This is a genomic window from Achromobacter sp. D7-1 (genome assembly GCF_059760445.1).
This window is the reverse complement of sequence record NZ_JCBAMT010000003.1, coordinates 1-113,188: the sequence shown is the minus strand read 5'-3', so window position 1 is coordinate 113,188 and position 113,188 is coordinate 1. Positions and strand designations below refer to the sequence as shown.

At 65.7% G+C, this 113,188-nt stretch carries 108 protein-coding genes and 2 tRNA genes (1 of these 110 cut by a window edge); 67 read left to right on the top strand and 43 right to left on the bottom strand.

The features are described from left to right. A protein-coding gene (locus tag AC6LKD_RS02755) for an SDR family NAD(P)-dependent oxidoreductase (RefSeq protein WP_498114985.1) crosses the window boundary here: on the bottom strand, positions 1-20 show its 5' portion. It extends 733 nt beyond the left edge of the window; only the first 20 of its 753 coding nucleotides appear in the window; it begins with the start codon at positions 18-20; its stop codon lies beyond the left edge, outside the window. A 265-nt stretch (positions 21-285) separates the two neighbouring features. Here AC6LKD_RS02755 and AC6LKD_RS02750 point away from each other — a divergent pair, with 265 nt between their 5' ends. From AC6LKD_RS02750 to AC6LKD_RS02730, 5 genes are read left to right on the top strand one after another with little or no spacing between them, the layout of a single operon-like run. Beyond that, a complete protein-coding gene (locus AC6LKD_RS02750; protein ID WP_498114984.1) occupies positions 286-2,388 on the top strand; it encodes an acetate--CoA ligase family protein in 2,103 nt (700 codons plus the stop codon). Positions 2,389-2,443: 55 nt separating this feature from the next. Next, positions 2,444-3,424 carry a Bug family tripartite tricarboxylate transporter substrate binding protein gene (locus AC6LKD_RS02745; RefSeq protein WP_207469139.1) on the top strand — a complete coding sequence of 327 codons (981 nt, stop codon included), beginning with the start codon at positions 2,444-2,446 and terminating at the stop codon, positions 3,422-3,424. Positions 3,425-3,434: 10 nt separating this feature from the next. Beyond that, the gene (locus AC6LKD_RS02740) at positions 3,435-4,496 is read left to right on the top strand and encodes a CaiB/BaiF CoA transferase family protein (protein WP_498114982.1); all 1,062 of its coding nucleotides are present in this window, start codon (positions 3,435-3,437) and stop codon (positions 4,494-4,496) included. Beyond that, positions 4,497-5,123 carry a flavin reductase family protein gene (locus AC6LKD_RS02735; RefSeq protein WP_498114981.1) on the top strand — a complete coding sequence of 209 codons (627 nt, stop codon included), beginning with the start codon at positions 4,497-4,499 and terminating at the stop codon, positions 5,121-5,123. A 7-nt stretch (positions 5,124-5,130) separates the two neighbouring features. Continuing rightward, the gene (locus AC6LKD_RS02730; RefSeq protein WP_498114979.1) at positions 5,131-6,912 is read left to right on the top strand and encodes an acyl-CoA dehydrogenase family protein; all 1,782 of its coding nucleotides are present in this window, start codon (positions 5,131-5,133) and stop codon (positions 6,910-6,912) included. Between the two features lie 4 nt (positions 6,913-6,916). Here AC6LKD_RS02730 and AC6LKD_RS02725 read toward each other — a convergent pair whose 3' ends face one another. The 6 genes from AC6LKD_RS02725 to AC6LKD_RS02700 form a co-directional block, all read right to left on the bottom strand. Next, positions 6,917-7,696: a fused MFS/spermidine synthase gene (locus AC6LKD_RS02725; protein WP_498114978.1), complete on the bottom strand. Its 780-nt coding sequence runs from the start codon at positions 7,694-7,696 to the stop codon at positions 6,917-6,919. Positions 7,697-7,768: 72 nt separating this feature from the next. After that, on the bottom strand, positions 7,769-8,188 hold the full coding sequence (locus tag AC6LKD_RS02720; protein ID WP_498114976.1) for a universal stress protein: 420 nt from the start codon (positions 8,186-8,188) through the stop codon (positions 7,769-7,771). A 23-nt stretch (positions 8,189-8,211) separates the two neighbouring features. Further along, positions 8,212-9,195, bottom strand: coding sequence for a TerC family protein (locus tag AC6LKD_RS02715; RefSeq protein WP_498114974.1), 984 nt, complete (start codon positions 9,193-9,195; stop codon positions 8,212-8,214). Positions 9,196-9,364: 169 nt separating this feature from the next. Further along, positions 9,365-10,141 carry an SDR family oxidoreductase gene (locus AC6LKD_RS02710; RefSeq protein WP_498114973.1) on the bottom strand — a complete coding sequence of 259 codons (777 nt, stop codon included), beginning with the start codon at positions 10,139-10,141 and terminating at the stop codon, positions 9,365-9,367. A 12-nt stretch (positions 10,142-10,153) separates the two neighbouring features. After that, positions 10,154-11,068: a beta-keto acid cleavage family enzyme gene (locus AC6LKD_RS02705; protein ID WP_498114972.1), complete on the bottom strand. Its 915-nt coding sequence runs from the start codon at positions 11,066-11,068 to the stop codon at positions 10,154-10,156. A gap of 5 nt (positions 11,069-11,073) precedes the next feature. Beyond that, positions 11,074-12,297: an ABC transporter substrate-binding protein gene (locus tag AC6LKD_RS02700; RefSeq protein ID WP_013391007.1), complete on the bottom strand. Its 1,224-nt coding sequence runs from the start codon at positions 12,295-12,297 to the stop codon at positions 11,074-11,076. Positions 12,298-12,440: 143 nt separating this feature from the next. On the opposite strand from AC6LKD_RS02700, the gene AC6LKD_RS02695 reads away from it, so the two are divergent. Then, positions 12,441-13,190, top strand: coding sequence for a Crp/Fnr family transcriptional regulator (locus AC6LKD_RS02695; RefSeq protein ID WP_013391006.1), 750 nt, complete (start codon positions 12,441-12,443; stop codon positions 13,188-13,190). Between the two features lie 132 nt (positions 13,191-13,322). Further along, positions 13,323-13,817, top strand: a complete 495-nt coding sequence (locus AC6LKD_RS02690) for an Ohr family peroxiredoxin (protein ID WP_041652077.1) — start codon at positions 13,323-13,325, stop codon at positions 13,815-13,817. Between the two features lie 63 nt (positions 13,818-13,880). On the opposite strand, the gene AC6LKD_RS02685 is transcribed toward AC6LKD_RS02690, so the two are convergent. After that, positions 13,881-15,011: an MFS transporter gene (locus AC6LKD_RS02685; protein WP_498114971.1), complete on the bottom strand. Its 1,131-nt coding sequence runs from the start codon at positions 15,009-15,011 to the stop codon at positions 13,881-13,883. 92 nt (positions 15,012-15,103) lie between these two features. Between AC6LKD_RS02685 and AC6LKD_RS02680 the strand changes: the two genes are divergently transcribed. Then, a complete protein-coding gene (locus AC6LKD_RS02680; RefSeq protein WP_013391003.1) occupies positions 15,104-15,892 on the top strand; it encodes a helix-turn-helix domain-containing protein in 789 nt (262 codons plus the stop codon). Positions 15,893-15,949: 57 nt separating this feature from the next. On the opposite strand, the gene AC6LKD_RS02675 is transcribed toward AC6LKD_RS02680, so the two are convergent. The 10 genes from AC6LKD_RS02675 to glmS all read right to left on the bottom strand — a co-directional run bounded on the left by AC6LKD_RS02675 (position 15,950) and on the right by glmS (position 31,732). Then, entirely contained in the window at positions 15,950-17,158 is a 1,209-nt protein-coding gene (locus AC6LKD_RS02675; RefSeq protein WP_013391002.1) for a pectate lyase family protein, read from the bottom strand. A 12-nt stretch (positions 17,159-17,170) separates the two neighbouring features. Then, positions 17,171-19,075 (bottom strand): Vi polysaccharide transport protein VexE, encoded by a 1,905-nt coding sequence (locus AC6LKD_RS02670; RefSeq protein WP_498114970.1) that lies wholly within the window; start codon positions 19,073-19,075, stop codon positions 17,171-17,173. Then, the gene (locus AC6LKD_RS02665) at positions 19,068-20,243 is read right to left on the bottom strand and encodes a KpsE/RkpR family capsule polysaccharide export protein (protein ID WP_013391000.1); all 1,176 of its coding nucleotides are present in this window, start codon (positions 20,241-20,243) and stop codon (positions 19,068-19,070) included. Before AC6LKD_RS02665 ends, AC6LKD_RS02670 begins: the two co-directional genes overlap by 8 nt. Beyond that, entirely contained in the window at positions 20,221-20,937 is a 717-nt protein-coding gene (locus tag AC6LKD_RS02660) for a P-loop NTPase family protein (RefSeq protein ID WP_013390999.1), read from the bottom strand. Before AC6LKD_RS02660 ends, AC6LKD_RS02665 begins: the two co-directional genes overlap by 23 nt. Positions 20,938-20,946: 9 nt before the next feature. Beyond that, the gene (locus AC6LKD_RS02655) at positions 20,947-22,287 is read right to left on the bottom strand and encodes an ABC transporter permease (RefSeq protein WP_498114968.1); all 1,341 of its coding nucleotides are present in this window, start codon (positions 22,285-22,287) and stop codon (positions 20,947-20,949) included. A gap of 7 nt (positions 22,288-22,294) precedes the next feature. Beyond that, entirely contained in the window at positions 22,295-23,449 is a 1,155-nt protein-coding gene (locus AC6LKD_RS02650) for a polysaccharide biosynthesis/export family protein (protein WP_013390997.1), read from the bottom strand. A 41-nt stretch (positions 23,450-23,490) separates the two neighbouring features. Further along, positions 23,491-25,545, bottom strand: coding sequence for a glycosyltransferase (locus AC6LKD_RS02645; RefSeq protein ID WP_498114966.1), 2,055 nt, complete (start codon positions 25,543-25,545; stop codon positions 23,491-23,493). Beyond that, positions 25,542-28,022, bottom strand: a complete 2,481-nt coding sequence (locus AC6LKD_RS02640; RefSeq protein WP_498114965.1) for a hypothetical protein — start codon at positions 28,020-28,022, stop codon at positions 25,542-25,544. Before AC6LKD_RS02640 ends, AC6LKD_RS02645 begins: the two co-directional genes overlap by 4 nt. Before the next feature lie 39 nt (positions 28,023-28,061). Beyond that, complete coding sequence (locus AC6LKD_RS02635; protein WP_080551036.1) at positions 28,062-29,321, bottom strand: nucleotide sugar dehydrogenase; 1,260 nt, start codon at positions 29,319-29,321, stop codon at positions 28,062-28,064. A gap of 578 nt (positions 29,322-29,899) precedes the next feature. Then, positions 29,900-31,732, bottom strand: a complete 1,833-nt coding sequence (glmS, locus tag AC6LKD_RS02630) for a glutamine--fructose-6-phosphate transaminase (isomerizing) (protein ID WP_013390993.1) — start codon at positions 31,730-31,732, stop codon at positions 29,900-29,902. A 152-nt stretch (positions 31,733-31,884) separates the two neighbouring features. Here glmS and AC6LKD_RS02625 point away from each other — a divergent pair, with 152 nt between their 5' ends. Beyond that, a complete protein-coding gene (locus tag AC6LKD_RS02625; protein ID WP_492275793.1) occupies positions 31,885-32,373 on the top strand; it encodes an Lrp/AsnC family transcriptional regulator in 489 nt (162 codons plus the stop codon). Between the two features lie 12 nt (positions 32,374-32,385). Here AC6LKD_RS02625 and AC6LKD_RS02620 read toward each other — a convergent pair whose 3' ends face one another. From AC6LKD_RS02620 to AC6LKD_RS02595, 6 genes are all read right to left on the bottom strand, one after another. Next, positions 32,386-33,444 carry a glycosyltransferase family 4 protein gene (locus tag AC6LKD_RS02620; protein ID WP_492275792.1) on the bottom strand — a complete coding sequence of 353 codons (1,059 nt, stop codon included), beginning with the start codon at positions 33,442-33,444 and terminating at the stop codon, positions 32,386-32,388. After that, positions 33,441-34,763: a UDP-glucose dehydrogenase family protein gene (locus AC6LKD_RS02615; RefSeq protein ID WP_492275791.1), complete on the bottom strand. Its 1,323-nt coding sequence runs from the start codon at positions 34,761-34,763 to the stop codon at positions 33,441-33,443. The genes AC6LKD_RS02620 and AC6LKD_RS02615 overlap by 4 nt, the downstream gene beginning before the upstream one ends. 127 nt (positions 34,764-34,890) lie before the next feature. Further along, positions 34,891-36,303, bottom strand: coding sequence for an MFS transporter (locus tag AC6LKD_RS02610; protein WP_498114964.1), 1,413 nt, complete (start codon positions 36,301-36,303; stop codon positions 34,891-34,893). Beyond that, a complete protein-coding gene (gene glmU, locus AC6LKD_RS02605; RefSeq protein ID WP_498114963.1) occupies positions 36,276-37,649 on the bottom strand; it encodes a bifunctional UDP-N-acetylglucosamine diphosphorylase/glucosamine-1-phosphate N-acetyltransferase GlmU in 1,374 nt (457 codons plus the stop codon). The genes AC6LKD_RS02610 and glmU overlap by 28 nt, the downstream gene beginning before the upstream one ends. 75 nt (positions 37,650-37,724) lie before the next feature. Beyond that, positions 37,725-38,495, bottom strand: a complete 771-nt coding sequence (locus AC6LKD_RS02600) for a PhaM family polyhydroxyalkanoate granule multifunctional regulatory protein (RefSeq protein ID WP_498114962.1) — start codon at positions 38,493-38,495, stop codon at positions 37,725-37,727. Between the two features lie 44 nt (positions 38,496-38,539). Then, positions 38,540-39,205: a glycine zipper 2TM domain-containing protein gene (locus AC6LKD_RS02595; protein ID WP_492275787.1), complete on the bottom strand. Its 666-nt coding sequence runs from the start codon at positions 39,203-39,205 to the stop codon at positions 38,540-38,542. Between the two features lie 131 nt (positions 39,206-39,336). Here AC6LKD_RS02595 and AC6LKD_RS02590 point away from each other — a divergent pair, with 131 nt between their 5' ends. Further along, positions 39,337-39,555 carry a DUF3717 domain-containing protein gene (locus AC6LKD_RS02590; protein WP_498114961.1) on the top strand — a complete coding sequence of 73 codons (219 nt, stop codon included), beginning with the start codon at positions 39,337-39,339 and terminating at the stop codon, positions 39,553-39,555. 32 nt (positions 39,556-39,587) lie between these two features. On the opposite strand, the gene AC6LKD_RS02585 is transcribed toward AC6LKD_RS02590, so the two are convergent. From AC6LKD_RS02585 to AC6LKD_RS02565, 5 genes are all read right to left on the bottom strand, one after another. Next, complete coding sequence (locus tag AC6LKD_RS02585) at positions 39,588-40,193, bottom strand: SCO family protein (protein ID WP_492275785.1); 606 nt, start codon at positions 40,191-40,193, stop codon at positions 39,588-39,590. Positions 40,194-40,210: 17 nt separating this feature from the next. Beyond that, positions 40,211-41,104, bottom strand: a complete 894-nt coding sequence (gene cyoE, locus AC6LKD_RS02580; RefSeq protein ID WP_013390983.1) for a heme o synthase — start codon at positions 41,102-41,104, stop codon at positions 40,211-40,213. A gap of 13 nt (positions 41,105-41,117) precedes the next feature. Continuing rightward, positions 41,118-42,152, bottom strand: a complete 1,035-nt coding sequence (locus AC6LKD_RS02575) for a COX15/CtaA family protein (protein WP_492275954.1) — start codon at positions 42,150-42,152, stop codon at positions 41,118-41,120. 156 nt (positions 42,153-42,308) lie between these two features. Continuing rightward, entirely contained in the window at positions 42,309-42,890 is a 582-nt protein-coding gene (locus tag AC6LKD_RS02570; RefSeq protein WP_492275953.1) for an SCO family protein, read from the bottom strand. Between the two features lie 93 nt (positions 42,891-42,983). Beyond that, positions 42,984-43,790: an SURF1 family protein gene (locus tag AC6LKD_RS02565; protein ID WP_013390980.1), complete on the bottom strand. Its 807-nt coding sequence runs from the start codon at positions 43,788-43,790 to the stop codon at positions 42,984-42,986. A gap of 39 nt (positions 43,791-43,829) precedes the next feature. On the opposite strand from AC6LKD_RS02565, the gene AC6LKD_RS02560 reads away from it, so the two are divergent. After that, positions 43,830-44,030 (top strand): twin transmembrane helix small protein, encoded by a 201-nt coding sequence (locus tag AC6LKD_RS02560; protein WP_006224570.1) that lies wholly within the window; start codon positions 43,830-43,832, stop codon positions 44,028-44,030. 104 nt (positions 44,031-44,134) lie between these two features. Here the strand turns inward: AC6LKD_RS02560 and AC6LKD_RS02555 are convergent, their stop codons facing one another. The 5 genes from AC6LKD_RS02555 to coxB form a co-directional block, all read right to left on the bottom strand. After that, complete coding sequence (locus AC6LKD_RS02555) at positions 44,135-45,010, bottom strand: cytochrome c oxidase subunit 3 (RefSeq protein WP_013390979.1); 876 nt, start codon at positions 45,008-45,010, stop codon at positions 44,135-44,137. Between the two features lie 38 nt (positions 45,011-45,048). Further along, entirely contained in the window at positions 45,049-45,273 is a 225-nt protein-coding gene (locus AC6LKD_RS02550) for a DUF2970 domain-containing protein (protein ID WP_013390978.1), read from the bottom strand. A 9-nt stretch (positions 45,274-45,282) separates the two neighbouring features. Then, complete coding sequence (locus tag AC6LKD_RS02545) at positions 45,283-45,408, bottom strand: cytochrome oxidase small assembly protein (RefSeq protein WP_013390977.1); 126 nt, start codon at positions 45,406-45,408, stop codon at positions 45,283-45,285. Between the two features lie 31 nt (positions 45,409-45,439). Then, positions 45,440-47,047, bottom strand: coding sequence for a cytochrome c oxidase subunit I (ctaD, locus tag AC6LKD_RS02540; RefSeq protein WP_173144564.1), 1,608 nt, complete (start codon positions 47,045-47,047; stop codon positions 45,440-45,442). Between the two features lie 104 nt (positions 47,048-47,151). After that, entirely contained in the window at positions 47,152-48,309 is a 1,158-nt protein-coding gene (gene coxB, locus AC6LKD_RS02535; protein WP_041652075.1) for a cytochrome c oxidase subunit II, read from the bottom strand. A 289-nt stretch (positions 48,310-48,598) separates the two neighbouring features. On the opposite strand from coxB, the gene AC6LKD_RS02530 reads away from it, so the two are divergent. Continuing rightward, positions 48,599-49,411 carry an NUDIX hydrolase gene (locus AC6LKD_RS02530; RefSeq protein WP_498114960.1) on the top strand — a complete coding sequence of 271 codons (813 nt, stop codon included), beginning with the start codon at positions 48,599-48,601 and terminating at the stop codon, positions 49,409-49,411. A 42-nt stretch (positions 49,412-49,453) separates the two neighbouring features. Here the strand turns inward: AC6LKD_RS02530 and AC6LKD_RS02525 are convergent, their stop codons facing one another. Then, the gene (locus AC6LKD_RS02525) at positions 49,454-52,192 is read right to left on the bottom strand and encodes a cation:proton antiporter (RefSeq protein WP_498114959.1); all 2,739 of its coding nucleotides are present in this window, start codon (positions 52,190-52,192) and stop codon (positions 49,454-49,456) included. A gap of 186 nt (positions 52,193-52,378) precedes the next feature. On the opposite strand from AC6LKD_RS02525, the gene cpdA reads away from it, so the two are divergent. Further along, positions 52,379-53,218, top strand: coding sequence for a 3',5'-cyclic-AMP phosphodiesterase (cpdA, locus tag AC6LKD_RS02520; RefSeq protein ID WP_492275782.1), 840 nt, complete (start codon positions 52,379-52,381; stop codon positions 53,216-53,218). A gap of 336 nt (positions 53,219-53,554) precedes the next feature. On the opposite strand, the gene rpoH is transcribed toward cpdA, so the two are convergent. From rpoH to fghA, 3 genes are all read right to left on the bottom strand, one after another. Then, positions 53,555-54,439 (bottom strand): RNA polymerase sigma factor RpoH, encoded by an 885-nt coding sequence (gene rpoH / locus AC6LKD_RS02515; protein ID WP_173144569.1) that lies wholly within the window; start codon positions 54,437-54,439, stop codon positions 53,555-53,557. Between the two features lie 232 nt (positions 54,440-54,671). Next, positions 54,672-55,361: a hypothetical protein gene (locus AC6LKD_RS02510; protein WP_207469200.1), complete on the bottom strand. Its 690-nt coding sequence runs from the start codon at positions 55,359-55,361 to the stop codon at positions 54,672-54,674. 94 nt (positions 55,362-55,455) lie between these two features. Continuing rightward, positions 55,456-56,322: an S-formylglutathione hydrolase gene (gene fghA / locus AC6LKD_RS02505; protein WP_498114958.1), complete on the bottom strand. Its 867-nt coding sequence runs from the start codon at positions 56,320-56,322 to the stop codon at positions 55,456-55,458. Between the two features lie 233 nt (positions 56,323-56,555). On the opposite strand from fghA, the gene AC6LKD_RS02500 reads away from it, so the two are divergent. From AC6LKD_RS02500 to AC6LKD_RS02485, 4 genes are all read left to right on the top strand, one after another. Beyond that, on the top strand, positions 56,556-57,317 hold the full coding sequence (locus tag AC6LKD_RS02500; protein ID WP_013390968.1) for a hypothetical protein: 762 nt from the start codon (positions 56,556-56,558) through the stop codon (positions 57,315-57,317). A gap of 368 nt (positions 57,318-57,685) precedes the next feature. Next, positions 57,686-62,425, top strand: a complete 4,740-nt coding sequence (locus tag AC6LKD_RS02495) for a glutamate synthase-related protein (RefSeq protein WP_498114957.1) — start codon at positions 57,686-57,688, stop codon at positions 62,423-62,425. A gap of 8 nt (positions 62,426-62,433) precedes the next feature. Further along, the gene (locus tag AC6LKD_RS02490) at positions 62,434-63,900 is read left to right on the top strand and encodes a glutamate synthase subunit beta (protein ID WP_013390966.1); all 1,467 of its coding nucleotides are present in this window, start codon (positions 62,434-62,436) and stop codon (positions 63,898-63,900) included. A 194-nt stretch (positions 63,901-64,094) separates the two neighbouring features. Next, entirely contained in the window at positions 64,095-64,733 is a 639-nt protein-coding gene (locus tag AC6LKD_RS02485) for an OmpW/AlkL family protein (protein WP_013390965.1), read from the top strand. A gap of 22 nt (positions 64,734-64,755) precedes the next feature. Here the strand turns inward: AC6LKD_RS02485 and AC6LKD_RS02480 are convergent, their stop codons facing one another. Then, a complete protein-coding gene (locus tag AC6LKD_RS02480; protein ID WP_498114956.1) occupies positions 64,756-65,628 on the bottom strand; it encodes a LysR family transcriptional regulator in 873 nt (290 codons plus the stop codon). Positions 65,629-65,692: 64 nt separating this feature from the next. Here AC6LKD_RS02480 and AC6LKD_RS02475 point away from each other — a divergent pair, with 64 nt between their 5' ends. From AC6LKD_RS02475 to AC6LKD_RS02350, 26 genes are all read left to right on the top strand, one after another. After that, positions 65,693-66,919 carry a YbfB/YjiJ family MFS transporter gene (locus AC6LKD_RS02475; protein ID WP_498114955.1) on the top strand — a complete coding sequence of 409 codons (1,227 nt, stop codon included), beginning with the start codon at positions 65,693-65,695 and terminating at the stop codon, positions 66,917-66,919. 25 nt (positions 66,920-66,944) lie between these two features. Beyond that, positions 66,945-67,922, top strand: coding sequence for a Bug family tripartite tricarboxylate transporter substrate binding protein (locus AC6LKD_RS02470; RefSeq protein WP_498114954.1), 978 nt, complete (start codon positions 66,945-66,947; stop codon positions 67,920-67,922). Between the two features lie 17 nt (positions 67,923-67,939). Next, positions 67,940-69,001: an NAD(P)H-dependent flavin oxidoreductase gene (locus AC6LKD_RS02465; protein WP_498114952.1), complete on the top strand. Its 1,062-nt coding sequence runs from the start codon at positions 67,940-67,942 to the stop codon at positions 68,999-69,001. A 243-nt stretch (positions 69,002-69,244) separates the two neighbouring features. Beyond that, entirely contained in the window at positions 69,245-70,081 is an 837-nt protein-coding gene (locus AC6LKD_RS02460; RefSeq protein WP_013390960.1) for an ABC transporter ATP-binding protein, read from the top strand. Next, positions 70,078-70,866, top strand: a complete 789-nt coding sequence (mlaE, locus tag AC6LKD_RS02455) for a lipid asymmetry maintenance ABC transporter permease subunit MlaE (RefSeq protein ID WP_013390959.1) — start codon at positions 70,078-70,080, stop codon at positions 70,864-70,866. The genes AC6LKD_RS02460 and mlaE overlap by 4 nt, the downstream gene beginning before the upstream one ends. Before the next feature lie 12 nt (positions 70,867-70,878). After that, the gene (mlaD, locus tag AC6LKD_RS02450; RefSeq protein WP_013390958.1) at positions 70,879-71,376 is read left to right on the top strand and encodes an outer membrane lipid asymmetry maintenance protein MlaD; all 498 of its coding nucleotides are present in this window, start codon (positions 70,879-70,881) and stop codon (positions 71,374-71,376) included. Between the two features lie 81 nt (positions 71,377-71,457). Beyond that, positions 71,458-72,276 carry an MlaA family lipoprotein gene (locus tag AC6LKD_RS02445; RefSeq protein ID WP_013390957.1) on the top strand — a complete coding sequence of 273 codons (819 nt, stop codon included), beginning with the start codon at positions 71,458-71,460 and terminating at the stop codon, positions 72,274-72,276. A 39-nt stretch (positions 72,277-72,315) separates the two neighbouring features. Further along, positions 72,316-72,945, top strand: coding sequence for an MlaC/ttg2D family ABC transporter substrate-binding protein (locus tag AC6LKD_RS02440; RefSeq protein WP_013390956.1), 630 nt, complete (start codon positions 72,316-72,318; stop codon positions 72,943-72,945). A 169-nt stretch (positions 72,946-73,114) separates the two neighbouring features. Continuing rightward, complete coding sequence (locus tag AC6LKD_RS02435) at positions 73,115-73,927, top strand: ABC transporter ATP-binding protein (RefSeq protein WP_013390955.1); 813 nt, start codon at positions 73,115-73,117, stop codon at positions 73,925-73,927. Beyond that, complete coding sequence (locus tag AC6LKD_RS02430) at positions 73,924-74,736, top strand: ABC transporter permease (protein ID WP_013390954.1); 813 nt, start codon at positions 73,924-73,926, stop codon at positions 74,734-74,736. The genes AC6LKD_RS02435 and AC6LKD_RS02430 overlap by 4 nt, the downstream gene beginning before the upstream one ends. 5 nt (positions 74,737-74,741) lie before the next feature. Continuing rightward, a complete protein-coding gene (locus AC6LKD_RS02425; RefSeq protein ID WP_013390953.1) occupies positions 74,742-74,987 on the top strand; it encodes a BolA family protein in 246 nt (81 codons plus the stop codon). Next, the gene (gene murA, locus AC6LKD_RS02420; protein WP_492275775.1) at positions 74,987-76,252 is read left to right on the top strand and encodes a UDP-N-acetylglucosamine 1-carboxyvinyltransferase; all 1,266 of its coding nucleotides are present in this window, start codon (positions 74,987-74,989) and stop codon (positions 76,250-76,252) included. The genes AC6LKD_RS02425 and murA overlap by 1 nt, the downstream gene beginning before the upstream one ends. Next, positions 76,249-76,926: an ATP phosphoribosyltransferase gene (gene hisG, locus AC6LKD_RS02415; protein WP_013390951.1), complete on the top strand. Its 678-nt coding sequence runs from the start codon at positions 76,249-76,251 to the stop codon at positions 76,924-76,926. The genes murA and hisG overlap by 4 nt, the downstream gene beginning before the upstream one ends. A 53-nt stretch (positions 76,927-76,979) precedes the next feature. Then, entirely contained in the window at positions 76,980-78,284 is a 1,305-nt protein-coding gene (hisD, locus tag AC6LKD_RS02410) for a histidinol dehydrogenase (RefSeq protein WP_498114950.1), read from the top strand. Next, positions 78,281-79,420 (top strand): histidinol-phosphate transaminase, encoded by a 1,140-nt coding sequence (gene hisC, locus AC6LKD_RS02405; RefSeq protein WP_498114949.1) that lies wholly within the window; start codon positions 78,281-78,283, stop codon positions 79,418-79,420. The genes hisD and hisC overlap by 4 nt, the downstream gene beginning before the upstream one ends. 1 nt (position 79,421) lies before the next feature. Then, the gene (hisB, locus tag AC6LKD_RS02400; protein WP_498114948.1) at positions 79,422-80,009 is read left to right on the top strand and encodes an imidazoleglycerol-phosphate dehydratase HisB; all 588 of its coding nucleotides are present in this window, start codon (positions 79,422-79,424) and stop codon (positions 80,007-80,009) included. Positions 80,010-80,043: 34 nt separating this feature from the next. After that, positions 80,044-80,739, top strand: a complete 696-nt coding sequence (hisH, locus tag AC6LKD_RS02395; protein ID WP_013390947.1) for an imidazole glycerol phosphate synthase subunit HisH — start codon at positions 80,044-80,046, stop codon at positions 80,737-80,739. 56 nt (positions 80,740-80,795) lie between these two features. After that, the gene (gene hisA / locus AC6LKD_RS02390) at positions 80,796-81,536 is read left to right on the top strand and encodes a 1-(5-phosphoribosyl)-5-[(5-phosphoribosylamino)methylideneamino]imidazole-4-carboxamide isomerase (protein WP_006224535.1); all 741 of its coding nucleotides are present in this window, start codon (positions 80,796-80,798) and stop codon (positions 81,534-81,536) included. Next, a complete protein-coding gene (gene hisF, locus AC6LKD_RS02385; RefSeq protein WP_492275773.1) occupies positions 81,533-82,351 on the top strand; it encodes an imidazole glycerol phosphate synthase subunit HisF in 819 nt (272 codons plus the stop codon). Before hisA ends, hisF begins: the two co-directional genes overlap by 4 nt. Before the next feature lie 134 nt (positions 82,352-82,485). Then, positions 82,486-82,890, top strand: a complete 405-nt coding sequence (gene hisI, locus AC6LKD_RS02380; RefSeq protein ID WP_492275772.1) for a phosphoribosyl-AMP cyclohydrolase — start codon at positions 82,486-82,488, stop codon at positions 82,888-82,890. Then, on the top strand, positions 82,887-83,237 hold the full coding sequence (locus AC6LKD_RS02375; RefSeq protein ID WP_013390944.1) for a phosphoribosyl-ATP diphosphatase: 351 nt from the start codon (positions 82,887-82,889) through the stop codon (positions 83,235-83,237). The genes hisI and AC6LKD_RS02375 overlap by 4 nt, the downstream gene beginning before the upstream one ends. 17 nt (positions 83,238-83,254) lie before the next feature. After that, the gene (locus AC6LKD_RS02370; protein WP_013390943.1) at positions 83,255-83,623 is read left to right on the top strand and encodes a histidine triad nucleotide-binding protein; all 369 of its coding nucleotides are present in this window, start codon (positions 83,255-83,257) and stop codon (positions 83,621-83,623) included. A gap of 14 nt (positions 83,624-83,637) precedes the next feature. Further along, positions 83,638-83,865, top strand: a complete 228-nt coding sequence (gene tatA, locus AC6LKD_RS02365) for a Sec-independent protein translocase subunit TatA (RefSeq protein WP_013390942.1) — start codon at positions 83,638-83,640, stop codon at positions 83,863-83,865. A 71-nt stretch (positions 83,866-83,936) separates the two neighbouring features. Then, positions 83,937-84,461, top strand: coding sequence for a Sec-independent protein translocase protein TatB (tatB, locus tag AC6LKD_RS02360; protein WP_424238489.1), 525 nt, complete (start codon positions 83,937-83,939; stop codon positions 84,459-84,461). Beyond that, a complete protein-coding gene (gene tatC / locus AC6LKD_RS02355; RefSeq protein WP_207473148.1) occupies positions 84,458-85,249 on the top strand; it encodes a twin-arginine translocase subunit TatC in 792 nt (263 codons plus the stop codon). Before tatB ends, tatC begins: the two co-directional genes overlap by 4 nt. Before the next feature lie 79 nt (positions 85,250-85,328). Continuing rightward, positions 85,329-85,697 (top strand): helix-turn-helix domain-containing protein, encoded by a 369-nt coding sequence (locus AC6LKD_RS02350; RefSeq protein ID WP_041652065.1) that lies wholly within the window; start codon positions 85,329-85,331, stop codon positions 85,695-85,697. A gap of 37 nt (positions 85,698-85,734) precedes the next feature. Here the strand turns inward: AC6LKD_RS02350 and AC6LKD_RS02345 are convergent, their stop codons facing one another. Next, positions 85,735-86,895: a trypsin-like peptidase domain-containing protein gene (locus tag AC6LKD_RS02345; protein WP_498114946.1), complete on the bottom strand. Its 1,161-nt coding sequence runs from the start codon at positions 86,893-86,895 to the stop codon at positions 85,735-85,737. Positions 86,896-86,914: 19 nt separating this feature from the next. On the opposite strand from AC6LKD_RS02345, the gene AC6LKD_RS02340 reads away from it, so the two are divergent. The 3 genes from AC6LKD_RS02340 to AC6LKD_RS02330 all read left to right on the top strand — a co-directional run bounded on the left by AC6LKD_RS02340 (position 86,915) and on the right by AC6LKD_RS02330 (position 89,973). Then, positions 86,915-87,691, top strand: coding sequence for a Nif3-like dinuclear metal center hexameric protein (locus AC6LKD_RS02340; protein WP_498114944.1), 777 nt, complete (start codon positions 86,915-86,917; stop codon positions 87,689-87,691). A 268-nt stretch (positions 87,692-87,959) separates the two neighbouring features. Then, positions 87,960-88,586: a glutathione S-transferase family protein gene (locus AC6LKD_RS02335; protein WP_498114943.1), complete on the top strand. Its 627-nt coding sequence runs from the start codon at positions 87,960-87,962 to the stop codon at positions 88,584-88,586. A gap of 55 nt (positions 88,587-88,641) precedes the next feature. Further along, the gene (locus AC6LKD_RS02330) at positions 88,642-89,973 is read left to right on the top strand and encodes an MFS transporter (protein ID WP_013390935.1); all 1,332 of its coding nucleotides are present in this window, start codon (positions 88,642-88,644) and stop codon (positions 89,971-89,973) included. 35 nt (positions 89,974-90,008) lie between these two features. Here AC6LKD_RS02330 and AC6LKD_RS02325 read toward each other — a convergent pair whose 3' ends face one another. Further along, complete coding sequence (locus AC6LKD_RS02325) at positions 90,009-91,034, bottom strand: AraC family transcriptional regulator (RefSeq protein WP_498114942.1); 1,026 nt, start codon at positions 91,032-91,034, stop codon at positions 90,009-90,011. A 144-nt stretch (positions 91,035-91,178) separates the two neighbouring features. On the opposite strand from AC6LKD_RS02325, the gene AC6LKD_RS02320 reads away from it, so the two are divergent. After that, positions 91,179-91,940 carry an aldolase gene (locus AC6LKD_RS02320; protein ID WP_492275764.1) on the top strand — a complete coding sequence of 254 codons (762 nt, stop codon included), beginning with the start codon at positions 91,179-91,181 and terminating at the stop codon, positions 91,938-91,940. Between the two features lie 126 nt (positions 91,941-92,066). On the opposite strand, the gene mscL is transcribed toward AC6LKD_RS02320, so the two are convergent. Further along, positions 92,067-92,516 (bottom strand): large conductance mechanosensitive channel protein MscL, encoded by a 450-nt coding sequence (mscL, locus tag AC6LKD_RS02315; protein WP_013390932.1) that lies wholly within the window; start codon positions 92,514-92,516, stop codon positions 92,067-92,069. Positions 92,517-92,656: 140 nt separating this feature from the next. On the opposite strand from mscL, the gene petA reads away from it, so the two are divergent. From petA to AC6LKD_RS02255, 12 genes are all read left to right on the top strand, one after another. Beyond that, the gene (petA, locus tag AC6LKD_RS02310; RefSeq protein ID WP_013390931.1) at positions 92,657-93,298 is read left to right on the top strand and encodes a ubiquinol-cytochrome c reductase iron-sulfur subunit; all 642 of its coding nucleotides are present in this window, start codon (positions 92,657-92,659) and stop codon (positions 93,296-93,298) included. Positions 93,299-93,372: 74 nt separating this feature from the next. After that, the gene (locus tag AC6LKD_RS02305; RefSeq protein ID WP_013390930.1) at positions 93,373-94,761 is read left to right on the top strand and encodes a cytochrome b; all 1,389 of its coding nucleotides are present in this window, start codon (positions 93,373-93,375) and stop codon (positions 94,759-94,761) included. Between the two features lie 23 nt (positions 94,762-94,784). Then, on the top strand, positions 94,785-95,636 hold the full coding sequence (locus AC6LKD_RS02300; RefSeq protein WP_498114941.1) for a cytochrome c1: 852 nt from the start codon (positions 94,785-94,787) through the stop codon (positions 95,634-95,636). A gap of 154 nt (positions 95,637-95,790) precedes the next feature. Then, positions 95,791-96,402, top strand: a complete 612-nt coding sequence (locus AC6LKD_RS02295) for a glutathione S-transferase N-terminal domain-containing protein (protein WP_006388039.1) — start codon at positions 95,791-95,793, stop codon at positions 96,400-96,402. Positions 96,403-96,414: 12 nt separating this feature from the next. Beyond that, on the top strand, positions 96,415-96,864 hold the full coding sequence (locus AC6LKD_RS02290) for a ClpXP protease specificity-enhancing factor (protein WP_498114940.1): 450 nt from the start codon (positions 96,415-96,417) through the stop codon (positions 96,862-96,864). Between the two features lie 67 nt (positions 96,865-96,931). Next, positions 96,932-97,007: transfer RNA gene (locus AC6LKD_RS02285), tRNA-Thr, on the top strand. Between the two features lie 217 nt (positions 97,008-97,224). Then, entirely contained in the window at positions 97,225-97,983 is a 759-nt protein-coding gene (locus tag AC6LKD_RS02280) for a GAF domain-containing protein (RefSeq protein ID WP_498114939.1), read from the top strand. A gap of 1 nt (position 97,984) precedes the next feature. Beyond that, complete coding sequence (locus AC6LKD_RS02275; RefSeq protein WP_013390926.1) at positions 97,985-98,191, top strand: hypothetical protein; 207 nt, start codon at positions 97,985-97,987, stop codon at positions 98,189-98,191. A 166-nt stretch (positions 98,192-98,357) separates the two neighbouring features. Next, positions 98,358-98,433 (top strand) — tRNA-Asn (locus AC6LKD_RS02270). 133 nt (positions 98,434-98,566) lie between these two features. Then, positions 98,567-99,481: a transcriptional regulator GcvA gene (gcvA, locus tag AC6LKD_RS02265; protein ID WP_498114938.1), complete on the top strand. Its 915-nt coding sequence runs from the start codon at positions 98,567-98,569 to the stop codon at positions 99,479-99,481. A 96-nt stretch (positions 99,482-99,577) separates the two neighbouring features. Next, positions 99,578-100,051, top strand: a complete 474-nt coding sequence (locus AC6LKD_RS02260; RefSeq protein ID WP_013390924.1) for a RidA family protein — start codon at positions 99,578-99,580, stop codon at positions 100,049-100,051. A gap of 17 nt (positions 100,052-100,068) precedes the next feature. Then, a complete protein-coding gene (locus AC6LKD_RS02255) occupies positions 100,069-101,265 on the top strand; it encodes an aminotransferase class V-fold PLP-dependent enzyme (protein WP_498114937.1) in 1,197 nt (398 codons plus the stop codon). Positions 101,266-101,309: 44 nt separating this feature from the next. Here the strand turns inward: AC6LKD_RS02255 and AC6LKD_RS02250 are convergent, their stop codons facing one another. After that, positions 101,310-102,203, bottom strand: coding sequence for a DMT family transporter (locus AC6LKD_RS02250; RefSeq protein ID WP_498114935.1), 894 nt, complete (start codon positions 102,201-102,203; stop codon positions 101,310-101,312). Positions 102,204-102,352: 149 nt separating this feature from the next. Here AC6LKD_RS02250 and AC6LKD_RS02245 point away from each other — a divergent pair, with 149 nt between their 5' ends. The 8 genes from AC6LKD_RS02245 to AC6LKD_RS02210 all read left to right on the top strand — a co-directional run bounded on the left by AC6LKD_RS02245 (position 102,353) and on the right by AC6LKD_RS02210 (position 113,120). Then, a complete protein-coding gene (locus AC6LKD_RS02245) occupies positions 102,353-103,243 on the top strand; it encodes a helix-turn-helix domain-containing protein (protein WP_498114933.1) in 891 nt (296 codons plus the stop codon). A gap of 85 nt (positions 103,244-103,328) precedes the next feature. Continuing rightward, positions 103,329-104,771, top strand: coding sequence for a DUF2868 domain-containing protein (locus tag AC6LKD_RS02240; RefSeq protein WP_498115010.1), 1,443 nt, complete (start codon positions 103,329-103,331; stop codon positions 104,769-104,771). Then, positions 104,764-106,152: a GTPase/DUF3482 domain-containing protein gene (locus tag AC6LKD_RS02235; RefSeq protein WP_492275761.1), complete on the top strand. Its 1,389-nt coding sequence runs from the start codon at positions 104,764-104,766 to the stop codon at positions 106,150-106,152. Before AC6LKD_RS02240 ends, AC6LKD_RS02235 begins: the two co-directional genes overlap by 8 nt. 360 nt (positions 106,153-106,512) lie before the next feature. Continuing rightward, complete coding sequence (locus AC6LKD_RS02230) at positions 106,513-108,120, top strand: ABC transporter substrate-binding protein (protein WP_013390918.1); 1,608 nt, start codon at positions 106,513-106,515, stop codon at positions 108,118-108,120. Between the two features lie 122 nt (positions 108,121-108,242). Beyond that, positions 108,243-109,214 carry an ABC transporter permease gene (locus AC6LKD_RS02225; RefSeq protein ID WP_013390917.1) on the top strand — a complete coding sequence of 324 codons (972 nt, stop codon included), beginning with the start codon at positions 108,243-108,245 and terminating at the stop codon, positions 109,212-109,214. A 10-nt stretch (positions 109,215-109,224) separates the two neighbouring features. Beyond that, on the top strand, positions 109,225-110,151 hold the full coding sequence (locus tag AC6LKD_RS02220) for an ABC transporter permease (RefSeq protein ID WP_013390916.1): 927 nt from the start codon (positions 109,225-109,227) through the stop codon (positions 110,149-110,151). A gap of 7 nt (positions 110,152-110,158) precedes the next feature. After that, complete coding sequence (locus AC6LKD_RS02215; RefSeq protein WP_013390915.1) at positions 110,159-111,886, top strand: dipeptide ABC transporter ATP-binding protein; 1,728 nt, start codon at positions 110,159-110,161, stop codon at positions 111,884-111,886. A gap of 25 nt (positions 111,887-111,911) precedes the next feature. Next, positions 111,912-113,120 carry a metal-dependent hydrolase family protein gene (locus AC6LKD_RS02210; RefSeq protein ID WP_207473090.1) on the top strand — a complete coding sequence of 403 codons (1,209 nt, stop codon included), beginning with the start codon at positions 111,912-111,914 and terminating at the stop codon, positions 113,118-113,120. The last annotated feature ends 68 nt before the right edge of the window (positions 113,121-113,188 follow it).

Here is a 113,188-nt window from a genome sequence, read left to right as displayed (position 1 = left end):
CCCGCAATTTTCAAATCCATGCGTAACTCTTTCCTGTGTGGATGGAACGGCCCGCGGCCGTGCGTGCCATCACGCAATTCCCCTGGGCGCGCCACCCCGTTCCGGGGCAGTGCCGACCCCTGCGGGAGGGCTTATTAAATTCATAATATCGTATCGAACAACGAAATGTCGAATTTATTTCCGATTGACCTATCCGGTATCTCGAATTAGTATCCGACCTGTTGTATTAATTGCACCATCAACCATTGCCAGGCGGGCATGCGCGACATGCCCGGAGGACCTCGAATGTTTTCAGACCTTGCCCCGCTGTTCGATCCCAGCTCCCTCGTCCTGATCGGCGCCTCGGACCGGCCCGCCAGCATCGGCCAGCGCGCCTTGACCAATATCGTCGAGCACTCCAGCTACACCGGCGAACTATTCCTGGTCAACGCCACCAAGGACACGGTCATGGGCAGGCGCGCCTATCGCTCGGTGATGGATCTGCCCTATGCGCCGCAGACCGCGATCGTGGTCGTGCCGGCGCCGGCGGCGGTCAGCGTGCTGGCGGAATGCGGCCGCAAGGGTGTCAAGTTCGCCATCGTCCTGACCTCCGGCTTCGGCGAGACAGGCGAGGCGGGCCGCCAGCTCGAAGAACAGATGCGCGCCATCGTCCGCGAAACCGGGATCCGGATCTACGGACCGAACTGCCCCGGCATGAACAACAACAACCGCGGCCTGGGCTTCACGTTCTCGCCGGCCTTCCAGTACGACCGCATGCCCGGCCCGATCGGCCTGGTCACGCAGGGCGGCGGACTGGGCCGCACATTCCTGCAAGCCAGCGGCCGCGGCATCGGCATCGGCCTGTGGTGTTCGAGCGGCAACGAGGTCGACCTGACCGCCAGCGACTACATCAACCACATGGCCGCGATGCCCGAAATCAAAGTCATCGTCACGCTGCTGGAAGGCATCAACGACGCGCCCCGTTTCGCTGCCGCAGCGCTCAATGCCGCGCGCCAGGGAAAACCCATTGTGGCCCTGAAGGTCGGCAAGTCCGCCTACGGCGTCAAGGCCACGCAATCCCATACCGCCGCGCTGTCGGGCAGCGCGGACATCAACAGCGCCGCCTTCCGACAACTGGGGATCGTGGAGGTCGACGATATCGATGAACTGATCGATACCGCCGCGCTGCTGGCGCGCGGCGTGCCTGCGCGCGCCATTCGCACCGCCGTGTACTCGTTCTCGGGCGGCACCGTCGCGCTGGCTGCGGACATGCTGGGTTCCGCGGACCTGGCGCTGGCCGAGTTCGAACCGCGGACCCGCCAGGCCCTGGCGGAGCTGCTTCCCAGCTATGCGGCCATCGACAATCCCGTCGACACCACTGCGGAGATCCTGGTCCAGAGCGACATCAGCTACGGTTCGCTGCTGCGCGTGGCCCAGGACCCGAATGTGGACGTCGTGCTCTATCCCATCCCCATGGAATACGGCGACACCACACTGGCCGCCTGCCAGAACCTGGTCAAGGTACAGGCCGAGGTCGATATCCCCATCGTGCCGGTCTGGATGAGCGACAAGCTGGGAACCGGCTATCAATGCCTGGTGGACGCAGGCATTGCGCCCATCCGGACTCTGGGCAAGGCCATCAAGGCGCTGGCGAAATGGAACAGCCATGGCGCATCCGCCCGCGCCTTCGATCCAGCATGGGAGCCCTCCATCATGCACGCGGCGCCCCAGCGCGATACGCCGGCGCCGCAAGCCTACGCCGAGCGCGCCGCCAAGCAGCTACTGAGCGAGGCCGGAGTCGCCGTGCCCTTCGGCCGCGTCTGCCGGACGGCCGATGACGCCGTCGCCGCGGCCGCGCAATGCGACGGCCCGGTGGTGGCCAAGATCGTCAGCCCGCAGATCCTCCACAAGTCGGACATCGGCGGCGTCATCGTCGGACTGCGCACGGCCGAGGAAATCCGCAACGCATGGGAGTTGATCATGGCGCGGGCGCGAGAGGCGTATCCGCAGGCGGACATCGAGGGCATCCTGATCGAACAAATGATGGCGCAACGCGGCGTGGAGACCCTGGTGGGCGTGCACCGTGACGACCTGTTCGGCCACGTCCTGACTTTCGGCCTCGGCGGCGTTTATGTCGAGGTCTTCAGGGACGTGAGCCGCCGCCTCTTGCCGCTCACGCCCGCCGAGGCCCGCGCCATGATCGCCGAGACCCGCTGCCATCAGCTGCTTGCCGGGTGCCGCGGCCAGGCGCCGGCCGATATCGGCGCCCTGGAAAAACTGCTGCTGGCCGTGTCCGACTTCGTGACGCGCGGCCCCTATGAGGTCCAGGAACTTGATCTGAATCCCGTGCTGGTCAGCCCGGACGGCGCCGTCGCGCTGGACGCCGTGCTGATCGCATCCGCGCGATAGCGCACTTCAACATCCGCCGCTCCAGATGGCGGACCCATACAACAGGAGACTACCCATGTTCAACAAGCTCTTCGGACCCGCGGCGGGCGTGCTCGCCGCCGCCATGGCGCTCGCGCCGCTCAACGCCTCGGCCGACGCCGCCTTTCCGGACCGCCCGATACGGTTCATCGTCCCGTTCACCGCCGGCGGCATCACGGACAATGTGGCGCGCACGGTCGGCGCGCGCGCCTCCGAACTGCTGGGGCAGCCCATCATCGTCGAGAATCGCGCCGGCGCGGGCGGCAACATCGGCGCGGAATACGCGGCCAATAGCAAGCCCGACGGCTATACGATCTTTCTCGGCACCCAAGGCACCCAGGTCACCAATCCCCTGATCTACAAGAACGCCAGCAAGCCTGACAAGGCCCTGGTCGCCGTGCAGGGGCTGACGGCCATTCCCAATATCCTTGTCGTCAACGAATCCCGCCCGTACAACACGCTGGAGAAGCTCGTCGCCTATGCCAAGGCCAATCCGGGCAAGCTCAACACGTCCAGCGCCGGCGCCGGCACCGGCACGCACCTTGCGGCCGAACTGTTCCAGTCCGTCGCTGGCGTGAAATTCAGCCATATCCCGTTCAAGGGCAGCGCGCCTTCGATCACCGCGCTGATCGGCGGCCAGGTCGACATTTCCTTCGACTACCCGGTCTCGACCGAATCCTTCATCAAGAGCGGCAAGATCCGCGCGCTCGCCGTCACCGGAGAAGCCAGGCTGCCGTCCTTCCCCGAAGTGCCCACGCTCGCGGAACTCGGCTATCCGGGCGCCACCTCCGTGTCCTGGATGGGCCTCTTCGTGCCCGCCGACACGCCCGCGCAAGTGAGCGCCAAACTCGAAAAGGCGTTCGCCCAGGCCATCGACGATCCGCAGATCGCTTCGCGCCTGATCGCCTTCGGCGGCGTGCCGTTGAAGAAGTCCGGCGTGGATTTCTCCTCTTTCGTGAAGGACGAATCCGTCAAGTGGGGCAATGTGGTCAAAGAAGCCAAGGTGCAGCTGGACTAGGAGCCTTGCCATGCCTCACCCGCACCCTCTTCCCCTTTCCGGCATCGCGGTTGCCGATTTTTCCGAACTGCTGCCAGGGCCGTTCCTGACCCAGAACCTTCTGGAACTGGGCGCCGCCGTCACGAAGATCGAGCGCCCTCCGCACGGCGACAACGCGCGCCGCCTCTACCCCGGCGTGTTCGATGCCGTCAACCGCGGCAAGCCATGCGTCATGCTTGATCTCAAGCAGCCGGCAGGCGTGCAGGCGGCCCGCGAAATCATCGCGCGCAGCGATGTCCTGGTCGAGGGATTCCGTCCGGGCGTCATGGCGCGTCTGGGCCTGGGCTACGACGAGGCCGCCGCCATCAATCCCGGGCTGGTCTACGTGTCGTTGAGCGGCTACGGCCAGCACGGCCCCAATGCCCAGCGGCCAGGCCATGACATCAACTATCTCGCCACGGCGGGCGCATTGGCGCTGGCGGGCAGCGATCCCGCCATGCCTGCGCCAGGAGCCGGCCTGCCCGTCGCCGACCTTTGCGGCGCCATGTATGCCTTGTCCAGCATCTTGGCGGCCTTGATGCAGCGCCAGCATACGGGCCGCGGGCAACATCTGGACGTGTCGCTGACGGACTGCGTGGCCCACTGGATGAATCCGCGCCTGGGCCAGTTCTCCTCGGCCGGACTCGCCAGCCTGGCCGCGCAGCGCCAGGACGTGTTGAACAAGCCTGCCTATGGCGTGTTCCGCACGCGCGATGGCGCCTGCGTCGCGATTGCCGCACTGGAGGACCACTTCTGGCTACGCCTCGTGCAAGCCTTTGCCTTGGACCTGAGCACTGCGGAAACCTCGTCCTATCACCAGCGCGTAACGCTGGCCACGGACATCAACCACGCGATCGCCGGACACGTGGCCGGCCTGGATGCGCCGGACATCATCGCCCGCCTGGAGACCGCGGACGTGCCGGTATCGCTGGTGGAAGAGCCCCTGGCGCTGCGCGGCACGCCCCATGCGCGCGCCCGCGGTCTCTTCGACGGCCATGCCGAGGCGCGGTACGTCCGCTACCCGGTAAGGCTGGCCCACATGGACGAGGGTTGAATGGCCGCGCACATCGGCCTGGACGCGAAAAAGCTGAGCGCGCGCGAGACCTACCGGCTGCTGACCTCCTGCCTCGTACCCCGGCCCATCGCCTGGGTATCCAGCGTGGACGCGATGGGCCGGGGCAATCTGGCCCCCTTCAGCTTCTACACCATGGTGTCGACGGAACCGCCGCTGATCGCCCTGAGCATCAGCCAGCACCAGGGCCAGGATAAGGACACTGCGGCCAACATCCTGGAAACGGGAGAATTCGTCGTCAACTTCGTCACGCTGGAACAGCTTGCCCCCATGCACGCGTCCTCGGCCCGCTACCTGGCGGATGTCGACGAGGCCGCGCTGCTGGGCGTGGACATGGTCGCAAGCACGCGGGTCAGGCCGCGCGGCGTCGCGCGCAGCCCCATCCGGCTCGAATGCAAGCTGGCGCAGGCGCTCACCTTCGGCATCCAGTCCGCACGCCTGCTGGTGGGCGAGGTCATCCATTTCAGCATCGCCGAGCACTGCATGAGCGATGGCCGCATCGATGGTTCGCTGCTCGACCCTGCCTGCCGCCTCGGTGGCCCCTGGTATGCGGGCCTGGGCCCCAGAATCTCTGCCGGTCCGGCGCAGTCACTCTCCACTTCTGAATAGGCACTCCATGAGCCAGTATCACGCGCCATTGCATGACATCGACTTCCTCACGACCGCGGTGTTTCCCCTGGATCCGCATCTACAACGCTGCGGGTCCGCCCTGGACGCGGGACTCGCGCGCTCTGTCGTGCTCGAAGCCGAGAAATTCGCGCAAGGCTTGCTGGATCCCCTCAATCGCGTCGGCGACCAGCAGGGCTGCCGCCTGCATGAAGGCGGCGTTTCCACGCCCGCCGGATTCCAGCAGGCCTACCGCGCCTTCTGCGAAGGCGGATGGAATGGCTTGCGCCAGCCCGAGCAATACGGCGGCCAGGGGCTTTCCTGCGTGCTGTCCACCCTGACCGAGGAAATCTGGCACGCCTGCAATCCCGGCTTCGCCCTCTGCGCCATGCTGACCGGCGGCGCCATCGAAACCCTCTTGCATGCGGCGTCCCCGGCCTTGAAGGACCAGCTGCTGCCCCAGCTGATCAGCGGTGAATGGACCGGCACCATGAACTTGACGGAACCTGCCGCAGGCTCGGACCTTGGCGCCGTGCGCACCCGGGCAACCCTGCTGGAAGACGGATCCTATGCGATATCCGGCCAGAAGATCTTCATCACCTACGGCGACCATGACCTCGCGTCCAACATCATCCATCTGGTGCTGGCCCGCACGCCCGATGCGCCTGCCGGCGCGAAAGGCCTGTCGCTATTCGTCGTGCCCAAATACCTGATCCAGGACGACGGCTCGCCGGGCGCGCGCAACGATGTGCACTGCTCGGCCCTGGAGCACAAACTGGGCATCCATGCCAGCCCCACCGCGGTCATGCAGTTCGGCGCCGGGCAGGGCGCCACCGGCTACCTGGTCGGCGAGCTGAACCAGGGCCTGATGAACATGTTCGTCATGATGAACGAAGCCCGCTGCGCCGTCGGCAACCAGGGCCTGGCCGTTGCCGAACGCGCCTTCCAGCATGCGGTCTGGTATGCGCGGGAACGCAACCAGGGCAAGGTCATCGGCGAAGAGGGCGCGGCGCTTCCGATCCTGCGCCACCCGGACGTACGTCGCCTGCTGCTTTCCATGAAGAGCCGCATTGAATCGATGCGCGCGCTGGGCATGTACCTATCGATGCAGAGGGATCTGGCCCATGCCGGCGCGGACCTCGAAGTCCGCAGCCGCGCCCAGGCCCGCGTCGACCTGCTGATACCCGTCATGAAAGGCTGGTTCACCGAGACCGCCCAACGGATCACGTATGACGCGGTCCAGGTCTTCGGCGGCATGGGCTTCATCGAGGAAACCGGCGCGGCCCAGTACTACCGGGATGCGCGCATCCTGACCATCTACGAAGGCACCACCGCGATCCAGGCCAACGACCTGCTGGGCCGCAAGACAGTCCGGGACGGCGGCGCGCAAGCCTCGCTGCTGCTCGATGAGATTTCCCAACTGGCCGAAGCGATGCTTGCGGGCGCGGCCCCGGCCCGAGAGTTCGGCCGCAGCCTGCGGCAGGGCTGCACCCATTTGCGCGAAACCATCGCGTGGCTGCTGGAACGCCATGCCGCCGATCCGCGCGCCACCCATGCGGGCGCCGTGTCCTATCTTGAGCTCTGGGGCCTGGTGGCGGGCGCCTGGATGCAAGGGCTGCGCCTGCGCGCAGCGCTGGACGGCGGGGCCGACGGCGCCGCGCTGCAGGCAATCCAGGCCAGCGCCCAGTTCTATGCAGGCAATCTGCTGGTCCAGTCCGGCGCCTTGCGGCAGGCCATCGGCGAAGGCGGCGCCAGCATTGACGCCTTTCCCGACGCCTGCTGGTCCACTTAGAGTGCTATCTCTGCACCAGCGTCGCGCCAATCACCTTCATCGTCGGCATCAGCTGGCGCCAGGCGTCCTTGGGCATGGACGCCGGCCGCCGCAGCTGGGCCGCGGCCGGATCGTCCAGCAGATCGCCCTTGCAGGCGAACACGATGCTGTTGGTCATATCATCGTCCACCACTTCGAACATGGACGCGCCGAATGATGCGCGCACCCGATCCATATATTCGTGATGGTCCGGGTGGTTCACATGGAAGTTGATCACCAGGATGCCGTCCTCGCGCAAGGCCCTGAAACAGTCGGCGTAGAACTCAGCCGAACATAGCGGGCCGGGAATCCCGCCTACGCCGAACCCGTCCAGGAATATCACGTCGGCATGGTCCGACAGTCCGCGCATGTGTTCGGCCGCGTCGGCCTGGATCACGCGGAACCGTTCCCCGTCGCGCGGCACCATGAACGCGTCACGCAGGGCGATCACGGCGGGGTCGATCTCGACCACTTCGACAGCGCTGCCCGACAGATAGCGATGGCAGAACTTGGGCAGCGAGCCGCCGCCCAGCCCCACCATCAAGATACGGTCTGGATCCGGATTGAAGAGCACGAAGCCCATCATCATCCGCGTGTACTCCAGTTCGAGCGCGTCAGGATTGAGCGTGGACATGCTGCTCTGGATTTCCTGCTGCGTGAAATGCAGGGTGCGCCGGGTGCCGGAATTCTGGACGAAAGGCCGCAAATGCGCCGCCGGCGCGCCGGCAGGCGGAGTATCGGAAGGGTTGTGAACGTCGTCGGGCATGAAGAAACACTGCGTATTGCGAAGAAACACGCAGAAGATACCACTGCCCGGCCCGGCAACGCCCGCCGCCCCTCAGACCAACAAGACCGGGCAGGGCGCATGGGCGATGACCCGCGTGCACACCGACCCCAGCAAGGCATCCAGGAACGGCGCCCGATGGTGCGAGCCCATCACGATGGCCGATGCGCCGACCTTGATCGCATGCGCCACGATCTTGTCCGGCGTGTGTCCCGTGAGCTCATGGCATTCGAAGCTGACATTCCCCGCACGCAGGATGTCGACCACGGACTTCATTGCCTTGTCGCTCTCTTCGTGATGCCAGGCGTCGATGTCGGCCTGACCGATGAAGGCTTTGACATCGCCAGTCACGTCGGCCTCGCAATGCAGTACGTGCACCGTGAAATCCCGGTTCAGCAAAGGGCCTTCGACCAGATAGCGCGCGGCGGCGTCGCTGTGACTGGACCCATCGGTGGCAAGAATGATCGTGTTCATGACAGATCTCCGGTTCGTGGGACTCAGCCCTTGGGACCCGCGGCCTTGGCCGCGGCCCGTCTGGGCAGGAACATGCTGGCGCCCACGGATGCCAGCAAGATCAGGCCTACCGCTACTAGCGACCACTGCACCGGCACATGGAACCATGGCGCGGCCAGCATCTTGCCGCCGATGATGATGAGCACCGCGGCAAGTCCGTGCTTGAGGTAGCGGAAACGCTCCCGCATGTCGGCCAGCAGGAAATACAGCGCCCGCAGGCCCATGATGGCGAAAATGTTGGAAGTAAAGACCAGGAATGGGTCGGTGGTAACGGCGAAGATGGCGGGGATGCTGTCGACCGCGAACACCACATCGCTCGCCTCTATCATCAGCAGCACCACGAACATGGGCGTGGCATACCGCAGGCCGCCGATGCGCACGAAGAACGATTCGCCGTGGTAGTCCTTGGTGATGCGCATGGAGGACCGCAGCATGCGCACCAGCGGATTGCGGGCGATGTCAGGCTGATGATCCGCCCGCGCCAGCATCCTGGCGCCGGTTACCACCAGCAGCAGGCCGAACACGTAAAACAGCCAGTCGAAGCGCGACAGCAGCCATACGCCGGCGAGTATCATGCAAACCCGCATCACGATGGCGCCCAGCACGCCATACAACAGCACCCGGCGCTGCAATTCCAGCGGCACCACGAAGTAGCCGAAGATCAGCGAAAAGACGAACATATTGTCCACGGACAGGGACAGTTCGATCAGATAGCCGGTGTAGAACTCCAGCGTCTTGCGGTGCGCAACGGCCCGCCCCAGGGTGGTATCCAGATACCACCACATCAGGGCGCCGAACAAGGCGGCCAGCGCCATCCATACGCCCACCCAGAACAGGGCTTCGCGGGGCCGCACGCGATGCGCATGGCGACCGCCCAGCACGTACAGATCCAGCGCCAGCACGACCAGCACAAACCCGACGAACCCCGCCCACATCGGCATGGTGGCAAAGGTCTCGACCTGAGTCATCAGGACCTCCCGCCGTCGCTGCAAGACCGCTATGCGACGGCCAGCGGTACACAAAGCATGTACGAGTCCAGTCTAGAACTTCCGGACACGGCGAACAATTCGCCTGGATCGAACTGACGCTCAGGTTTTCTGGAACCGTCGCCGACGGTTCGCCAGGGGTGCTGTCGCCTCAGCCCAGATACTCCACATTGCCGCAGACGGAGATGCTCTGGCCGCTGATGATGGCGCCCTCGTCGGAACAAAGGTAGGCCACCTGATTGGCGATGTCCTGCGGACTGGTCATGCGGCGCAACGACACCTTGTCCACCAGCTGCTCGCGCATCGCATCGTTGCTCACGCCGCTGGCGGCGGCGCGGGCGGCGATGATCCGTTCGACCCGGTCGCCCGAGACGACGCCCGGCAGCACGGAATTGACGCGGATGTTCGACGGCCCCAGCTCCATGGCCCAGGTCTGCGTCAAGCCGGCCAAGCCGAATTTGCTGGCGCTATAGGGCGTACGCAACGAAAAGCCCAGGCGCCCCGCAACGGACGAGATATTGACGATGGCGCCGCCGCCTGCCGCCCGCAGCAGCGGCACCGCGCTGCGCGCGCACAGGAAGGTTCCGGTCAGATTGACGTCCAGCGTGCGCTGCCATGCGTCCAGCGTGGTTTCCTCCAGCCGGTTGGTCGGACCGGACACCCCCGCATTGTTGACGAGGGTGTCGAGCTTGCCCCATTTTTCCGTCAGCTCGCCGAACATGGCCTGGACTTGCGCTTCGCTGGACACGTCCGTCACGCTGACGCCCAGGCGCGGATGCTCGGCGGCGGCCGCCTTGCACGCCGCTTCGTCCACGTCGCAGACATGTACCTCGGCGCCCGCCTCCAGGAACCTGCGCGCGATCGCCAGGCCTATCCCTTGCGCGCCCGCCGTGATGAGGACGCGTTTACCTTGCAGTGAATTGCTCATGGCGTTTCCTTGTCAGAGCGCGAACTCGGGCCGGATTCCACTTTTGAGCGGCAGGCCCAGGATCTCGCGCGCCTCCGCGGGCGTGGCAGGCTCCATGTCCATTTCGCGGATGACGCGCACGACGCGCTCGGTCAGCTGGACGTTGGTGGCCAGCTCTCCGTGGCGGTAGTACAGGTTGTCCTCCAGGCCGACCCGCGCATGGCCGCCCAGCAACAGGGCGGCGATATTGGCCTCCAGCTGCGCTGGTCCGATGCCGCTGACGCAGAAGATGCTGTCTTTGGGCAGCAGATCCACCATCATCTGCAGGTGCCGTACCGAAAACGGCATGGCGTTCTGGAAGTTGCGATGCACGTTCATGACCAGGTTGATGAAATGGGGGCCTTCGTCCAGACCCTCTTCGATCAGCGTGGTGGCGTCCTGCAGGATGTGCGTGGGGCTGAAGACCTCCCATTCCGGCTTGATGCCGCGCGCCTGCATGCCGGCGGCCAGTTCGCGGGCCTTGCTAAGCGGCGTGTTCATCAGGTATTCGCGGTCGCCGAACGCGAGGTTCAAGGTCGTGGCGTCCAACGTGCACATCTCGGCGCCGGCATCCATACCCTTGAGCCGCTCTTCCCACAGGATCTCCCATGTGCCCGGCGTGGTCTCCTTGACCATGTCGCCATGCACCCCGCCGCCGGTGGAGTTGTTCAGCACGATATCGCAGCGGTCACGGATGAGCCGGTTCATTTCCCGGTACACCGAGGCGTCGCAGGTCGCCTGGTCGTCGGGACGGCGCGCGTGCAGCGCCACCACGCTGGCGCCGGCGTTATAGCAGCGGTATACGTCCTCCGCGATCTCCAGCGGCTGCGTGGGCAGGTGCGGATTCTGGCTCTTGAATGCCATGCCCCCGGTCGGGGCAATGGTGACGATGACTTTGCGTTTGCTCATGAGGTTCACTTCCAGAGCGCGCAGCGGCTCTCTTCCTTGGTGGTGAAGGCCTGGTTGCCGTCGATGGTCTGGACGACGTTGAAGTAGTCCCAGGGCTCCTTGGACTGTTCCGGCGTCTTGACCTGCAGCAGGTACATGTCGTGCACGACCCGCCCGTCCGGCCGCACCACGCCGTTCTTGATGTAGACGTCGTTCAGCTTGTTTTCGCGCAGATAGGCCAGCACGCGGTCGGCGTCGTCAGTGCCCGTGGCCTTGACCGCCCGCAGGTATTGCAGCGCCGCGGAGTAATCCGCCGCCTGTAGCGAGGAAGGCATGGCCTTACGCCGCTCGAAGAAGGCGCGGCCCCAGGCGCGGGTTTCGTCCGACGTATTCCAGTACCAGCTGTCCGTCAGGTACATGCCTTGCGAAGCCGGCAGCCCCATGGCGTGGATGTCGTTGATGAACATGATCAGCCCCGCCAGACGCATGGTCTTGGTGATGCCGAATTCATTGGCGGCCTTGATCGAGTTGGTCGCGTCCGCGCCGGCGTTGGCCAAGGCGAGGATATCCGCCTTGCTGCTTTGCGCCTGCAACAGGAAGGACGAAAAGTCGCTGGCCGCCAGTGGGTGCCTGACCGATCCGACGACGGTGCCGCCGCCGGCCTCGACCACCTTCGTCGTGTCGGCCTGCAAGGCATTGCCGAACGCGTAATCCGCGGTCAGGAAGTACCATTTCTTGCCGCCTGCCTTGACCACCGCCGCGCCGGTGCCGCGCGCCTGCGCCACGGTGTCGTAAGCGTAGTTCAGGGTGTAGGGCGTGCATTGCTCGTTGGTCAACGCCGGGGCGCCCGCGCCCACCACGATGATGGGCCGCTTCTTGTCGGCCGCGACCTTCGACATTGCCAGCGCCGTGCTGGAATTGGTGCCCCCGATCAGCATGTCCAGGCCCGCCTGGTCGAACCATTCGCGCGCCTTGGCCGAAGCGATGTCCGCCTTGTTCTGATGGTCGGCCGTCAGCAGCTCGATCTTCTTGCCGTTGATCTCGCCGCCCATCTCCTGGATCGCCATCTTGATGGCCTCGGCGCCGCCGGGGCCATCCGGCCCCGAGTACACGCCGGACATGTCGGTGATGAAGCCGATTCGAATAACATCGTCAGAAATCTGCGCCTGGGCCGCAGGGGCGTGCAGCAGCGACACGGCCAGACCGCAGGCCAGGGCGCTGCGGCACATCATGCCTTGCATGGGCAACATGCTTGTCTCCTCTTGTGGGTTTTGGCGTCTGGAACCTCGGCTATTCTGGTGCTGGGCCCCGGCGGCGGACAGTCATCATGGTGACAAAGCGGCCTAGGGTTTACCTGAGCGACGCCACAAAACAGCGACGAAGGAGGAAGACGATGCGCGAACCGCCAGCCGATGCCGGCAATGAACGCTTGAGCGCGACGCGGCGGCGCGCGCAGGGCGCGGTGGACAAGATGCTCGACGTGGTTCCTTGGTACAAGGGCCTGCCGGAACTCGAACGCACCATGATCCGCGCGGAACTGCGAGTCGTATCGCTGGCGGCCGGCGAATTCCTGTTCCGGGCGGGCAGCCGTTCGCCGGGATGGTATGGCGTGGTACAGGGCTTGGTGAAATGGTCCTCGCCCGGCGCCGACGGCAAGACGCTGTCCCTGGCCGGGTTCAGCACCGGCAGCTGGTTCGGCGAAGCCACCATGATCCGCCGCCAGCGGTTTGAATACGAGGTGGTCGCCCTCAGGCCCAGCCAGATCGTGATACTGCCGCGCGAGACCTGTGAACGTCTGTGGAACCACAACATCGAATTCACCAAGGCGCTGATGACGCACCTGGCGCAGCGGGTGGACTGGCTGATGAGCAGCTTCACCTCCAATGTGCTGCTGGACGTCGACACCACGGTCGCGCGCGCCGTCGCGGCGCAATTCAACGCGGAAAGGCATTCCGGCACGAATGGCCGCCTCAAGGTTTCCCAAGAGGAAATCGCAGGCCTGTGCGGCATTTCGCGGCAACGCTGCAATGCAGCGCTCGCCAGGCTCGCCCGAGCGGGTGTGCTGGAAACCTACTATGGCGGGCTGGCCATCCTCGACGTGGACGAGCTGCACAGGCTGGCCGACGTCAAGCGGAGCACCTAAGAAACCGAACCCAGCGGTATAAGAAAAGATGCCGCGCAGAACAGAAATTCTGTCTTTTCGCACGATGGGGACGACTCTATAGTTGCCGCGGCTAAAACAACAAACCGCCTTTCCGCACCTGAGGAGTCTGCCTTGAAAACCCCGTACGCGCCGCCCGTTTCGCTCCTGGATCCCTATGTCGGCACAGATGATCTGCCTCTGTACACGACTACCGTCTCCGTGACCGGCGGCGCGTCCGGACACGGCCGCGCGTCCGGCAAGGCCGTCTCGAATGACGGCGAACTGGAGCTCGAACTCAGGCTGCCCAAGGAGCTGGGCGGCAATGGCGGCGGCACCAATCCCGAGCAATTGTTCGCGGCGGGCTTCGCCGCGTGCTTTCATGGCGCCATGAGACTGGTCGCCATGAAAAACAATGTCCCGCTGCCGGCAGATTTCGCCATCCACTGCACCACCACTTTCGCGCGCGAAGCGTTTGACGGCCTGTTCTGCATCAAGGCCAGGCTGGAGATTTCCTTGCCTGGGATGGCCAAGGACATGGCATTGGCGCTGGTCCACGAAACCGAAACGATCTGCCCGTATTCGAAGATGGCGGATCAGGGCATCGCGTCTTCCGTGCATCTCAGCTAAGCAGCCAGTGGCCTGGTAGGGACGGAACCACATGCGCCACTGGCTGCGGTCTCGCCCATGTTCTCAGATACCCCGCGCCTTCATCGCATACGCAGCCGCCGCAAGCGTAGCACAACAGGCCAGCAGCAGATCCAGCCTCTGTCCCAGCCCGGCAAGAACCAGCCCAGCCCCCAGCAGGTTGTAGTAGATCAGACTCAGGATCGCGCCCGCCGTGCCGGCAGCGTTCGCATAGGCCCGCAGCGCGTCGGCCAGGATGTTGGGAATGGCAATCGCGTATGCCGCCGCAATCAACGCCATGCCGACGAGAAACGCCGAACTTTGGCTAAGCGCCGCCACCAGCCCGGCCCCTAGCGCCAGCAGCACGATGCCCAGCAGGACGAGGCGTTCGGGTGCGCACCCGCGCCGCAGCAACACCGTGTTGAGGAAGGCGCCGCATAGCGAGGCCGCGGCCAGCGCCAGGCCGCTTGCGCCGAAACCAAGCCAGGAATTCTCCAGGCGAGCGAAAAGGAAAGGGCCCAGCTGGTAGTAGCCGAAGATCGCGAGATTGAAGATGGCAATCAGCGCCGCGCTGCGCCAGATTGCGCGGTCCTGCAACATGGCGCGCAATGTCGGCCCGAAGGGTGGCGTCGAGTGCGGCTGGGGCCGGGTTTCGGGCCAGCGTAGCGCGCTGGCGCCGAGCAGCGCGACGGCGAGCAAGGCGAGCGCGAGGAATACGCCATGGACCCCGCCCGCCGCCGCGATCTCCTGCCCGGCATACATGCCGACGGCAGGACTCACGGCCAGTGCCATACCCAGAATCGAAAAGACCCGGGCCAGTTCCAGGCCCCGGTAGCTATCGCGCAAGGCGGTCTGCGTTACGATTGAGCCCACGGCAGCGCCGAAAGCGGAGATCAACCTGGCCGCGAGCAACTGCGTGAAATCGCCCGCCGCCATGGCCCAGCCCGCGCCCAGCGCGTAGATCGCCAGCCCTGCCAGCAATGCCGGCCTGCGGCCCCAGAAATCGCATAGCCGTCCCCACGCCACCACGCCGAAGGCGAAGGCCACAAACCAAAGCGACAGCGTCTGCGCCGCTTCTTCTGGCGCGGCCTGATAGGCTGTCGCGATCAGCGGCAAAGCAGGGCTGTATATCGTCTCGACTATCTGCGGAAAACTCAGCAGCAGAATGACAAGCGGAAGAGGCGGGCGGCGGTACATGGCAGCGTCGATAAACAGGGAGTCCGTTTTTTAGCCGGACGCCGCCGCCGCCGTTGTAGCCCGGAAGACAAAAAACATCGGAACTCGGACAAATGGCCAGGCTTGCCCCCACTGACGCGTTCAACCCCGACACCATGGCGCAGCCCGTGACGGGCATTGCGTCGCGCTTGATACAGCACGACTCCGGACTGCATAGCCACGGCCGGGGTCAGCTATTGTTCGCCCATGCGGGATCGATCCGCCTTGCGATGCCGGGGCTGATCGCGGTGCTGCCTCCCATCCGCGTGGCCTGGATCCCGCCAGCAACCGAACACCGCGTCCTGATCCGCGGCGAAGTCGAATACCGTTCGATCTATCTGGACCCGGCGCGTATCGCCGCACCCGCCGCCAACCCCGCCATACTTTCGATGACCCCGCTGTTGCGCGAGGTATTCGAGCGCATCAGTCTGGAACCCTTCGATACCGACTGGTCCGCGGACGCGCCGCGCAACCTGCTGGCCGTCTGCATGGACGAACTGCGCATGGCGCGGCAGGAGCCCATGCTGCTGCCCGTGCCCACCGACCGCCGCCTGGCCGGCCTGGACCTGGAGGAACTTCCGCCCGAACTCGACGCGCTGTCCGGGCGCGTCGGCGCGAGCGCGCGCACCATCACCCGGATATTCCAGCGCGAAACCGGCATGAGCTATCAGGCCTGGCGCCAGCTCTGGCGCCTGCTGCGCGCAGTGGATCTGCTGGCCGCGGGCCAGAGCGTGACCGCGGTGGCGTTCGATCTGGGCTTTGCCAGCGACAGCGCGTTCATTGCGTACTTCCGCCAGATGACGGGGAAGACGCCGGGGCGGTATCTTGCCCCAGCTTACAAACCACAGGCTGTATTTCGATAATACAAATCCCAGGCCGCACTCATCGCCGCTCTGCGCAGGCCCGCCATCCAGGCAAGCTCAGCCAGGGCAACCCGATCCGAGCCTGGAAGCTGGCAACGGCGTATCGCCGCCCGTATTCCCCGCGAACTTGCGAATCTTTTCCGCCAGCTCCGGCGTCGGCTTTTCATAACCGTAGCAATACGGCGGCGTCGGCGCGGACTCGGCCCGGTAATCCTGCAGCACCGGCTTCGCATCGCCCAGATACAGATTGTCCTTCAAGCGCAGGAAGGCCTTGTAGTCGCGCGTGTAGCCATGCTCGGACTTCAGTTTCTCGTAGGCGCCGCGGTCGGATTCACCGTTTTCCAGCGCGCTGCGCTTGGCGGCGATGGGAATGTAGTGGCAGTAGTTCACGTTGATTCCTTCCACCGTCGGAAAGAACTCGGGCTCCACGCATTTGCGTTGCGTGGAGTTCTTGAAGATATTGCCTTCGACCAGCGCGCGGGCCTCCAGGCTGAAACTCATGCCGTAGAAATCCCAGTCTTCCAGCAGATTGTTGAAGAGGTGGAAAGTGCCGAACTGCGCGCGGGGATTGCGCTGCACGGTGTTGAGGAAATAATTGTGGTGCAGTGTCACTCGCGCAATCGAATCGCGGTCGTAGTTGGCGTAGAGGTTCTTCGAGGTAATGTTGTTGAGCAGCATGACCTTGTTCGAATTATGGAACTTGGTCCATGAAATCGTGACATCGGTAGAACCGTTCTTCACGTTCAGCAGCCGGTCCGACATGCGCGAAAGATCCATGTGGTCGACCCACACGTCGCGGCTGTTGTTGGCCACGTTCACGGCTTGCGTCAGCCGCGACAGGCGCCCGTCTATCGTCAGATGCGTAAGGATGACGTTCTTGCTGCCATACACGCCCAGCCCGTCGTCGATCAGCGTGACGCGTTTGCCGCGCCCGTCTATCGTCGTGTTCGACGGCACGCGCAGCTGCGTATCCAGGACGATGGTCATGTCGGACGCGAAGCGGATCCACGTGGGGCCTTTCTTCGCCTGCGCCAGCGCGGCGCGCAGCGTCCCAGGGCCCGAGTCCTGATCGGACGTGACGTCGATGAACTTGCCGCCCAAGCCGCCCGTGGCCTGCGCACCGTAGCCCTCGCGCTGCTGCAGCAGCGCCGCAATGGACGGACAGTGCTCGTCCGGGCTCTTGCACGCTTCGCTGGCAGCGGCCGCCCCGCCGTACAGAACAGCCAGGGCGAACAGCCAATGCGCGGTTTTGATTGCAGCCTTCATCGGCATTGGCTCCTATTGCTGCGCGGACCGGTCCGCGGCGGTGACGTGGCGCCAGATGCCTCCGCTCAGGCGCAGGTTTTCCGGGGGACCGGCCACGTGCTCCCTCAGCCGTTCAAAATAGGCCTGCTGCCAGCGCAGGGAGTACGCATCGGCGTCCTCGCCGGGCTGGGGTGCGGGCAGCATCTCCAGCGTATAGGCGACGTGGCCGTTCTCCCAGCGCGGCGCGTAGAACACCGAGGGCACGCCCATGCGATGCGCCAGGTGCGACGCGAAGCTGGAATACGTTACTTCCTGCCCTTCGAAGGTGGTGCGCGGCGCCGCCGGATTGGCGGCCCCATCTATGGCCAGGCACAGCACATAGCCCGAGCTCAGCGCCCGCATGCAGGCCTTGGCGACCTGCGCCTCGGTCTGGTCCGCCGTGGAGATCAGGGCAGCGGAATAACTGCTCTGCGCAATGCTGGGCGCGGTCGCCAGCCAGCGCGACGGGATGCCCACCAGTTCCAGCGCCATCAGTCCGGCATACATGGGGCCGACGTGCGCCGTGGCGACCACCACCCCCTTGCCGGCGGCCAGCAGCGGCGCAAAGAAGCGCTCGCCGGTATCGAGTTCTCCCAGCACCTGCATCGCCTCTTCGACGCTCTCTTCGCGGCATTCAAGCCAGTCGAACAGCAGGTGGTCCACCAGATGGCCCCAGCGCGCGCGACGCTCCCATTGCGCACGGTCGATGCTGGTGTCGCCGCGCATCGACCAGGCCCAGTCCAGGCGCGCCTGCGGAATAGGGGCGGTAGGCAGCCGCTCCTCCAGCTGCGCCATGGCCTCCTGGAAAGTCGCCGGCAGCCGCTGGCCGCGTTGCGCGACGTATTTCCCGAACAGTGTCTCGGCCTCCTGCTTGCGCCCGGCCTGCGACAGCGCGCTGATGGTCGCGCGCTGCCAGAGCGGCTTCTCCGGCGATTTCTCCAGCAGATGCATCATCTGGTCGGCCGCGGCGTCGTACTGCAGCGTATAGCGCAAGGCGCGCGCATAGAAGGCCCGCGTCTGCTCCAGATCCGGCGCCAGATCAACAGCCTGCTTCAGCGGCGCCAGGGCCTCCTTGTAGCGTCCAGCGCGCAGCAGGGTCTCGCCATGCAACGTCAAGAGCCTCACGTCCGCAGGCGCCGCGTTCAGGCCGGCCTCGAAATGCGCCAGCGCATGCACCTTGCGGTCGTCCTCGTTGCCGCGCCGCAAATGCGCCAGCCCCAGGGACGAGCGCAAGACAGCGCAATCGTGGCCCGCGCCCAAGGCCGCATCGCCGAACCGGATCGCCGCCTCCACCCTGCCGTCTTCCAGCAGGGCGCGCACGCCCATCGTCGCCACGCGCTCGTTGGGCAGTTCGCGCGGGTCCAGCGCCGCCGCCATGTCCGCCGCCTCTGCCGCGTCGCCATTGCGCACGAAGGCCATCAGCCAGGCATGGGCTTCGCCGGGCTCGTTTTCCGCCATGCTCCTGGTCGCGCGGGCGACCTCGGCAGCCTCGGCCGTCCGGCCGGCCTGCACGCGCAACTGGATGCGCGCCGCATGCAGGGCCGCGGCGCCGGGCTCGATGCCGGCGGCGGCGTCCGCCTCGGCGATGGCGCGATCCCATTGCTCGGTGCGGCCGAAGAGGCTGGCGAGCAGGCGCCGCTCGTCGGCGCGCGCGGGATAGACCGCGACCATGATCTCCAGCGCGGCAATGGCCGCGGCCAGCTTGCCCTCCCGCACCAGGGGAGAAACCAGCAGGCGGCGCGCATCGCGCCAGCCGTCGGCCGCCTGCCGCAGCGCCGGCTCCAGCGCGGGCATTTCATTCAGCGGCTCGGGCGACGAATGAATCTGCTTGATCAGATCGCGCAAGCGCGCCGTGGCGTCGACTCCGACAGGACGATCCGCAATTGCCATATCAACCATGACGCAATCCCCTCAACAAAGCCATCGCCACACGCGCGATGAACATCAGCACAAAGCCCAGCGCCAGCGCCTGCAGCAACAGGATTCCCGTGCGCGGACTGCTCGGGCGGTCCGTCGGCACCGGCTGCGCAATGATGGACAGGTAGCGCTGCAGGCGCAGCGTGTCGGTCATGGCCTGCTGGTAGGTCTGCTGCGCCAGGGTCAGGTTCGAATCCGCGAACACCTGGGCATTCCTCAGCGCTTCATAGGATTTGAGCTGCTTCGCTTCCGTGTTGCCGCCGCCGCTCAGGCGCTGACGCACCGCCGCAATCCGCTTTTTCAGGGACGTCACCTGCATCTCGGCGGGCCGCAGCATGAAATGGTCCTTGTTGCCCAGCGCGCGGATCTTGTCGAGATTGATCTGTGCGGTGTTGAGCTCACCTTCCAACTGGCTGGAGAGGTTCAGCAGCATCGTCACCGTGGCGGTGGGGTCGATGTTGCCATGGGTGGTGCGCCACGCGGTCAGCGTCTCTCTGGCGGCAAGCGCCTTCTGCTCCGCGAGCTTCACTGCCTCCTCGCTCACTTTCAGTTTGTCGGCGACGCCCTTTTCGTTCATGGAGCTGACGAAGTTCTCGGCCAGCTCGATGAGCGCCCTGGACAGAATCGCGGCGTCCTCCGACGAAAACGCGCTCACGCGCAGCACGTCGATCTGCTCCAGCGCGTTGAAGGACACCTTCACCGAAGCCTGGTAGGCGCGGAAGAGATCGTCCTCGCTGGAATCCTCGGCCAGATGGTTTATCGGATCCATGCCCGCGCGGATCAAGTACTGGCGCAGCCCGACCTTCTTGTCGAGCTGCTGCATGGCGTCGCGCGACTTGAGAAAATCGGCGACCGCCCATCCGTCCACGAAGCCGCCCAGCATGCCGCCCGCGTTGCCCGTGGTCAGGAGGCTGGCCGCCGCGCCACCGCCGCCTTGCTGGCCGGAGGCTGACTGCACGAAGAAGCGCGACTCGGCCTCGTAGCGCGGCGTGGCAAACAGAGAAACATAGATCAGGGCGCACACCACCGGCGCCAGCACCATGAGCGTGTTGATCCAGCGATGGCGGCGCCGCTCACGCAGCGCCGATTGGCGCTCGCGGCGGCGGCGTTCGATTTCGGACCTGCCCTCAGAGGCCGATTCCGCCCTCATCGAAGCCGCCTCCGAAGACGTCGTCGCCTGTGCCGGATTCGCTCCTTGATCGTCGCGGAGGATACTTGCGGATGCACTGGTCGAGGTCGTCTTCGATGCTGAGCGCGCTTCGTTCATAAATCAAACCCTTGAAGCAATAGTCCGCCAACTGATTCTGGCGATAACTGGAAAGAATGAGTGTCCGGCCAACCAGCCGCTCTTCGAAAAGAGCCAGCCACAGGCGGGTGAAACGGCAAGGCTCGAAGGGGATGGCCCCTTCGATCACATAGACGTCGAACGCTGGCGCCAACGCCAGCGCAAAGGAGAATTCCTGCCGCGCGTAGAGCGGCCAATGCTCCATGGGCTTGGCCAGGGTCCTGGGATCGCTGACCAGGTCGGCGACCAGTTCGTGCGTGGCATCCGCGTCGATCTCGTACATCTCGCTGACGAAGTCGATCATGCTCAGGCCGTTGGCCTTGCCGCGGATGAAGCCCTGCCGGCCGATGGCCCAGGAGACGTTGCCGTCGTGCTTGACGAAGCCCTGGCGAGGCGGACGCAGCCCGCACAGCACGTCAACGATCTGACGATGCAGCTCGGGCGCGGGCGACAGCAGCGCATAGCGCCCGACCGGGATCGCGAGATCGACATTGGAAAGCAGCGCTTGCCTGCTTCCGAATGCATAGGGCTCGTCAGTGACGCCATTGAAATGGATCATCTACTTGCCTCACATCGGCTGGACATTGGGACGGGCCAGACGTTCGGCCGCCAATGCAAGCACCATCAAGAAAACCAAAGAGGTCAGGAAATACCCCAAGCTCGCATCATGCGAGGTGTAGGCCTCGAAATAGGCCGAGCGCAGCAACTGCATGCCATGCGCCAACGGCAGCCACAGCATCCAGGGACGCAGGTTCTCCGGCAACTGCTCCGAGACAAAGAACACGGCTGCGAAAATCTGCAGAAAGCGTTCTATGATCGGCGCCAGCCTGAGAAAGAAATGCCAGAAGGTCGCGATCGAACCGAACAGCAGGCCCAGCGCCACCCCGAAACACCCCATCAGCACCACGTAAAGCAGGAACCCGGACCAACTCTTGGGCAGCGTGATCAGCTCCAACGCGTGGCCTGCGCTGATCAGCACCAGGAACACCACCAGATACACCGACACGTAGATGAACGCCTGCACCAGCGCGCACATCAATGGCGTGACGCCCTGGAAATTCAGCAAACCGCGCGCCGACACATAGGCCGTGCTGCTGCGGAAGACAATTTGCCGGAACATGATCCAGGTCGTCGCGCCCAGCAGCGAGAATGTCTGCACATCCATGCCCATGATGTAGTGCGTGCCCATCAGGATGTACAGCGACGAGATCAGCGTCAGCAGCACGACCGGCCCTACCAGCGCCCAAACCAGCGCGATCCGGCTCTCGCCGTGCATGACACGCAGCTGATAGATGAACATCGCCAACAGCGTGCGGCCGACTGGCCGGACCTTCACGGAGTGGCTCGGATCATGCCCCTCATGCAGGCCTTGCAGGCGATCCCGCAATATCGCGAGATCACCGGCCTCGTCCTGCGAAACCTCGACTTCCAGCGCGATGTCGTTGCGCGAGGCGTGGCGGCGCGCTTCGCGCGCCTCGTCCTGCTTCCTGCGCTCCACGCGCCGCGCATGCGCCGCGGCCAGGCGTTCGTCTTCCGCCACCAGCTTCGCCGGCATGTAGCCCGGCGCGAACACATCGAGGCCGTCGCGGATGTCCATTTCAAGCAGACGCACGATGACGCGCAAACGCCGCCGCGAAAAATCGGCCAGCGTCTCGTCGACATCACCGCGCAAGATTTCCGCATCCAGCTCCGCCTGCACCGCCTCGTACACCGCCCGCCGGGCCGCCACGGAATCGTGCGGCTCGCCCTCCAGGCGCGCGACCAGCGGCTTGAGCAGAACGGCCGGCGGGGCCTTTGCTTCAAACAATGCCGCCGGATCCAGGCGCCAGGCCGCGACGCCGGATCCCACTGCGTAACTGCTGTCCTTCCGGCGCGAACGCCAGCCCTTGATCCTGTCCTCGTTGCTCATCGACACGCTATTGGCTTATGCCGGACGAGCCGCCCGAATCGCTGTCGATGGCACGCGTGGCGCTGAAGCCGGCACTCATCGTGACGCGGAACGCCGACAAGACCTTCTGCACCTGCGTGAACGGCGCATCGGAGATGTAGATGGCCTGGCCTTCATGCACGGTGAACTCGCGCGCCAGCGCCACCTGCTCCGGACGCGTCAGGTCGAACTGGTAGACCACCGGCAGCAGGTCCGGCTTGCCCTCGACACCGGCCTTGGCGGGCGTGAACAGGAATACGGAACGCGGATCCGCCAGCTTGTCGTCCAGGCCCTTGGAATCCGCCAGCGCGTCCAGCACGCTGTAGTTGCGTTTGCTGATGGCCACGCGCCCCTGGTTGCCAGCCGCGCCCAACACGGTCAGATACTCCTTCGAGTCATAGGCGGTGATGACGTCGCCGGCTCGCAGCAGGATGTCGTTGTTCTGGTTGCGGTAGATATCCGACAGCCGCACCGACGCTACCTGGTTGTCGCGGCGCAGGCTGATGACGAGCTGTTCGGGATTCGTTTGCACCGGCGCGGCCTGCGCCAGCGCGCTGCTCAGGCGCTGGGAGGTCTGCGTGATGGCATACATGCCGGGCTTGGTCAGGTTGCCCTGCACGGTCACCATCTGCCCGCGCGCATCCGCGGCGCGCGTCACGCTGACGTCGGCGCCGACCACCAGCCTGGCCAGGCGCGCCACGACGGCGTCATGCAGCTGCGCCAGGGTCATGCCGGCGGCCTGGAATTTTCCAAGGATGGGGAAACTCACGTTCCCCGCCGAATTTATCTCCTGGTTGCCCAGGTCGCTCACGCCGGACGGATCCGCCGCGAACACGCCCAGCCCACCGCGTTCCCACACCTTCACGTTGATGCCGTCGCCGGGAACCAGGCGGTCGAATCCGGCCTGCGTGAGATCGCGGTAACGCACCGGAAAGTCGGCCACGTCGGGCACCCGGCTGGCCTGCACCAGTTCGCGCGACGCGGGCATCACGATGACATCCTTGTCGTCGTGCGCGCCCGTCATTTCGCTCAACATGGGGCCGGAACGGGGCAGCTGGCACCCCGCAAGAGTCAACGTGGCAAGAACCACCATGGTCAGGGCTGCTTTGCGCCGCAGCCCTGAACCCGGGACGTACATATGCATAGGATCCTTTCGTTTCAGCAGCTTGATTGGCCGAATGCCAATCAAGCTTGCATCAGGCGCATGGGCTCGATATCCATGCGTTCGTCGTTCTCGGACACCACGGGCATGCACAAGCCCATGAACTTGGTCAGCATGGCATCGAGCGAGAACAGCTTCTGCGCCCGGTGGCGGCTGTGCTCCCTCAATTGCTCGTTGTCGCGCACCTGGTCCACCATGGAGGCGACTTTCTCGCATGCCTCGTGCAGATCCGGGTGATCGACGCAGCTGAGCAGGTGGCCGGTCTCGTTCTCCACAAAGCACTCGCCGGCGCCGCCGGCGGGCGTCGATATCACCGGCACGCCCACCAACTGGGCTTCGATCAGCACGTTGGGCAGGCCTTCGTAGCGCGACAGCAGGACGCTGGCGTCCATTTGCGAATACCAATAGCCCACGTGGTTGGAAAGACCGACCAGCAAGAGCCTGTCCGTCACGTTGAGTTCTTCGGCCAGCGCCTCGATGTTCTCGCGCAGGCGTCCGTCGCCCACGATGACGAAGCGCGCCTGCGGCCTATCCTTCAGGTACATCGCCGCCAGCTTGATCCACAACTGAGGCCGCTTGTCCGGCTCCAGGCGGAACACGCCGCCGATGGTCTCCGTGGCATCGGTGGTGCTCTCGTGGAAAGCCTTCCACTTTTCCTCGTCCGCCGCCGAAGCGTCGGTCGCCAGATCCGGCACGCCGTTGTACAGGATGTGGAAACGCGTGATCGGGATGCCCAGCCATTCCGCGTAGGCTTCCGCGGCCTTGCAGCTATTGCTCACGAATACCACGCCGGGAACCTGGGCCAGGGCCTGGTACAGCTCGGGATATTCTTCGCGGAAGCGGTCCTTTCGGATGTTGGGCGGCAACCCGCGGAAGACCAGGTGTATGGTCGGGGCGCCAGCCAGCAGCGCGGCCAGCGCGCCGAACAGGCAGGTGCCGTCTTGCCACAAGCTCACCACATCGAAGGGGTTGGCCCGCAGCACCGGCGCCAGCCGCGTAACGCCGTAGTGCACCGGAGGCGGCAATTGCTCCAGCAGACGACTCAGACTGCCCTCGGGAACGGCTTGATGCGCCACCGACACCGCCGGCAGCTTGTTGATTTCCGTGACCTGGATCTGCGCCTTCACCAGCACAGGCAGGAAAAAGTCCAGCCCCTGCTTCTTGGTGGAGCCGGCGGGTTCGGTGTGCTGCTTCACCATGACTTCCACTTTCTTCGGCATCATGATGACATCGGCCGGACGGCGCTCGGGAGACTCCGCCAGACGGGTCAATTCGCCTGCAAGCCGCGTCAGCTGGCGCTCGGCGCCGCCGGGCCCGAGGCTGCCCGTTACCAGTGCCACCGACACCGGCTTCTCCGCCGACTGCTCGACGATCTGGCGGTCACGGAAGTGCAGGATCGCATGCTTCATCGACACGATCCTGACGTCCTTGCCGATCAGTCCCTCTTCAGACTCGAAGCGCTGGTAGAAGGCATAGTCGCTGGCCAGCTCGTTAGCCAGTTCCGCCGCCTTGCTGCCGGGCGTCAGGTGCTTCATGACGGGCGCGATGGCGTCGAACGCATCGGCCAGCAGGCCGCGCTTGCGCAGGCGTTTGGCGAACTCGACACGCATGCTGCGATCGGTGTTCTCCGATATCAAGCGGCGGAACAGCGCGTCGGACTGCTCGTGCGCGCGGATGTCGCTAAGCAGCTTGGCGCGCGAGAACAAGCGGTCGGGGTTCTGCGTCGACGGCGGCAGATGGCGATCGACCAGGGACAACGCCTCATCGATCTTCCGTTCCTTCACCAGCCGGGTCGCGCAGTAGCGGACGATCAGGAAGTCCTCCGGGCACTCTTCCAGCAGCGTGGCCCACTGCTGAGCCATGCCTTCGTTCAGGCCCGCCGCTTCCTTCAGCCTGAGCAGCAGGAAGCGGACCTTGGAGTCGGCCACGTGGTCGCCCGCGAGCGTCTGAGCGCGGGCCAGGTTTTCCTGCGCCACTTGAACCCGCACCGACGCCGTGACGATCTCTTCCAATTGGGCTTGCACCGCTTTCAGGTCGGACGCAGCCGCCGCTAGCTCGGCAATCAATGGCGGATTCATGCTGCCTTCCTCCGATTGATCTTCTCGATCCAAACCTGGCAGCGCTGAATGTAGTGATCGAACTGCGCCGGATTCTCTGAACGTTCCTGCAACTTGCGCCAATACGGCAGAGCCTGCTCGAAGCGGTGCAGGCGCATGGCGCCCACGGCGGCCAGGCGCAAGCCGATGGGATCATCCGGCACCAGCTTCACGATGCGTTCGCCCAGGGCAAGGCGCTCGGTCGTGCTTGCCGGATCCAGCGCGCGCGATTCCGCGTACAGCACGGCGAGGATGCGCCGCTTCTCGTGGTCGACTTCCGTCATTGCGGGCCACGATTGCGCCACGCGGTCCAGCAGGTTCCAGGCAGCCTGGTGATCGCCCGCGGACAGGATCTCGCGGGCGCCCCGGATGGCGCGCGGTCCGAGCCTGCCAAGCTGACGCTCGGCCTCGTCGCGGGCGCTCTGGTCGGCGCCCTCGTGGCCCAGCACCGTCTTGTAGGCGTCGATGGCTTCGCCGTACCAGCCGCCATTGAAGGCCACACGCGCAAAATGCAGCTTCGTGCTGAACGGGGCGGCATCGCCTGCCGCCGCCTGCTCGAGGTGCCGCATGGCGGTCTGCTTGTCTCCCAATGCGTCAGCCGCGCGGCCGCGCATGGTGTGCAGTTCGGGGAAATCGATCTGGGTGTCCAGCGCGATATCGGTCAGGTCGATGACTTCCTTGTGATTGCCCGCCACCAGCGCGGCGCGCACGCCCAGGCGCATGGCGCGCTCGAATGCACGTTGTGCGCGCACACCGGCCAGGGCATCCGGCGTCAGCAGACGGTGCGCGCAGATGCGCTCCGCGGCGTCGCGCAAACGCCCTTCTTCCAGGGCTCGATCGCCTTCGTCGGCCCATGCCTGCGACTGCGACTTCAGCCAGGAACCGATATCCTCCTGCTCGCTGTTTGCCAGCTTGCACGAGACGGCCAGCGTGGCCGCTGCCATGATGCAGCCGCGCCAAGACGCTTCCTTGACGAGTTCGAGAACCTGGATGTCATTGAGCGCGGGCGATTCGGACGCCATGTTGCGCAGTCCGACGCGGTCGCCAGCCAGCAAGCGGTCGCGCCACAGCATCGCAAAGCCGCGGCCGTGCGTGGGCATGACCGCGCGTACCTCGTTGACCCAACGTATGGCGGCTTCCATGTCGCCACTGGCCTGCAGCAGCGCGAGCACCGTGTCGGCGGCTTCCACGGCTACCGCATCTTGCGGGGAAGAAATGCGGAACAGCTGCTTCCAATTGCCCAGGGCCTCGTCCACGTAGCCCAGATGTCCAGCGGAAAATGCCGCGATGCGCACGATTTCCGGGGTTTCGATCTCATCGCCCAGCAGGCCGGCGGCGAGCGAGTACGCGACGTCATGGCGTCCCAGCTTGAACTGGTTGCGCATCAGGATCTGCTCGGCCTTGCTGCCGGAAGCCATCGCACCATCGGCGCTGCCCAGCAGCGCCAGCGAGCCTTCATAGTCGCCCAGTTCTTCCTGGATGCGCGCAAACAGCAGCGTGTGATCCGGCAGGCCGGGGTGGCGGCGCAGCACTTCGCGCACACGACGCGAGGCTTCGCGCAGTTGTCCCGAGTCCCAGAGCTTTTCGATGCGGTCCGCGCTTTCGTCGGCGGCAAGCTTGGGCGCGGAAGGCTGCGTCGTCGAGGCATCCATGCGCGGACGCATATAGGTCTTGAACCACTCGGCGCACAGGCGTTCGGCAAAGGCCGGCGTGTAATGGGTCAGGTCGAGTCCGCCATTTTCCATCGCGTCGCCCTGGCCGATCTTGTTCATCAGCGGCGTGGGGTCGTAGCAAGGCACGCCGATGCGCTGCGCGCTGGCCGCCACCGCGGCGATCAGCTGCTGGCGCTGTTCGATGGGCGCATTGTCCGGCGTCAGGGCATTGACGTGGGTGACGAACACCACCTTGTCGCGGCCCAGCAGTTCGACCAGCTGGTTCATTTCCTGCTCGATCTCCTCGTCCGTCTGATCGCGCTTGACGATGCGGGCGAGCAGGTCGCGGTCTTCCGGCGTGAGTCCCTTGAAGACCGGGTCTTGATCCAGCAGCGCGCGCCGCTCGGCCAGGCGGTCGGCATGGGCCATGGACCAGAACATCCGGGTGCGCGTGCGGTCGGCGAAGAACTCGCTGAAGTAGCGCACCAGGTAATTGGACTGGATCGGATAGCCGTCTATGGCCAGCAGCTTGCGCGACGACAGTTCGACCACATAGAGGTCAGCCGGCTTGTGGGCGCCTTTGCGCGCCTGCTCGCCATTCGAGGGCCGGAAGATCACGCGCTGGACGTCGGCAGGGATGTCGCCCTGGCCGAACATGAATCGCGCCTGCTGCAGCGCCTCGGCGCTGGTGTGCACGAAACCGTAGTTGCGCCCGAGTTGCAGCTTGATCGGGTAGCGGCCCACGGCATCGCGCAGCGGCGTATGGATGCGGCAGGTTCCAATCGGAGCGGTGGTAAAAGCAGCCATTCGGAGGCTCTCCTCTAGTGATCGATAGTGAGCCTGAACTTAAAGAGTCCAGTACAGGAGGTCAGACTGAAGCCGTTTGCTGTCCAGCACGGACTTCAGGTCGCACACCATGCCGCCGCTCTTGACCAGAGCCGGCATGTCGTCCCAGATGGAGTCCATGGTTTCGCGGTGCGGCACCGCCAGGATCAGCACGTCCATGTCGCGGAACTGGTCGCGTTCCACGAGCTTGATGCCGTACTCGTGCTCCATCTGCTCCGGATCGACCATCGGGTCGCAGGCGACCGGAGTGATGCCGTATGCGCCCAGGGCCTTGTAGAGATCGACCACCTTGGAGTTGCGGATATCGGGCACGTTTTCCTTGAACGTCATGCCCAGGATGCCGACGCGGGTCGTGGCATTGAGGCGGCCGTTGCGGGCCAGCGTCTGGACCACGCGCGAGGCGACGTGGCTGGCCATGCCGTCATTGATGCGGCGGCCCGACAGGATGACCTCAGGGTGATAGCCCAGTTCCTGCGCCTTGGAGGTCAGGTAGTACGGGTCGACGCCGATGCAGTGGCCGCCCACCAGGCCGGGCGAGAACTTGAGGAAGTTCCACTTGGTACCGGCGGCCGCCAGCACTTCCGAGGTGCGGATGCCGACCAGGTCGCAGATCTTCGACATCTCGTTCATCAACGCGATGTTGATGTCGCGCTGCGTGTTCTCCAGCACCTTGGCGGCTTCGGCGACCTTGATGGAGGAGGCGCGGTGCACGCCCGCGTCGATGATCTTCTCGTAGACGCCGGCAATGATTTCCAGCGATTCCTCGTCCTGGCCGGACACGATCTTGACGATCTTCTCCAGCGGATGCTCACGGTCGCCCGGGTTGATCCGCTCGGGGCTGTAGCCCAGCTTGAAATCGACGCCGCAGCGCAGGCCGGAGATTTTCTCCAGTTCCGGTCCGCAGATTTCCTCGGTGGCGCCGGGATGGACGGTGGATTCGAAAACGACAATGCAACCGGGACGCAGCACGGGACCGATCGAACGGCACGCACGCACCAGCAGCGAAAAATCCGGGTTGTTCTTTTCGTCCACTGGGGTCGGAACGGCCACTACGAAGAAATCGCAGTTTTCCAGCTCCGATACCTGATCGGTGAACTGCATGGGAGAGGCAAGCAACACGTCGCGTTCGATCTCGCCAGTCCAGTCATCACCCTCTTTCAGCCGTGCGATTCTGCGCTTGTCCACGTCAAAGCCGATGACATCAAAGCGCTTGGAAAATGCGACGGCTACGGGCAGGCCGACATATCCAAGGCCACACACTGCGATTCTCTTTACCACGGGGGACCTCACTGTTTCGTCGTGTCGTGGACACTAGAAATTGACGCCCGGGGACAGGAAATCGATGCGGAATCGAATATGTTTGCCCCGGTTCGGGCGGGCGTATTGCTTAAGAATGTTTACAGCTCGATACGTGTTTAGACGTGCCAAACGACGAGCCAACGAATCGTACGGGGCGTAGACAGCGAATTTCTTTCTAAATATTTTTATCGCTGTTGAAATAAATCAGATTCGCCGCAATAAACCCAGGGAAATCCCTCAAACAATTACATTCATTACATGGACCGCAACATGGGGCGATCTTGAGAATGTTAGCAAATATATAAAAGGGTTTTTCTTGGTCCGGTTTAACCAAAATGAAAAAACATAATAGCCACAAGGAGTTATTTATTAATGACCCAGGGGCATGTCATATTCCAAAACAGCCTGGATACAGTCATTATTCAGACATAACAAAGCCTGACTCCCGCTACCGCCATAGTAAGTATTCGCACACGCGGCCCCGCAAATGAAAAAAGCCCACCGCGCGCGGTGGGCTTTTTGCTCAATTGCAGGCGGCCTTACTCGACCGTCACGCTCTTGGCCAGATTACGCGGTTTGTCCACGTCCGTGCCTCGCGCGCATGCCGTGTGATACGACAGCAGTTGCAGCGGGATGGTGTGCAGGATGGGCGAGAGCTTGCCGTAGTTTTCGGGCATGCGGATCACGTGCATGCCCTCGGCGCTCTGGATCTTGCTGTCGGCGTCGGCGAAGACGTACAGCTCGCCGCCGCGGGCGCGCACTTCCTGCATGTTGGACTTCAGCTTTTCCAGCAGCTCGTCCTTGGGCGCGATGGTGACGACGGGCATGTGCTCGGTCACCAGGGCCAGCGGGCCGTGCTTGAGTTCGCCGGCCGGGTAGGCTTCGGCGTGGATGTAGCTGATTTCCTTGAGCTTGAGCGCGCCTTCCAGGGCGATCGGATAGTGCATGCCGCGGCCCAGGAACAGGGCGTTTTCCTTGGAGGCGAAGCGGTCGGCCCAGGCCATGATCTGCGGCTCCAGGGCCAGCACCGAACCGATGGCCACGGGCAGGTGGCGCAGCGCCTTCAGGTGCTCGGCTTCCTGCTCTTCGGTGAGGTGGCCGCGCACCTGGGCCAAGGTCAGCGTCAGCAGGAACAGGGCCGTCAGCTGGGTGGTAAAGGCCTTGGTGGAGGCCACGCCGATCTCGACGCCGGCGCGCGTGATGTACGACAGCTTGCACTCGCGCACCATGGCGCTGGTGGACACGTTGCAGATGGTCAGCGTGTTTTCCATGCCCAGCGAACGGGCGTGCTTCAGCGCGGCCAGGGTGTCGGCGGTTTCACCAGACTGCGAGATGGTGACCACCAGCGAACGCGGGTTGGGCACGCTGTCGCGGTAGCGGTATTCGCTGGCGATTTCCACCGCCACGGGGATCTTGGCAACGGATTCGATCCAGTACTTGGCGGTCAGGCCGGCGTAGTAGCTGGTGCCGCAAGCCAGGATCAGCAGGGAATCGATGTCCTTGAAGATCTTGTAGGCCTGGTCGCCGAACAGTTCGGGCGTGATGGATTCGATGTCCTGCAGCGTGTCGCCGACGGCGCGCGGTTGTTCGAAGATTTCCTTCTGCATGTAGTGGCGGTAGGGGCCAAGTTCGGCCGCGCCGGTATGCACGTGCACGGTGTGGACTTCGCGGTCCACGTTCTTGCCGTTGGCGTCCACGATCCAGACGCGCGAGAGTTGCAGGTCGACGACGTCGCCGTCTTCCAGATAGATGATCTGGTCGGTGGTGCCGGCCAGGGCCAGCGCGTCGGAAGCCAGGAAGTTCTCGTTCTGGCCCACGCCCACGACCAGCGGCGAGCCTTGGCGCGCGCCGACCACGCGGTGCGGCTCGTCGCGGCAGAACACGGCGATGGCGTAGGCGCCATGCAGGCGGCGCACTGCATTCTGCACGGCTTCGAACAGGTCGCCGGCGTACAGGTGGTTGACCAGGTGCGCGATCACTTCGGTGTCGGTCTGGCTTTCGAAGACGTAGCCCACGGCCTGCAGCTCGGCGCGCAGTTCGTCGTGGTTCTCGATGATGCCGTTGTGGACCAGGGCGATGCGCGGCTCGTCGTTGCCCAGGCGCGAGAAGTGCGGGTGGGCGTTGTGCGTGGCCGGCACGCCATGGGTGGCCCAGCGGGTGTGGGCGATGCCGGTGAAGCCCTGCACCTTGTCCTGCGCGACCTGCTCGGCCAGTTCGGCCACGCGTTGCGTGCTGCGCGTGCGGCGCAGATGGCCGTCGGCGTAGACGGCGACGCCGCAAGAGTCGTAGCCGCGGTATTCAAGGCGCTTGAGGCCTTCAACGAGGATCGGGGTGATGTCGCGCTGGGCGACGGCGCCAACAATGCCGCACATAGGAGGGTGCTCCGGTAAGTTCGTGTACCGACGCATTGTGCTTGTGCCTGAAAGAAATTAGATTTCTTTATGGAACAATAAATGGAAGTTAATTCCCTTACATGAATGTGATTAAATAATATTTCTTCCAAGCCATATTTTTGAAATTAACAATGCAAAACGCACAGATTTCCCTGCCAGAGCTGGATGATCTGGACCGGCGCATTCTTGAACAGTTACAACAAGACAGCTCGCTGACCAATCAGGACCTCGCGCAGCGGGTGCATGCCTCGCCCCCAACCTGCCTGCGACGGGTGCGGCGACTGGTCGATGAAGGGGTGATAGACAGGCAGGTGGCGATCCTGGCGGCGGAAAAGCTGGGCAGCACGCTGACCGCCATCGTCGAGATCACGCTGGACGTGCAGGCGGCGGAAAGCCTGGACGCGTTCGAGCAGAGCATCCTGGCCGAACCCGCCGTGCTGCAGTGCTACCGGGTGTCGCCCGGGCCGGATTTCGTGGTGATCGCGCAGGTGAAGGACATGCCGGCCTATCACGCGCTGGTGCACCGGGCCTTCACCGCGCAGGCCAACGTGCGCAATGTGCGCACGTTCTTCTCGGTGCATCGCGCCAAGTTCGAGACCCGGATCGACGTGCGGGCCTGACGCGCGCGAGGGTCAGCGGCGGGCGATCAGGCGCTCGAATTGCGCCAGGTAGCGGTTGCCCATTTTCTGCACGTCGTGCTCGTTGCGCACGTATTCGTAGGCGCGTTCGGTGACTTCCTGGCGGAAGGCCGCGTCGTCCAGACAGCGCGCCATGCCTTGGGCCATGGCCTGGAAATCGCCCACGGCGCACAGCACGCCGCGCCCGTCGGCCAGGCTTTCCTTCAGGCCGCCGGCGTCGGTGGACACCACCGGCACGCGTTGCAGGAAGGCGTCCAGCACGCTGCTGCCCAGGGCCTCTTCCTCGGAGCTCATGACGAATACGTCTAGGATGCTGTAGAAATCTTCCACGCCCTTGCGAAAGCCCGCAAAGCGATAGACGTCCTCGATGCCGAGCTTGCGCGCTTCATCCTTGGCCTGCTGCTCGCGGTCGCCGCCCGCGCCAAAGTGCAGGAATACGAAGTCGCGGCGCGTCTTGGCCAGTTCGCCCACGGCGCGCACCAGGGTGACCGGATCCTTGTCGCGGATCAGCGCGGCGGACGTCGCCATGACCTTCTTGCCGGTCAGGTCGAATTCGCGCACCAGATTGGCGACGTTTTCAGCGTTGATCTGGTGCGGCTCGACGGCGCTGCGGATGATGACGGGTTCGATCCCCAGGCGGCGCGGCTCGCCGGCGGCCATCTCGCTGATCGCCACGAACAAGTCCGCGTGACGCCATTTGAAGCCGGTCTTCCATTCGTCGCCGGGCTTGACCACGAAGGACGTGCGGCGGGAAAAGACCACCGGACGGCGGTGCAGCCATTTGGTCAACACCGCCCAGGTAATGGTGTTGGCGGTCTGGGCGTGGACGATGTCGTAGCGGCCGGCGCCGGCCAGAAAGGCCAGCTGCCCGGGTACGTTGCGGCAGGTGTGGGCCACGAAGCCCTCCTGGCGCGCGCGCTCGGCCAAGGGCGCGCCTTCGCGGCACATCACTTCGACGTCGTGGCCGGCCTTGCGGAACGCGCGCATGCAATACAGCGTCTGCCGTTCGCCGCCGCGCCAGCCCTTCTCGAAGTTCAGCTGCAGGATTTTCATGCGCGGCCGATGCCCGAATATTCGAAGCCCAGGCCGCGCACGTCGGCGGGCGTGTAGAGGTTGCGGCCGTCGATGATGAGCGGCGTCTTGAGCAGGGCCTTGACGCGGTCGAAGTCGGGCGCGCGGAAGACCTTCCATTCGGTCGCGATCAGAAGCGCATCGGCGCCGTCCAGCGCGTCGTACATGTCGCTGGCGAAGCTGATGCCGGGCTTGCCGGCCAGCACCCGGCCGGCTTCGTGCATGGCGACGGGGTCGTACGCGCGCACTTCGGCGCCACGGCGCGTCAGTTCGGCGATGACGGTCAGGCTGGGCGCTTCGCGCATGTCGTCGGTATTGGGCTTGAAGGACAGGCCCCACAGCGCAATCTTGCGGCCCGTCAGGTCTTCGCCAAAACGTGCGACCACTTTTTCGGACAGGCGGAATTTCTGCGCGTGATTCGCGGCCTCGGCGGCCTCGATGACGCGCATGGGCAGGGCGTTCTCGGCGGCGGTGTTGACCAATGCCTGCACGTCCTTGGGGAAGCAGGAACCGCCGTAGCCCGCGCCGGGATACAGGAAGTGATAACCGATGCGCGGATCGGCGCCGATGCCGCGGCGCACTTGTTCGATGTCCGCGCCCAGCGCTTCGGCCAGGTTCGCCATTTCGTTCATGAAGGAAATGCGCGTGGCCAGCATGGCGTTGGCGGCGTATTTGGTCAGCTCGGCCGAGCGCACGTCCATCACCATCAGGCGGTCATGGGTGCGCTGGAAGGGCTCGTAGATGCGGCGCATGACACCGATGGTGTAGTCGTCGTCCGCGCCGACCACGACCCGGTCCGGGCTCATGAAATCGTTGATGGCGGCGCCTTCCTTCAGGAATTCGGGATTGGACGCCACGCTGAAGGGGATATCCACGCCGCGCGCGGCCAATTCGCGCGTCACCACGTCCCGCACCTTGTCGGCCGTGCCGACGGGAACGGTGGACTTGTCCACGATCAGCTTGCGCGCCGTCATGTGGCGCGCAATGTTCTGGGCGGCGGCCAGCACGTACTTCAGGTCGGCGGAGCCGTCTTCGCCGGGCGGGGTGCCCACGGCGATGAACTGCACGTCGCCGAAGGCGACGCTTTGCGCGACGTCATCGGTGAAATGCAGCCGGCCGGCCTGCACATTGCGGCGCACCAGGTCTTCGAGGCCCGGTTCGTAGATGGGGATGCCGCCCTGGCGCAGCAGGGCGATCTTCGCCGCGTCCACGTCCAGACACATGACGTCGTTGCCCATGTCGGCCAGGCACGCCCCCGACACCAACCCCACGTAACCGGTACCCACGACCGTGATCTTCATGCCTGAACGCCTTCAAAATAGGTAATCGTTGCGCCGGGTGACTGAAACCCGGCGCCGGTCGCCATTATAGAAGCGGCCGAGGGCCCGAGCCCGTCGGCGCCGCAAAGGCGGTCCCTGGGGGACCGCCCTAGGTCCGCAGCTTGCTGAAGCGGACCGTATTGACCACCACCGCCAACCCGGCGCAGATGGTGCCCAGCACCAGGGCCAAGCCGGGGCCATGCGCCAGGCTGACGCTGAACGCGATCGCGACCAGCGCCGTGCCGAAGCTCTGGCCGAATACCCGGGTGGTGGCCTGCAGGCCGCCCGCCGCGCCGCTGCGCGAGCGGGGCGCGGCCGACAGCAAGGCGCGGTTGTTGGGCGTCTGGAAGAAGCCGAAGCCCATTCCCGCCACGAACATGCCGGCCACGATGGGCCAGTTCGAGACCGTGGCCGGCAGCGCCGCCAGCCACAGCATGCCGACCACCATCGCGGCCGCGCCTATGCCGCTGAGCGTGGCGGCCGAATAGCGGTCGGACAGCCTGCCCGCCAGCGGAGCGATGATGGCGGTGCCCACGGGCCAGGCGCCCATCAGCATGCCTACTTCCAGATAGGGCCGGCCCAGCACCTGCTGGAAATAGAACGGCAGGGACACATAGGACGCCATTTGCGCCGCAAAGGTGCAGGCCGAGGCGCCCACCGCGAAGGCCAGCGGGCGGATGCGCAGCAGGTCGACGGGCACCAGCGGCGCCGGCTGCTTGCCGACGCGGCGCACCAGCACGAAGCCGATGACCGTGGCGATCGCCACCAGGCCGATGCCGCGCAGCAGGTCCATGCCCATCATGTCCACGCCCGAAATGAAGACCCCCAGGGTCAGCATGCACAGCAGGGCGCTGATCCAGTCCAGCTTCACGTCGTTGCGCGGCACTTCCGGCAGATGGCGCAAGCCCAGCATCGCCAGCGCGCAGATCGGCAGGTTGACGGCGAAGATCCAGGGCCAGGGCGCCACCGACAGGATGGCCGAGCCTATGGTCGGCCCCAGCACCGACATGATGGCCACCGTGGTGGCGTTGATGCTGATCCCGCGTCCCAGCAGCTTGAGCGGATAGATGTTGCGCACCAGCCCGCCGAACATGCACATGAGCGAAGCCGCGCCTATGCCCTGGAACACGCGCGCCGCCGTCAACTGCCAGAGCGTGCCGGCCAGGGCGCAGCCCAGCGAGGCCAGGGTGAACAGCATCAGGCCGAAGGTGAACATGCGGCGAAAGCCGATGCGCTCGGCCAGCGCCGACAAGGGCAGCAGCATCATCACCACCGCCAGGTTGTAGGCGTTCACGATCCAGACTGCCTGGGCCGGCGACGCGTTGAGGTCGACGGCGATCGTGGGCAAGGCCACGTTGGCGATGGTGGTGTCCAGGACCGACAGGCTGATGCCTGTCATCACTGTGGCCGCCGCCCAATAGCGGCGCGGCGTGGGCAGACCGTCGGGCGGGGCGGGCTTGGCGCCGCTTGCCGGCACCTGCTCGCTCTGCCCCGTCACGACTTCTTGACCGGGCGCTGCCATCCGTCGACGGTGACCTGCTTGGCGCGCGACACCGTCAGTTTCTCGGCCGGCGCATCGCGGGTCAGGGTGGTGCCCGCGCCCAGCGTGGCGCCGCGGCCGACGCGTACCGGCGCCACCAGCTGCGTGTCGGAGCCGATGAAGGCGTCGTCCTCGATGACGGTGCGATGCTTGTTCACGCCGTCATAGTTGCAGGTGATGGTGCCCGCGCCCACGTTCACGCGGGCGCCAATGTCGGCGTCGCCGATGTAGGCCAGGTGGTTGGCCTTGCTGTCCGCGCCCAGCACGCTCTTCTTGATCTCGACGAAGTTGCCGACATGGCTGCGGTCGCCCAGTTCGGCGCCGGGACGCAGGCGCGCGTAGGGACCGACGCGCGCATCGCGGCCGACCTGCGCCTGCTGCAGATGGCTGTAGGCCTCGATATGCGTACCCGGGCCGACGCTGACGTCGCGCAGCACGCAATGCGGGCCCACGCGCACGCCATCGGCCAGCGACACCTGGCCTTCGAAGACGCAGCCCACGTCGATGAACACGTCGCGTCCGCAGGTGAGCGAGCCGCGCACGTCAAAGCGCGCCGGGTCGGCCAGCGTAACGCCGGCTTCCAGTTGGCGGCGGGCCTGCTCGGCCTGCCAGCGGCGCTCCAGTTCGGCTTGCTGCACGCGGCTGTTCACGCCCAGCGTTTCCCAGGATGCGCCCGGCTGGGCCGCGCCCACCGGCACGCCGTCGACCACCGCCAGGCCGACCACATCGGTCAGGTAGTACTCGCCCTGGGCGTTGTTGTTGTCGATGCGGGACAGCCAGTCCTTCAGTTGCGCGGTCGGTGCCGTGAGGATGCCGGTGTTCACTTCACGGATCTCGCGCTCGGCGTCCGAGGCGTCCTTGTGTTCGACGATGCGGCACACGTTGCCACTGGCGTCGCGCACGATGCGGCCGTAGCCGGTGGAATCCGCCAGCACCTCGGTCAGCACGGCTGCGCCGGCGCCGCGCGCTTCCAGCAGGCGCTGCAGGGTTTCAGGCTGCACCAGCGGCACATCGCCGTACAGCACCAGGGTCACGTCATCCTTGCCATCGCCTTCGAGCAGCAGCGGCACCGCTTGCTGCACGGCATGGCCGGTGCCTTGCTGCGGCTGCTGCAGCACGAAATGCAGGTCGTCCTGGCCTGCGTAAGCCTGCTTGACGCGGTCCGCGCCATGGCCGACCACGACGATGATGCGCGCCGGCTTCAGTTGGCGGGCGCTGTCCAGCACGTGGCCCAGCATCGGTTTGCCAGCCAGCGTGTGCAGCACTTTGGGGAGATCGGACTGCATGCGTTTACCCAGTCCGGCGGCAAGAATTACTACGTTAAGCATAGGTTCCAGTATGTTGAGTGGCGACCGAGAGGCCTTGCGGCCGTCTCGCCCGACGATTTAAAGAGAGGACCGCCGCTAGCTGGCGTCCGGTCCGGTTTTCTTGGCGGCCTTGCGAGGCGCCGCAGACTTGCGCGCCGCGGGTTTGGACGCCTTGGCTGCGGGCGCGGCTGCGGCTTTGGACTCGCCAGCCTTGGGCTCGGCCTTGGCCGCGGCATCGGCGCCGGAAGCGGCAGGCGCCGCCGGCATGGAGGCCGCGGTGGCGGCGGCGATCTGGTTGAACTGCTGCTGCAGCAGATCCCACCAGGCCTTGGAAGCCGATTGCGCCGCGGCGCCCATCTGCTCGCTCATGCCCGGCGCGGCCGCTGGTTGCTGCTGTTCTGCGGCATCTCCGCCTTTGGTCTTGCCGCCTTCGGCGGCAGGGCCTGCTGCTGCCGCCTTGGCCGCGGATTTAGGCCCGGGCTTCAGGCCCAGCACCACTTCCAGCGGCGAAGCCGCGCCGCTGTCCTTGAAGGCGCCCATATCCAGGTTGGAGGCACTGTCCACGAAGGCGCGCAGCGTGCTGATGGTGGAACGCTGGACTTCCATGCCCTGGATCGTGCTGGACAGCATGGACAGGTTCATGCGCAGCCAGTTTTCGACGGAACGCAATTCCGCGATCCGGCGATCCAGGTCTTCCAGGTTCATCGGGGGAGCCATGGGCAGGCTGCTGGCCAGGCCTCCGGGTCCGGTCAGGCCCGCCCAGGCCTGGCGCATCATTTCCATGCTGGCCAGTAGCGGGTTGCCCGACAGGTCGGAATGCTGGCCCATGCCGGGCAGAACGAACGGGTTGGTGTGTTGGTCGCTCATTCCTGGTCTCCCCTAAGACAGATGATGGTCGCCGGCAGGCGGGATCATCCGCGCAGCAGCTGATTGTTCTCCACGCGCACATGATCGCCGGACGCAAAGGCGAACGGCTGCGCGCTGCGGAATTGGCGCGTGCTGCCGTCGTTCATGCGCACCGTGAGTTCATAGTGCGTCACCGTTTGTTGCTGTCTGATATTACGCTCAACTTCACGGCCTGCCAAAGCGCCGCCCACCGCGCCCAGCACGGTCAGTGCCGTCTTGCCGCTGCCACCACCGAACTGGTTGCCCACGACGCCCCCGACCACGCCGCCGCCGATGGTGCCGATGAGGTGATCGCTATTGTCCTTGACGGGTACCTGCACTTGTCGGACCGATTCCACCACGCCGCAGCTCGCGCAGGCTTGCGGCGCGGGACGCTGGGCAGGTGCTGGCGCCTGGGTCTGAGCCTGGGAACGCGGCGCGGCGGACGCCTGGGCACCTTGCTGGGCTGGCGCGGGTGGCACGGCGGCCTGTGGCGCGGGCGCCAGGTTGGCGCCTTCCGGGCCGGCCTCGGCCACCGGCTCGTCCGCATGCGGATTGGCCGAAGGCGAGGGCAACCAGCCCATCACGGCGGCCACGCCCACCGTACACATGACGATGACCGCGATCGCGGCCGCGGCAACCAAAGGATGGATGGCGCGGCGCGCGGATTCAATTTTGGCGGAAGTATTCATGACGATGCTCCATCGTTACTAACCGGCAGTGGTATAGCACCCTGGCGCGGTTTCGGCGTGTTGCGATGGTGACGCTTCTTTGCAGGATCTGCGCTGGTGGACAGCGTTGCCCATTCGTGGACAATAGCCGGATGGATCCCATCACCCTGCCCCAGCTCGAACAGGCCATCAACTACTGGCGCAATATTTCGCCGTCAGTGGGCGAAGAATCCCGCCTGTGCCCCGAGGCTGCCGCGCTGGCCACGCCCTACGCGCTGATGATCATGGCGCACCGGCGCGAGATCCCTGCCGCCGAACTGAGCGACAAAGCCCGTGCCGCGCTGGCAGGCTGGGCTGCGGCCGGCAAGTAAGCCTGGCCGTTGCCTGGGCGGCCCCTGCCTGATCAGCCCTTGAGCAGGGCCTTGATGTCCTGCGTCAGGGCTTCCACCCCGATGTTGTTATTGGCCAGCACGCGCGATTCGCCCTTGCCGTCCAGCAGGTAGAACGCGGCCGTGTGGTCCATGGTGTAACTGCCGTCCTTGGTGGGCGCCTTGGCGTAATAGGCCTTGAAGGACGCTGCAGCCTTCTTGACCTGGTCGGGCGTGCCGGTCAGCCCGAGAAAGCGCGGATCGAAGGCGGTGACGTACTGCTTGAGGACGTCAGGCGTGTCGCGCTCGGGGTCCACCGTGATCAGCAGCACCTGGACGCGATCGGCGTCCGGGCCCAGCTTCTTCATGACTTCGGTCAGTTCGGCGAGCGAGGTCGGGCACACGTCCGGACACTGCGTGAAGCCGAAGAATACGACCACCACCTTGCCGGCGAAATCGCTCAACTGGCGCGTCTTGCCGTTGTAATCGACCAGCTCCATGCCGCGGCCCAATTGGGTGCCGCTGATGTCGCTGCCCTTGAACACGGGCGCGTTGTCGCCGCAGGCGGCCAGGGCAACGGTGAAAGCGGCGGCAGCGCTCACGCGCAGGACCAGCCGGCGGCTGGCGGAAAACACGGACATCAACAACCTCCAGGGGGTCAGCGCAGCAGGCCGACCCAGTGGTCCACCAGCAGGGCGCCGAACAGCAGCGCCAGGTAGAGTATGGAAAAACGGAACATGCTGCGCGCCAGCTCGTCGCTGTAGGCCCGATACAGCCGCCAGGCGTAGGACACGAACATGCCGCCCAGCACCAGCGCCGACAGCAGGTAGAGTTCGCCGCTCATGCGGATGGCGTAAGGCAGCAGCGTGGTGGCAACCAGCGCCACGCTATACAACAGGATGTGCAGGCGCGTGAACTGGTTGCCGTGCGTCACCGGCAGCATGGGCAGGCCAGACTTGGCGTAATCGTGGTTGCGGTAGAGCGCCAGCGCCCAGAAGTGCGGCGGCGTCCAGATGAAGATGATCAGCACCAGGATCCAGGCCTCGGCCGGCACCGAGTCCGCCACGGTGGCCCAGCCCAGGGCGGGGGGCATGGCGCCCGACAGGCCGCCGATGACAATGTTCTGCGGCGTGCGCGGCTTGAGGATGACGGTGTAGATGACCGCATAGCCCACGAAGGTGGCGAAGGTCAGCCACATGGTCAGCGGGTTGACCATGTGATACAGCACGAACATGCCGGCGCCGCCCAGCAGGCCGGACATGCTCAGCACCTGGAACGACGAAATCGTGCCGCGCGCCGTGCCGCGGCGCGCGGTGCGCAGCATGCGCGCATCGATTTCCTGTTCGATCAGGCAATTGATGGCGAAGGCGGCCGCGGCCAGCAGCCAGATGCCCAGGGTGCCGAACAACACCCGGCGCATGTCCGGAATGCCTGGCGCCGCCAGGAACATGCCGATCACGGCGCAAAACACCGCCAGCTGCGTCACGCGCGGCTTGGTGAGGACGAAATACTGGCGGAACAATCCGGGCTGAGGAGCGGCAATACTGGTCATAGTGGGCCCTATTTTAAACGCGCACCGAATTGGGGCCGTAGCCCCAGGCAGGCGCACGTCCAGCTGTGGACAAACGCACCATCAAAACCACCGCGGCCAGGGTCAGGCCGGCGGCGCCTCCATTGTGCAGCACCGCGATCAACAGCGGCCACTGGAAAAAGATCGTGGTCAGGCCGGTCAGCAACTGCGCGCCCAGCAGCGCCAGCATCAGCGTGGCCGGGCCGCGCAGGCCGGGCTCGGCGCGCAGGCGCCAGGCCAGTATGCCCAGGTACAGGAACACCACGAAGGCGAAGTTGCGGTGGACCCAGTGGATCGCGGTCAGCGCCGGCTGGGAAATCATCTCACCCGACGGCAGCTCGCCCAGGGCGCGGATGATCGAATAGCCGCCATGGAAGTCCATTTCCGGCACCCAGGCCCCGTGGCACATGGGGAAATCCATGCAGGCCAGCGCGGCATAGTTGGTACTGACCCAGCCGCCCAGCGTCACTTGCACCAGCAGCAGGGCAAAGCCCCCGGCCACCCAGGGCTTCCAGCGCGCGGCCGCCGCGGCTATGGCCAGATGCGGGCGCTCGCGCGCGGACAGCCAGGTCATCAGCGCCAGCACCGACAGGCCGAACACCAGGTGCGCGGTCACGACCACGGGCATCAGCTTGTGCGTCACAGTCCAGGCGCCGAACGCGCCCTGCACGCAGACCGCGATCAGGGTCACGACCGCCAACCTGGGCGAGCGGCCCAGCTGGCTACGGTAGCGCCACGCCATGTAGACGATGCCGATGATCAGCATGCCCAGGATGGTGCCCACATAGCGGTGGATCATTTCGATCCAGGCCTTGGATAGCGTGACCGGGCCGAACGGCATGGCCTGCGATGCTTCGTGGATGTCGCCCATCGCGCCCAGCGGCGTCACGCTGCCGTAGCAGCCAGGCCAGTCGGGACAACCCAGGCCCGAATCCGTCAGCCGCACGAAGGCGCCGAACATGATCAGGTCCAGCGTCAGGAACCAGGTAAAGAAGACCAGCTTGCGATAACGCGCTTTGATGCGTTCGATTTCCATAAACATCCACTCTGCGGCGCCGCGCACAATGCGCACGACGCAATAAAACTATGCGCCCCGGTCCGGGCCGCCATGGAGCCGGCTTTGCCAGTCCATGCGCGGCGCCCCCCTGAGGGGGCAAGCGCCACAGGCGCTTCGGGGGTGGGCCCATCAACCTATTCTTGAGCTGTACACCAGCTTGCTGATGTCCTTGCGCACCTTCACGCCATCGGCTTCGGCAGGGTACTGCATCATCAGGTTGCCCAGCGGGTCGATCACCCAGATCGGCGCCTCCAGCCCCGGCTGGCCCGCAGCGGTATCGCGCGCCAGCAGGAACCGCGCCAATTGGTCGGGGTTGACGCGCACCATGACCGTGCCTTTGTAGGCCTCCAGCACCTTATCCGGCACCGGGGCATCGTCGGTGATGAACCAGACGCGCGCCAACCGGTCGACGTTCTTGCCCTGGCTGGCGTGGCTGTTGCGGGCGATGAAGAGCTTGCGGGCGCAGCTTTCCGGGCAAGCGCCGCCATCGGCGGCCACCAGCAGCCACTTGCCCTTCAAGCTCTGCAGATCGAAGGGTTTGCCGTCCAGCGTCGTCAGGCGCAATTCCTCGGCCACGGGCATGGGCCGCTGCGGGCTGAGCAGCGTGCCGTAGTTGCTGGACTCATCGGGCCACCACTGCGGATTCATGTACACCACGATCGCCGCGACGATAGGCGCCAGCGAGCACAGGAACACCAGCAGCATCGGCATCAAGGAGCGCTTGCGTGCGGGCTTGGTAGAGGAAAGATCGCGAGCCACTATGTATCCTGTCGTCGTCTTGCGGGTTAAGAGTTGGCGCCCCGGTCAGGCCCCGGGCGCGTTCTGTGCGCGCCGCATACGCCGGACGGCGCCCCCCAGCACCACCAACCATGCAACGGCGGCAATCGAGGCAAAAGCAAACCACTGTACGGCATAGGACGTGTTCTGCTGGAAGTCCACGGACGGCTGCGGCCAGTCCCGCACCAGGCCATCGTCCGCATTGCCGGCGGATTGCGACAGCACCGTGGGCAGCAGGGCCAGGCCGGTGGATTTGGCGTATGCGTCCAGTGGCAGGTTCTGCACCTGGGGCAAGACGCCATCCGCCGCCGGCAGCGACGCCGGCAAGGCGGACTGTTCCGCCCCGCCCAGCGTCCAGATCTCGAACAGGCGCGGCACGCGCGGCGAGAGCTCGCCCGTCACCGTCTGCGGCCCCGCAGGCGTGGCCGGCAGCGGCGGCTGCGCGGGGCCTTGCCCCTGGGTCCCCATGACGCGCGGAATCCAGCCGCGCAACACCAGCACGGCGCGGCGCGCATCGGCGTCCAGCAGCAGCGGCGTGGCCAGCCAGTAGCCGGGCTTGCCGTCGTGGTTGCGGTTGTCCAGCAGTACACTGAATTGCGGCAGCCAGACCCCGGAGGCCTGGGCCGAACGCCAGGCGGTCATCTGGGCGGGGTCGGTAGCCGGGGTCAAGGGCAGCGGCGCTTGCTTGCGGCCTGCTTCGATAGCGGCCAGAATGGCGCGTCGCTCATCGCCACGGCGCAATTGCCATTGCCCCAGCGATGCCAGGATGATCACGGCGACGCCCAGCAACAGCAAGGCGGCTACCGTGTATCGGGTTGAATGCGGTCGGGCCATATATCTACACTAACTACTCTGATTCGTCCGGAGACCACCATGCGCGTTTTCGTCGTCCTGGCCTTCATCGGGATTCTGGCCAGCCTGGCATCGGCCCTGGTCTACCTGATGCGGGACAAGGGAACCACCAGCCGCACGGTCAACGCGCTGACGGTACGCATCGGCTTATCGGTGGCCCTGTTCCTGTTCGTGCTGTTCGCCCACCACATGGGCTGGATCGAGAGCACAGGCCTTAGATAGGCATCCGGGACGCGGGTTCCCGGAAATGCATGACGATCGCAGATGAGTAAAACGCGCCAGTTCTCACACAAGAACTGGCGCGCTTCATTTGTTCCGCGTACCGATCAGAACCAGTACACGAACAGGTACAGGCCCAGCCACACCACGTCCACGAAGTGCCAGTACCAGGCGGCGCCTTCGAAACCGAAGTGATGATCGGCCGTGAAATGGCCGCGGATCAGGCGGACCAGGATGACCGTCAACATGGTGGCGCCCAGCAGCACATGGAAGCCGTGGAAGCCCGTCAGCATGTAGAACAGCGAACCGTAGGCGCCCGAATTGAACTTCAGGTTCAGCTCGGTATAGGCATGGTGGTATTCGTAAGCCTGACAGGTCACGAAGAGGAAGCCCAGCACGACCGTGGCCAGCAGCCAGAAGATGGTCTTGCCGCGATGGTTCTCACGCAACGCGTGGTGGGCGATAGTCAGCGTGACGCCGGAGCTCAGCAACAGCGCGGTGTTGATGGTGGGCAGCCAGAAGGGACCGACAGTCTGGAAGTGCTCGACCACGCCGGCAGGGCCGAAGTTCGGCCACACGGCCTGGAAGTCGGGCCACAGCATCAGGCGGTGATCCATGTCGCCCAGCCACGGCGTGGTGATGGTGCGCGTGTACCAGAGGGCGCCGAAGAACGCCGCGAAGAACATGACTTCCGAGAAGATGAACCAGCTCATGCCCCAACGGTAGGAACCGTCGATGCGCTTGCTGTTCAGGCCGATCTCGGATTCGTGGATGGCATCGCCAAACCAGTAGTACAACACCACGATCAGGCCGATGAAGCCCCCCAGCAGGGTCCATTTGGCCCAGCTGACGCCGTTGATCCAGGCCGCGGCGCTCAGGCCCATGAACAGCAGCGCCACGGCCGTACGCACGGGATGACCCGAATCGGCGGGCACGAAGTAGTACGGTGCCTCTTTACCTTGAACCGAGTGGCTTGCACTCATGGCTTTCTCCCTGGTACAGATTTATAGAATTAAGTGATTCAAGTCAGGCTGGAAACGGCCCAACGCACAATTAATACCAGCACAGTAACGAAGATGGCCGCTGCCAGCAGCCCCGCCACGATCACATGGACCGGGTTGAGCTTGGCGACGTCTTCCCGGTGGCCCGCCCCCTTGCGCACCCCGAAAAACCCCCACGCCACCGCCTTCATGGTCTGAAGGAAACTCAGCTTGCGCTGGGAGGTTTCGCGCAGGTCGTCGCTCATGGCCTGCGCCTAGCTAACGGCGACGCCGGACAACAGCGCCGAGCCGCGCAACACGGTCCAGGCAAACACGGCGATGACGAAAGCCAGCAGGACCAGACCTGCGATCTTGTTGCGGCGGCGCTGCTCGGGTGTCATTGCTGTGCTACCTGGAACATGAAAGGCTGCTTCACTTCACTTCGGGCGGGGTTTCGAAGGTGTGGAAAGGCGCGGGCGACGGCACGGTCCATTCCAGGCCTTCGGCGCCTTCCCACGGCTTGGCCGAAGCGACGTCGCCCTTGCCGCGGTAGCAACGCACCATCGCCCACAGGAAGATCAGCTGCGACAGGCCGAACCAGAACGCGCCTATGGTCGCCATCTGGTGGAAAGTCGTGAACTGGCCGGCGTAGTCGGCATAGCGGCGCGGCATGCCTGCCAGGCCCAGGAAGTGCATCGGGAAGAAGGTGACGTTGAACGAAATCAGCGTCGACCAGAAGTGCAGCTTGCCCAGCTTTTCGCTGTACATGCGGCCCGTCCACTTGGGCACCCAGTAGTAGGCGCCAGCGAACAGGGCGAACAGCGAGCCCGCCACCAGCACGTAGTGGAAGTGCGCGACCACGTAGTAGGTGTCATGGACCTGGATGTCGATCGGAGCCACCGACAGGATCAGCCCGGTAAAGCCGCCCATGGTGAACACGAAGATGAAGCCGATCGAGAACAGCATGGGCGTCTCGAACGTCATGGAGCCGCGCCACATGGTGGCGACCCAGTTGAACACCTTCACCCCGGTGGGGATGGAGATGAGCATGGTGGCGTACATGAAGTAGAGCTGGCCCGTCACCGGCATGCCGGTGGTGAACATGTGGTGCGCCCACACGATGAAGGACAGCACGGCGATCGAAGCGGTGGCGTAGACCATGGAGGCGTAGCCGAACAGCTTCTTGCGGGCGAACGCGGGCACGATGGCCGACACGATGCCGAACGCCGGCAAGATCATGATGTAGACCTCGGGGTGCCCGAAGAACCAGAACACGTGCTGGTACAGGACCGGGTCACCGCCGGCGGCGGCGTTGAAGAAGCCCGTGCCGAAATGGCGGTCGGTCAGCACCATGGTGATGGCGGCGGCCAGCACCGGCATCACGGCCAGCAGCAGGAAGGCGGTGATCAGCCAGGTCCAGCAGAACAGCGGCATCTTCATCAGCGTCAGGCCGGGCGCGCGCATGTTCAGGATGGTGACGATGATGTTGATCGCGCCCATGATGGACGAAGCGCCCATGATGTGCAGCGCGAAGATCGCCAGGTCCATGCCCGGACCCATCTGCAGCGACAAGGGTGCGTACAGCGTCCAGCCGGCCGCGGTGGCGCCGCCAGGCACGAAGAACGACGCGGTCAGCATGATCGCGGCCACCGGCAGCAGCCAGAAGCTGAAGTTGTTCATGCGGGCGAACGCCATGTCGGAGGCGCCGATCTGCATCGGGATCATCCAGTTGGCGAAGCCCACGAAGGCCGGCATGACCGCGCCGAACACCATGACGAGGCCGTGCATGGTGGTGAACTGGTTGAAGAGTTCGGGGCGGAAGAACTGCAGGCCCGGCTCGAAGAGCTCGGTGCGCAGCAGCAGTGCCAGCGTGCCGCCTTCCAGCAGCATGACGAACGAGAAGATGAGATACATCGTCCCGATGTCTTTGTGGTTCGTGGCGAAAAGCCAGCGGCGCCAACCGGTGGGGATGGCGTGGTGGTGGTCATCGTGACCGTGGCCGTGGCCCGGCGACACGTGGTCTACAGTGACGCTGCTCATGATGGACTCCTTCCTGCTGAGTGCCGGGCCCGATTCACGGGGCCGGCAGGGTATCTCTAACTAAACGGAACCGGTTCTGCGAGGGTGTGACCAGGCGCGCGCAATCAGCGCGCAGCCGCCACGTCCTTCGGTAGAACCGTCGGGTCCTGCCCCTTGCCTGCATTGCTCCAGGCATGGCGCGTATAGCTGATGACCGCTGCGATCTCGACATCGTTGAGCTGCCCGCCGAATGCCGCCATCGCGGTGCCGGGCTTGCCCTTCAGCACGGTGTTGATCTGTTCCGCCTTCGGGCCCAGAACAACCTTGTCTCCGTCGAGCGGGGGGAAACTGCCCGGGATGCCCTTGCCGTTGGCCTGGTGACAGGCCACGCAATTCGCCGCGAAAACCTTTTCGCCGCGGGCAACCAGTTCGGCTTCCGTCCACTCTTTATTGGGATCGTCGGCGTTTGCCGCCATCTTCTTCTTTTGGTCTTCAACCCACTTATCGTAGTCGGCTTGCGCCATGACTTCCACGACGATGGGCATGAATGCGTGATCCTTGCCGCACAGTTCCGCGCACTGGCCACGGTAGATACCGGGCTTGTCCGCGTTGAACCAGGTATCGCGCAGGAAGCCGGGGATGGCGTCCTGCTTCACGCCGAAGTCCGGAATCATCCAGGAGTGGATGACGTCGGCCGCGGTCAGCACGATACGGACTTTCTTGTTCGCGGGGACGACCAGGTGGTTGTCCACTTCCATCAGGTAGAACTCGCCCTTGGGCTCGCGGTTCTCGATCTGCGCGCGCGGCGTGGACAGCGTGGAGAGGAACTTGATGCCGGTGGCCGAGCCGTCGAGGTATTCGTAGCCCCACTTCCATTGATAGCCGGTGACCTTCACGGTGAGGTCGGCGCTGGAGGTGTCTTTCATCGCGACCACCGTCTTGGTGGCGGGCAACGCCATGGCGATGACGATGATGAACGGGATGACGGTCCAGGCAACTTCCACGCCCAGATGCTCATGGAAGGTCGCGGCCTTGTGGCCCCTGGATTTGCGGTGCGCCCAGATGGAGTAGAACATCACTCCGAAGACGCCGATGAAGATCACGATACAGATCGTGAGCAACATCCAATGCAACCACATGATGTCGCGCGAGATCGCCGTGACACCTTCATGCAGGTTGAGCTGATTGACCTTCGGGCCGCCGGGCATGTCTTGCACCTGAGCACCTGCCACGCTGCCAATCAGCATCGCACAAGCCCCCAGTATCCCTCTCCACTTCTTCATGCTTACCTCGAAACACGGCGCGAAGGTCCGTTCGCTAGTGGCGGAAGTCGCCGGAACCGGGCAACGCGCAATTATTAGATGGTAGGGCGTGGCAGGGAGATAGAGCGGCCCCTGTCGTTCCCACTCGAAATCACAAAGAAACTGCCGGATTATAGCGGACGCGCAAACAGATGTAAGTTAGCGCCCTTGAATTCATCGGCCCCGCCCCCATCTGGCCGCGCCCCTTGACCGCGCGCCGTAAAACAGGGTGGCATAAAATCGTCGGCAACATCATCACCACGGTCCCACGATGCCCAAGCAGTTGTCCGACTTGTACGCCGACCTGCGCGCCCGCGCGCAAGAGCCCGCCCCCGAAGGCGCGCGCGCTTTATATATAGCGGGGCGCCGCTGCGGCTGGGCCACGCATGCGGCGTGCGACGCGTTGCGCGACGCGCCCGGCATCGTGACGGACGGTGAAACCTTGCGCATCGGGGCGGACCTGCAACCCGGCGCAGACCTGAACAGCGTGCTCGAACAAGCCGCACAACTGTTGCGCCAAGCCAACTGCCTGCGCGGCTGGCGCGACGAATTGCTGGATGTTTTGGATGGCGACGATGCGCTGGGAGTGATCGAACGCGCGGCGGTGCGGCCGCTGGGCCTGCTTACCAAGGCCGTGCATCTGAATGCCTGGACGCCGGATGGCCGCCTGTGGGTCGCGCGACGTGCACTCAGCAAGTCGACCGATCCCGGTATGTGGGACACACTGGTCGGCGGCCTGGCCGGCAGCCGCGAAGACCTGGAACTGGCACTGGTGCGCGAATGCGGCGAAGAAGCGGGACTGGACGAGCCCGACCTGCAGCGGCGTTCTCCCCTGCGCACCATCCTGCGCATCCATCGCCGCCTGCCCGAGGGCTATCAGGTGGAAGACGTCCTGACCAGCACCTGCGTGCTCGCGGCTGATGCCCGTCCCGCCAACCGGGATGGCGAGGTAATGGAGATTGCCACCATCGACGCGGCCGCCGCCGTGCGTCAGATCGCGGAAGGCGAATTCACGCTGGAAGCGGCGCTGGTGATCATCGAAGACATCATGCAGCGCCGCGCGGCAGGCGAAATCCCGGCCTAGCATCCCGTCCCGCGGATGCGCGGGCATCCACGGGGGCTAGCGTTAGCGCGGAACGATGCCCGGCTCGCCCAAAGGCGGGGTATTCGCGGGCTTGTCCACCGGGTTGTCTGCGGGACTATCCGCGGGGTTGTCCCGGACGTCGCTTGCGGCTGGCGCGTCCGCGCCCCGCGCCTCGCGAGCCGCAAGCACGTCGGAGCCCGACGCAGCGCCCGCCGCTTCCGCAGCCTCGGCGGCCTGGGCCGGTGTCGGCGCCGACACCGGCGCGGGGACTGGGGCGGGCGCCGCATTGGCCTGCGAAAACTGCTTCCACACTTCGATCGCGCGCAAGCGCTGCTTGGCCACGACCTGGATGCGTTCGCGCAGATGCTCGTCACGCGCCAGCAGGGCGTGGAAATCGCGCGAGGACAGCATCAGCAGCTTGCTGTAGCCCAGCGACGTCACTTCCGGCATCAGCTGCTGTTCGCCCAGCAGGCCGAGTTCGCCGAAGAATTCGCCGCTGCCCAGTTCGATCATGGTGTTGTCGGGCAGATGCACCGCCACGGCGCCCGAGGCCACGAAACACATCTCTTCGCCGTGACGGCCCTTGGTCAGCACACGCTGGTCCGGCAGCGCCAGGCGCGGCTTGAGCAGCTTGCTGATGGCGCGCAAAGAGTCCGCGGACAGGCCTTCGAACAGCGGCACGCGCTTGATCAGTTCGGCCGCACTCATTTCGATGTCCAGCGGCGGATGCTTGTCGATGTGGGCCCAGCGACTCTTCAACTGCGCCATCAGGTCCGCGTACACCTCGCCGCTGATCAGGAACTGCTCCAGCATGTCGCGGTAGCGGATGCGCTCCATTTCGCGGGCCACGCGGCCCAGGTAGCTTTCCTGCAGCCACTGCGCGTAGGACGGGTATTGCAGGTTCAGGGCCTGCATGGCGTTTTCGATCAGGTCCAGGCGGCGCTGGTGCAGGGACACGATGCGCTGCGTGGCTTCCTCGCCCAGCAGCGGCGTGATCTGTTCGCGCGCGAAGGCGATCAGGCGTTGCGCCACCGACCGCTTGCTCATCAGGTTGGCGAAGCGCTGGCCCAGTTCGCGCGCCAGCCAGCCCTGGAAGCCGAACAGGTAGTGCAGGCGCAGGGCCAGGCGGAAACCGGTGGAATAGCGCACGTCGGCGACAATGGCGCGCTCGAAGCCGGGGATGCCGCCCAGCCGGATCGCGTCCTCCAGCCTTTCCGCCCGCGCCAGCAGGGTTTCGGCCATGCGCCAGTCCACGATCTGCGCCTTCAGAATGTCGAAGAACATTTCCTCTTCGCGCTGGGCCACGATGGCCAGGCCTACCGACACGCGCTGGTCGTCGGTCATCTGGCTGACCTGGCCGTCGTGCACGCTGGTCAGGCTGGCATCGAACACGGCGCGGATGCGGTCGCGGACCTCGGTGCCGATGTGCTCGGTCTTGGCGACCTCTTCGGTCTTGCCCTGCAGGTCTTCCAGCGCCACCGCCAGGGCCTGATTGCGGATGGTGCGTTCCACCGGCGACAGCTGGTTCAGGCCCAACATGCGGATCAGCGGGCGCAGGCTGATGCCGTTGATGAACAAGGTCAGCAGCACATAGCTGGTGGTGGCCACCGCGATGAATTGCCGCGCCTCTTCGGCCACCCCGGTCTGCTCGGTCACGGCCAGTGCCAGCGCCAGCGACACGGCGCCGCGCAGGCCGCCCCACAGCATGACGACCTTATAGGGGTTGCTGACCTTGGTTCCCAGCCGGGTCAGCCCCAACAAGGGCAGCAGCCCGAAGACGACGATGGCGCGCGCCACCAGCGTCGCCACGAACACCACCGCCACCAGCGCCAGTTCCTGCCAGTCGGCGGCCGCCATCAGCTTGGGAATCAGCATGGCCGCGAACAGGAAAATCAGCGAATTGGCCCAGAACCCGAATTGCTCCCAGGCGCTGGACAGGTACTCGAAGGTGGTGGGTGACATGCGCGTGCGCCCGGTGGACCCGACCACCAGACCGGCGATCACGGTGGCGACCACGCCCGACACGTTCAGGTAGTGCTCGGAAATGAAGAAGGACAGGTAGGCCAGTGTCAGCGTCAGCGTGATTTCCGCGGTGGGAAAGCCGCGCAGCCAGGCGAACAGGAAGCAGGCCAGCCGGCCCATGGCGAAGCCGGCCACGCCGCCGCCGATGAAGTGCACGATGAAGTCGTTGAAGATGCCGCTGGCAGTGAGTTCGCCGTGGCCGCCCAGGACGGCCAGCAGCACCGAGTACAAGGCGATCGAGGCCGCGTCGTTGAACAGGCTTTCGCCTTCGACCAGGGTAGTCAGGCGCTTGGGCGCGCCCACTTCGCGGAAGATACCCACCACGGCCACGGGGTCGGTGGTGGCGACGATGGCGCCCAGCAACAGGCAGACTACCAGGCCGTAGGGCGAGATGGCGTCCAGCGTCAGCCCGACCACCACGGTGCAGACCACCACGGCCACGATGGCCATCATGAGGATGGGGCCGATGTCGTCCATCAGGCGCCGCACGTTCATGGACAGCGCGGTCTCGAACAAGAGCACCGGCAGGAACACCATCAGGAAGGTTTCGGACGAGATCTCGAAGCGTTCCAGCGAGTCCAGGAAGTCACCGATCCAGCTGGGCGCCCAGCCATGCACGTGCACGATGATGCCTAGCAGACAGCCGACGATGGCCAGCAGCACCGAGTAGGGCAGCTTGAGACGGCCCGCCAAAGGCGGCATGAAACAGACCAGCGTCAGCAAGCCTGCCAGGCCGAATACGAGAAAACCTACATCCATGTTCTGTTGGTGGAGCTTGTGTGAAGTTCCACAAGAATAGCGGCTTTTTCCCCCGCGATCGGGCCGGAAACTGTCTGGAATCGTGGAGAATGCACGTTTCGTTACCCCAATGCGGACAAGCGATACGCGTCGCGCCGTGTTTTTTGGGTAATGTGGAATCGCACAAAAACTTTGCAGGAGCGGCACTTGGCCCGGATCCATTCCTTGACCCGGCGCGACGACGCGCCCGCCATGCTGGTCCAGCTGACCGACAGCCATCTGTTCGGCGAGCCCGAAACCTCGATGCTGGGCGTCAACACGGACGCCAGCCTGCGCGCGGTACTGCGCCAGATCGAAGCGGACGGCAAGCATCCCGATCTGCTGCTGGCCACCGGCGACATGTCCCAGGACGGCGAGGCCGCGGCCTATCGCCGACTGGCGCGCGTTCTATCCGAGGCGCCCGCCCTGGCGCAGGCCAGCATCCGCTGCCTGCCGGGCAACCATGACCTGCCGGCCGTGATGCGCCAGGAACTGCCGCAATGGTCGGTTCCTGTGACCGACGTGGGCGCCTGGCGCGTGGTCGCGCTGGACACCACCGTGCCCGGCTCCAACGCCGGCCATCTGCCCGCGAGCCAGCTCGACCTGCTGGAAGCCGCGCTGGCCGAGACGCCGGGCCGCCACACGCTGATCGCCATGCATCACAATCCCATGCAGATCGACAGCCACTGGCACGATTCGATGATGATCGACAACCCGCAGGCGCTCTTCAAACTGCTGACGCGCTGGCCGCAGGTCCGCGTGCTGCTGTGGGGCCATGTGCATCACGAATTCGACCGTCGCCGCCACAACCTGCGCATGCTGGCCACGCCGTCGACCTGCTTTCAGTTCAGCATCCGCGATGGCAAGCACGTGGTGGACAACATGGCGCCCGGCTATCGCTGGATCAAGCTGTACCAGGACGGTTCGATGGCCACCGGCGTGCGGCGCGTGCAGGACGCGCTGTGGCATGGCGCCAAGGCGGCTGCCGACAACGCCCAGGCGGCCTAGGCAAGTCGCCCTTTTTCGCGCCGGCACCGCATGGCGTACGCCGAGCCCGCCATCCCAAACCGGACGCGCATAAAAAACGGGGCACCAGATATGCATGGTGCCCCGCAAGCATCCGTCTCATAGGGGAGGGGAAAGAGGAGAAGCCGAGACGGATGACAAGACTGCTAACCGAAGTTCGCGGTCTACATGAAGTTAGGCGGGGCGATCCTCATTAAGTTTCTTGCGCCGCGCAAAATTTCCGCTCGAATTTGTATCAATTTATTCATGCGCGGCCGCGGGTCCGCCGGAAAAGCAAAAGGGCCGCGATCAGCGGCCCTTTGCGTGGCTCAAGCAGGCTCAGGACGCGAGATTGCCGCGCATCTTTTTCAGGGCAGCCGCCTCGATCTGGCGGATGCGCTCGGCCGACACGCCGAACTCCTGCGCCAGTTCGTGCAGCGTGGCGCCGCCGTCATCCTGCAGCCAGCGGGCCTCAACGATGCGGCGCGAACGCGGGTCCAGCGCTTGCAGCGCGTCGGTCAGGCCGGCGCTTTGCAACTGGTCGCGGGCGGCACGTTCCAGCACCCGGGTGGGTTCCTGGCGGCCTTCGTCGGACAGGTAGGCGATGGGCGCGTAGCTGTCATCGTCGTCGTCCTGGTTTTCCAGCGACATGTCGCGGCCGGACAGGCGCACTTCCATTTCGCTGACGTCCTCGCGGCGCACGTTCAATTCGCGCGCGATGTGATCGACCTGGTCCGGATCCAACGTCTGGCCGTCGGGACGCATGCTGCGCAGATTGAAGAACAGCTTACGCTGGGCCTTGGTGGTCGCAACCTTCACCAGGCGCCAGTTGCGGATGATGTATTCGTGGATTTCGGCCTTGATCCAGTGCACGGCGAACGACACCAGGCGCACGCCGCGCTCGGGGTCGAAGCGCTTGACGGCCTTCATCAGGCCGACGTTGCCTTCCTGGATGAGATCGGCATGCGGCAATCCGTAGCCCAGGTACTGGCGGGCCACCGACACCACCAGGCGCAGGTGCGACAGAATCAGTTCGCGCGCGGCGCCCAGGTCTTCCTGGTCGCGCAGGCGGCGGCCAAGCTCGGTTTCACGTTCCGCGGACAAGACCGGCAGGCGGTTGACCGAGGAGATATAAGCGTCGATCGTGCCAAGTGCGCCCGGATTGGCAATGGCCAACGCCAGGGCGTTGCCGGAAGCGGCCAACGAGGTACTGGGTTGCTTCATAGCGGGGGTCTCCGGATGGCGAAGGGATAACGACATGGATTCGATGTTAGCACTCTAGTATTGGGAGTGCTAATTCGACTATTGCGGCGCGTCAAAGTTTCCTTGATCGAAATATGTCCCCATTTATTTTTTGATGTAGCGGGGCCATCGTTACCTCGCCGTGACACGCCGAGGGCCACACGCGTCCCACTGGGCAGCCAGCCCGCTCAGCGGACGCGGTGCGGAAGCGCCACTACCAGCCCAGACGTTTCAGGCCTTCGGCCGTGGCCTCGCCGTCGGGCCGCACGAACAGCGCCCCGCGCGGATCCATCAGTACCTGGTAACGCGCACCGTCGAACATCGGCATATACGCGCCGCTGCCAAATTGGACATCGACAAAGGGGAACCAGTTCGGGAAATTCTTCTTCAGCGACGCCAGATCAGGCGCCGGCCAGTCGTCCAGCGCATGCACCGAACGCGTGGCCGAGGCCTCTCGCGCCGCGTCGCTATAGCGGCCGGACAAGCGTTCCAGCCGATACAGCGGCGGCACGCCGGCCATCAACGCCGGCAAGCGCCAGCGCACCACCCGCGCGTCGATCTGCCACTGGTCGCCGTAGAGCACGTACTGCTTGCTCCCGGTGCCGGGCGCGCTGGCGTTGACCTGGAACTGGCCGTCGGCCACCTGGCGGACTTCGATGCGCGCCACCGGCTCGTCGGCCGTCAGGCGGAAGAACTGCACCAGCGACAGCGCCAGCAGGCCGGACACACAGCCCAGCAGCACCAGCATCAGGCCGAACAAGCGCCGCACCGGCCGGAACTGGAACACCTTGCGGCCGCGCTCGTCGCGCGGGCCGCCGCGGCCCAGCAGCATGACGATGCCAGGCAGCAGGACGACGACGGCGCCCAACAGTATCCAGACGAAGGGAGCGATTCCGTTGATCAAATCAGGCGTTTCCTATTGAGCACAGACCGCAGGCGGCGCCCCGGGGCGCGATATAAGCCTGCGGCGGCAGGCTCGCCAGTATAGAAGCGCCCCCTCAGGGCGCCGGTTTTCCAAGCCGCTCGACGTGAAACCGGATGTGATCCTCGATGAAGGTCGAGATGAAGTAGTAGCCGTGGTCGTAGCCCGGGTGGCGTCGCAGGTCCAGCGGCTGCCCAGCGGCGGCGCAGGCCGCCTCGAATACCTCGGGATACAACTGTTCGGCCAGGAACTGATCCGACTCGCCCTGATCGATCAGGATGCCGGCGGGGAACGGGTTGGCCGCGCCCCGCATCAACGCGGACGCGTCGTAAGAGGCCCAATCCTCGACTTTGTCGCCCAGGTAAGCGCCGAACGCCTTCTTGCCCCAGGGGCACTGGCTGGGCGCGGCGATAGGCGCGAACGCCGACACCGAGCGGAACTTGCCGGGGTTGCGCAGCGCCAGCACCAGCGCGCCATGGCCGCCCATGGAATGGCCGAAGATGCCGGTGCGCGAGGCGTCGCCGGGCAGCGCCTCGCCGGTGACGATGCCGTGCAGTTCCTGCGTCACATAGCTGTACATGCGGTAGTGGCCGCGCCAGGCGGGCGTGGTGGCGTCCACGTAGAAGCCCGCGCCGGTACCCAGATCCCAGCTTTCTTCCTCGCCAGGCACATTGGCGCCGCGCGGGCTGGTGTCCGGAGCGACCAGCATGACGCCCAGCTCCGCGGCCAAGCGCTGCGCGCCCGCCTTGATCATGAAGGTTTCTTCCGTGCAGGTCAGGCCGGCCAGGTAGAACAGCACCGGCACTGGACCTTGTTCTGCCTGCGGCGGCACGTAGACGGAGAAGCGCATGGGCAGGCCGATCTCCGCGGACTCGTGGCGGTAATAGCGCTGCCAGCCGCCGAAGCAGCGATGCTGCGAAATGAGTTCCAGGGCGACTGCCATTGCTTTCCTCCGGTCGTAGGGGTCGGAAAAAACGCCCGCGGATTAGGGGATACCCACGGTGCGACGTTCCGTCGCCGAATGTTAACCTGGGCTTTATGGGGTACGAACGACAGAAAAAAAAGCGATTTCCTGCCCCGACATGATCACGGGACTTGACCAGCGCCCACCGTGGCACTATTTATATACCGTGAGCGAAGACAACCCGTTCTTCCAGATACGCAAGTCCTGACACTATGGCCCGTCTGCCCCGTCTGTACGCCCCTGGGCTGCCCCAACTGGTGCAGGCCAACTTCATCCAGCCGCTGGCGGCGCCGTCGCAACCCGCGCCGGCCGACATCTTGAACCAACTGGCTACGTGGCTAGGCGAATCCGCCCAACGCCACCGCGTCTCGGTTCACGGCTGGCTGCTGGCCAATGACCGCATCCTGCTGCTGGCCACGCCCGCGGACGAGGAAGGCCTGCCCCGCCTCATGCAAACGCTGGGCCGCAACCTGGCGGCGCGTCTGCGCGGCGGCCGGGTCTTCGCGGGCCGCTACCGCTCGGCCTTGCTGGAGCCGGGCGCCTGGGTGCTGCCATCCCTGGTCTGGCTGGAAACCTATCCGGTGCGCAGCGGCGCATCGCAGGATCCGGATTCCTGGCCCTGGTCCTCCGCCGCCAGCCATACCGGCAATACCACCGCGGCTCCAGCGCAGTGGCAGTCGGATCACGCGGACTATTGGGCCTGTGGCAATACCCCGTTCGACCGCCAGGCCAATTACCGCAAGCGCTTGCAGGACGGCCTGTCGCGCGAGGAAACGCAGCGTATCGACCAGGCGGTCTCCGGACAATGGGCGCTGGGCGGTCCCGCTTTCATCGCCAGCTTGGCCCATACCGCCAGCCGCCGGGTCGCCCCCGGCCAGCGCGGACGTCCGCGCAAGAAACCAGCCGCCGCATCCTCCGACGCCGAGTCGAGTTCCGCGCCTCCCACCACGACGCCTACGTCGACCTCTTCCTGATTGCGGACCCGCCTGAATGGCGGGTTCTTCATTTTTTCCGGCCGCGGCAGCGCAGGCCGGCGGATGCATTTGCATTTCCGCAACGCCAAGCATCGCTTCATACCTGCAAAATTCCCCATTAAATTGGGGACGTATAATCGGAAAAATGGCCATTTCCCAGGCGTGGAGGCACCCTCCTGGTGTATACCCCAGCGGCAAGCCCCGTGTGGCGCGGCTCATGATGCGTCACCGAATTAACGAAGAATGACAAGCCATATATATAAATAGGGACACACCCTATTTATTCCTATTGCACCCTACTCCCACCGGGGGTATTGTCCGTCTCCTGCACTGCAACATTACGACGCAGGCCCACTGCGGAGCGCGCCATGCCCCAAATTACCCCGATCGACTCCTGTCCCCCGCCCAAGGCGACCCCCATCGATGCCAGCCGCATCGGGCTGCCTTCCGCCCAGGGTCTGTACAACCCCAAGAACGAACATGACGCCTGCGGCGTCGGTTTCGTGGCCCACATCAAGGGCAAAAAAAGCCACGCCATCATCCAGCAGGGCCTGAAAATCCTGGAAAACCTGGACCACCGCGGCGCGGTCGGCGCGGACAAGCTGATGGGCGACGGCGCCGGCATCCTGATCCAGATCCCCGACACGCTCTACCGCGACGAACTCGGCCATCAAGGCATCACGCTGCCGCCTCCCGGCGAGTACGGCGTGGCCATGGTGTTCCTGCCCAAGGAAACGGCTTCGCGCCTGGCCTGCGAACAGGAACTGGAACGCTCCGTGCGCGCCGAGGGCCAGGTCGTCCTGGGCTGGCGCGACGTGCCGGTGGACGTGGACATGCCCATGTCGCCCACCGTGCGCGCCTGCGAACCCGTGATCCGCCAGTTGTTCATCGGCCGCGGCGCCGACGTGATGGTGCCGGACGCGCTGGAGCGCAAGCTGTACGTGATCCGCAAGACCGCCAGCCACGCCATCCAGAACATGCATCTGGCGCACGGCAAGGAATACTTCGTGCCTTCGGCCTCGGTGCGCACCGTGGTCTACAAGGGCCTGCTGCTGGCCGACCAGGTCGGCCGCTACTACCGCGACCTGGCCGATACCCGCACGGTGTCCGCCCTGGCGCTGGTGCACCAGCGCTTCTCGACCAACACCTTCCCGGCCTGGCCGCTGGCCCACCCGTACCGCATGATCGCCCACAACGGCGAAATCAACACGGTCAAGGGCAACTTCAACTGGCTGCGCGCGCGCGAAGGCATGATGCAGTCGGCCGTGCTGGGCGACGACCTGAAGAAGCTGTACCCCATCGTCTACGAAGGCCAGTCGGACACCGCCACGTTCGACAACTGCCTGGAACTGCTGGTGAATTCGGGCTACTCGCTGGCCCACGCCATGATGATGATGATCCCGGAAGCCTGGGAACAGCACACGCAGATGGACGAAAGCCGCCGCGCTTTCTACGAATACCACGCCGCCATGATGGAGCCGTGGGACGGCCCCGCCGCGGTCGCGTTCACCGACGGCCGCCAGATCGGCGCCACCCTGGACCGCAACGGCCTGCGTCCGGCCCGCTACCTGGTCACCGATGACGATATGGTCATCCTGGCGTCCGAAGCCGGCACGCTGTCCATCCCCGAAAACCGCATCGTCAAGAAGTGGCGCCTGCAGCCGGGCAAGATGTTCCTGATCGACCTGGAACAGGGCCGCATCATCGACGACGCCGAGATCAAGCTGCAACTGGCCAACAACCGGCCTTACCGCCAGTGGATCGAACGCCTGCAGATCAAGCTGGAATCGCTGCCGGCGCCGCGCCAGGCCGCCGTTGCCACGCAATCGCCGGTGTCGCTGCTGGACCGCCAGCAAGCCTTCGGCTGGACCCAGGAAGACTACAAGTTCATTCTGGAGCCCATGGCCTCGACGGGCGAGGAAGTCATCGGCTCGATGGGCAACGACGCCCCGCTGGCCGTGCTGTCCGACCGCGCCAAGCCGTTCTACAACTACTTCCGCCAACTGTTCGCGCAGGTCACCAACCCGCCGATCGACCCCATCCGCGAACAGCTGGTGATGTCGCTGGTGTCCTTCATCGGCCCCAAGCCGAACCTGCTGGACATCAACAACGTCAATCCGCCGCTGCGCCTGGAAGTGTCCCAGCCGGTGCTGGACTTCGCCGCCATGGCGCAGATCCGCGACATCGAGCAGGTCACGGGCAAGAAGTTCCGCAGCTTTGAGCTGGACATCACCTATCCCGCCGCCTGGGGCCCCGAGGGCATCGAAGCCCGCGTGGCTGCGCTGTGCGCGCGCGCCGTCGACGCGGTGCGCAGCGGCTACAACATCCTGATCGTGTCCGACCGCCTGGTCGACAGCGAGCGCGTGGCCATCCCCGCGCTGCTGGCGACGTCCGCGGTCCACCAGCACCTGATCCGCGCCGGCCTGCGCACCAATACCGGCCTGGTCGTGGAAACCGGCTCGGCGCGCGAAGTGCACCACTTCGCGCTGCTGGGCGGTTACGGCGCCGAAGCCATCCACCCCTACCTGGCGCTGGAATCGCTGGGCAAGATGAACGACCCCGAAAAGGCGGTCAAGAACTTCATCAAGGCCATCGGCAAGGGCCTGAACAAGGTCATGTCCAAGATGGGCATTTCCACCTATATGTCCTACACCGGCGCGCAGATCTTCGAAGCCGTGGGCCTGCAGACCGCCCTGGTGAACAAGTACTTCACCGGCACCGCCTCCAACATCGAAGGCATCGGCATCTTCCAGGTGGCCGAGGAAGCGCTGCGCCAGCACCGCGCCGCCTTCAGCACCGATCCGGTCCTGGCCAACGACCTGGACGCGGGTGGCGAATATGCCTACCGCGTACGCGGCGAAGAGCACATGTGGACGCCGGATTCCATCGCCAAGCTGCAGCACGCCTCGCGCGCCAACAACTACCGCACGTACAAGGAATACGCGCAGATCATCAACGACCAGAGCCGTCGCCACATGACCCTGCGCGGCCTGTTCGAGTTCCGCTTCGACCCGTCGCGCGCCATTCCGCTGGACGACGTCGAATCCGCCAAGGACATCGTCAAGCGTTTCGCCACCGGCGCCATGTCGCTGGGCTCGATCTCCACCGAGGCGCACTCGGTGCTGGCCGTGGCCATGAACCGCATCGGCGGCAAGTCCAACACCGGCGAAGGCGGCGAGGACGAACTGCGCTACCGCGCCGAAATGCGCGAAGGCAAGAGCACCATCAAGGACGGCGACACGCTGGCCTCGGTGCTGGGCACGGACCGCATCGAAGCCGACGTCGAACTGAAGAAGGGCGACTCGCTGCGCTCGAAGATCAAGCAAGTGGCGTCGGGCCGTTTCGGCGTGACCGCCGAATACCTGTCGTCGGCCGACCAGATCCAGATCAAGATGGCGCAAGGCGCCAAGCCCGGCGAAGGCGGCCAATTGCCCGGCCACAAAGTGTCCGAATACATCGCCAAGCTGCGCTACTCGGTGCCGGGCGTGGGCCTGATCTCGCCCCCGCCGCACCACGACATCTACTCGATCGAAGACCTGGCCCAGCTGATCCACGACCTGAAGAACGTGAACGCCAAGGCCTCGGTGTCGGTCAAGCTGGTGTCCGAAGTGGGCGTGGGCACGGTGGCCGCGGGCGTGGCCAAGGCCAAGGCCGACCACGTCGTGATCGCCGGCCATGATGGCGGCACGGGCGCGTCCCCGGTGTCGTCCATCAAGCACGTGGGCACGCCCTGGGAACTGGGCTTGGCCGAAACCCAGCAGACGCTGGTGCTCAACCGCCTGCGCAGCCGCATCCGCGTGCAGGCCGACGGCCAGATGAAGACCGGCCGCGACGTCGTCATCGGCGCGCTCCTGGGCGCCGACGAATTCGGCTTCGCCACCGCGCCGCTGGTCGTGGAAGGCTGCATCATGATGCGCAAGTGCCACCTGAACACCTGCCCGGTGGGCGTGGCCACGCAGGACCCGGTCCTGCGCAAGAAATTCCAGGGCAAGCCCGAGCACGTCGTGAACTTCTTCTTCTTCATCGCCGAGGAAGTGCGCGAAATCATGGCCCAATTGGGCATCCGCAAGTTCGACGACCTGATCGGCCGCGCCGACCTGCTGGACATGCGTTCGGGCGTGGAACACTGGAAGGCCCAGGGCCTGGACTTTGCCCGCGTATTCCATCAAACCCAGTCCGACGCCGACGTGCGTCAGACCGAAGAGCAGGACCACGGCCTGGCCGGCGCGCTGGACCACCAGTTGATCGAGCGCAGCAAGCCGGCACTGGAACGCGGCGAGAAGGTTTCGTTCATCGTCCCCGTGCGCAACCGCAACCGCACCATCGGCGCCATGCTGTCGGGCGCGGTGGCTTCGCGCTACGGCCATGAGGGCCTGCCGGACGACACCATCCACATCCAGTGCAACGGCACCGCCGGCCAGAGCTTCGGCGCGTTCCTGGCCCACGGCATCACGATGGACCTGGTGGGCGAAGGCAACGACTACGTCGGCAAGGGCCTGTCCGGCGGACGCATCATCGTGCGCTCGCCCAACGACTTCCGCGGCTTCGGTCCCGACCACATCATCGCCGGCAACACCGTGCTGTACGGCGCGCTGGCGGGCGAGGCGTTCTTCAACGGCGTGGCCGGCGAACGCTTCGCCGTGCGCAACTCGGGCGCGGCCACCGTTGTCGAAGGCACCGGCGACCACGGCTGCGAATACATGACCGGCGGCACCGTCGTGGTGCTGGGCGCCACCGGCCGCAACTTCGCGGCCGGCATGTCGGGCGGCGTGGCCTATGTGTGGGATCCGGAACGCACGCTCAAGCAGCGCGCCAACCTGTCCATGGTCGAACTGGAAAGCATCGTGCCGCACGCGGAACAGCTTGCCCAGAACAACATCGACGTCTGGCACAGCGCGCAGCGCGGCGGCGAACGCGAAACGGACGAAACCATCCTGCGCCGCCTGGTGGAAGACCACTTCCGCTACACCGGCAGCTTCCGCGCCCGCGAAATCCTGGGCGACTGGGAAGCCTCGCGCGGCAAATTCGTGAAAATCATGCCGACGGACTACCGCCGCGCATTGGGTGAAATGTGGCGTGCAGCCAACCCGCAACAACTGGCTGCGTGAGGGATACCATGGGAAAGATAACCGGCTTTATGGAATTTCAGCGTCTGCAGGAGGCCTCCGAGGCCCCGCAGAAGCGGCTGAAGAACTGGCGCGAATTCGTGCTGCACCTGAGCGACGACCAAGCCAAGCAGCAGGCGGCGCGCTGCATGGACTGCGGCATCCCGTTCTGCAACAACGGCTGCCCGGTCAACAACATCATCCCGGACTGGAATGACCTGGTGTACCGCCAGGACTGGAAGCGCGCGCTGGACGTGCTGCACTCCACCAACAACTTCCCCGAGTTCACCGGCCGCATCTGCCCGGCGCCGTGTGAAGCCGCCTGTACCTTGAACATCAACAGCGACGCTGTCGGCATCAAGTCCATCGAGCACGCCATCATCGACAAGGGCTGGGCCGAGGGCTGGGTGTCGCCGCAGGTGCCGGCGCGCAAGACCGGCAAGAAGGTCGCCGTGGTGGGCTCCGGCCCCGCCGGCATGGCGTGCGCGCAGCAACTGGCGCGCGCCGGCCACTCGGTGACGCTGTTCGAGAAGAGCGATCGCATCGGCGGCCTGCTGCGCTACGGCATCCCCGACTTCAAGCTGGAAAAGCACCAGATCGACCGCCGCATCTCGCAGATGGAAGCCGAAGGCGTGGAGTTCGCGCCGTCGACCTACATCGGCAACCCCAGCGATCCCGTGGCCGACGGCCTGACGGTGCGCACGCCGGACTCGCTATTGGCCGAGTTCGACGCGGTGGTGATGAGCGGCGGTTCCGAAACCCCGCGCGACCTGCCGGTACCCGGCCGCGAGCTGTCGGGCGTGTATTACGCCATGGACTTCCTGCGCCAGCAGAACAAGGCGGTGGCGGGCGATCGCCTCACCAATCAGACGCTGGCCAAGGGCAAGCACGTGGTGGTGATCGGCGGCGGCGACACGGGCTCCGACTGCGTCGGCACCAGCAACCGCCACGGCGCGGCCTCGGTCACGCAGTTCGAGCTGATGCCCCAGCCGCCGGAGAGCGAAAACAAGACCATGACCTGGCCGTACTGGCCGCTCAAGATGCGCACCTCCTCCTCGCACGAGGAAGGCTGCGAGCGCGACTGGTCCGTGACCACCAAGCTGCTCCAGGGCAGCAACGGCAAGGTCGAGAAGCTGGTCGGCGCGCGCGTCGAATGGTTCAAGGACGAAGCCACCGGCCAGATGAAGATGCGCGAGGTCGAGGGCTCGGAGTTCGAGATCAAGGCCGACCTGGTGCTGCTGGCCATGGGCTTCGTGTCGCCCGTGCAGACGGTGCTGGACGCCTTTGGCGTGGACCGCGACGCGCGCGGCAACGTGCGCGCCAATACCGATGATTACCGCACCAACGTCGAGAAGGTCTTCACCGCCGGCGACATGCGCCGCGGCCAGTCCCTGGTGGTCTGGGCCATCCGCGAAGGGCGCCAGTGCGCGCGCTCGGTGGACGCCTACCTCATGGGCAGCAGCGAACTGCCGCGCTGATCACCCCGATCAGGCTTAATCAGATCGCCGCCGAGCGCTTTGCGCCGGCGGCGATTTTTTTGTCTGCACGCCGGCGTGTTGCAACATAACCACTTTTCAATTGCGGTCTTTTCACGATTTGACACACATCAAGCGGGCCGGACGCCAGGTTTGAGAACCTGTTGTCTCACCCAATGGAAAGATCGGAGAAGAGAATGTTTTCGCTGAACGGCCGTATCCGCGCCACCGCCATCGCCGGCCTGATCGCCGCTGGCACGCTCGCCGCCCCCGCGCACGCCCACGAAGCGGGCGACGTGCTGTTCAAGGTCGGCGTTACGCAGGTCCGCCCCTCGTCCAACAACGGCACCGTGCTCAATGGCAGCGTTGGGCTGGACGTGAACAACAACGTGCGCCCGAGCTTCACGCTGACCTACATGGCCACGCGCAACATCGGCATCGAATTGCTGGGCGCTTGGCCGTTCCAGCATGACGTCAGCGGCAGCGGCCTGGGCAAGATCGGCTCGACCAAGCAATTGCCGCCGACCCTGAGCCTGCAATGGCACATCCTACCCGACAGCATGATCCAGCCCTACATCGGCGTGGGCATCAACTACACCCACTTCTTCGACACCAAGGCGGAAGGCGCGCTGAAGGGCTCGAACCTGAAGCTGGGCGACTCTTGGGGCGTGGCGGCGCAACTGGGCGCGGACTTCAAGATCAACGAGCGCTGGTTCATGAATGCGGATATCCGCTACATCGACATCCGCTCCAAGGTGAAGCTGGACGGCCAGCACATCGGCACCGCGCGCATCGACCCGTGGGTCGCGACCATCGGCGTCGGCTACCGCTTCTAAAGCAAGCGGAGCGCGGCCTGCCTCAGCCTTGCGGCGCCGCCAGCTTGTGCCGCAGGGCCTGCAACGCCGGCGTATCGTCGTCGGCGCGCCAGACCAGCTGGGTCAGGGCCCGACCATGCGAGCCGGACAGGGCGCCGACGCGCACCGTGTGCTCCGCTCCCAGCACCGCCAGCACCGAGCGCGGCACGATGGCCACGCCCGAGCCCGCGGCCACGCAGGCGACGATGGCGTGGTACGAAGCGAACTCCATCACCTTGCCAGGCGCGACACCTTCCTGGTTCAACCATGATTCCAGGATGCGCCGGTACGAGCACCCCAACGCGAAGGCAATGACGCTGCGGTCGCCCAGATCCCTGGGACTGTCGATCGGATCCCAGGCCAGCGGCGAAATCAGCGCCAGCTCTTCCTTGAACGCATCCAGCGCCGCCAGGCCCTCGGCCGGAAAGGGCTGGGCCACGAACGCGGCCTCGATCTCGTAGTTGCGCACCTTGGCCGCCAGCGCGGCCGACGTGCCTGTCACCAGTTCGATCCGCACCTGCGGCCAGGCTGCGTGATAGGCCGCCAGGATGGGCGGCAAGCGCGCGGCCGCCGTGCTTTCCATGGTGCCGATGCGCAGCACGCCCTGCGGGGAACCGTCACGAACCGCGGCCTGGGCTTCATCCGCCAGGCGCAGCAGGCGGTCGGCGTAGGACAGCAGCACGCGGCCCTGGTCCGACAACACCAGCCGGCGGTTCTGCCGCCGGAACAGCGGCGCCTGCAACGAGGCCTCCAACTGCTTCAGGCGCGTCGACACGTTGGACTGCACGCGGTTCAGGTGCGCGGCGGCGCGCGCCACCCCGCCCTGGTCGGCGACCGCCTTGAAGATCTGTAGCGCATCAAGGTCCAAGTTTCTCATTTTGAGAACTCACTATCTTAATTATTCACTACTAAAGATATTAGTACAGCCGTAGAGTAGGGCTATGTCAACGCCCATTTACCCTTCCGTCTCCGCGTCGCGCAGCGCCGCCGCCCTGGCTTGGCCGGCGGCGCTGGCCCTGGCAGCCGCCATGGGGATAGGCCGGTTCGCCTTCACGCCGGTCTGGCCCCTGATGGCGCAGGAGGACGGCCTGTCGCTGGCGCAGGGCGGCTGGCTGGCCTCGGCCAACTACGCGGGCTATCTGCTGGGCGCGCTGGCCGCCGTGGTCTGGCCCATCCGCCGGCTGCGCGGCACGCTGGCGGCCAGCCTGCTGGCGGTGGCGCTGCTGACCCTGGCCATGCCGCTCTGGCACGGCATGGCGGTCTGGTGCGCACTGCGCCTGGCCGCCGGCTACGCCAGCGCCAGCGCCTTCATCTGCGTGGCGGCGTGGCGGGCGGTGCCCGCGGGCGACCCGCGCGAAGCGGACGCCTCCGCCGTGACCTTTGCCGGCGTGGGCGCGGGCATCGCACTGACGGGACTGGCCTGCCTGGCATTGGCAGCCTGGAACGCGCGCGCCGACACGGTCTGGATGGCCCTGGGCGGCCTGGCGCTGACGCTGTCCGCCATCGCCTGGCCAGGCTTGCGCCGCCAGTCGGTAGCGGCGGCTACGTCGACGGCGAGCGCGGCGTCCTCCGCCCGGCTGCCGCGCGACATTCCGCGGCTGGCGCTGCACTACGGCGTCTTCGGCGTGGGCTACATCATTCCGGCCACCTTTCTGCCGGCGATGGCCAAGGAGATCATTCCCGACCCGGCCATTTTCGGCTGGGCCTGGCCCCTGTTCGGCTTGGCGGCGGCCGTGTCCTGCCTGCTGGTTCCACGCCTGGCCCGGGGCCGCGACAGCGTGCAGGTCTGGCGCGCCGCCCAGGCCTTGATGGCGCTGGGCATGGTGGCCGTGGCGTTGTGGCATCACATTGCCGCCGTGATCCTGGCCGCGGTGCTGGTGGGCGGCACCTTCATGGTGATCACGCAGGCGGGCATGATCGCCGCCAGGCGTTCGGCCGGCGCCTCGGCGCCGCGCGCGGCGGCTCTCATGACCGCGGCGTTCGCCGCGGGGCAGATCCTGGGACCGTTGCTGGCGTCGTACGCGGCGCGCTGGGGCGCGGGCCTGCCGCAAGTGTTGGCGGCCAGCGCGGCGCTGCTGGCGCTGTCCGCATGGCGTTTGGGAAAGATCACGACAGATGACGCTGGCGCTGGGCATAATGCGATCGGCCCGCGGGCCCGTTCACATTAAAAAAACAAAACCAGGAGTCATCTGTATGAAAGCATTGCGTCCCCTTATTGCCGCCCTGGCAGCCACCGCCGCCTTCAGCGGCGCCGCCCAGGCCCAGACCGCCGACTGGCCGGCCAAGCCCATCACCATGATCGTGCCCTACGCGCCGGGCGGCTTCGCCGACACCCGGGTGCGCCTCCTGGCGCGCAAGCTGGGCGACTCGCTGGGCCAGCCCATCGTGGTCGAGAACAAGGCGGGCGCGGGCGGCGTGGTCGGCACCAACCTGATCGCGCGCGCCGCGCCGGACGGTTACACCATCGGCACGGGCAACCTGGCGCCCATGGCGGTCAATCCGACGCTGATGAAGGACATGCCATACAACCCGCAGAAAGATCTGGCCCCGATCATCCTGATCGAAAACAGCCCGCTGGTGCTGAGCGTGAACAACGAACTGCCGGTGAAGACCCTGGCGGACCTGATCGCGCTGGCCAAGAAGCAGCCCGGCAAGCTGTCCTTCGGTTCGTCCGGCGTGGGCGGCGCGCACCACCTGTCCGGCGAAATGTTCCGCGAACAGGCCAAGATCGACATCGTCCACGTGCCCTACAAGGGCGGCAGCCTGGCCGCGACCGACCTGATGGGCGGCCATATCTCGATGATGTTCGAAATGGGCTATTCCGCGCTGCCCGCAATCCAGGGCGCCAAGATCCACCCCATCGCGGTCACGTCCGCCAAGCGCCTGGCCGTGCTGCCCGATGTGCCGACCATGGCCGAATCCGGCCTGCCGGGCTTCGAGTCCTACAACTGGCAGGGCATCGTCGCCCCCGCCGGCACGCCCGCGCCCATCATCGCCAAGCTCAACGCCGAGTTCAACCGCATCCTGAAAGAGCCGGACGTGCAGAAGGCCATCGCCGACACCGGCAGCCAGGCCGGCGGCGGCACGCCCGAGAAATTCGGCGCCTTCATCAAGAGCGAAACCGAGAAGTGGGCCCACGTCATCAAGGCTGGAAACATCCAGCTTCAGTAACCTTCCAGGAGACTTCCATGGCTTCCCGTCTGATTGATCTGCTCAAGCTGCACCATCCCATCGTCCAGGCCCCCATGGCCGGCGGCGCCACGACGGTGGAGCTGGTATCTGAATCATCGAAGGCGGGCGTCCTGGGTTCGCTCGGGGCGGCCTATATGAGTCCCGAGCAGATCGAGGCGGCGGCGCGCGACATTCGCGCGCGCACGCCGCTGCCGTTCGCCATCAATCTGTTCGCCTCCGTGCCGGACGAGCCCATGCGCGGCGACGCCAACCGCATGCTGGCCCTGATGGCGCGCTACCACCAGCAGCTGGGTCTGGCGGCTCCCGCCGCGCCCGGCCCGCAGGCGGACCCGTTGCCGCAACAGATCGAGGCCATCCTGCGCGTGCGCCCGGCCGTCTTCAGCTTCACCTTCGGCCGCATGCCCGCCGCGGCAATCGCGCGCTGCCGCGAGCTGGGCATCCTGACCGTGGGCACCGCGACCACCGTGCGCGAAGCGGTCGCGCTGCAACAGGATGGCGTGGACGCCATCGTGGCGCAGGGCGCCGAGGCGGGCGGCCATCGCGGCACCTTCCTGGGCGGTTTCGAGGAGTCGCTGATCGGCACCATGGCGCTGGTGCCCCAGGTGGCCGATGCAGTATCGGTCCCTGTTATTGCGTCTGGCGGCATCATGGACGGCCGCGGCATTGCCGCCGCGCTGGCGCTGGGCGCCGACCTGGCCCAAATGGGGACGGCCTTCCTGACCACCCAGGAGTCCGGCATCAATGAGGCCTACAAGGCGCTCCTGCCCGCCTCCCGGGCGGAACAGTCGCGGGTGACCCGTGCGTTTTCGGGCCGGCCCGCCCGCGGCATCGAAAACGCCTTCATGCGCGAGGCCGACGCCATCGCGGCCGACATCCTGCCGTATCCCCTGCAGAACGCGCTGACGCGCCCCATGCGCACGGCGGGCGGCAAGGCCGGCGACACCGACGTGCTGTCCCTGTGGGCCGGCCAGGGCGCGCCGCTCGCTCGGCGCGAGACCACCGCCGACCTGGTCGAGCGGCTGGCCCGGGAAACCGCGGCGGCGCAGGCCCGGCGCTGAACCGTATTGTTCCCTGAACCGAAAACACTGTTCCACTTGCGGGGTCCCGCGTTGTGATTACAAAGCGTCGGGCTACAATGGCGCCTCGCCGCCGGGAGCCCAGGCACCATCTCGCCCCCGGCATATGAGTAACAGGGCGCTTCCCGACGCCGCCTGTCTTAGCCGCGCCGGCCCCACGTATTGCCGGATGCGCCTACCGGACAGCAGGGCAAGCTCCGCCGCCGAAACACCCTTTCGTTGCCCATGCCCGCTCAAACCAGCAAGACCCCGGAATTCGCCCTGCGCCTGGAAGGTGTGGCGCTAGGCTATGGTGATTTCACCGTCTTGCGCGACATCTCCATGGACGTGCGCGCCGGCCAGGTGGTCGCCATCATGGGCGGATCGGGTTCGGGCAAGACCACGCTGTTGCGCGCGGCCACCGGCCAGCTCACCGCGCAGCAAGGCCGGGTGCTGGCCTTCGGCCAGGACATGGCCCACGTCAACCGCGCCGAACTGGAATCGCTGCGCACGCGCATGGGCGTGCTATTTCAGCAGGGCGCGCTTTTCACCGACCTGAACGTGTTCGAGAACGTGGCTTTCCCGCTGCGCGAGCACACCAAGCTGGCGGAACCGGAAGTCACCGAGCGCGTGCTGGACAAGCTCGACGCCGTCGGCCTGCGCGCGGCGGCGCACCTGAAGGTGGCCGAGATCTCGGGCGGCATGGCCCGGCGCGTGGCACTGGCCCGCGCCGTGGTGCTGGAACCCGAACTCATTCTGTACGACGAACCGTTTGCCGGGCTGGACCCGATCTCGCTGGGCATTACCGCCCGCCTGATCCGCAGCCTGGCCGACCGCCTCGGCTGCGCCTCGGTGCTGATCACGCACGACGTGCACGAATCGTTTGCCATCGCGGACCAGGTGTACCTGGTCGGGCAGGGCAAGCTTGCCGCCGCCGGTACCCCCGAAATGCTGTCGGCGTCGCAGGACCCCTACGTGCAGCAGTTCCTCAAAGGGGAGCCCGACGGCCCGGTCGCGTTCCAATACCCCGAGACGCCCGCTTTCAAGAAGTGGCTTTCGCAACAGGAGGGACGCCGCGCATGAGCGGATCCAACAACGCCATCGGCGCGCTGGGCGGCTGGGTGCGCACCCGCGTTTCCGGCATCGGCTACTTCACCCGGTTCTTCGGCGCCATGCTGGCGCGCAGCGGCATTGCCCTGTCGCGTCCGCGCCTGGTGTCGCAGCAGGTCCACTTCATCGGCAACTACTCGCTGCTGATCATCGCCGTGTCCGGCATGTTCGTGGGCTTCGTGCTGGGGCTGCAGGGCTATTACACGCTGAACCGCTACGGCTCCGAAGAAGCGCTGGGCCTGCTGGTGGCCCTGTCGCTGGTGCGCGAACTGGGGCCCGTGGTCACGGCGCTGCTGTTCGCCGGCCGCGCGGGCACTTCGCTCACCGCCGAAATCGGCCTGATGAAAGCCGGCGAACAACTGGCGGCCATGGAAGTCATGGCCGTCGACCCCATACGCCGCGTGCTGGTGCCGCGCCTGTGGGGCGGCATCATCGCCATGCCCATTCTGGCGGCGGTGTTCTCCATGGTGGGCATCCTGGGCGGCTGGGTCGTGGGCGTGCTGCTGATCGGCGTGGACGCCGGCGCGTTCTGGTCGCAAATGCAGAACGGCGTCGACGTCTGGAAAGACGTGGCCAACGGCGTCATCAAGAGCCTGGTCTTCGGCGTCACGGTGACGCTGGTCGCGCTCTACGAGGGCTGGCAGGCCAAGCCCACCCCTGAAGGCGTTGCCCGCGCGACCACGCGCACCGTGGTGGTGGGCTCCCTGGCGGTACTTGGGCTGGACTTCCTGCTCACCGCCTTGATGTTTGGAAATTGATACGGATCGATCATGTCTCGCGAAAAAACCGACTTCTGGGTAGGCCTGTTTGTATTGCTGGGCGCGGTCGCGCTGGCGTTCCTGGCGTTGCGCGCCGGCAACTTGAGCACCTTTTCTTTCGCCCCGACCTATACGCTGACGGCCAACTTCGATAACGTAGGCGGCCTCAAGGTGCGCGCGCCCGTCAAGAGCGCCGGGGTTGTCGTGGGCCGGGTTGCCGGCATCTCGTTCGATGACAAGACCTTCCAGGCGGTCGTCTCGGTCAACCTGGAAACGGCCTACCAGTTCCCCAAGGACACTTCGGCGTCCATCCTGACGTCGGGTCTGCTGGGCGAACAATACCTGGGCCTGAGCGCGGGCAGCGAAGAGGAAAACTTTGCCGACGGCGGCAAGATCCGCTACACGCAAAGCGCTGTGGTGCTTGAACAACTGATCAGCCAGTTCCTGTACGGGTCGGCGGAGAAACAAGGCTCGAACGCGCCGGAACCCGCCGCGAAAACGCCAAATTAAAGACAATGCGACAGACGCGGTAACAGCAGCGCGTCCGCAGTACGCAATATGATAAGAATCGTTGATAGGGATGTCCTGATCATGAACAAGAAAGCTATTAGCAGGATTGCCACCGTCGCCGCCGCGGGCGCGCTCATGGCAGGCTGCGCCGCGCCGCAGAACCCGGATCCGCGCGACCCCTGGGAAGGCTTCAACCGGGGCGTCTACAAGTTCAACGACACGGTCGACCGCGCCGTCTTCAAGCCGGTGGCGCAGGCCTATACCTTCGTCACGCCGCAGCCGGTGCGCAGCTGCGTGCACAACATTTTCAGCAACGTCGGCGACCTCTGGTCCGGCGCCAACAGCTTCCTGCAAGGCCGCGGCCACGACTTCGTCAACACGCTGGGCCGCTTCCTGTTCAACACCACCATGGGCGTGGGCGGCTGCTTCGACGTCGCCTCGGCCAATGGCGCGCGCCGCATCCCGAACGACTTCGGCACGACGCTGGGCGTGTGGGGCTTCAGCCAGGGCCCGTACCTGGTGCTGCCGTTCTTCGGCTCGTCGTCGGTGCGCGACGGCGCAGGCCTGATCGGCGACTACGCCGGCACGACCTACGGCTACATGGGCGTGGATTCCATCGACAACGTCCGCCTGCGCAACTCGCTGTGGGGCCTGCGCGTGGTCGATACGCGCGCCAGCCTGCTGAGCGCCACCGACACCATCGACCGCGTCGCACTCGATCCCTACAGCTTCGTGCGCGACGCCTACCTGCAGCGCCGTGCCGCCATGGTGTTGGGCCAGAAGGTGGACGACGAGTCCGCGCTGCCCAACTACGAAGACGACGAGGACGATGCCGCCCCCGCCGCGCAGCCGGCGGCACAGCCCGCTGCGCAACCCGCGGCGCAACCTGCGGCCAAGTAATCCGCCGCGTTGCGCCCTCAGTACAAGTAAGGAGTTTTGATGCGAGTTTCCTTTGTTTCCCTGCTGCAGCGTCTGGTTTTCACGGGCCTCCTGGCCCTGGGCCTGACCGCCGGCGCGCAGGCCAAACCCGACCCCAACGGTTCTCCCGACCAGTTCGTGCTCGCCACGGCCAATGAGGCCCTGGACGTGCTGAAGGCCGACGGCACCGTCAAGGCGGGCAACACCGCCCGCATCAACCAGGTCGTCAACGAGCACATCCTGCCCTACGTCAACTTCCAGAAGACCACCCGGCTGGCCACCGGCCGCTACTGGCGCCAGGCTACCGATGCGCAGAAAAAAGCGCTGGCCGAGGCCTTCCGCGGCACCTTGGTACGCACCTACAGCGGCGCGCTGACCCGCGTCACGCCCAGCACCAACGTCACCGCGCTGCCGTTCCGCGGCGATCCCAAGGCCGACGACGTGGTCGTGCGCACGCTGATCAGCCAGGCCAACGGCCAGCCCACCGGCGTCGATTACCGCCTGGAAAAGACGCCCCAGGGCTGGAAGATCTACGACATGAACGTCGAAGGCATCTGGCTGATCGAGAACTACCGCAACCAGTTCGCCCAGCAGATCAATCAGAACGGCATCGACGGCCTGATCCAGGCGCTGAACCAGCGCAATCAATGACCGGCCTTGCGGCTATCGCGGCCCGGCGCGCCCTTGTGGCCCGCCGGGCCGATTGTTTTAGGGACAGACCAATCGGATACCCGGCGAGATGCCAGGGATACCGACCCGGCCCGCAGCGACGCGCTTATATAATGATCAATTCGCTCTTTCCGGGCCATTTCCCCCCGTCATGTCCGCCGTCAGTCTAGAAAACGTCTCCAAGGTCTACTCCCCGCGCCAGCGCGGCTGGCAGAAGCTGCTCGGGCGCGCGCCCGCCGCCGGCTTCCAGGCGCTGGACAATGTCAGCCTGAATATTGAACACGGCGAGTTCTTCGGCCTGCTCGGCCCCAATGGCGCCGGCAAGACCACGCTGATCTCGATCCTGGCCGGCCTGGCGCATGCCAGTTCGGGCCGCGCCACGGTCTGTGGATACGACGTCGTGGCCGACTACAAGTCGGCGCGGCGAGCTTTGGGCGTGGTGCCGCAAGAGCTGGTCTACGACCCGTTCTTCACGGTACGCGAGACCCTGCGCATCCAATCCGGCTATTTCGGCCTGCGCAAGAACGACGACTGGATCGACGAAATCCTGTTCAACCTGGGGCTGGCCGACAAGGCCAACTCCAATATGCGGGCGCTGTCCGGCGGCATGAAGCGCCGCGTGCTGGTGGCCCAGGCGCTGGTGCACCGCCCGCCGGTAATCGTGCTGGACGAACCCACCGCCGGTGTGGACGTGGACCTGCGGCGCACGCTGTGGGAATTCATCTCGCGCCTGAACAAGGCCGGCCACACCATCATGCTGACCACCCACTACCTGGAAGAAGCGGAAGCCCTGTGCGGCCGCATCGCCATGCTCAAGCGCGGCCGCATCGTGGCGCTGGACACCACCCAGGCCCTGATGGCCCGCGTCGGCGGGGTCGACCTCGAAGACGCCTTCGTGCGCATCATGCACGCAGGCGACGAGCAGCCCGCGCCCGCCCTGCAACCCGAAGAGATCTCGTCATGACCCAGCCCGCCGCGACCGCCAGCCAGCCGCTGGTGCAGCCCCGCCTGGATGCGGGCTCCGGCTTCCCGACCTTGCTGCGCAAGGAATTGCTGCGCTTCTGGAAGGTCAGCTTCCAGACCATCGCCGCCCCCGTCATCACCGCGCTGCTGTACCTGCTGGTCTTCGCTCATGTGCTGGAAGGGCGCGTCATGGTGTACGGCAGCGTGCCCTACACGGCGTTCCTGATACCCGGGCTCATGATGATGAGCATGCTGCAGAACGCCTTCGCCAATCCCTCGTCATCGCTCATCCAGAGCCGCATCACGGGCAACCTGGTCTTCATGCTGCTGCCGCCGCTGTCGCACCGCGACATCTTCGCCGCCTACGTGCTGGCGGCGATCGTGCGCGGCCTCGCGGTCGGGCTGTGCGTGTGGGTCGTGGCGCTGTTCTTCGTGTCGCTGATCCCCGCCCACCCGCTGTGGCTGGCCGTCTTCGCCGTGCTGGCCTGCGGCATCATGGGCGTGCTGGGCCTGATCGCGGGCCTCTGGTCCGAGAAATTCGACCAGCTCGCGGCCTTCCAGAATTTCCTCATCATGCCGGCCACCTTCCTGTCTGGCGTGTTCTATTCCATCCATACGCTCCCCGCCTTCTGGCAGAGCGTGTCCCACTGGAACCCCATCTTCTACACCATCGACGGCTTCCGCTACGGATTCTTCTCGGTGTCGGACGTCTCCCCCTGGCGCAGCCTGGCCGTGGTGACGGGGGTGTTCCTCGCGCTATCGCTCTATGCGCTGCGGCTACTGGCCAGCGGCTACAAACTCAGGAACTGACGTCCATGCTTCCCACTCCCGCGCAAGTCCGCCAATACATTGCGGACGGCCTGCCCTGTGAACATCTCGACGTGCAAGGCGACGGCTCCCATTTCGACGCCGTCATCGTCAGCACCGCCTTCGAAGGCAAGCGCCTGATCCAGCGCCATCAACTGGTCTACGCCGCGCTCGGCGACCGCATGAAGGCCGAGATCCATGCGCTGTCCATGCGCACCCTGACGCCCGCCGAATACCAGCAAGCAGGCAAGTAATGGACAAGCTACGCATCACCGGAGGTTCGCGCCTGCACGGCGAAATCTCCATCTCCGGCGCCAAGAACTCGGCCCTGCCCATCCTGTGCGCCGGCCTGCTGACCGCCGACGCGCTGACCCTCAGCAACGTGCCGCACCTGAACGACACGGCCACCATGCTGCGCCTGCTGGGCCGCATGGGCATGCGCGCCGAGCGTGACGCGGACGGCACGGTCACGCTGCAGGCCAACCAGGTCGACAAGCTGGAAGCCCCCTACGAACTGGTCAAGACCATGCGGGCTTCCATCCTGGTGCTGGGGCCGCTGCTGGCGCGCTTCGGCGAAGCCCGCGTCAGCCTGCCTGGCGGTTGCAGCATCGGCCAGCGTCCGGTGGACCAGCACATCAAGGGCCTGGCCGCCCTGGGCGCGGAAATCAGCATCGAACACGGCTTCGTGGTGGCGCGCGCCAAGCGCCTGAAGGGCGCCTCGGTGCGCACCGACATGGTCACCGTCACCGGCACCGAGAACCTGCTGATGGCCGCGGTGCTGGCCGAAGGCCAGACCGTGCTGGAGAACGCCGCCTGCGAACCTGAAGTGGTGGATCTGGCCGAACTGCTCATCAAGATGGGCGCGCGCATCCAGGGCCACGGCACCAGCCGCATCGTGATCGACGGCGTGGACCGCCTGCACGGCGCCGAACACCGCGTCATTTCCGACCGCATCGAAGCCGGCACCTTCCTGTGCGCGGTGGGCGCTGCGGGCGGCGACATCGTCCTGCGCAACACCGACGCGGACATCCTCGGCGCCACCCTGAGCAAGCTGACCGAGGCCGGCCTCACCATCGAGACCGGCCCCGACTGGATCCGCTGCGCCATGTCCTCGCGCCCCCGCGCCGTGGGCTTCCGCACGCTGGAGTACCCCGGCTTCGCCACCGACATGCAGGCCCAGGTCATGGCGCTGAACGCCGTGGCCGACGGCACCTCGGTCGTCGTCGAGACCATCTTCGAAAACCGCTACATGCACGTGCAGGAACTGCGCCGCATGGGCGCGGACATCGACATCGACGGCCACACCGCCATCGTGCGCGGCGTGCCGAAGCTGTCTGGTGCCACCGTCATGGCCACCGACCTGCGCGCCTCGGCCAGCCTGGTCATCGCCGGCCTCGCGGCCGAAGGCGAAACCCTGGTCGACCGCATCTACCACCTGGACCGCGGCTACGACCAGATGGAAGTCAAACTGCGCGCCCTGGGCGCGAACATCCAACGCGTTACCAAGGAACAGGCATGAACGATGCCACCGTCGTCCCCCCCCTGACCCTGGCGCTGTCCAAAGGGCGCATTTTCGAAGAGACCATGCCGCTGCTGGCCGAGGCCGGCATCGAAGTCCCCGAGAACCCCGAAAGCTCGCGCAAGCTGATCCTGCCCACCAGCGATCCCGGCCTGCGCCTGATCATCGTGCGCGCCTCGGACGTGCCCACCTACGTGCAGTACGGCGCGGCCGACCTCGGCATCGCGGGCAAGGACGTGCTCATCGAGCACGCCAAGGAACAGCCCGGCGGCCTGTACCAACCCATCGACCTGAACATCGCCAAGTGCCGCCTGGCCGTGGCCGTGCGCAAGGGCTTCGACTACGAAGGCGCCGTCCACCAGGGCGCGCGCCTGCGCGTGGCCACCAAGTACGTGCAGTCAGCCCGTGAACACTTCGCGGCCAAGGGTGTGTACGTGGACATCATCAAGCTGTATGGTTCGATGGAACTGGCGCCGCTGGTGGGCCTGGCCGACTGCATCGTGGACCTGGTGTCCACCGGCGGCACCTTGCGCGCCAACGACCTGGTCGCGGTGGAAGACATCATGCCGATCTCCTCGCGCCTGATCGTCAACCAGGCTGCGCTGAAGACCCGCGGCGCCCGCCTGCAACCGCTGCTGGACGCCTTCGAGAGAGCTACCTCCCGCAACGCCTGACCCTCGCCCGCCGCGACGCCGCGGCGGCCGTTACCTGCTTGCTGCATGACGCCATGGCCCTGATCAATCGTCTCGACTCCCGCGACCCCGGATTCAAATCCGCCCTGTCCACGCTGCTGGCCTTCGAGGCCACCGAGGATGAATCCATCGACCGCGCCGCAGCCGGCATCCTGGCCGACGTGCGCGCCCACGGCGATGCCGCGCTGGTGGAATACACGCAGCGCTTTGACCGCATGCCGGGCGCATCGGCCCAGACGCTGGAGATCCCCAAGGCGGACTGGCATGCGGCCCTGGCCGCGCTGCCGGCCGCCCAGCGCAACGCGCTGGAAGCCGCCGCCGAGCGCGTGCGCAGCTACCACGAACGCCAGCGCGCCGAGACCTGGACCTACACCGACGCCGACGGCACCATGCTGGGCCAGCAGGTCACCCCGCTGGACCGCGTGGGCCTGTACGTGCCTGGCGGCAAGGCCGCCTACCCGTCCTCGGTGCTGATGAACGCCATCCCGGCCAAGGTCGCGGGCGTGCAGGAACTGGTCATGGTCACGCCCACGCCCGACGGCGTGCGCAACCCCATCGTGCTGGCCGCCGCGGCCATCGCCGGCGTGGACCGCGTCTTCGCCATTGGCGGCGCGCAGGCCGTGGGCGCGTTGGCCTATGGCACCGCCACCGTACCGGCCGTCGACAAGATCGTCGGCCCGGGCAACGCCTACGTCGCCGCCGCCAAGCGCCGCGTGTTCGGCGTGGTCGGCATCGACATGATCGCCGGCCCCAGCGAAATCCTGGTCATCTGCGACGGCAAGACGCCGGCCGACTGGATCGCCATGGACCTGTTCTCGCAGGCCGAACACGACGAACTCGCGCAATCCATCCTGCTGTGTCCGGACGCCGCCTTCATCGAAGAGGTGCAAACCTCGATCGAACGTCTGCTGCCCACCATGCCGCGCGCCGACATCCTGCGCGTCAGCCTGGCCAACCGCGGCGCGCTGATCCTGGTCCAGGACCTCGAAGAAGCCTGCCGCATCGCCAACGACATCGCACCCGAGCACCTGGAGATCTCCACCGAGCAGCCCGAGAAATGGACCGCGCAGATCCGCCACGCCGGCGCCATCTTCATGGGCCGCTTCAGCTCCGAATCCCTGGGCGACTACTGCGCCGGCCCCAACCACGTGCTGCCGACCTCGCGCACGGCCCGTTTTTCGTCGCCGCTGGGCGTCTATGACTTCCAGAAGCGCTCCAGCCTGATCCAGGTTTCGCACCAGGGCGCCCAGAAGCTGGGCCGCATCGCCGCCGAACTGGCGCTGGGCGAGGGCCTGCAGGCGCACGCCGCCAGCGCCCAGTACCGGATCGACCAGCCATGAGCCTGCCGGACCGCCCCGAAGACAATCCCGCAAGCGTGGCTACTACGGCAGGCGTTGCCGGCCGCATTGCCGGCACGGTCCGGGCGGACATCCGCGAACTGGCCGCCTATCCCGTGGCCAACGCGGAGGGCTGCATCAAGCTCGACGCCATGGAATGCCCCTACGAGCTGCCCGAGGCGGCGCGCGAGGACATCGCCCGCGCCGTGCGCGACACGCCGCTGAACCGCTATCCCGCAGCCGACCTGTCTGCGCTGCAAGATGCCGTGAAAACGGCCTTCGGCGTGCCGGACGCCGCGGACGTGCTGTTCGGCAACGGCTCGGACGAACTCATCCACATCGTGGTGCAGGCCTGCTGCAACCCCGGCGACGCGGTGCTGTCGCCCTGGCCGTCGTTCGTCTACTTCGACATGGCCGCGCGCTTCGACCACGCCCGCTTCGTCGGCGTGCCGCTGACGGCCGACCTGACCCTGGATTTGCCGGCCATGCTGGCCGCCATCCGCGAACACCAGCCCAAGGTGGTGTTCCTGGCCGTGCCCAACAATCCCACCGGCGGGCTCTGGTCCGACGAGGACGTAGCGGCCATCATCGCCACCGCCCCCGGCCTGGTGGTGCTGGACGAGGCCTACCAGCCCTTCGCCGACCGCACCTGGATGCCGCAGGTGCTGGACGCGCCGAACGTGGTCGTCATGCGCACGGTGTCCAAGATCGGCCTGGCCGGCCTGCGCTTTGGCTACCTGGCCGGACACCCCGCCTGGATCGCGGAACTGAACAAGGTCCGCCCGCCCTACAACCTGGACGTGCTGACCCAGGCCACGCTGTCGGCCGTGCTGCGCCACAAGCCGGTGCTGGACGAACAGGCCGCCCGCCTGCGCGCGGACCGCGAGCCGCTGGCCGCCGCGCTGGCCCAGTTGCCCGGGGTGCGGGTATTCCCTTCCGCCGGCAACTTCGTTCTTGCCCGCTTTTCCGGCAAGCTGGACGGCAACGCCGTGCATCTTGCCCTGAAAACGCGCAAAATATTGATTCGCAACTTCTCCAACGCCCATCCGCTACTGGCCGACTGCCTGCGCATCTCGGTGGGCGCCCCGGCTGAAAACGCCGCCTTGCTATCCGCCCTGCAAGAGATTTTGAGTGCTTAACATGCGTACCGCTGAGATCACCCGCAACACCAACGAAACCCGCATCCGCGTGGCCGTCAATATCGACGGCACCGGCAAGCAGACGGTCGACACCGGCGTGCCGTTCCTGGACCACATGCTGGACCAGATCGCGCGCCACGGCCTGATCGACCTCGATATCAAGGCGGAAGGCGACCTGCACATCGACGCGCACCACACCGTCGAAGACGTGGGCATCACGCTGGGCATGGCCATCGCCAAGGCGGTCGGCACCAAGGCCGGCCTGCGCCGCTACGGCCACGCCTACGTGCCGCTGGACGAAGCGCTGTCGCGCGTGGTGGTGGATTTCTCGGGCCGTCCTGGCCTGGAATATCACATCCCCTTCACCCGCGCCCGCATCGGCGACTTCGACGTGGACCTGACGCGCGAATTCTTCCAGGGCCTGGTCAACCATGCCCTGATCACGCTGCACATCGACAACCTGCGCGGCGTCAATGCCCACCACCAGGCGGAAACGGTCTTCAAGGCCTGTGGCCGCGCCCTGCGCATGGCCATGGAAGTCGATCCCCGCATGGGCGACGTCGTGCCCTCCACCAAGGGCGTGCTGTAACCTCCGCCCTCCACCCCGCAGCAGGCAGAAAGAAGTGACCACTATCGCCATCGTCGACTACGGAATGGGCAATTTCCATTCCGTCGCCCGCGCCCTGAAATACGCCGCCCCCGATGCCGACATCCGCATCTGCAGCCAGCCCCAGGAAATCGCCGCGGCCGACCGCGTCGTGTTTCCCGGCCAGGGCGCCATGGCCGACTGCATGCGTACCCTGAACGAATCCGGCCTGCGCGAGGCCGTCGTGCGCGCCGCGCGCGAGAAGCCCCTGCTGGGCGTGTGCGTGGGCGAACAGATGCTGTTCGATTCCAGCGAGGAAGGCGGCACCGCCTGTCTGGGGCTGTTCCCCGGCGTGGTGCGCCGCTTCGCGGGCCCTGGCTTTGCGGACCCCGTCAGCGATGACGACGCCTGCCTGGCCGATACCGGCGCCGCCGGCCTGGCCGACACCCGCCCCGAACGTCTCAAGGTCCCGCACATGGGATGGAACAAAGTGCGTCAGACGCGCTCTCATCCTATCTGGGCCGGCATTCCGGACGACACGCACTTCTATTTCGTCCATAGCTACTACGCCGATCCGGAAGATCCGGACCTGACTGTTGGTGAAACCGAGTATGGCCTCGCCTTTACCTGCGCGGTGGCGGCAGCTAACATTTTCGCGGTGCAGTTTCACCCCGAAAAGAGCGCCGAGCACGGTTTGCGCCTGTATCGCAATTTTGTAGACTGGCAGCCGTAGGCTCCAAGCCCACGCCCGCCAGCCCTTTCAACCCCTATATTTATTCGCTGCCCACCATGCTGCTGATCCCCGCCATCGATCTCAAAGACGGGCGCTGCGTGCGCCTGCGCCAGGGTGACCTGGACGATGCAACGGTGTTCTCTGAAGACCCCGCCGCCATGGCCACACGTTGGCTCGACCAAGGCGCGCGCCGCCTGCATCTGGTCGACCTGAACGGCGCCGTCGCCGGCAAACCCAAGAACGAAGCCCCCATCAAGGCGATCCTGGACGCTGTCGGCGACGACATCCCCGTGCAGATCGGCGGCGGCATCCGCGACCTCGACACCATCGAGCGCTACCTTGACGCCGGCATCTCCTACGTGATCATCGGCACCGCCGCGGTCAAGAACCCCGGCTTCCTGCAGGACGCCTGCGGCGCTTTCCCCGGCCAGATCATCGTCGGCCTGGATGCCCGCGACGGCAAGATCGCCACCGACGGCTGGAGCAAGCTGACCCGCCACGACGTACTCGACCTGGCCAAGAAGTTCGAGGACTACGGCTGCGAAGCCATCATCTACACCGACATCGGCCGCGACGGCATGCTGTCCGGCGTCAACGTCGAAGCCACGGTCCGCCTGGCCCAGCACGTGCGCATCCCGGTCTACGCATCGGGCGGCATCGCCGGCATCCAGGACATCGAAGCCCTTTGCGCCGTCGAAGAAGAGGGCGTCGAAGGCGCCATCCTGGGCCGCAGCATCTACGAAGGCACGCTCGACTTCCAGGCAGCGCAGGCGCGCGCCGACGAACTGGCAAAATGACCACCTCCAGCAGCACCCCCGGGGCCGGCGCGCCCGCACAGAGCGCGCTGACCCGCCGCATCATCCCCTGCCTTGACGTCACCGCGGGCCGTGTCGTCAAGGGCGTGAACTTCGTCAACCTGCTCGACGCAGGCGACCCCGTCGAGATCGCCCGCCGCTACAACGAGCAGGGCGCCGACGAACTCACCTTCCTCGACATCACCGCCACCAGCGACGGCCGCGACCTGATCCTGCCCATCATCGAGCAGGTGGCCTCGCAGGTCTTCATTCCGCTGACGGTGGGCGGCGGCGTGCGCCAGGTCTCCGACATCCAGCGCCTGCTGAATGCCGGCGCCGACAAGATCAGCATCAACAGCGCCGCCGTGGCCAATCCGGAACTGGTGCGCGCAGCCTCGGACTACCACGGCTCGCAATGCGTGGTGGTGGCGATCGACGCGCGCCGCGTGTCGGCCGCCGGCGAACCCGCCCGCTGGGAAGTCTTCACCCACGGCGGCCGCAAGGCCACCGGGCTGGACGCCGTGGCCTGGGCGCGCCGCATGGCCGCCTACGGCGCCGGCGAAATCCTGCTGACCAGCATGGACCGCGACGGCACCAAGTCCGGTTTCGACCTGGAACTCACGCGCGCCGTCTCGGACGCCGTGCCGGTGCCCGTCATCGCCTCGGGCGGCGTGGGCAACCTGCAGCATCTGGCCGACGGCGTCACCACCGGCCGCGCCAGCGCGGTCCTGGCCGCCAGCATCTTCCACTTCGGCCAGCACACCGTGGGCGAGTGCAAGCGCTTCATGGCCGATCAGGGCATCCCAGTCCGGATGTAGTCCCTGCCCCGGGCGCCTGCGGCGCTTCGGGGAACCCCGGTCAGGCGTGCAACAAGGTATTGCCGTAAGATTATGAGTCCCCACGCGACTGTGGCGGTCCGCAAGCTGCCGCGCGAGGACAATGGATGAATGAGATGAGCAACGAACCCGCCTGGATGGCCGATGTCGTCTTCGACGAAAACGGCCTGATACCCGCCATCGCACAGGACGCCGAAAACGGCCAGATCATGATGGTGGCCTGGATGAACCGCGAATCGCTCGCCGAAACGGCCGCTACCGGGCGCGCCGTCTACTGGTCACGTTCGCGCCAGCGCCTGTGGCGCAAGGGCGAAGAATCCGGCCACGCCCAGGAAGTGCACGAACTGCGCCTGGACTGCGACGGCGACGTGATCCTGCTCAAGATCCACCAGCAGGGCGGCATCGCCTGCCACACCGGGCGCGCCAGCTGCTTCTACCGCCGCCTGGAAGGCCAGTCCGACCAGGCCTCCTGGATCACGGTGGACCCCGTCCTGAAAGACCCCGAACTGATCTACAAATGACCGCTCAAGCCGCAAGCGCCGCAGAAATCCTGGCGCGCATCGCCGATACCCTGGAAACCCGCCGCCCCGAAAACGGCGGCGATCCCCAAGCCTCCTACTCCGCCAAGCTGCTGGCCAAGGGCCCCGACGCCTTTCTCAAGAAGATCGGCGAGGAAGCCACCGAACTGGTCATGGCCGCCAAGGACGGCGTGCCCGACCGCATCGTCAGCGAAACCGCCGACCTGTGGTTCCATTGCCTGGTGGCCTTGACGCATTTCAAGCTGCGGCCCGAAGACGTATTGGCCGAACTGGCCCGCCGCGAAGGCCTGTCCGGCCTGGCGGAAAAGGCGAGCCGCCCGCAAGACTGACCACGGAACCCGGAAAAATGAGCGACAACTGTCTCTTCTGCAAGATCGCCGCTGGCGACATCCCGTCCAAGAAAGTCTACGAAGACGAGGACTTTGTTGCGTTCCACGACATCAATCCGGCCGCGCCGGTACATTTATTGCTGATCCCTCGACGTCATGTCACATCCATGCAGGATATTAAGGGGGAGGACGCAGAATGGTTGGGTAGAATGATGTCATTAGCGCCGCGGTTAGCCGCTGAAAACGGTTGCCGTCCGGGCCCTGATGGCGGGTTTCGCATCATGATCAATTCTGGCGTCGAAGGCGGCCAGGAAGTCCCGCATCTGCATTTCCACATCATCGGCGGTTCGCGACCCTGGAAAGGGCGCGTGGCCCCCAACGCGTAATTCGGAGAAACATCATGGGTAGTTTCAGCATATGGCATTGGTTGGTTGTCCTGGTCATCGTGGCGCTGATTTTCGGCACCAAGAAGCTGCGCAACATCGGCTCGGACCTGGGCGGCGCGGTCAAGGGCTTCAAGGAAGGCATGAAGGACGCCAACGGCGACAAGCCGGCCGAACCGATCGCGCAGCAGCGCGTCTCCGGCGACACCATCGACGTGCAGGCCAAGGAAAAATCCAACTCCTGAGCGCCTGCTCGGCTCCCGGGCCGTCCTGAAAAGGCCGGCCCTTATTGCATCCACTCCCGAGCGGCCGTCGAATGTTTGATGTCAGCTTCACTGAACTGATGGTGATCGGCGTCATCGCCCTGATCGTCATCGGCCCCGAACGCCTGCCCAAGGTTGCCCGCACCGTCGGCCACCTGCTCGGGCGCGCGCAGCGTTACGTCAATGACGTGAAATCCGATATCCAGCGCGAAATCGAGCTCGACGAACTGCGCAAGTTCAAGAGCGAAATGGAAGATGCCGCCCAGGGCGTGCAACAGTCGCTGAACGAAACCCAGGCCTCGCTGCAGGAACCCGTCCAGCAGTTCCGCGCCGAACTCGACGAGGTCGCGCGCGAAGCCAGCATCAAGGCCGAACCGGCCGCCGCCAGCGACACGCCTGCCGAGCCCGAGCGCAGCATCGCGCCGCCCCCCGGCCAGAACCACAGCCTGGACCTGGACCTGCCGCCGGCGGCCGTACCCGCCCCCGCCGCAACCCAACAACCCGCGCCCAGCGCGCCCAAGGCCGACGACGCCGCGCCCGCCGCCAAGCCCGTCGCGCCCTCCGGAACACCGACGTGACCCAGGACGCCACCCAAGAAGAGGGCCAGCAGGAGACTTTCATCTCCCACCTGGTCGAATTGCGCACTCGCCTGCTGCGCGCCGTTGGCGCCGTGGTCGTCGTGTTCATCGTGCTGTTCATCTACCCCGGCGCGTCGGCCATTTATGACGTGCTGGCCCAGCCCATGCTGGCTTCGCTGCCGGAAGGCACCCGCATGATCGCCACCGGCGTCATCACGCCGTTCATGGTGCCGGTCAAGGTCACGATGATGGCCGCGTTCATCGTGGCGCTACCCGTGGTGCTGTACCAGGCCTGGGCCTTCGTGGCGCCCGGCCTGTATCGGCACGAAAAGCGCCTGGCGCTGCCGCTCATCATTTCCAGCACCTTTCTGTTCATCGCGGGCATGGCATTCTGCTATTTCGTGGTGTTCCGCACGGTCTTCCACTTCATCGCCACCTTCGCGCCGCAGTCCATCACGCCGGCGCCGGACATCGAGGCCTACCTGAGCTTCGTCATGACGATGTTCATGGCCTTCGGCATCACCTTCGAAGTACCCGTGGCCGTGGTGCTGCTGGTGAAGATGGGCGTGGTCGAACTGTCCAAGCTGAAGGCCGCCCGCGGCTACGTGGTGGTGGGGGCCTTCATCATCGCCGCCGTGGTCACGCCGCCCGACGTGGTGAGCCAGTTCATGCTGGCCGTGCCGCTCTGCCTGCTGTACGAGGTCGGACTGATCTGCGCCCGCATGGTCACGCCAAAACCAGGAACGGAGAGCGAAGCCAGCTCGGATTCGCTGACCGAACGCCACTGATCTTCCTCTGGACGGTCCTGCCCACAAAGCAGGACCGTTTCACCTTGTGGGCGACACGCGGCAACTCTACATTGCCCTCATGTCACTCGCCCAAAGACTGCACACCCTGATGCGATGGCGCGGCATCAAAAGCCAGAACCAGCTGGCGCGCATTTCCGGCGTGCCGCAATCCTGCATCCATCGCATCCTCATGCGCGAAGACTGCTATTCGCCGTCTCGCGCCACCCTGCTGCGGCTGGCGCGCGCACTGGACACCAGCGTGCCCTGGCTGACCGATGGCGTGGGGCCGGGCGGGGATGCACCGCCTGGCAGCGTCGGCCCGCCGGAAGGCGCCCCGGACGGCTATTGCACGGAAATCTGGGCGCTGCTGCGCAATCAATCCGAAAGCACCAAGAAGGCCATCGTGTCGGCAGTGCGCCTGATGGCCAAAGACCCCGCCGCGACCTGACTTCCAGCCGCGCCCCGTGCGAAATCCCGGCCCGTTCCTAGCGCGGCTTGCCCGGGCGCGTACCCACCACCACGGCCAGCTCTGCCGGCTTGCCGCCGCGTAGTATGCCCAGCTTGGCGCTCTGGCCCGGCGGCAGCTGCGCAATCTCCGACAGCAGGCTGGTGGTGTCCGCCATGCGCTTGTCGTTGACCGACTGCACGATATCGCCCACCTTCAAGCCACCACGCGCGGCAGGTCCATCGCGCATCACGCCGGCGATGATCACGCCGCGGGTGTCGCGATCCAGCCCGAACGCCCGCGCCAGTTCCGGCGTCACGTCCTGCGGCTCCACGCCCAGCCAACCGCGCTTGACCCCGCCGGTCCTGACGATCTCGTCCATGACCTTGCGCGCGATCTCGATCGGGGTGGCAAAGCCTATGCCCATGGACCCGCCCGATTCGGAATAGATGGCGGTATTGATGCCGACCAGATTGCCCGCGGCGTCGACCAGCGCGCCGCCCGAATTGCCGGGGTTGATCGCAGCATCGGTCTGGATGAAGTTCTCGTAGGTGTTCAGGCCCAGCCCGTTGCGGCCCAGCGCCGACACGATGCCCAGCGTCGTGGTCTGCCCGACGCCGAACGGATTGCCGATAGCCAGCACCACGTCTCCCACCCGCAAGCCCCGGTCCGGCGCCAGCGTGGCCGCGGGCAAGGCGCGCAAGGTGGCCAGCTTCAGCACGGCCAGATCGGTGTCCGGATCCGCGCCCACCACCTTGGCGGCATCGCGACGGCCGTCCGCCAGCGCGACCTCGATCGCGTCCGCGGCCTGCACCACGTGGTAGTTGGTCAGCACATAGCCGTCCTGGTTCACGATCACGCCGGACCCCAGGCTGGTCGAGGCCTGGCGCCGTGTCACGCCGGGCACCTGGCCGAAGAACTGACGCAGCACCGGATCGTCGGGCAGCGGAATCAGCGGCACGTTCACGTGCTTGGTGGTGTATACGTTGACCACGGACGGCGCGGCGCGGGCCACGCCATCCGCATAGGACACCGTGGCCTGGGCACGTACCGCCGGCGGTGTGGCGGCCGCAGCTGCGGGCTGAGGCCCTGCCGCCGGCCCGGCCAGCCGCAGCAGGTCGGGCCGCAAGGTCGTCACCACGAATAGAATACCCAGGCAGACCGTGACGGCCTGAGCAAAGATCAGCCAATATCGGCGCATGATTCTGATAGGACTAGCTATGAGTAAAGTGGACTCCCACGTCCTGGCCAACTGGCTGGACGATACCCTGCAAGCGGCGCGCTTCAAGGACTATTGCCCCAACGGGCTGCAGGTGGAAGGCCGATCCGAAATCGCACACATTATCGCCGGAGTCACGGCCAGCGAAGCCCTGCTGCGCGTGGCGGTCGAACGCGGCGCCGATGCGGTGCTGGTACACCACGGCTGGATGTGGCGCAACGAGGACCGCCGCGTGATCGGCACGCGCCGCGCACGCATGGCCCTGGCCCTGAAAAACGACCTGAACCTGTACGCCTACCACCTGCCGCTGGACGCGCATCCCACGCTGGGCAACAACGCGCAGTTGGCGCGCGTGCTGGGCCTGACGCCCGCGCTGCGCGATGACGGCGCGCCGCAGACCTGTGGTCCCGACAACCTGGTCTGGCTGGGCGCCGCCGACGGCGTGGCGACGCTCGGCCAGTTGGGCGCGCGCGTGGCCGAGCGCCTGGGCCGCCAGCCGCTGGTGGTGGGCGATCCGGACCTGCCGCTGACGCGCGTGGCCTGGTGCACGGGCGGCGCGCAAGGCATGCTGGGCGACGCCGTGGACGCTGGCGCCAGCGCCTACATCACCGGCGAAGTCTCGGAATCCACGGTGCACCTTGCGCGCGAGACCGGCGTGGGCTTCATCGCCGCCGGCCACCACGCCACCGAACGCTATGGCGTGCAGGCGCTGGGGCAGGCGGTCGCGGAACGCTTTGGCATCAAGGTCGACTTCGTCGACATCGACAACCCGGCATAGCCGCCGCTACGCCCCGCCATCCGCCCCCGCAAGGGGGCGTTTTCGTTTCACGGCGGCGGCAGCCGCGCATACCGCCAGCGTCCGAATCGGCCGGACTTGCCTAGGGGAAAACCAGAGGGCGCGATCAAGGCGGCGGCTGTGCGTCGCATCTGGTCAATCGCGGTTCTCTCCCTGTCAATTCCGGGCGCAGTCCGCAGCCCTAGCATTCCATCCAATCGCCCGCGGCCGCGCCTTTTCCGGCTGGGCCTCCTACACACGGAGCCATGGAATGCTGACCCTCTACGACCACCCGCGCTCCGGCAACTGCTACAAGGTCCGCCTCTTTCTTGCGCTCATCGGCCGGAACTACCAAAGCGAATTCATCGACGTACTGGCCCGCAAGAACCAGACCGCGGAATTCGCAAGCGTCAGCGCCTTCCAGCAGATCCCCGCGCTGACCGATGGCGACACCGCCATCTGGGACAGCCACGCCATCCTGCTGCACCTGGCGCACCACTATGCCCCCGAATGGCTGGCGCCATTGGCGCGCATCGGCGCCATGCACGCCTGGATATCGGTATCCGCCAATGAAATCGCCAACAGCCTGCAGCCGCTGCGCTTGACGCGCGTGGTCAGCAACGCCGAAGCCGCGCACCACCTGGGCGTGAGCGAGGCGCTGCTCGACGTGCCCGGCATGCAAGCCCGCACGGACCGCGTGCTGCAACGCCTGGACAAGCGCCTTGCGGAAAACACATGGCTGGCAGGCGGCGATGCGCCGAGCGTGGCCGACATTGCCTGCTACGGCTACCTGGCGCTGGCCGAGGAGGCCGCGATCGACATGGCCGCCTATCCCGCCATCGCGGCATGGCGCAAACGCATACAGCAGTTGCCGGGATACGTGCCGCCGGGCCCCTGAGCCCGCGCGCGACCACAAACACAAAAACTATTACTACAAGACAAGAGGGAACCACATGGACGCCATACAGGCCGCGCAGCCTATTACCCAATCACACAAGAAACCGAACCTGTTCCGGGTCGCCGTCGCGACCGTCATCGGCACCGCCGTGGAAGCGTTCGACTTCCTCGCCTACGGCACCGCCGCGGCGTTGGTATTCAACAAGATATTCTTCCCGCAATTCGATCCGGTAACCGGCACGCTGGCGGCCTTCGGCGCGTTCGCCAGCGGCATGCTGGCGCGGCCCATCGGCGGCATCCTGTTCGGCCATTTCGGCGACCGCATCGGCCGCAAGTCCATGCTGACGCTGAGCCTGCTGCTGATGGGCATATGCACCGTGCTCATCGGACTGCTGCCGACCTATGAACAGATCGGCATCTCGGCGGCGGTGCTGCTGGTGGTGCTGCGCATCGGCCAGGGGCTGTCGTTCGGCGGCGAGATGGGCGGCGCCATGCTGATGGCGGTCGAGCACGCGCCACCGAAGTGGAAGGCGTTCTTCGGCAGCTTGCCGCTGGTGGGCGCGCCCCTGGGCATCCTGCTGTCGGTGGGTTCCTTCGCGCTGGTGACGCGGTTGCCGGAAGCGGATTTCCTGTCCTGGGGCTGGCGCCTGCCGTTCCTGGCCAGCGCCGTGCTCATCGTCGTCGGCCTGTTCATCCGCCACGGCATCGACGAGTCGCCGGAGTTCGAACAGGTCAAGCGCGAAAAGGCGCTGGCCAGGCAGCCCCTGGAAGACAAGATGCCCCTGGGCGAGCTGCTGCGCAAGCACGGCAAGTCGCTGCTGCTCTGCATAGGCTGCAAGATCGCCGAGGTCACCCTGATCTACACCTTCCTGGTGTTCTCCGTGTCCTATGCCGTTTCGAAGCTGGGCTTCAGCCGGGCCGACGCGTTGCACGCCTTGCTCTACGGCGCAGGCCTGCTGATGTTCACCATTCCGCTGTTCGGCGTGCTGGCCGACCGCATCGGCGCGCGCCGCGTCTGTGGCTGGGGCGGCATGTTCCTGGGGCTCATGGCCATCCCGATCTTTCTCGCGGTGGGCAGCGGCTCGCTGATGGCATACAGCCTCGCCGTTTTCGTCGCCATGGCCTTCAACTACGCGATCATGATCGCGCCCCAATCCAGCCTCTACAGCGCCCAGTTCCCTGCGGAGCTGCGCTATTCCGGGCTGTCCATCGGGGTTCAGTTCTCGGCGGCCATCGGCGGCGGCCTGGCGCCGCTGATCTCGGCCACGCTGGTCCAAAAGTTCGACAGCATTCTTCCCGTCGGCGTCTATCTGGCCTTCCTCGGCATCGTCGCCGGCACCTCGGCGTTTCTCATGAAGCCCACGCCGCAGGACTTGCGGCGCGGCTGACACGCCGCAACCAGCCACGAGCAGGCGGCACGGACCTATGCGCCGTCGCCGCTTCTGGCCGTCTTGCGGTACAGGGCGGGGGACATGCCGAAGCGTTCATGAAAACGGCGGATGAAATGGCTGGCATGCTGAAAGCCGCAAGACGCCGCAATCTCCTTGACCTCGACGTGTGCGCGCCGCGGATCCTCCAGCGCTTCCCTGGCCAGCTGCAGGCGGCGTTCGCGCACGTAGCTGGTGTATTGCAACGAGCGCATCTTGAACAGCCGGTGCACCCAGCGCGTGGTGACGCGCAGCACGTCCGCCACCGCCTGCACCGACAACTCCGGATCGGTGATGTGGGCATCGATGTAGCTGGCCAGCACCTGCCAGTTGTCGGCGGGCACGCGCGCATCGCCCGGTATCTTCTCCAAGGCCTGGCTGGTATAGATCGAAGCCAGCAGCGCAAGCAGCGCCTGCTCCGCAAAAAGCGACGAGGTGGGATTGGATTCCGCCTTGTCGAAGAATACGTGATGCAGGCAGCGATGCGCGGTCTGCACCATCGGCAAGGCGGCCACGCCGCGCTGCGCCGTGAACTGCGACATCGCCAGGCTGTGCGCGCCCAGCAACCGCGACAGCGGCCCCTTGACCACCACGATGCGCGAATCGGTGTACATGCGGATTTCGGAAGGCAGCGCGGTGGTGCGGAAGATGATGTCGCCGGGTTCCAGCGGCAGCGTGGCCTCGTTCTGCACGATGACGCCGTGCCCCGCGATCACGAAGCTCGCCAGGAACTCCGCATGCTCCAGGTCGGCCGCGTGCTCCGCGCGGTGGTGCACGCTGATCGGCGTGGATTCCAGGCTCACCACCAGCCCGCCCGCGCGCAGCCTACAGGCCTGCAATTGCAGCCTGGGCTGTTCGGTCAAGGCCCGGAACTCCCCTGGCAGGACCAGCTTGTCCAGCTCTCGCTCGTAGCCCGCGATCTCCTGCGCATAGAAGGGGCGGAACTGCGGCGCGAAGTTGAGATCCGCCTCGGAACAGGCGGGCCGGGCGGATGGATTCACTGTCTGGCTGGCGCGTGGCATGCTGGGAACACTCTGTCGGGCCGGCCAACACTGGCCGAAAAGCGCCTGCCTTCCTGTCGCATTGAGTCAACCCTCGTTCGTGATCGGTCAATCGCTGGCGGCAGAGGCGGGCGTGTAATTGAGCCATTATCCCAAGGAGACCCCATGCTGGAAAAACAAGCCCATGCCGACGCCTTCTTTGCGCGCTCCGCGAACAAGCTCGACTTCGGGAACTGGGGCGAGAAGGAAAAGGTGGCCCTGAGCTGCCGCATTCTCGCCAGCGAAGGCCATTCGGAAACCCTGGCGGGCCAGATCACCGTGCGCCAGGAAGACGGCACGTTCCTGACCACGCCCATGGCCCAGGCCTTCGACGAAATCGTCCCGGCCTCGGTCATCCGCATCAACGACAACATGGAGGTGCTCGACGGCCCGGGCACGCCCAACCCGGCCGTGCGCTTCCACTTCTGGGTCTATCGCCAGCGTCCCGACGTGCAATGCATCATCCACACGCACCCGCCCCACGTCTCGACGCTGTCCATGACGGGCCAGCCGCTGGTCGTCGCGCACATGGACGCAACGCCGTTCCACAACGACTGCGCCCACCTGAAGGAATGGCCTGGCCTGCCCATCGCCGACCAGGAAGGCGAGATCATTTCAGCGGCGCTGGGCGACAAGCGCTGCATCCTGCTGGCCAATCACGGTTTTCTGGCCGCGGGCTCCTGCGTCGAAGAAGCGCTGTACCTGTCGGTACTGATCGAACGCGCGGCCCGCAATCAGCTGCAGGCCGCGGCCGCATACGGCGAAGTGAAACCGGTGAATGACGCGCTGGCGGCCGAATCGCACGACTTTCTGTTGAAGCCCAGCATCGTGCGCGCGAGTTTCGCCATGTTTGCGCGGCGGGTCGAACGGCAAATGGCTGCGGAATAGGGCTATCGGGGGAGAGAACAAGCAGCGGATCGTTCAGCGGAGGCCGGCATGCGCCGGCGGGAACGTCCGCCTGCCGCGGCCCGCGATCCGCTGCTGCGCGGATCCCGGACCTGCGGCAGTGTCGGATCAGGGCTTCTTGAGCAGATCGCGGATTTCGCGCAGCAGCGCCACATCTTCGGGCGTCGCGGCCGGTGCGGCCGGCGCTTCCTCGGCCTTGGCGCGGGCCTTGTAGATGGCCTTGACCATCCAGAAGATCACGAAGGCCAGCAACACGAAGTTGATGATGATCGTGACGAAGTTGCCCCACGCAAAAACGTTGGCGCCAGCCTTGGTGAGGTCGGCGTAGGTCATGGGGCCGTTGTAGCCGGCCGGCATCGACAGAACCAGGAACTTGTTCGAAAAATCGACCGAGCCGCCGAGTATGAAGTTGACCAGCGGCATGACGATGTCTTTGACCAGCGAGTCGACGATCTTGCCGAACGCCGCGCCGATGATGACACCGACTGCCAGGTCCACTGCGTTGCCTTTGACAGCGAAATCTCGGAATTCTTTGACGAAACCAGTCGCTTTGCTCATAAAAGCACTCCCTTCGTGATACGCCCGTGAGTGGGCTGGCGCTATAATACGCGGTTGCTATGTTGTTACAAATTCCCGCGAAGCCGATGCCGCAGAAGTGATGCTACTCGTAGAGCGGGCGCATCAACAAGGATAGGAAGATGAGTCAGGATACGCTGGTGCACGATGATGACGGTGCGGTTGATCCCAACCTGCCACCTGATCCTTCGCGACGTTTCTGGGTTACCACCGCCTGTGCTGTGGGTGGCGTAGCAGGTGTCGCAACGGCAGTGCCGCTTGTGAGCACGTTTTCTCCCTCCGAAAAAGCCCGCGCGGCCGGAGCTCCCGTAGAAGTGGATATTGGCGACATTCCCGTCGGCACCATGAAGACGGTTGAATGGCGCGGAAAGCCGGTCTGGATCATCCACCGGTCTCCTGAACAACTCGCCGGTCTGAAGACCCAGGACGCCTTGCTGGCCGATCCTGACTCCAAACGCCCCGGCTTCACGCCCAAATACGCCGAAAACGAAGGCCGTTCGCGCAAGCCCGAGCTCTTCGTCTGCGTCGGCATCTGTACCCATCTGGGCTGCTCGCCTACCTCGCACTTCGAAACAGGCGGCGGCGGTGGTTTGGGCGCCGACTGGCAAGGCGGTTTCCTCTGTCCTTGCCACGGCTCCACGTTCGATCTGGCTGGCCGTGTCTACAAGAACAAGCCCGCGCCCGACAACCTCGAAGTCCCGCCGTACCAATATCTCACCGACACCCGCATCATCGTGGGCGTCGATGAAGACAACAAGGCCTGACGCTCGCGTCGCGCTTTTTTCCCGAATTACGTAAGTAAAACAAATACGCCACGTATTAGAGAAGGAGCCGTTACATGGCTGGCGAGAAAACCGTCGAGACGACAGGCCTGTTGGGCTGGCTGGACCGGCGCTTCCCGGTGACCTCCACCTGGAAAGCCCATCTGTCCGAGTACTACGCACCGAAGAATTTCAACTTCTGGTACTTCTTTGGCTCACTGGCCCTGCTGGTGCTGGTGCTGCAGATCGTGACCGGCATCTTCCTGGTCATGCACTACAAGCCGGACGCCGAACGCGCGTTCCAGTCCGTCGAATACATCATGCGCGAAGTCCCATGGGGCTGGCTGGTGCGCTACATGCACTCCACCGGCGCGTCGATGTTCTTCGTCGTCGTGTACCTGCACATGCTGCGCGGGCTGCTTTACGGTTCCTACCGCAAGCCGCGCGAACTGGTATGGATCTTCGGCGTCGCGATCTTCCTCTGTCTGATGGCGGAAGCCTTCTTCGGCTATCTGCTGCCCTGGGGCCAGATGTCCTATTGGGGCGCACAGGTGATCGTGAACCTGTTCGCGGCCATTCCCTTCATCGGTCCTGAGCTGTCCATCTGGATCCGCGGCGACTATGTCGTGTCGGACGCCACGCTGAACCGCTTCTTCGCCTTCCACGTCATCGCCATCCCGCTGGTGCTGGTGGGCCTGGTCGCGGCCCACCTGGTGGCGCTGCACGAAGTCGGCTCGAACAACCCGGACGGCATCGAGATCAAGCAAGGCCCGAAGGACAAGTACGGCCGCCCGAAGGACGGCATCCCGTTCCACCCGTTCTACTCCGTGCATGACCTGATGGGCGTGGCCGGCTTCCTGCTGGTATTCGCGTTCATCGTGTTCTTCGCGCCGGAAATGGGCGGCTACTTCCTCGAGTTCAACAACTTCATCCCTGCCGACTCGCTGAAGACGCCTCCGCACATCGCCCCGGTCTGGTACTTCACGCCGTTCTACTCGATGTTGCGCGCCACCACCGACGAGTTCACCTGGGTGCTGGCGGGCGCTTCCGTGCTGGGCGCCATCGCGCTGCTCGTCAAGAGCAACCTGAAGGGCTTCATGCGCATCGCCGTCCCTGGCATCCTGATCGTCGTGGCCGTGCTGCTGCGCGTGATCGACGCCAAGTTCTGGGGCGTGGTCGCCATGGGCGGCACGGTCGTCATCCTGTTCTTCCTGCCGTGGCTGGACCATTCCCCGGTCAAGTCGATCCGCTACCGCCCGACCTGGCACAAATGGATCTACGGCATCTTCATGGTCAACTTCCTGGTGCTCGGCTACATCGGTACGCAGCCGCCCAGTCCGCCGTTGAACATCACGTCGCAAATCGGCACGCTGCTGTACCTGGCATTCTTCTTCCTGATGCCGGTCTGGAGCCGCCTGGGCACTTTCAAGCAAGTGCCCGAGCGCGTCACGTTCCACGCCCACTGAGCCCACCAGATAACGGATTAACCATGATCAAGAAGCTGATTGGTGCCGTGGCCTTGATGCTCACGTGTACCGTTACCCTCGCCGCCGGCGGCGGCTACCCGCTGGACAAGGCCCCGTACCGCGTCAACGACATGTCGTCGCTGCAGAACGGAGCCAAGCTGTTCGTCAACTACTGCCTGAACTGTCATAGCGCATCCTCGATGCGCTACAACAAGCTCAAGGACATCGGGCTGACCGACCAGCAGATCAAGGAAAGCCTGCTGTTCACCGGCGAAAAGGTCGGCGACATGATGAACGTCGCCATGACCCCGAAGGATGCCAAGCAGTGGTTCGGCACGACGCCCCCGGACTTGTCCGTGATCGCGCGCGCCAAATCCGTGAACGCCGGCCCCTCGGGCGCCGACTACATCTACACCTACCTGCGCACCTTCTACCGCGACACGTCGCGCGCCACGGGCTGGAACAACCTGGTCTTCCCGGCCGTGGGCATGCCCCACGCCCTCTGGGAAGTGCAGGGTCCGCGCGAGCTCACGACCGTCGCCATGCACGAGGTAGAAACCAAGGGTGACGCCCCCAAAACCTGGGAACGCGTCACCACGGTGTACGATGCACAGGGTTTTTCCACGGTCAAGGCCGAACCGGTAGCCAACTACCACGGCCATGCCACCTTCGATGCCAAATTTAAGGCCGCCAACCCGGCCCAAGTCGCAACATACGACAACGACGTCGCCGACCTGACTGCGTTCATGTCCTGGATGGCCGAACCCGTCCAGACATTCCGCGTCCGTCTCGGCGTCGGTGTCATGTTGTTCCTGCTGCTGTTCTTCCTGGTTACCTGGCGCCTCAATGCCTCGTACTGGAAACACGTGCGCTAACCGCAACGCCCCGCCAGGTTTTTATCCGTCCCCGATTGCAATTAGGGACGGAATTGGCGGATAGGGCTGTACGCCTATCCCGCCTGGCAATTGGGGCCAGCGCCTGCTAGATTAAGGCGCTGGCCTTTCGTTTTTCAATAAAGGACTTACCGCCATGATGGTGCTCTATTCCGGAACCACGTGTCCGTTTTCGCAACGCTGCCGCTTCGTGTTGTTCGAGAAAGGCATGGATTTCGAGATCCGCGACATCGACCTGTACAACAAGCCCGAAGACATCTCGGTGATGAACCCGTACGGTCAAGTGCCCATTCTGGTCGAACGCGACCTGGTCCTGTACGAGTCGAACATCATCAACGAGTACATCGACGAGCGCTTCCCGCATCCCCAACTGATGCCCGCCGACCCGGTCATGCGCGCCCGCACCCGCCTGTTCCTCTACAACTTCGAGAAGGAACTGTTCGTTCACGTCTCGACGCTGGAAGACCGCAGCGCCAAGCCCGACGAAAAGAAGCTGGCCAACGCCCGCCAGAACATCCGCGACCGCCTGGCCCAGCTGGCCCCCATGCTGCTGAAGAACAAGTACATGCTGGGCGAGGAATTCTCCATGCTCGACGTGGCCGTGGCTCCGCTGCTGTGGCGCCTGGACCACTACGGCATCGAACTGCCCAAGAACGCGGCGCCGCTGCAAAAGTACGCCGAACGCATCTTCTCGCGTCCGGCCTACATCGAAGCGCTGACGCCTTCGGAAAAAGTGATGCGTCGCTAAGGCTGTTGCGTGATGGGTGAAACTTCGACCAAACCGTACCTGATCCGCGCGCTGCACGAATGGTGCACCGATAACGGCTACACGCCTTACATCACCGTGCAGGTCGACGAGCACACCATGGTGCCCGTCGCCCATGTGCGTGACGGCCAGATCACGCTGAACGTAGGCACGCTGGCCACCAACCGCCTGACGCTGGGCAACGAATTCATCGAATTCCAGGCCCGCTTCAGCGGCGTGACCGAAAACGTCTACGTTCCCGTGGGCGCCGTCAGCGCCATCTACGCGCGCGAAACCGGCGCCGGCATGGGCTTCGAAGTGCAGCCCTACGAACCGCCGGAAGCAGGCGCCCAGGGCGCGACGGCCCCCGCCGCGCCCGAAAGCTCCGACGCCGACGCTGCCCCTGGCGACGACGGCGGAGACGACGACGAACCCAAGCGTCCGCGCCTGACCATCGTCAAATAAGGCATCCACGCAAGGCCTGCATTTTTTTCATTACAATGCAGCCCTTCGCGTGCGCCTGGCACGCAGCGCCGGTGTAGCTCAGTTGGTAGAGCAGCTCACTTGTAATGAGAAGGTCGAGGGTTCGATTCCTTTCACCGGCACCAGATTCCAGATGCAGATCCGTCTAGAGACGATCTGAAAAACCCGCACCGGCTATGACGGCGCGGGTTTTTTATTGCCCGAATCCGGCCCTGAACGCCCGGCTCTGAACCCGCTCATGGCACTTGGTCCTATTAACGCGCCGCCGGACTCTGCAACCAGGCCTTTACGCGAAATCGCTGACTACAATCGCGCCAAGTTCCGCCCAGAAGGCACGGTTCCATGCATATCAATCATCTCCCCGGCGTGCGGCAAAAGCGCCTCTGGCAAAAGCGGTGGCCCAGGGAAGTCCTGTTCAACGGACCGCCCATCCTCGTTGCCGGAACCGCCGCAGTGAAGAGCTGGCGCGAACCGCTCTTGGAATCATGGATGTTCGGCCTGACGGCGGCTACTGGCGTCTGGCTGATTCTGGCTGCGCTGGTTCGCGTGGCTGTGGCACGCGCCGAAGACGACATGGACGGGCCGGACGTCGTCCACGAAGGTCTGGGTGCAGCGGTTTCCACAATGCACACCATGCTTGCCGAATGGTGCAACAAGCGCAAGTGCGGAGCCGACCTGCGCACCACCTTCCACCGTGTCGTTCCTCCCGTCCATGAACCGCGGGAAATCGAGCAGATCATCAACTACGCGGGCGCAGGCGGTGAGGGCGCAGGGCGGACCTTTCCCGTGCACACCGGCATCGCGGGCAGGGCCGTCCGCAGCAAAACACCGCTGGTCATGTCCAGCCAGCACCGAACGGAAGATCAACTCCGTGCGGAGCTGGTGCTTGAATGGGGTTATACGGCGACCCAAGCCCGCCGGCTTGGGCCGGGGCGCTATTCGGCAATGGCGGTGCCTGTCCTGGACCGTTCAGGCCAGCATCCCGTAGGCGTGATTTATATGGACTCGAGCGACCGTGCGCTTTTCGAACGCAACGATGTCGCGGAGATCGTAGGCGCCGACGCCAAAGCCATCAGCGACTTCGTCACCAAAAGGTATTGATATGACCACTGCCGCCAGCAAGAAACCTGAAGCCTTCTTCAAGGGATCCCGACTCATTTCCAGGCCGGGCGCGGTAATCCAGGTTCGGGAACTGATACTCACGGACTACGGGTTGCGCGCCATTACAAGTGGCAGCACGGGTATTCGGCAAGGAGCCATTGAAGACGCTGGCCCGCCGTCGGCACTGAAGGGAATGGTTCCCGCCTGACCCCGTTGGTACTGCCCCACCCGGACTGCGTTTTAGTACGGCAAATGCCCGCTGCATGCGCCCGCGCCTTGGTAAGACAGGCAAATGTTCGCCGCGTCGACCTTCCGCGCCCACCCCGTTTTGCATTCTTCCCATTTTTTGTGCATAATTCGCCCCCTCTACCTGTTCCCCGATAGCTCAGTCGGTAGAGCGACGGACTGTTAATCCGCAGGTCGCTGGTTCGAGCCCAGCTCGGGGAGCCAAAGAATGCAGTACTGAAGGGCCCGCAACTTGTTGCGGGCCTTTTGCATTTGAAAGCGGCTATCCGGCCCATTTGCCGGGCGGCGCGCGGCGTACGATGATGCGCATTCCATCATCACGGTTTTCCACGTCTCCATGCGTTCCGCGCGATCCCTGCCCGCCCTGGTTTCCCTGCGCGCTTTCGAAGCCGCCGCGCGGCGCATGAGCTTTTCGCTGGCCGCGCAGGAGCTCTTCGTGACGCAAAGCGCCGTCAGCCACCATATCCAGCGCCTGGAAGCCGAGTTGGGAGTGGCGTTGTTCGAACGGCGTACGCGCGCCGTGGCGTTGACTGCGGCAGGACAGGCCTACTACGAACGCGTGCACGCGGCTTTCGAACTGCTGCGCCAGGGCACCGACGAGCTCCGCGCGCCCGCAACGCCGCGCCAGACGCTGCGCGTCGGATTGCTGGCGTCTTTCGCCACGCGCTGGCTGGCACCGCGCCTGGCGGCGTTTGGCGCGGCCCATCCGGACATCGATCTGCAATTGCAGCCCGACATCGGTTTGGCTGACGTGGCCGGCGGAGAGGTCGACGTCGCCATCCGCTACGGCCGCGGTGTGTGGCCTGGCGTGCGCTCCCGGCTGATCATGGCGGAGCGGCTGTCGGTCGTCTGCGCGCCCGCGCTGATCGCGGGCAGGAAGCGCCCGCGCACGCCACAAGACCTGCTGCGCTTTCCGCTGCTGGCCTCGCATGCGCGCCATCCCTTCGAATGGGACGCGTGGGCGCGGCATCATGGCGTGGACCTGGGCGGCGTGCAACCCGTGCGCCTGCATGACTACAACATCGTCGTGGAGGCTGCGCTGGCCGGCCAAGGCATGGCGATGGGCCGCCACCGCCTGATCAGCGCCCAGCTCGCCAGCGGGGCGCTGGTGCATGCTCTGCCGGGTACTACGCTGGAGGCGCCGCGCATCGGCTGGTGGTTCGTGACGCCGCGTGGCGCGCTGGGCGAGGCCGCGCAACGCTTCCTTGATTGGCTGTTGCAGGAAGCGCAGGCGCAGGGCGATACGCATTAGTTTTGCTCATGTGTACTGCGCAAAAATTGATTGGTCAGGGTCGGCAGCGGCCGATAGCATGAGGCTTGCCCTTCTTTTCCCATTCAGGAGTCCCTCATGACCCGTTCTATCTCCGGCCGCGTCGCCGAACTTGGCCTGACCCTCGAAGCCGCTTCCGCGCCCGCCGCCAACTACGTGCCTTTCGTGCAGGAAGGCAATCTGCTGTACATCTCCGGCCAGATTTCCCGCAAGGACGGCAAGGCAGCCTATCTGGGACGCCTGGGCGACCAGATTTCGGATGCCGACGGCGTAGAGGCGGCGCGCTTGTCCGCGTTGGGCCTGCTGTCGCAGATCGCGGCCGCCACCGGCGACAAGCTGGACCGCGTGGCCCGCGTCGTGCGCCTGGGCGTGTTCGTGGCCAGCACGCCCGACTTCAACCGCCAAAGCGCCATCGCCAACGGCGCCTCGGACCTGATGGTCGAGGTCTTCGGCGATGCCGGCCGTCACGCGCGCAGCGCCGTCGGCGTGGCGTCCCTGCCGCAGGGCGTGGCAGTCGAAGTCGAAGCCGTCATCGCGCTCACGCAAGCCTGATCCCTGCCGGAGCCGCCATGTCCGCCCCCTTGACCCCCAGCGTCGTGGAAGCGTTGCGCGCCCAGACCCCCGGCGCCCACACCACGGTCCATTTCAATCACGCCGGCGCGTCGCTGCCCTCGGCGGCGACGCTGCAGGCCATCCACGCGCACCTGCAACGCGAAGCCACGCAAGGGCCGATGGAAGCCGGCGTGAGGTCCCGCGAGCTGATTGAAAAGGCCCGCACTCTGGCAGCCCGGCTGCTGAACGCGGACCCGGGCGAAATCGCGCTGACCGGCGGCAACTCGCCCGGCTGGGGCGCCGCTTTTGCGGCGCTGGAACCGTGGCGCTCCGGCGATCGCATTCTGGTGGGCCGCCACGAATGGGGCGGCAATCTGGCCGCCATGCGGCTCAGGGCGCAGCGCGCCGGCGCCACGCTGGAAGTCATCCCTTCGGACGATAGCGGCTGCACCGACGCGCAAGCGCTGGAGGCCATGCTGGACGAACGAGTGCGCCTGATCGCGCTGACCTGGCTGCCGGCCAATGGCGGCCTGATCAACCCCGCCGCCGCCATCGGCAACGTGGCGCGCCGCCATGGCATCCCGTACTTCGTGGACGCTGCGCAGGCGGTCGGCCAGTTGCCCGTGGACGTGGCGCACATCGGCTGCGACGTGTTGAGCGGGGCCGGACGCAAGGCCCTGCGCGGCCCGCGCGGCACCGGCCTGCTGTATGTGCGGCACGGCTTCCTGGACCGGCTCACGCCGGCCTTCGTCGATACCCACTCCGCCCCCCTGGGCGCGGACGGCGAACCTGTGCTGCGCCAGGACGCCGCTCGCCTGGAATCCGCGGAGGCCTCACTGGCGCTGCGCTGCGGTCTGGCCAACGCCCTACAGGAGGCCCTGGACATCGGCTTGCCGGCCATCCGCGAGCGCATCGACGCCACAGCCCGGACCCTGCGGACGGAACTGGCAGCCATCCCTGGCATCACCGTGCTGGACCAGGGCCACGAACGCTCTGGCCTGGTGTCCTTCAACCTGGCCGGCCAGGACGCGGTATCGGTACAGCACGCCATGGCGGCGCAAGGCATCACCATCGGCAGCAACGGCGTGCCTTATACCCCGCTGGACATGCAGGCTCGCGGCCTGACGCAGATTGCGCGGGCATCGGTCAGTTATTTGACCAACGACGAGGAAATCGACCGTCTGCTGGAAGGGCTGCGCGCCCTGGTCCGCTAGGGCCTGTTCACACTAAGCCGCCTTGCACAGGCTCCCGGCGGCGCTCAAGCCGCCGCACGCCGCGCGAAGGGCGTCCACTTCGTGAAGACCAGCAGGTTGCCCAACATCACCAGCGCCAGGCCCAGCAGGGCCGGCGCCGTCCACTGATAGCCTTCGGCAAACGTCGACACGCTCAGGGCCACGACCGGGAACAGCACCGTGCAGTAGGCGGCGCGAGCCGGCCCCATGCGTCCCACCAGCGTCAGATAGGCCGTGAAGCCGACCACGGATCCGAGAATGGCCAGGTAGAGCAGAGCGCCCACGTACGAGGCCGAACGATCGAACTCGAATGGCAGGCCCGCCGCCACGCAACCCGCCAGCAGGATGGCCGCGCCATAGAGCATGCTGTAGGCATTGCCGGTCAAGGGCCGGATGCCGGCGCGCTGCTGCAACGACGACAGCATGTTGCCGGTGGAAAAACAGAACGTGCCCAACAAGGCGAAGCCGAGGCCCAGCAAGGTTTCGTAGCTGGCCTGCTGCCCGGCCAGTTCCGGCCAGAACAGCAGCACCAGACCCGAGAAACCCAAGGCGCCGGCCGCCATCACGCGCGGCGCGACCCGGGTGCCAAACCACAGGCGGGCATTCAGCGCGTTCCACAGCGTGGCCGCCGAAAACACCACCGACACCAGGCCGCTGGGGATCCATTGGGTTGCCGTATAGAAGCACAGGAAGTTCAGGCAGAACAGGCACAGGCCCTGGCCCACGCACAGCCAGTGGCCGCGCCGGTCCATTTTTTGCAGCTTGCGGGTCAGAGCCAGGGCCGCGAACAGGATCAGGCCCGCCAGCGCAAACCGATAGAAGATCGAGACGGGTATGGCCACCACGCCCAACTGCAGCTTGATAGCGATCCAGGTAGTGCCCCAGATGACGACAGTGAGGAAATACAGGAAAAGATTCACGGTGCGGTGCCGAAACAGGGAACGGCGGTCCGGAAAACCGCCCAGGAATCCAGTTTGCGCCCGCCCGGCCGGCGCGGATTGCCGGTTCTTGCGGTTTTCTTCTTCGCGCGCACGCGGCGCGCGCGGGATCGCAGTAGCATTCCACTCATATGCCTACCGTCGCTTCGGCTCCAGCCGATTTCTCCGTCTTCCGCACCCTGGCGAGCTCCACCGCGACGCTGGGGCGGGCCGCTGCGCTAGGCGAGGGCATCGCCATCTCGCAATGGTCGCGCAGCGCGCACGAAACCATGGGCTACGACAATCCGGGCCATCACACCCTGTCGCTCTATTTGCATGGCGGCGACAAGTCGTTCCGCCTGGGCCAGGACCGGCTGCACGGCGGCGCTGGCAAATTCTGCGTGCTGCCCTCGGAGCACTATTCGCGCTGGAGCATGAACGACTCCGTGCACTTCCTGCACTTGTACATCGCGCCGGAACGCCTGGCCCGCGAAGCCGTCATGCGGCTGGATTGCGAGCCTCGCACGCTGGAGCTGCGCGACCGCACCTACATCCACGACGACTCGCTGATCGACGTATGCCGGCAACTGCTGGAGACCGACTGGAACCAGCCCGCCGACCGGCTGGCGGCCAGCAGCGCGGCCGAGACCGTGCTGCACCATCTGCTGAACCAGGGCGTGGCGCGCAAGCCTGCGGCAACGCTGCGCGGCGGCCTGGCCCCCGTGGTGCGCCGGCGCATCATGGACTACGTCGACGCGCATCTGGCCGAACCGTTGACGCTGGACGAGCTGGCGGGCGTGGCGGCGCTCTCCACCTACCACTTCGCCCGCATGTTCCAAACCTCTTTCGGCGAACCACCGCACGCCTGGGTACGGACACGGCGGCTGGCGCACGCACGCAAGCTGCTGGCGGCCGGCAAGGGCGATCTGGCCGGCATTGCCCAAGCCAGCGGCTTCGGCAACGCCAGCCATCTGGCGCGGGTCTTCCGCGACGCCGTCGGCGTCACGCCGGGACAATACCGCAGCGCGCGCGCCAGGCACTGAGCAGCGCTGCGGCCCCGTTTCGCCGCCCGCCCGGTCTACAATGGCCCACCGCCCCCAGGGCCTGACCGTACCGCCGCCCGACGCGATGCCGTCTACGACCTCTCGCGATTCCTCCCCCACGGCTGAACCCCTCGGCGCCGGCCCCGTGCGCGCGCACTGGCTGGCAGAATTGATCCGCCTGCGTGAAGCGCATTGGGGGCCGCTGGAAGACGCAGACACGGTGCGCCGCGTGCGCCAGCAGGATGGCGATCTGCCTTCACGCATCCTGGCCCGCGCCGAGTTGCTGGCACAACGCGAGAACCTCGTCTCCCTGGTCGAAACATGGCGCCGCAGCGCGCTCGCCATCCTGGCCTTGCTATTCCTGCTGGCCGCGCTTTCCGGCGCAGGCGCGGCGCTGGGCGCGTTGGGCGACGGCTCCCGCGGAGTCAACGTGCTGTGGGCACTGGGCGCCTTGCTGGGCCTGCATGCGCTCACCTTCCTGCTCTGGCTGGCCAGTTTCCTGCTGCGGGCGTCCTCCGTCACGGGACTGGGACGGGTCTGGCTGTGGGCCACCCGCAAGCTGGCCCGCGGCCCCGACAGCGCGCTGGTGCCGCAAGCCTTCCTCAACCTGCTGGCCCGCGCGGGCGCCTTGCGCTGGCTGTTCGGCAGCATCAGCCATCTGCTGTGGCTGACAGCTTTGTGCGCGGCGTTGGCAGTGCTGCTGGCCGTGCTGTCCACCGCCAGCTACCGCTTCATCTGGGCCACCACCTTGCTGGCGCCCGACGCCTTCGTACGTCTGACACAGGCCCTGGGCTGGCTGCCGGCCCAACTGGGCTTTCCGATGCCAGACGCCGCCATGATCCGCGCCAGCGACGGCGCCCAGGCCCTGCCCGCCGAAGCGCAGGTGCAGTGGTCGCTCTGGCTGATCGGCGTGCTGGTGGTCTACGGCATCCTGCCCCGTCTGCTGGCCGGCGCGCTGTGCGTGGCGGGTTCGCTGCGCGCCTTGCGCGGCCTGCGCATCGATCCTGCGCTGCCCGGCTTCTCCGCTCTGCGCGACCGCCTGGAACCGCCCGCCCTGTCCACCGGCATAGACCGTCCGGTTGATCCCCTGCACGAACCGCGGGTCGGCGCGCCGCCGCTCGCGGGCCTGGCCGGCCAGCCCGTGCTGCTGGGACTGGAACTGCCGGCGGACCTGGCCTGGCCGCCCGCGGACATGCCCTCAGGCATCCAGCAGGCCGGCAATCTGGACAGCCGCGAAGAACGCAACCGCGTGCTGGACGCGCTGGCCGGCAAGGCCGCCACTCGCCTGCTGATTGCCTGCGACGCGCGCCAGACTCCGGACCGCGGCACGCTGTCGCTGATCGCCGAACTGGCCGCGCATGCGGAACAGACGCGCATCTGGCTGATCACGCCGCATGCGGACGCCGTTGCCCCCGCCACCCGCGCACCGCTATGGCGCGAACGCCTGCTTGCCCTCGGCCTGCCTGCCGACGCGGTGCTGCAAGCGCCCATTGCCCCGCTCTCGTGGCTGGAGTCCGGCCATGGCTGAAGACATCATCAGGATCGCGCTGGTCGGCCACACCAACACCGGCAAAACCTCGCTGCTGCGCACGCTGACGCGCGACACCCGCTTCGGCGAAGTCGCCGACAGCCCCGGCACCACCCGCCACGTCGAAGGCGCGCGCCTGCGGCTGGAAGGACGGGCCGTGCTGGAATGGTTCGACACGCCAGGCATGGAAGACAGCATCTCGCTGCTGGAGTACCTGGAAAAGCTGGACAGCCCGCAAGAGCGCCTGGACGGCCCCGCGCGCATCCGCCGCTTCCTCGACACGCCCGCCGCGCACGGCCGCTATGAGCAGGAGGCGCGCGTGCTGGCCAAGATGCTGGACTGCGACGCCGCGCTGTACGTCATCGACGCGCGCGATCCGGTGCTGGGCAAGCACCGCGACGAACTCGCCATCCTGGCCGCTTGCGGCCGGCCCCTGCTGCCGGTGCTGAACTTCGTCAACGCGCCCGCGCACCGCGCCGACGAATGGCGCGCCGCCATGGCGCGGCTGGGGCTGCATGCCGTGGTGGAGTTCGACACCGTCGCCCCGCCGCTGGATGGCGAGCAGCAACTCTACGCCAAGCTCGGCGTGCTGCTGGACCGCCACGCCGCCGCGCTGGCCCGACTGTCCGCCAGCCTGGCCGAGCAGCGTCGGACGCGTCGAGGCTCGGCCTACGAACTGCTGGCCGACCTGTTGGTGGACGTAGCCGCCTTGCACGTCGCCAGCGCCAGCGACGAAGCGGCGCTCACGGCCGCCTCAAGCAAACTGCGCGACCAGGTGCGCCAACGCGAGCAGACCTGCGTCAACGCCTTGCTGGCGCTCTACAACTTCCGCGCAGCCGATTTCACCGACGATGCGCTGCCCTTGCAAGGCGAGCGCTGGGGCATGGACCTGTTCCATCCCCAGGCGCTGAAGGACATGGGCGTGCAGGTAGGCATGGGCGCCGCCGCGGGCGCCATGGCCGGCGCGGCGGTGGACCTGTTCAGCGCGGGCTTGAGCCTGGGCACCGGCATGCTGATCGGCGCCGCCGCGGGCGGCCTGTGGCAAGGCGTGGAAAAGCTGGGCAAGCGCGTGGCCGGCAAGCTGCGCGGCTGGCGCGAGATCAGCGTCGACGACGCGGTGCTGCGGCTTTTGGCCTTGCGCCAGCGGCAACTGATCGAAGCGCTTGAGCGCCGCGGCCACGCCGCGCGCGAGCCATTGAGGCTAGATCATCCGGAGGATGAAGCCTGGCGCAAGGGACCCTTGCCCGAGGCGCTGAAGGAAGCCCGCAGCCGGCCTGAATGGTCGGCCCTGGGCGAGCCCTACGAAGACAGCGACCGCCGCAAGCGCGTGGTACGCGAATTGGCGAAAACCCTTGCCGACGCGCCGCCGCCCGGCGCCTGAAGGCGGAACCGCCCGCCTGCGCCGCACGCACCATTCCACGCAGCCGGCAAGCAAGTACTAACCCCAATCCAAACCGATTGACGCTTAAACGAATGGGTCTATAACATTCGTTCTGCATCGGCGCGGGTCCGTCCCCGTCATGATAATCACAAGGGGTTGGGTCTATCGTGAAGTCGAAGTCCTGCGCAGTGATTCCCGGCAGCGCCATCACAGGCGGCCCGCGCGCGGCTCGCGCGGCGTATCGCCAGACCCCAATCCGTCTTTCGTCGTAAGCAGCAACGCCATGCCCCGGTTCCCCATGGGGCCGGGGCCCTGTCACTTCTGTCGCGCTATCCGCGCACCACACGGAGCATGAGGGCTATGCGTACTTTTCCCCACCTGAAGCAAGCTGCGCTCGCGGCTGCCGTCGCCGCCTCTCTGGCATTCAGCGCCGGCGCGGCCGCCAAGACCTTACACTGGTCCTACCAAGGCGATGCGACGTCCATGGATCCGATGGCCCTGAACGAAACGTTCACGCTGGGCTTCCAGGGCAACATCTACGAAACGCTGGCCGGCTACGACGGCAACCTGAAGCTGACGCCGCTGCTGGCGGAAAGCTGGGAAAACCCCGAACCCAACAAATGGGTGTTCAAACTGCGCAAGGGCGTGAAGTTCCATGACGGCTCGCCGTTCACGGCCGACGACGTCATCTTCTCCTGGAAGCGCAGCCTGACCCCGGGCTCCGACATGAAGGGCTATGGCGCCAAGGCGTCCGACATCAAGAAGGTGGACGACTACACCATCGAAGTCATCACCCCCACGCCCAACCCCATCCTGCCGCGCGAATGGGTGTTCCTGTACATCATGAGCAAGTCGTGGTCGGAAAAGAACAAGACCACCGAAGCCACCAACGTCAAGGGCGACAACCAGGGCAACTACGCCAACCTGAACGCCAACGGCACCGGCCCCTTCATGCTGACCTCGCGCCAGCCCGACGTGAAGACCGTGCTCAAGCGCTACGACGGCTACTGGAACAAGAACATCAAGACCAATGTCGACGAGGTCATCTTCCAGCCGATCACGCAGGAAGCGACACGCGTGGCCGCGCTGATCTCCGGCGAAATGGACCTGGTGCAGCCGGTGCCCGTGCAGGACTGGAAGCGGCTCGAAGACGCCAAGGGCGTCAAGCCGCTGACCGCGCCAGAAGCGCGCGCCATCTTCATCGGCATGGACCAGGACCGCGACGAACTGCTGTTCTCGGACGTGAAGGGCAAGAACCCCTTCAAGGATCCCAAGGTGCGCGAAGCCGTGGTGCTGGCCGTGGACACCAAGGCCATCAACGAGAAGATCATGCGCGGCGCGGCCAAGCCACTGGGCTCGCTCATCGCCACCGCCATCAACGGCTATGACGAATCCTTCGGCGCGCCGTACAAGCCGGATCCCGAACGCGCCAAGAAGCTGCTGGCCGAAGCCGGCTATCCCAAGGGCTTCACGGTCACCATGGACTGCCCGAACGACCGCTACGTCAACGACGAAAAGGTCTGCCAGGCCGTCGCCGGCATGTTGGCCCGCGTAGGCATCAAGATCAACCTGCTGGCGCAGACCAAGTCCAAGTACTTCGGCAAGATCCTGCTGCAGGCCGGCAACCAGACCAGCATGTACATGCTGGGCTGGACGCCCAGCTCCACCGACGCGCACAACACGCTGCTGAACCTGACCTCCTGCCGCAATGCCAAGACGGCTGCGGGCCAGTTCAACCTGGGCGGCTACTGCAACAAGAAGGTCGACGAGCTCACCGACAAGATCGGCGTCGAAACCGACCAGGCCAAGCGCAACGCCATGATCAAGGAAGCCTTCGAGATCGTGCGCAACGACTATGGCTACCTGCCCCTGCATCAGCAACCCATGTCCTGGGGCGTGAAGGACAACATCAAGGTCATCCAGCGCGCCGACGACGTGCTCGACCTGCGCGACGTCGTCCTGCCGTAAGCGGCCAGCGACGCGCGAGCCCCGGGCGGCGCATGCCGCCCGGGCGCGCCCGGCCCAGCCCCGGCTCCCGCCATCCGCGGGAATCGCGGCCCGGCGTTATCTGAAACCGAGGGCTCCCGATAATGCTTTCCTTTATTGCGCAACGGCTTATCCAGTCGGTGCTGGTGATGTTGACGGTGGCGCTGATCGCGTTCGCCATGTTCCGCTATGTGGGCGACCCGATAGCCAGCATGGTGGGCCAGGACACCACCCCTGAACAACGCGTGCAACTGCGCGAACAGCTGGGCCTGGACGACCCGTTCGTGGTGCAGTACGCGCACTTCGTCGCCAACGCCGTACGCGGCGACTTCGGCATGTCGTACCGCCATCGCCGGCCGGTCAGCGAGCTGCTCGAAGAGCGCATGCCAGCCACGCTGGAACTGTCCTTCGTGTCCGCCGTGATGGCGCTGGCCCTAGGCATACCCATGGGCATCTATACCGCCCTCAAGCGCCACGGCGTGCTGTCCAAGGCCTTCATGGCGATCTCTCTGGCCGGCATCTCACTACCCACCTTCCTGATCGGCATCCTGCTCATCCTGTTCTTCGGCGTGCAGCTGCGATGGCTGCCCAGCTTCGGACGCGGCGACGTGGTCAGCCTGGGATGGTGGACCACGGGCTTCCTGACCAAATCAGGCTGGCTGGCGCTGATCATGCCCGCCATCACGCTGGCGCTGTTCCAGATGACGCTGATCATGCGGCTGGTGCGCGCCGAAATGCTGGAAGTGCTGCGCGCCGACTTCATCAAGTTCGCGCGCGCCCGCGGCCTGCCGGAACGGCTGATCAATTTCCGCCACGCGCTGAAGAACACCATGGTGCCGGTCATCACGATTACCGGGCTGCAACTGGGCTCCATCATCGCCTTCGCCATCATCACGGAAACCGTGTTCCAGTGGCCCGGCATGGGCCTGCTGTTCATCCAGGCCATCAGCATGGTGGACATCCCCGTCATGGCGGCCTACCTGGTGCTGATCGCCTTCATGTTCGTGGTCATCAACCTGGTCGTGGACCTGCTGTACTTCGCCGTGGACCCGCGTCTGCGCGTGCAGAGCAAGTAAAGGACTCATCATGATTGCTCGCATCGCTCCCTTCTTCGCCCGCGCGGCCGACAGCGACCTCTGGCACAGCTTCAAGCGTTCGCCCGGCGCCATCATCGCCGCGATCGTCACGCTGGCCATCCTGCTGGGCGCGCTGTTCGCGCCCGTGGTCGCGCCGCACAACCCCTTCGACCTGGCGTCCCTGAGCATCATGGACGCCAACACGCCGCCATCCTGGGAAGAGGGCGGCAGCCCCGACTTCCTGCTGGGCACCGACGACCAGGGCCGCGACATCCTGTCGGCGGTGCTGTACGGCTCGCGCGTGTCATTGCTGGTGGGCTTCGCGTCCGTGCTGTTCTCGATGGTGCTGGGCGTGACGCTCGGCCTCATCAGCGGCTATGCCGGCGGCCGCGTGGACAGCTTCATCATGCGCATCGCCGACGTGCAGCTGTCGTTTCCGGCCATCCTGGTGGCGCTGCTGATCGACGGCGTGGCGCGCGGCCTGCTGCCGCGCGACATGCACGACCAGCTTGCGCTGTATGTGCTGATCTTCGCCATCGGCATCTCCGGCTGGGTGCAGTACGCGCGTACCGTGCGCGGCTCCACGCTGGTGGAGCGCAACAAGGAATACGTGCAGGCGGCGCGCCTCATCGGCATCGGCCCTTTCACCATCCTGCGCCGCCACATCCTGCCCAACGTGATGGGACCGGTGCTGGTCATCGCCACCATCCACCTGGCCATCGCCATCATCACCGAAGCCACGCTCTCGTTCCTGGGCGTGGGCGTGCCGCCCACGGCGCCGTCGCTGGGCACGCTGATCCGCATCGGCAACAGCTACCTGTTCTCGGGCATGTGGTGGATCTCCATCTTCCCCGGCATCGCGCTGGTGGCGCTGGTGCTGTCGGTCAACCTGCTGGGCGACTGGCTGCGCGACGCGCTCAACCCCAAGCTGCGCTGAGGATGCCATGGCCCTGTTGAACATCGAAGACATCCGCATCGAATTCCCCAGCCGCCGCGGCACGCTGGTGGCCGTGGACGGCGTCTCGCTATCCCTGGAAAAAGGCGAGATCCTGGGCGTGGTCGGCGAATCCGGCGCCGGCAAGTCCACCATAGGCAATGCCGTGATCGGCCTGCTGGAAGCGCCCGGCCGGCTCGCCGGCGGCGCCGTGCTGCTCAACGGCGAACGCATCGACACGCTGAACCCCGCGCAGAAGCGCAAGGTGCGCGGCCGCCGCATCGGCATGATCTTCCAGGATCCGCTGACCTCGCTAGACCCGCTGCAGACGGTGGAAAGCCAGCTGGTGGAAACCATGCAGGTACACCTGGACCTGTCCCACGCCGAGGCGCAGAAGCGCGCGGTGCAATTGCTGGCGCAGGTCGGCATCGACCAGCCAGAACTGCGCGTCAAGCAGTACCCGCACCAGTTCTCCGGCGGCATGCGGCAACGCGTGGTGATCGCGCTGGCGCTGTGCTGCGAGCCCGAAGTCATCATCGCCGACGAACCCACCACCGCGCTCGACGTGTCGATCCAGGCGCAGATCCTGGAACTGCTCAAGAAACTGTGCCGCGAAGAGCAGGTAGGCATGATCATCATCACGCACGACATGGGCGTGATCGCCGACGTGACGGACCGCGTGGCGGTGCTGTATCACGGCAAGCTGGTTGAACAGGGCCCCACCTCCAAGATCCTGGGCGACCCCGACCATCCCTACACGCGCAGCCTGATCTCGGCGGTGCCGCGTCCCGACATCAAGCTGCGGCGCTTTCCGCTGGTGACCTACATCGAGGACGTGAAAAAGCCAACGCAGCCGCTGGACCTGGCCACGCACTGGCTGGGACAGCGCCGCGACTTCGGCGCGCGTAGCGGCGGCCCGCTGGTGCAGGTCAACGACCTGAGCATGCGCTTCGTGCTGAAGAGCGCGCTGCTCAAGCGCAACCAACGCACGCTGGACGCCGTCAAGCGCGTCAATTTCTCCATCGGCGAAGGCGAAGTCTTCGGCTTGGTGGGCGAGTCCGGTTCCGGCAAGTCCACGGTGGCGCGGCTGATCTCCGGCCTCTATACGCCCAGCGAAGGCTCGGTCAATTTCGGCGGCACCGACCTGACCGCGCTCAAGGGCGAAAAGCAGCTGAACCCGTTCCGCCGGCAGATTCAAATGATCTTCCAGGACCCGTTCTCTTCGCTCAATCCGCGCATGCGGGTCCTGGACATCGTGGCCGAGCCGATCCGCTTCCACAAGCTGGCGGCCAGCGAGGCGGAAGCGCGCCGCATCGTCGCCGACCTGCTGGACGTGGTGGGCCTGGGCGACCGCGCCGCCGAGCGCTTTCCGCACGAGTTCTCGGGCGGACAGCGCCAGCGCATCTGCATCGCGCGCGCGCTGGCCACGCGCCCCCGCTTCCTGATCTGCGACGAGCCGACCTCGGCGCTGGACGTGTCCATCCAGGCGCAGATCCTGAACCTGCTGAAGGACCTGCAAGAGGAATTGGGGCTGACCATGCTGTTCATCAGCCATGACCTGCCGGTGATCCGCCAGATGTGCGACCGCGTGGGCGTGATGCGCTACGGCGAACTGCTGGAAGTAGCCAACACCGAAGACCTCTTCGAACGTCCGCAGCATCCCTACAGCCAACACCTGCTTGGCCTCATGCCCCGCCTGCAATCCATGTCCCGCGAGGGACTGGACGTGGCGGGGTAGCGCCAGGCGCAACCCGGAGCGAGACATGACGGCGACACGACAGACCCTGTTCATAGGCGGCCAGGTTTTCGACGGCAAGGGCAAGCTGCTGCCCAATCACGGCGTGCTGGTCGAAGGCCGGCACGTGGCGCGCGTGGCGCCGGCCGGCGAATTCTCCGGTTACGCCGGCGCGACCGTGCGCACCGACGGCATGACCCTGATGCCCAGCCTGGCCGACTGTCACGTTCACCTGGTCTACACCGGCGGCGCCGACCCCAACGCGCAACTGAGCAAGCAAGGCCCGGCGCAGATCACGCTGACGGCGCTGGAGAACGCCCAGGCCAGCTTGCGCGGCGGCGTCACCGCGCTGCGCGATTGCGGCGGCAAGGACTATCTGGAATTCGGCGTGCGCGACGCCATCGCGCGCGGCGTGTTCCCGGGCCCCACGATCAAGGCCTCGGGCCGCATCATCTGCATGACAGGCGGCCACGGCAACCGCATCGGCCGCGTCGCCGACGGCTGCGAGGATGTCGTCAAGGCCGTGCGCGAACAGGTTCATGCCGGCTGCGACCTGGTCAAGATCATGGCCACCGGCGGCGTCATGACGCCGGGCGTCAGCCCCATGGACGCGCACTACAGCTTCGACGAAATGAAGGCCGGCGTGCACGAGGCCAAGCGCTTCCGCAAGAGCACCGCCAGCCATGCGCAAGGCACGCTGGGCATCCTGAATGCCGTGCGCGCCGGCATCGATTCGATCGAGCACGGCATCTTCATGGATGACGAGTGCCTGCGCGAGATGCTGGACGCCCAGACTTATCTGGTGCCGACCATTGCCGCGGTCCGCAACATCGTCGCCAATGCCGACAACGGCATCCCCGCCTACGCGGTCGAGAAGGCGCGCGCGGTGGAACAGCGCCATCGCGAGTCGTTCCAGATGTACTACAAGGCGGGCGGGCGCATCGCGTTGGGCACGGATGCCGGCACGCCGTTCAACCTGCACGGCGAGAACGCCATGGAGCTCGCCTACATGGTGGAGTTCGGCATGACGCCCATGGATGCGTTGATCGCTGGCACTTCGCGCGGCCATGACCTGATGGGCATGGACCAACACGGCGCCATCGCCGACGGCAACGTGGCCGATCTGCTGTTGGTGCAGGGCGACCCCACCGCAGACATCATGAAGGCGGCCGACAAACGCTTCCATGTGGCCGTGCTGCGCAACGGCGAGGTGGCGGCGGGCGCCTTGCCGCTCTGAACCGCGACGGGCCTGCTGCGCGAGCCCGAAGCCGGCAATGAAAAAGGCCGCCGCGCCCAGGGCGCGGC

Coding starts and splice junctions, on each gene's coding strand:
- hisD (WP_498114950.1), top strand. CDS start 76,980: ATGGCCCTGATCAATCGTCTCGACTCCCGCGACCCCGGATTCAAATCC.
- hisA (WP_006224535.1), top strand. CDS start 80,796: ATGCTGCTGATCCCCGCCATCGATCTCAAAGACGGGCGCTGCGTGCGC.
- AC6LKD_RS02465 (WP_498114952.1), top strand. CDS start 67,940: ATGGCTTCCCGTCTGATTGATCTGCTCAAGCTGCACCATCCCATCGTC.
- AC6LKD_RS02210 (WP_207473090.1), top strand. CDS start 111,912: ATGACGGCGACACGACAGACCCTGTTCATAGGCGGCCAGGTTTTCGAC.
- hisB (WP_498114948.1), top strand. CDS start 79,422: ATGCGTACCGCTGAGATCACCCGCAACACCAACGAAACCCGCATCCGC.
- AC6LKD_RS02650 (WP_013390997.1), bottom strand. CDS start 23,449: ATGCATATGTACGTCCCGGGTTCAGGGCTGCGGCGCAAAGCAGCCCTG.
- AC6LKD_RS02670 (WP_498114970.1), bottom strand. CDS start 19,075: ATGGTTGATATGGCAATTGCGGATCGTCCTGTCGGAGTCGACGCCACG.
- AC6LKD_RS02350 (WP_041652065.1), top strand. CDS start 85,329: ATGTCACTCGCCCAAAGACTGCACACCCTGATGCGATGGCGCGGCATC.
- AC6LKD_RS02615 (WP_492275791.1), bottom strand. CDS start 34,763: ATGAAGATCACGGTCGTGGGTACCGGTTACGTGGGGTTGGTGTCGGGG.
- AC6LKD_RS02715 (WP_498114974.1), bottom strand. CDS start 9,195: ATGACTCAGGTCGAGACCTTTGCCACCATGCCGATGTGGGCGGGGTTC.
- AC6LKD_RS02370 (WP_013390943.1), top strand. CDS start 83,255: ATGAGCGACAACTGTCTCTTCTGCAAGATCGCCGCTGGCGACATCCCG.
- AC6LKD_RS02745 (WP_207469139.1), top strand. CDS start 2,444: ATGTTCAACAAGCTCTTCGGACCCGCGGCGGGCGTGCTCGCCGCCGCC.
- AC6LKD_RS02425 (WP_013390953.1), top strand. CDS start 74,742: ATGCTTCCCACTCCCGCGCAAGTCCGCCAATACATTGCGGACGGCCTG.
- AC6LKD_RS02290 (WP_498114940.1), top strand. CDS start 96,415: ATGGGTGAAACTTCGACCAAACCGTACCTGATCCGCGCGCTGCACGAA.
- AC6LKD_RS02300 (WP_498114941.1), top strand. CDS start 94,785: ATGATCAAGAAGCTGATTGGTGCCGTGGCCTTGATGCTCACGTGTACC.
- tatB (WP_424238489.1), top strand. CDS start 83,937: ATGTTTGATGTCAGCTTCACTGAACTGATGGTGATCGGCGTCATCGCC.
- murA (WP_492275775.1), top strand. CDS start 74,987: ATGGACAAGCTACGCATCACCGGAGGTTCGCGCCTGCACGGCGAAATC.
- AC6LKD_RS02640 (WP_498114965.1), bottom strand. CDS start 28,022: ATGGCTGCTTTTACCACCGCTCCGATTGGAACCTGCCGCATCCATACG.
- AC6LKD_RS02665 (WP_013391000.1), bottom strand. CDS start 20,243: ATGAGGGCGGAATCGGCCTCTGAGGGCAGGTCCGAAATCGAACGCCGC.
- AC6LKD_RS02740 (WP_498114982.1), top strand. CDS start 3,435: ATGCCTCACCCGCACCCTCTTCCCCTTTCCGGCATCGCGGTTGCCGAT.
- AC6LKD_RS02325 (WP_498114942.1), bottom strand. CDS start 91,034: ATGCCACGCGCCAGCCAGACAGTGAATCCATCCGCCCGGCCCGCCTGT.
- hisG (WP_013390951.1), top strand. CDS start 76,249: ATGAACGATGCCACCGTCGTCCCCCCCCTGACCCTGGCGCTGTCCAAA.
- AC6LKD_RS02550 (WP_013390978.1), bottom strand. CDS start 45,273: ATGAGCGACGACCTGCGCGAAACCTCCCAGCGCAAGCTGAGTTTCCTT.
- AC6LKD_RS02430 (WP_013390954.1), top strand. CDS start 73,924: ATGACCCAGCCCGCCGCGACCGCCAGCCAGCCGCTGGTGCAGCCCCGC.
- AC6LKD_RS02500 (WP_013390968.1), top strand. CDS start 56,556: ATGGCCCGTCTGCCCCGTCTGTACGCCCCTGGGCTGCCCCAACTGGTG.
- hisI (WP_492275772.1), top strand. CDS start 82,486: ATGAGCAACGAACCCGCCTGGATGGCCGATGTCGTCTTCGACGAAAAC.
- AC6LKD_RS02680 (WP_013391003.1), top strand. CDS start 15,104: ATGGCCAGGCTTGCCCCCACTGACGCGTTCAACCCCGACACCATGGCG.
- AC6LKD_RS02440 (WP_013390956.1), top strand. CDS start 72,316: ATGCGAGTTTCCTTTGTTTCCCTGCTGCAGCGTCTGGTTTTCACGGGC.
- AC6LKD_RS02600 (WP_498114962.1), bottom strand. CDS start 38,495: ATGAGCGACCAACACACCAACCCGTTCGTTCTGCCCGGCATGGGCCAG.
- AC6LKD_RS02295 (WP_006388039.1), top strand. CDS start 95,791: ATGATGGTGCTCTATTCCGGAACCACGTGTCCGTTTTCGCAACGCTGC.
- AC6LKD_RS02620 (WP_492275792.1), bottom strand. CDS start 33,444: ATGAAAATCCTGCAGCTGAACTTCGAGAAGGGCTGGCGCGGCGGCGAA.
- AC6LKD_RS02735 (WP_498114981.1), top strand. CDS start 4,497: ATGGCCGCGCACATCGGCCTGGACGCGAAAAAGCTGAGCGCGCGCGAG.
- AC6LKD_RS02475 (WP_498114955.1), top strand. CDS start 65,693: ATGTCAACGCCCATTTACCCTTCCGTCTCCGCGTCGCGCAGCGCCGCC.
- AC6LKD_RS02215 (WP_013390915.1), top strand. CDS start 110,159: ATGGCCCTGTTGAACATCGAAGACATCCGCATCGAATTCCCCAGCCGC.
- AC6LKD_RS02525 (WP_498114959.1), bottom strand. CDS start 52,192: ATGGATGTAGGTTTTCTCGTATTCGGCCTGGCAGGCTTGCTGACGCTG.
- AC6LKD_RS02335 (WP_498114943.1), top strand. CDS start 87,960: ATGCTGACCCTCTACGACCACCCGCGCTCCGGCAACTGCTACAAGGTC.
- AC6LKD_RS02305 (WP_013390930.1), top strand. CDS start 93,373: ATGGCTGGCGAGAAAACCGTCGAGACGACAGGCCTGTTGGGCTGGCTG.
- AC6LKD_RS02705 (WP_498114972.1), bottom strand. CDS start 11,068: ATGAGCAAACGCAAAGTCATCGTCACCATTGCCCCGACCGGGGGCATG.
- AC6LKD_RS02220 (WP_013390916.1), top strand. CDS start 109,225: ATGATTGCTCGCATCGCTCCCTTCTTCGCCCGCGCGGCCGACAGCGAC.
- AC6LKD_RS02280 (WP_498114939.1), top strand. CDS start 97,225: ATGCATATCAATCATCTCCCCGGCGTGCGGCAAAAGCGCCTCTGGCAA.
- AC6LKD_RS02595 (WP_492275787.1), bottom strand. CDS start 39,205: ATGAATACTTCCGCCAAAATTGAATCCGCGCGCCGCGCCATCCATCCT.
- mlaD (WP_013390958.1), top strand. CDS start 70,879: ATGTCTCGCGAAAAAACCGACTTCTGGGTAGGCCTGTTTGTATTGCTG.
- AC6LKD_RS02660 (WP_013390999.1), bottom strand. CDS start 20,937: ATGATCCATTTCAATGGCGTCACTGACGAGCCCTATGCATTCGGAAGC.
- AC6LKD_RS02495 (WP_498114957.1), top strand. CDS start 57,686: ATGCCCCAAATTACCCCGATCGACTCCTGTCCCCCGCCCAAGGCGACC.
- petA (WP_013390931.1), top strand. CDS start 92,657: ATGAGTCAGGATACGCTGGTGCACGATGATGACGGTGCGGTTGATCCC.
- AC6LKD_RS02340 (WP_498114944.1), top strand. CDS start 86,915: ATGAGTAAAGTGGACTCCCACGTCCTGGCCAACTGGCTGGACGATACC.
- AC6LKD_RS02555 (WP_013390979.1), bottom strand. CDS start 45,010: ATGAGTGCAAGCCACTCGGTTCAAGGTAAAGAGGCACCGTACTACTTC.
- AC6LKD_RS02645 (WP_498114966.1), bottom strand. CDS start 25,545: ATGAATCCGCCATTGATTGCCGAGCTAGCGGCGGCTGCGTCCGACCTG.
- AC6LKD_RS02240 (WP_498115010.1), top strand. CDS start 103,329: ATGCCGTCTACGACCTCTCGCGATTCCTCCCCCACGGCTGAACCCCTC.
- AC6LKD_RS02330 (WP_013390935.1), top strand. CDS start 88,642: ATGGACGCCATACAGGCCGCGCAGCCTATTACCCAATCACACAAGAAA.
- AC6LKD_RS02235 (WP_492275761.1), top strand. CDS start 104,764: ATGGCTGAAGACATCATCAGGATCGCGCTGGTCGGCCACACCAACACC.
- AC6LKD_RS02230 (WP_013390918.1), top strand. CDS start 106,513: ATGCGTACTTTTCCCCACCTGAAGCAAGCTGCGCTCGCGGCTGCCGTC.
- AC6LKD_RS02345 (WP_498114946.1), bottom strand. CDS start 86,895: ATGCGCCGATATTGGCTGATCTTTGCTCAGGCCGTCACGGTCTGCCTG.
- AC6LKD_RS02435 (WP_013390955.1), top strand. CDS start 73,115: ATGTCCGCCGTCAGTCTAGAAAACGTCTCCAAGGTCTACTCCCCGCGC.
- AC6LKD_RS02275 (WP_013390926.1), top strand. CDS start 97,985: ATGACCACTGCCGCCAGCAAGAAACCTGAAGCCTTCTTCAAGGGATCC.
- hisF (WP_492275773.1), top strand. CDS start 81,533: ATGACCACCTCCAGCAGCACCCCCGGGGCCGGCGCGCCCGCACAGAGC.
- AC6LKD_RS02720 (WP_498114976.1), bottom strand. CDS start 8,188: ATGAACACGATCATTCTTGCCACCGATGGGTCCAGTCACAGCGACGCC.
- AC6LKD_RS02320 (WP_492275764.1), top strand. CDS start 91,179: ATGCTGGAAAAACAAGCCCATGCCGACGCCTTCTTTGCGCGCTCCGCG.
- AC6LKD_RS02695 (WP_013391006.1), top strand. CDS start 12,441: ATGCGCGAACCGCCAGCCGATGCCGGCAATGAACGCTTGAGCGCGACG.
- AC6LKD_RS02730 (WP_498114979.1), top strand. CDS start 5,131: ATGAGCCAGTATCACGCGCCATTGCATGACATCGACTTCCTCACGACC.
- AC6LKD_RS02685 (WP_498114971.1), bottom strand. CDS start 15,011: ATGTACCGCCGCCCGCCTCTTCCGCTTGTCATTCTGCTGCTGAGTTTT.
- AC6LKD_RS02375 (WP_013390944.1), top strand. CDS start 82,887: ATGACCGCTCAAGCCGCAAGCGCCGCAGAAATCCTGGCGCGCATCGCC.
- AC6LKD_RS02610 (WP_498114964.1), bottom strand. CDS start 36,303: ATGGCAGCGCCCGGTCAAGAAGTCGTGACGGGGCAGAGCGAGCAGGTG.
- AC6LKD_RS02590 (WP_498114961.1), top strand. CDS start 39,337: ATGGATCCCATCACCCTGCCCCAGCTCGAACAGGCCATCAACTACTGG.
- rpoH (WP_173144569.1), bottom strand. CDS start 54,439: ATGAAGCAACCCAGTACCTCGTTGGCCGCTTCCGGCAACGCCCTGGCG.
- coxB (WP_041652075.1), bottom strand. CDS start 48,309: ATGAAGAAGTGGAGAGGGATACTGGGGGCTTGTGCGATGCTGATTGGC.
- glmS (WP_013390993.1), bottom strand. CDS start 31,732: ATGTGCGGCATTGTTGGCGCCGTCGCCCAGCGCGACATCACCCCGATC.
- AC6LKD_RS02725 (WP_498114978.1), bottom strand. CDS start 7,696: ATGCCCGACGACGTTCACAACCCTTCCGATACTCCGCCTGCCGGCGCG.
- AC6LKD_RS02750 (WP_498114984.1), top strand. CDS start 286: ATGTTTTCAGACCTTGCCCCGCTGTTCGATCCCAGCTCCCTCGTCCTG.
- AC6LKD_RS02480 (WP_498114956.1), bottom strand. CDS start 65,628: ATGAGAAACTTGGACCTTGATGCGCTACAGATCTTCAAGGCGGTCGCC.
- ctaD (WP_173144564.1), bottom strand. CDS start 47,047: ATGAGCAGCGTCACTGTAGACCACGTGTCGCCGGGCCACGGCCACGGT.
- AC6LKD_RS02490 (WP_013390966.1), top strand. CDS start 62,434: ATGGGAAAGATAACCGGCTTTATGGAATTTCAGCGTCTGCAGGAGGCC.
- AC6LKD_RS02225 (WP_013390917.1), top strand. CDS start 108,243: ATGCTTTCCTTTATTGCGCAACGGCTTATCCAGTCGGTGCTGGTGATG.
- mlaE (WP_013390959.1), top strand. CDS start 70,078: ATGAGCGGATCCAACAACGCCATCGGCGCGCTGGGCGGCTGGGTGCGC.
- AC6LKD_RS02700 (WP_013391007.1), bottom strand. CDS start 12,297: ATGTTGCCCATGCAAGGCATGATGTGCCGCAGCGCCCTGGCCTGCGGT.
- AC6LKD_RS02545 (WP_013390977.1), bottom strand. CDS start 45,408: ATGACACCCGAGCAGCGCCGCCGCAACAAGATCGCAGGTCTGGTCCTG.
- AC6LKD_RS02260 (WP_013390924.1), top strand. CDS start 99,578: ATGACCCGTTCTATCTCCGGCCGCGTCGCCGAACTTGGCCTGACCCTC.
- AC6LKD_RS02485 (WP_013390965.1), top strand. CDS start 64,095: ATGTTTTCGCTGAACGGCCGTATCCGCGCCACCGCCATCGCCGGCCTG.
- AC6LKD_RS02675 (WP_013391002.1), bottom strand. CDS start 17,158: ATGAAGGCTGCAATCAAAACCGCGCATTGGCTGTTCGCCCTGGCTGTT.
- hisC (WP_498114949.1), top strand. CDS start 78,281: ATGAGCCTGCCGGACCGCCCCGAAGACAATCCCGCAAGCGTGGCTACT.
- AC6LKD_RS02570 (WP_492275953.1), bottom strand. CDS start 42,890: ATGCCGATGCTGCTGGTGTTCCTGTGCTCGCTGGCGCCTATCGTCGCG.
- AC6LKD_RS02585 (WP_492275785.1), bottom strand. CDS start 40,193: ATGTCCGTGTTTTCCGCCAGCCGCCGGCTGGTCCTGCGCGTGAGCGCT.
- AC6LKD_RS02625 (WP_492275793.1), top strand. CDS start 31,885: ATGCAAAACGCACAGATTTCCCTGCCAGAGCTGGATGATCTGGACCGG.
- cyoE (WP_013390983.1), bottom strand. CDS start 41,104: ATGACCAGTATTGCCGCTCCTCAGCCCGGATTGTTCCGCCAGTATTTC.
- tatA (WP_013390942.1), top strand. CDS start 83,638: ATGGGTAGTTTCAGCATATGGCATTGGTTGGTTGTCCTGGTCATCGTG.
- AC6LKD_RS02470 (WP_498114954.1), top strand. CDS start 66,945: ATGAAAGCATTGCGTCCCCTTATTGCCGCCCTGGCAGCCACCGCCGCC.
- AC6LKD_RS02445 (WP_013390957.1), top strand. CDS start 71,458: ATGAACAAGAAAGCTATTAGCAGGATTGCCACCGTCGCCGCCGCGGGC.
- AC6LKD_RS02255 (WP_498114937.1), top strand. CDS start 100,069: ATGTCCGCCCCCTTGACCCCCAGCGTCGTGGAAGCGTTGCGCGCCCAG.
- gcvA (WP_498114938.1), top strand. CDS start 98,567: ATGCGTTCCGCGCGATCCCTGCCCGCCCTGGTTTCCCTGCGCGCTTTC.
- AC6LKD_RS02560 (WP_006224570.1), top strand. CDS start 43,830: ATGCGCGTTTTCGTCGTCCTGGCCTTCATCGGGATTCTGGCCAGCCTG.
- mscL (WP_013390932.1), bottom strand. CDS start 92,516: ATGAGCAAAGCGACTGGTTTCGTCAAAGAATTCCGAGATTTCGCTGTC.
- AC6LKD_RS02460 (WP_013390960.1), top strand. CDS start 69,245: ATGCCCGCTCAAACCAGCAAGACCCCGGAATTCGCCCTGCGCCTGGAA.
- AC6LKD_RS02565 (WP_013390980.1), bottom strand. CDS start 43,790: ATGGCCCGACCGCATTCAACCCGATACACGGTAGCCGCCTTGCTGTTG.
- fghA (WP_498114958.1), bottom strand. CDS start 56,322: ATGGCAGTCGCCCTGGAACTCATTTCGCAGCATCGCTGCTTCGGCGGC.
- AC6LKD_RS02655 (WP_498114968.1), bottom strand. CDS start 22,287: ATGAGCAACGAGGACAGGATCAAGGGCTGGCGTTCGCGCCGGAAGGAC.
- AC6LKD_RS02710 (WP_498114973.1), bottom strand. CDS start 10,141: ATGAGCAATTCACTGCAAGGTAAACGCGTCCTCATCACGGCGGGCGCG.
- glmU (WP_498114963.1), bottom strand. CDS start 37,649: ATGCTTAACGTAGTAATTCTTGCCGCCGGACTGGGTAAACGCATGCAG.
- AC6LKD_RS02530 (WP_498114960.1), top strand. CDS start 48,599: ATGCCCAAGCAGTTGTCCGACTTGTACGCCGACCTGCGCGCCCGCGCG.
- AC6LKD_RS02245 (WP_498114933.1), top strand. CDS start 102,353: ATGCCTACCGTCGCTTCGGCTCCAGCCGATTTCTCCGTCTTCCGCACC.